The organism is Nonlabens tegetincola (genome assembly GCF_002954355.1).
Lineage (GTDB): Bacteria > Bacteroidota > Bacteroidia > Flavobacteriales > Flavobacteriaceae > Nonlabens > Nonlabens tegetincola.
The window spans coordinates 115,343-230,685 of sequence record NZ_MQVV01000016.1 but is presented as its reverse complement, the minus strand read 5'-3'; the positions used below and the strand labels follow the sequence as shown (position 1 = coordinate 230,685).

Below are 115,343 nucleotides of genomic sequence, written 5' to 3'. Positions count from 1 at the left end.
TCGGACTCAAGAATGTGACTATGAATGAACCATTTTTTGTAGGCCACTTTCCTGGACAACCGGTTATGCCAGGTGTTCTTATAGTAGAGGCAATGGCTCAAAATGGTGGTATATTAGTTCTAAGCACCGTTCCAGATCCTGAAAACTACCTCACTTTCTTTATGAAAATCGATAACGTTAAATTTAAACGTAAAGTAGTACCTGGAGATACCTTAATATTTAAATGTGATCTAATCACTCCTATAAGAAGAGGAATTGCTCACATGCAAGCATATGCTTATGCAAACGGCGTTTTATGTGCCGAAGCAGAGCTTATGGCTCAAATTTCAAAAGAAAAATAAATGAATCAACCTTTAGCATACGTACATCCAGGAGCAAAAATTGCAAAAAATGTAGTCATTGAACCATTTGCTACTATTCATAACAATGTAGTAATAGGTGAAGGTTCCTGGATTGGATCAAACGTTACTATCATGGAAGGTGCCCGCATAGGTAAAAATGTAAGCATTTTTCCAGGAGCAGTTATATCTGCAATACCGCAGGATAAGAAGTTTGAAGATGAAGAAACTACCACTGTCATAGGAGATGGTACTACCATTAGAGAATGCGTAACGATTAACCGTGGTACTAGTGATAAAATGAAAACTATCATTGGTAAAAATTGTTGGATTATGGCTTATTGCCATATTGCACATGATTGTGTTGTAGGAGATAATTGTATTTTCTCAAATAACAGTACACTCGCAGGTCATATAACCGTAGGAGATCACGTGGTGCTTGCGGGAATGGCGGCCGTTCAACAATTCTGTCAAATAGGGAATCATGCATTTGTTACCGGTGGATCGTTGGTGCGTAAAGATGTACCACCATACGTTAAAGCAGGTAGAGAACCTCTAAGTTATGTAGGTATTAATTCGGTAGGATTAAGAAGACGAGGTTTTGAACTAGAAAAAATACGAGAGATTCAAGATATCTATCGCATTTTATATCAAAAGAACTATAACGTTTCACAAGCGGTTCAAATTATCGAGGCAGAAATGAGCGCTTCAAACGAGCGTGATGAAATTATAGAATTTATTAAAAACTCTAAGCGAGGTATCATGAGAGGATACGTGCGCAACAATTAAGAATATATGGCAAATACAAGCGACATTAGAAAAGGATTATGTATACGTTATAATCACGATATATACAAAATCATTGAATTTTTACACGTAAAACCTGGTAAAGGACCAGCATTTGTAAGAACAAAACTTAAAAGTGTAACTACTGGTAAGGTTATCGATAATACCTTTTCTGCAGGTCATAAAATTGATGAAATCCGTGTTGAAACTCATACATTCCAGTATTTGTATAATGATGGTGAAGCCTACCACTTTATGAATACTGATACCTATGAGCAAATCCAGCTACCTGAAAGTAGTCTAGATGCTCCTGGTCTTCTTAAGGAAGGTGAAAATGTGAAAATTCAAATTAATACAGAGGACGACTCACCACTTTCAGTTGATATGCCTCAATATGTAATATTAGAAGTTACAGCGACAGAGCCTGGTGTAAAAGGTAACACAGCAACAAACGCTACAAAACCAGCTACCGTAGAAACAGGTGAACGAGTAATGGTTCCTTTATTTATTAATGAAGGTGATAAGATAAGAATCGATACAGAAAAAGGAGCTTATCACGAGCGTATCAAGGAATAGGTGAAATTCAATCAAACTCATAGACTAGATTTTATTGCTGACCTGATCAAATGTGAATTTGTTGGGCCAGCAGACTTTCCTGTAACAGGAATGAACGAGATTCATGTTGTTACTCCAGGAGATATTGTATTTGTTGATCATCCTAAGTATTACGATAAGGCATTAAACAGTGCAGCCACCATTGTTTTAATAAACAAAAAAGTGGATTGTCCAGATGGAAAAGCCTTACTAATATCAGACGATCCTTTTAGGGATTTCAATAAGTTGACTCAACATTTTGTTCCTTTTAGCGCTTTCGCGAAAGCGAACTCAACAATAGCCACCACGGCATTAATTCATCCCACAGCTAGCCTAGGAAATGAGGTTGTCGTAGGTGAAAATACGGTTATACATGCCAACGTATCGATAGGCGATCGTTGTATCATAGGTGATAATGTTATTATACATGCTGGTACAGTTTTAGGCGGAGATGCTTTTTATTATAAAAGGAGAGAAGCTGGATATGACAAACTATTGAGTAACGGTAGAGTAGTCATTGAAGATCAAGTTGAAATAGGTGCTTTGTGTACGATTGATAGAGGTGCCTCTGGCGATACTACTATTGGTTATGGGTCAAAGTTGGATAATCAGGTTCATATAGGACATGATACCGTTTTGGGTAGACATGTACTTATAGCCAGTCAAGTAGGAATTGCGGGCTGTGTAATCATTGAGGACAACGTAAAATTATGGGGTCAGGTAGGTGTGCGCAGCGATGTTAAACTAGGAGAAGGTTGTGAGGTTATGGCACAAAGTGGAGTGTCTAAAGATATTCAACCAGGCGAGGCCGTATTTGGTTCACCAGCAATTAATGCAAAAGAAAAGTTCAAAGAGTTGGCTGCCCTAAGAATGTTGCCTAATTTAGTCAAAAAATTATAAGAAGTGTCAGCAAAAAAAATAGTTCAATCGTTTTTAGATTCTCAGGTATTTGTAGATAGTTCACAATTCCCAGAATTTTTTCATAAAGATTTAAAAGTATACTGGCATTCCAGTTCAGGATTCAATGTGTTCGATTATCAATCTTACCTAGACTTGTACAAGTCAAATACGGATAATTACGAGGTTATGAGAACTGATGTTACTCATATTCTTGCAAATAATAAAAGCGAAGTTGCTGCGCGATTCACACTTTACGTGCGTACCTTTGAAAATCCTAATGAAGAAATGCCAATAGGCTATTTTATTAGTATTTTTAAAGTTCAAGATGACAGAATTATTGAAGCGCATCATTCTAGTCATCCTAGTGAAAAAGAAAGTTAATTTAATAAGTATAAATACATATAAATGAGTGTTTTAGTAAATAAGGATTCAAATATTATAGTTCAAGGATTTACTGGTAGTGAAGGTACTTTTCATGCTGGTCAAATGATTGAATACGGTACAAACGTTGTAGGTGGAGTTACTCCAGGTAAAGGTGGTCAAGAACACCTAGGTAAGCCAGTTTTTAATACGGTTAAAGAGGCTGTTGAAAAGGTAAACGCCGATACAACAATTATTTTTGTTCCACCAGCATTTGCTGCTGATGCTATTAAGGAAGCTGCTGACGCAGGTATCAAAGTAATCATTACTATTACTGAAGGTATTCCTGTGGCAGATATGGTAAAAGCTGCTGATTATATCAAGGATAAGGACTGTAGATTAGTTGGTCCTAACTGTCCTGGTGTAATTACTCCAGGTGAGGCAAAAGTTGGTATTATGCCAGGTTTTGTATTTAAAGAAGGTAAAGTAGGAATTGTATCAAAATCTGGAACACTTACTTATGAAGCTTCTGACCAGGTTGTAAAACAAGGTTATGGTATTTCTACAGCAATAGGAATTGGTGGTGATCCAATTATTGGAACGACTACAAAGGAAGCCGTTGAATTATTTATGAATGACCCAGAAACTGAGGCTATCGTAATGATAGGTGAAATAGGTGGTCAGTTAGAAGCTGATGCTGCTAGATGGATTAAAGAAACAGGTAACAAAAAACCAGTTGTTGGTTTTATCGCAGGTGAAACTGCTCCTGCTGGACGTACAATGGGTCACGCAGGTGCTATTGTAGGTGGATCTGAAGATACTGCTCAAGCTAAGAAAGCAATTATGAGAGAATGTGGTATTCACGTTGTTGATTCTCCAGCAGAGATAGGTAAAAAAGTTGCCGAAGTTCTAGGAAAATAATTATAGATTTTCTTAAAACTCAATGGAACACACTGTGTTCCATTGAGTTTTATTTTTATAAATACCAAAACTTATGAAATTACTGGAAGGAAAAAATGTAATCATCACTGGCGCAAGCCGTGGAATAGGTAAAGGGATTGCACGTGTTTTTGCAGAAAATGGTGCCAATGTTGCTTTTACCTACGCAAGTTCTGAAGCACCTGCTCTAGAATTAGAAAAAGAGTTAACTGACCTAGGAGTTAAAGCAAAAGCTTATAAGAGTAACGCTGCAGACTTCAATCAAGCTCAGGAACTCATAGAAGCGGTCTCAAATGATTTTGATACTATAGATGTATTGATAAATAATGCTGGGATAACCAAGGATAATTTACTTATGCGTATAAGTGAAGAGGATTTTGACAAGGTGATTGAAGTAAACTTAAAGTCTGTTTTTAACATGACTAAAGCTGTACAACGTACCATGTTAAAACAACGTAAGGGAAGCATTATCAATATGAGCAGCGTGGTTGGTGTTAAAGGTAATGCAGGACAAACCAATTATGCCGCATCAAAAGCTGGTATCTTAGGTTTTACAAAATCTGTTGCTCTGGAATTGGGATCTCGTAATATACGTTGTAATGCCATTGCTCCAGGTTTTATCGAAACTGAAATGACCGGTGCTCTAGATGAGAAAACGGTACAAGGATGGAGAGACGGAATTCCTCTTAAAAGAGGTGGTACTCCAGAAGATGTGGCAAATGCATGTGTATTTCTAGCTAGTGATTTATCTGCTTACATTACTGGTCAAGTACTTAATGTTGATGGTGGAATGTTAACTTAAACCATTAATTATCTTGCAAACTGCTTATTATTTATGGATAGGAGTAGCGGTAGTCGCTAGTGCATTATTTGCTTGGTATTCCTATTTTTTTAAAGAAAAGCGTTTATCAAATAGTTTATATTACTTAGCTGTACTTAGGTTCATTTCTGTTCTAAGTGCAGCTTTTTTATTGATTAATCCAAAGTTTGTTACAAAATCCTTTCAGGATGAAAAGCCGGTTCTTTCCATTCTATTGGATCAATCTAAATCCATAGGTTATCTTAATGCTAGCGAACAACTCAACTCGGATTATCAAAGCTTGATTCAAAATGAAGATTTAGTTGAAAAGTTTGAAATAAGAACATTTGCACTAGACGATAATTTTGAACCCTTTGATAGTTTAAATTTTAAAGGTGACGCTACTAATATCTCAAACGGGTTATCCAAGAATCAAGAGCTTTTTAAATCAAGAAATAATGTTACTTTACTGCTTACAGATGGAAATCAAAGTAGAGGTAGGGATCTAGCGTTCACCAAATTAAATAATCCAGAATCACTTTTTCCTGTAATTTATGGGGATACGACTGTTTATGACGATTTTAGAATAGGACAGGTAAATGTTAATAAATATTCTTATTTAAAAAATGAATTTCCTGTTGAGATATTTGTTCAATATTCAGGAGACGTATCAAGAGAATCGAGACTCACAATCAAGAATGGTAACCAAATTGTTTATCGAGAAAATCTAACATTCTCCAAAAATAATTCTAGTACTGTAATTTCGGCCTTATTAGAAAGTACTTCCATAGGTACACAACGGTACCAAATCGCTATAGAACCTTTCACAGAAGAGAAAAATACCTCTAACAATTATAGAAATTTTGCTGTTGAAGTAATCGATCAACAAACCAAGGTGGCCATTATTACAGCTAGCATGCATCCTGACGTAGGTGCGTTGCGTAAAGCCATTGAAAGCAATCAACAAAGAACAGTTGAAATTGTGAATCCCGATGAAATTTCTAATCTAAATGAGTATAACTTAATTATTTTTTATGGTGTCAACCAGGACTTAAAGCCAATTATAAATCAGGTAAAGTTATTGGGTAAAAACACTTGGTGGTTACTGGGAGAATCTCCAGATATTCAAATGATCAACTCTTTACAAAACGCCTTTTCAATCGAAAACTCAAAGGATGTTGATGAGGTGCAACCCATTCTTAATGAGAATTTTACGGCCTATAATGTTGATTCATTTTCATTTAATGATTATCCACCGGTAAGAGCACCTTTTGGAATGGTAAGTTTTAATACACCTATTGATATACTTTTCTACAAACAAATAGGATCTGTAGAAACAGCCGATCCTTTATGGTTTAATTATGAGGAAAATACCAACCGACATTCTGTTACAATGGGTGCAGGATTATGGAGATGGCGATCACAAAGTTTTATAGAGTCAACCTCTTTTACGAATTTTGACGATTTAGTGAGTAGTCAGGTGCAACTACTAGCAAGTAATAAAAAACGTAAGCGACTAGATGTAGATTATAATTCCTTTTATTATCAAAACAATGAAATAGTAATCAATGCTATGTTTTTAAATAAAAACTACGAGTTTGAAGACAGTGGTATTCTAAATCTTTATTTAACTAATCTTGAAACCAGTGAGAAAATAATTAGGCCATTTGTTCTCTCAAATAATACCTATAAGGTAAATCTTTCAGATATAGAACCAGCAGATTATAACTTTACAGTAAAAGTTGAAAATGATGTTTTAACTCAATCTGGAAAAATAAGCATACTCGAGTTTGACATTGAAAAACAATTTACTAGTGCGAGTTCTAGCTCTTTCAATTCTTTAATTGATTCTAGTAATATTTTTTATGCTGGCGAGACCAATAAAGTACTAGATGAACTACTTGATGAATCTAAGTATAAAACTATCGAAAAAGCAACTCTTAAATATTCCTCTTTAATTGATTGGCACTATTTATTAGGAGTTTTGCTTTTGTCCTTAGGACTAGAATGGTTTATCAGGAAGTACAACGGATTAATTTAAAATTAGATTATGGAAAAATTACCAAAAGCAGCAATTCTATTTGCGATAGGAATTGTACTAGCTATTATTATTTTATTTAAAAGTTCAGTTAATATAGGTGCTGGTGAAGCAGGTGTTCTATTCAACTTCTTTTCTGGAGTAGATACCAGTAAAACCTATGGAGAAGGATTTCATATCATTGCACCGTGGAATGATATGACGGAATTTAGAGTGAAACAACAATCATTTTCTGATAGTATGGAAGTACTTTCGGTAAACGGTCTTAAAGTAACTGTTGAAGGTACGGTGTGGTTTCAACCAGAATATGATAACCTACCTAGGTTGTATAAGGAAAAAGGAGCAAATTACGTTGAAACTATCCTTGATCCTGCCATCAACGCTGCTACCAGATCAGTAGTTGGTCGTTACACTCCTGAGCAACTTTATTCTTCTAAGAAGGAAATTATTGTAAGTGAAATCATGTCTGAACTTACTAAGGAATTAGAAGGACAATACCTTACAGTGAACAAGGTGTTTGTAAAAGAGGTAAAGTTACCACCTAAAATTAACGATGCTATCGAACGTAAGTTAAGACAGGAACAAGAAGCTCAAGAGTACGAGTTCAGACTGGTAAAGGCTCAAAAAGAAGCAGAACGTCAAAGAATTGACGCACAAGGTAAGGCCGCAGCAAATGATATTTTAAGTAAATCACTTACTGATAAAATTTTAATGGAAAAAGGTATTGAGGCTACTTTAAAACTTGCTGAATCACCTAATTCTAAAGTGATCGTTGTAGGTAGTTCTGACAACGGTGGTTTACCTATAATCCTAGGAAATCAGTAGTTTTAAATAATTGCGGATTAAAAAAAGACCTGTTTTAACACAGGTCTTTTTTTATTGAAGTTAGTAAAGCATATTCCGAGTGTCCGTAATTCCAGTTATCAACCATTTATCATTGTAATAAACCATGGTAAATACGTTGACACCACTATGTGAAAATTGACCATTAACATGAAATTCGTAGGTTGTATGGACCGTTGCAATATCCTCAAAAGTAGTATGACTAATTTCTATAAGCGTTTCCTTAAAGGTCATGTTTTCTGGAATATTTAAAATGCTATTCATAAAGTCAGACTTACTCGCCTTTTCCATTGAATTTCCTTTAGAACGAGACTTAATATAAGAGAATAGCATCAGATTATCGGCCATGGACTGGTCTAGGGCAACGCTATCCTGCTCGTGAAATGCATCGAAAAATTCACGTACAGCCTCCACAGGAGACTTTTTCATCGGTTTCACCATTTCATTAATAGAGTCTTGTGCAATGGAATCTTGTTCTACCGGTTGTTGAGAGTACGCTTTCGCGAAAGCGAAACAAACACAAACCATCATTAATAAAGCTTTCCTGTTCATAATATCTAATTGAATGGTAATATTAGTATTTTTACTTCATAAAACAAGATTATGTCTGTAGCAAAGAAGCAATATAAAAGAATAACCGTTAAATCATTATCCGAAATGAAGGCCAATGGAGAAAAAATCTCTATGCTTACTGCTTATGATTATACCATGGCCAAAATAGTAGATAGTGGTGGTGTTGATGTGATTCTAGTAGGAGATAGTGCTAGTAACGTAATGGCAGGTCACGAGACTACGCTACCTATAACACTGGATCAAATGATTTATCATGCGAGTAGTGTTGTAAGAGCCGCAGAGCGCTCGCTGGTTGTTGTAGATTTACCTTTTGGTAGTTATCAAAGTGATCCTAAAGAGGCCTTGCGCAGTGCGATTAGAATAATGAAGGAAAGTGGCGGACACAGCGTTAAACTTGAAGGAGGAAGAGAAGTAAAGGAATCCATAAAACGTATTTTACACGCAGGAATACCGGTAATGGGCCATCTAGGACTTACACCTCAAAGTATATATAAATTTGGTACTTATACAGTACGTGCTAAAGAAGAAGCCGAAGCGGAAAAGCTTATTGAGGATGCATTATTGCTCGAAAAATGGGGTTGTTTTGCCCTAGTGCTAGAAAAAGTTCCCGCTGCTCTTGCAGAAAAAGTAGCAAGTCAATTAAGTATACCTGTAATTGGTATAGGTGCTGGTGCTGGAGTTGATGGTCAGGTATTAGTTTCTCATGATATGTTTGGAATGACACATGAATTTAATCCACGTTTTTTACGTAGGTATTTAAATCTTTATGAGGAAATGGGTGATGCAGTAAGTTCCTACGTTAAGGATGTTAAAGCAAAAGACTTTCCTAATGAGAATGAACAATACTAATTAAAATAACAAATAAAAAAGGTGCTTGTAAACGCACCTTTTTTATTATAAGAACTTAATGTATTCTACATCGATACTATAATTACCTACAATACCATCGGATATAGAGAAATTATATCTTAAAACTTTTTTTAAGTTTTCTTTATCAATTTCTCCAGGAATAATGTTGTGAAAAAGGACACGCTTGAAATGATTGATGGGTAGCTTTATGGTCTTCCAAGTATTCTTATGCATACGAATCATATATCCGTATTTTTCTTGTTGAACACCTGGATTGAACTCTATTTCAAAAGCAACGGGTCTACCATCGGTTCTCAATTTAATTTCTATGAATTTCACCTCACTTAAATCTTGTTCAAGTTTGTGAGATCTCAACATGCTCCACGAGGAATTATTGACGGATTTAATGGTACCACAAAATTCTACATAATGATCGTGCTGAATTATTTTTCCAGTGCTTTTGCCACCTGTAAGTGAATCGGTAAGTGGAGTCCATTTAAATCTATATTCCATATTCCTTCCAAACTTTATTTCGGTAGGGATTAATGGTTCTAGGGTTTTCATGTATTAAAAGTTTAAGGGGAAACAATTTTAATACAGAAAAAGGGAATGAATATGTATTTACTTGGCTATTTCTCTAAAAACGTTTAACTGTCGTTAATCTCGTTGAAAAAAGCATAAATCTCCTAAATTTCCTTCTGATTCAAACTCAAAGTAACCTTTTCTACTCCTAGAATTAAGATATTGAAACTTTAATTCTTTACCTTTTATTTTTCTAAAATCGATATCATTGATGATCCATTGAGGATATCCACCCAATTGAATTAAAGGTGTAGGAGTGATGATTTGGCTTTTTGCTGTTTTGTATAATGTCCAAGGAAATTCAGGAGCAAGCTTTACTATTAATTTATGTAATTCTGGATATCTATGAATTACCTCTTCCCAAATCGGTAAGCTTTTTACGGTTACTGTCTGGTAGTATTCTTGTATAGGGAACTCGTCATAATCAATCGTGCTTAATTCACAATAGGGACCGATTGAATTCGCTTTATGTTCATCAAAATAAAAAGCTTTAGACTCGCCATTAATAGGGAATACTCCTTTTAATGGTATGATCAAGCCTTTAGAATCTTTTTTTTGAATTTTTAAAAATGCATTTTGGTCTATGTCTTTAACCTTATTATAACCTGTAGCCGTAATGACAATTTTATTCAGTTCTTCTTTTAATAAAGCTAAATTCTTTTCTGGAATTTTAGCTTTTTGCGCCATCTCCTTCATTAAAGACTCGCTCGTTTTTGATGATTTACCTATCATCGCTTGCAACCATTTGAACATAGTAAGGAGAGATTGATGAGATTAATTTTTTTTCATTCTAGATGCCAAAGCACCAGCAAGTAAAGCTATAAATATAAATCCGAGTGACAACCATTCTGGAAAATGTATATGATGAACTAATAACATTTTGATTCCCACAAAACCCAGTATGGCTACTAGACTATAATGAATGTATTGGAACTTGTTTAAGAGATTGGTTAGGAAAAAGTACATACTTCTCAATCCCATTATGGCAAGAATGTTACTTGTGAAAACCAAAAAGGGATCAGCCGTGATAGCTAGAATAGCCGGTATAGAATCCAGAGCAAAAAGAACATCGGTCAATTCGATGACCACCAAGGCCAAAAATAATGGGGTTGCAATTCTTTTACCCATTTTTCTGATAAAGAGCTGCTGCCCATTAATTTGATCGGTAACCGGTAAAAATTTGCGTACTAGTTTATAGATGGGACTTTGAGCAGGATCAAATTCTTCGTCATTGTTCTTGAGCATTTTAAAAGCCGTATACAGTAGAAATAACCCAAAAACATAAGTCATCCAGCTTACCTTGTTAATTAAGGCAACGCCAAACAAAATCATTAAGGCTCTAAAAACTAAAGCACCAACAATTCCCCAAAACAAAACTCGGTGCTGGTATTTGGGAGCAATATTAAAGGAGCCAAAAATAACCGCAATCACAAAAATGTTGTCTATGCTTAACGACAACTCAATAAGATATCCAGTAATATATTTAATAGATGCATCAATCGCTGTCATGTTTTCAGGATTGTCTACAAGTCCATTGTCGTATATCAGGTAAATGGCACCTGTAAAAGCTACAGCGATACTTACCCAAAGAGCAGTGTATTTACTAGCTTCTTTGGTTCCTATAACATGAGCCTTTCTATTAAAAACAAAAAGGTCAAGCATCAAAAAGATGCTGACCATTATTATAAATCCTGTCCAAATCATGATGTAAAAATACTTAAGGTATTCTCACTTGTGCAGTGTCTGGATCAAAAAACTTTATTGCGTCGCTCATTGATTTAGCTTGTAAAGCTTTTTTATCATTTACTAGAATAGGAAAGCGCAATAATTCTGGTTGATTGCCTAAAACATCAACACCGTCATTAAATTCAATACTATCACCACCTTGATATTTCTCATGACTGGTGTCAATTAAATCGATAATATCACATTCTAGCAATTCAATAAGTTCTGCATATATAGTTCCAGTAATATCAAATTTATTTATATCACGTTGATTAATTGATTTGCCACTACTCACTAGGTAAGCATACACTTCCTTGTGTAATTTTTTATTAGAATCGTAAAAAATACTTACTTCACGACTGGATTTTGCAAGAACTCCCATTTTTAATGTTTTACTATTGTCGCTTTTCTCTTCTCACATTGAGTTTTCAGTTGAGTAATAACTTTTGAAATTCCTTCTTCAAAATTATCTTGCGACTCCTCAGCAAAAAGTCTCGGTCCAGGAGCACTTAATCTTATTTGGGATATCATACCCGTTTGATCACTCGATGTATTTTCTGTTTTGAAAAACACGTCTGCACGTGTTACCCAGTCATAACGTTCAAAAATCGTTTGTAGCTTTTCTTTGGTATAGTTTTCTAGTCTTTCACTTCCAGAAACTCCGTCGTAATTAAACTGTATAGTCATAATTTTTATTTTAAAGATACAACAGTTGTTATAGAATTTCTTTGTTTTTAGTTTACCTTAATATCACTTTAGCACTCTTTATAAATTTTGTTAATTTACTGTCAATACCTTTATATATTTATAAGTTAAAGTATCAGCAACCTTAGTTATCTTGCACTCAATGAAAAGGATAGCTGTAACTCTTTTAGTATTATTTTATTTCGCTTTCGCGAAAGCGCAATTATCATTTTGCGATGGTGAAATTGGACCAACCATTTTTACCGAAACCTTTGGATCAGGAACTACCAATGGACCTGCTTTACCAGCAAATGTAACTACCTACACATACGTTAATAGTGGTATTCAAGATGGAGAATATACCATCTCAAGTAATATGCAACAATTGAGTAGTTTTTGGGATGCTCCAGATCATACAGGAGATCCTAATGGAAAAATGCTTTTAGTAAATGCCGATTTTACCGCAGGTTTATTTTATCAAACTCCGATAACAGGCTTGTGTGAAAATACACCTTATGAATTTAGTGCCTGGGTGATCAATATTTTGGATAACAACAATCCTTGTGGCGCTGGAGAAATTCCTATACAAGTAAGATTTGAAATTTGGGACATTACCGATTCCACCTTACTAGCAAGCGGTGCAATGCCACCTGAGTTTTCACAACCTGCACCTACATGGAAGCAATACGGTCTTACTTTTACTACTGCAACCGGACAAAATGGATGTATTTTAAAACTAATAAATGAAGGTGCTGGTGGTTGCGGTAATGACCTAGCCATCGATGACATCGTTTTTAGAACTTGTGGTGATACCACACAAATAATTGATACGGCTAATAATACAGTTGTTACAAAATGTGAGGATGATCCTGCACAATCCATTACTTTATCGGCAAGTACGGTAAGTTCCATATTCACAACCCCAGAGTACCAATGGCAGCAAAGCGATGATGGTGTTATTTTTACTGATATTTTAGGACAGAATGGACCTACTTTTACTACACCTAATTTAAATGACACTATTTTTTATAGAGTCAAAGTAGCTGAAGATGCTGTTAATTTATCCAATTCACAATGCGTGAACTTTTCTGATGTTTTCGAATTTCGTGATGTTACAGTTCCGCTAGCAGTTCCAGTTCAAAATCCAGTGATTGCTTGTGATGGTATTTCTGAAGAAATGGAAGTAACCTTGCCTAATGGGACCACGGCTTTTTGGTACACCGTGCCTACAGGTGGAACCTCTATTCATGATGATTCCAATGATTATACCACAACCATCCCAGGAACTTATTACGTTGAAACTGTTGATATTCAAAGCGGTTGTGTTTCAAATTCTAGAGTTGCTATTGATTTCTTAGCCTTCAATAGTCCAAATGTAACGAGTCAAGATTACGAAATTTGTCCTGATGAAACGGTAGTCCTAGATCCTCAATTCTCACCAGCAAGTTACGTATGGAGCACTGGAGAAGGTACACCAACTATTGACGTTGATACTGAAGGAATTTATACCGTAGAAGTAATTAACAACGACGGTTGTTCTTCTACAGCGACATTTACTGTAACAATTACCGAAGCTCCTATAATTGATGAAATAATCGTTATTGGAAATGATTTACAAGTAACACTGTCTAATACTGACTTGTCAAATTTTCAATACAGTATTGACGGTTTAAGGTGGTCTGATTTGCCAAACTTTGATATTACTACTTTTACTCAAGTCACTGTTTTTGTTCGTGATAGACTAAATTGTACGATAGTTCAACAAGAATACAACAGAATAATTATACCTCAGTTTTTTACTCCTAATCAAGATGGTTTTAATGACTATTTTAATTTTGAAGGGTTAAGAAACTTTCCAGATGCCAGACTCCAAATATTTGATAGACACGGTAAGTTGATCAAGGAGATAAATGATATCGCGGTTAGAGTAGGATGGGATGGAACATACAACGGGCAACCTTTACCAAGTAGTGATTACTGGTTTAAATTGGACTATGATAATAAATCTATCACGGGTCATTTTTCACTAATACGTTAATTATTAGAATATTAAGTGTTTTAAGAATTTAAATAGGTAACTTTAAAATAAAAATGCGTTTCTCTCTATTAATAGGTTTACTTTTTATAATAGGATGTAGTTCTTCTAAAACTTATACGGTCGAAGATTTTAATCGTGTAAAGGGTATTGCGACTAATGACTTTAAACTTGATGTAACTGTAGCGTACCCTTTTAATACAAATGCTACTAATCAAGTATTAACCCAAGTCACGATGCAAAGAGGTGATTCTCCCAATCGTATAAACCTATCAGGTGAGTCTGTAACTTTTGAGGTAAGAAATGATTCCTTGTTTACTCAACTTCCTTTTTATGGAGAACAAAGACTTTCTACACGTTATATGTCTAATCCTGGAATTGTAGTGGAAGCTCCCATAAGTGATAATGAAATCATTATTAATGAAGAAAGAAAGATGATAACTAGAAAATTTAATGCTTCTGGTAAGGATGAGAACCATGAGTTTGTTATTGAATTTTTAAAACATGGATTTTCAAAAATATATGTTACTTCTACTAGTAGAACTTTCATGAATTATGATGCTCAATTGGTTGATCAATAAAAAATACCGCTACCTTGAAATAAAGATAGCGGTACTTTATTAACCAACATTTCTAATTAATCTATTGTATATCTAAATCGTTCTACTTCGCCACGACTGTTTTTCATTTGAATCAATAGTGTCTCTCTTGGGTTTACCTCTCTTAAAATTTCTTGTAGATCGTCAATATTAGTAATTTCATAATCATTTACCTTGGTGATGATATAATCTCTCATGTCATATCTAGATAATTCGCCTGTTGTTCTTGTGATGCGTACACCTTTTTTAGTATCAAATATCTTTTGATCCTCTTTAAAAAGATTACGTACTTCCATTTCAATTTGAGGAATGAGAACCGTATTGTTTTTTGTTATTTCAATTTGAGCTTGTTTTTGAACTCCATTTCTTAGGTAGCTCACATAAACAATATCACCTGGATTTTTACTCGAAATGTATCCGGTTAAATCGGCAAAGGTTTTCATTTTTAAACCATCTATACTTTTAATAATGTCACCATTTTTTAGATTCGCTTTTGCAGCACCAGAATTTTCAACCACTTTGGCAACATATATTCCTTCACTCTCATCAATTCCCATTTCATCAGCGATGTTACCATTAAGGTCTGTTCCTGATATTCCTAGCATACCTTTCTGTACAAATCCAAATTCCATAAGATCCTCGATAATCTTACGAGCGTTATTTGATGGAACTGCAAAAGAGTATCCTACATAGGAACCAGTTCTACTAGCAATTGCGGTATTGATACCAATTAATTCCCCATTTTGGTTGACTAATGCGCCACCTGAGTTTCCTGGGTTAACAGCAGCATCAGTTTGAATAAAAGACTGCATTTTTCTATCGCGTTCATCTAGATCACGTCCTTTTGCACTTATAATCCCAGCGGTAACAGTACTTGTTAGATTAAAAGGGTTTCCTACAGCCAGTACCCATTCACCAATTTTAGCTTGATTACTATCACCAAAAACTACATAAGGTAATTCTTCATCAGCTTCTATTTTTAATAGGGCAATATCACTATTAGGTTCAGTTCCCACGAGTTCTGCCTTGTAGGTTTTGTTATTATTTAATGTCACTTCTAGACTTTGTGCATTTTCAATAACGTGATTATTAGTTACGATATACCCATCACCGGTTATAATAACACCACTACCAGTTCCTACTGCCTGGCGATAAGGTGTTCTACCATACATAAGATCGGCAATAGACATACCACCACGAGCTATAGTAGTATTTTTTACGTGGACCACAGCATGCACTGTTTTTTCTGCGGCTTCGGTAAAATCGATACCTTCTATAGAATTAGTGTAATTAACATTCTTTACAGGAAGTACTGGTGTTTGCACCTCATTAGCAACTTGTTGTGATTGTTGTGCGGCAATTTGTGACTCTGGTTCAAAGGCTATTTTATAAGTACCTAAAACAACAGCGCCACCTAAAACAGCCATACCGAAATTTTTGATTAAACTTTTCATTTCTTTCTTTTTTTAGCTTCTTATTGAACTTAAAATTATTTAATTCATTGTTTTTATACCGTCAAATTAACCTTAATTAACAATGGATTGATAACATATTAAACAATGCATTTACATCCTTAATTTTAGTATAATTGATAGTATTTTTGCATCATGGATTCACTCACCTTTTATAAGTATCAAGGCACTGGAAACGACTTTGTCATAGTAGATAATCGCGATTTATCTTTTACCAAAAAAGATGCCAAAACAATTGCACGTATCTGTGACAGAAGATTTGGAATTGGTGGTGACGGTTTTATCTTATTAGAGAATCATGCTCATTTAGATTTTAACATGGTTTACTTCAATTCAGATGGTAATGAAAGTACCATGTGTGGTAATGGTGGTCGTTGTATAGTAAGTTTTGCTCATTTTTTAGGAATCTTTGAAAAACAAACCACCTTTAACGCTATTGACGGTAAGCACGATGCGGTCGTTAATGACGACGGAACCATAAGCCTTCAAATGATTGATGTCAATAAGGTAGACGATAATAAAGAATATTGCTTTACTAATACAGGATCGCCACACCATGTGCAATTAGTGGCAGACCTTGATAATTATCCCGTTGTTGAGGCAGGAAGAAAGCTGCGACATGAAGTTTATGGTGATGATGGTGCCAATATTAATTTTGTTCAACCTATCTCTCACGGTACTTATAAAGTGCGTACTTATGAACGCGGTGTAGAGGATGAAACCTATAGCTGTGGTACAGGAGTAACTGCGGTTGCTCTAGCCATGCATGCTACGAGTCATACGACAAATACAAACGTTTCACTAGTAACTCCAGGTGGCGAGTTATCTGTGCGTTTTGTAAACAAGGATAATGGTTATACTGATATTTGGCTTTCGGGTCCAGCCCAGCAAGTGTTTAAAGGAAACATTAATATATGATGTTGAGGAATGAAACTTGTTACCTGCGCGCTGTTGATCTGGCTGATATGGAATACATCTATCAGCTAGAGAATGATTCTGAATTATGGGAAGTAGGGAATTTACTAGCTCCTTACTCTAGATTTACGATACGAGAGTATTTAGAAAATGCTCACCGAGATATTTATGAAGTTAAGCAGCTGCGACTAGCCATTTGTACCCATAGCGATCAAATTGCTGGTTTGGTAGACCTCTATGATTTTGATCCATTTCATAATCGTGCCGGAATTGGAATTGTTATCGATACACCTCATCGTAAAAAAGGTCTCGCGCGTGCTGGTTTACAACTCATGATTGAATATGCTTTTAAACACCTTAGATTACACCAGCTACATGCCAGTATATCTACGGATAATGTAGCTAGTAGAATGTTGTTTGAGAGATTACGCTTTCGCGAAAGCGGAATAAAAAAAGACTGGATCGCTACTCCAGATGGTTATAAAGACGAACTGATTTATCAATTGATTAATGAATAAATACCGCAAAATTATTTTAGGAGTAGTCCTTGTAGGACTGTTGTTTATGGCAGGATTTGCCTATAAAGTTTATACCACTTTCTTATCACCCAATACCAATTTTGAATCTGAAACCTATGAGGTATTCATACCAAGTGATGCAGATTATAACAAGGCATTCCTAATTATTGCCGATGCTGTAGAAGATCGAGACGCGTTGCATCAAACGGCTGTTCGCAAAAAATATCATGAAAATGTAAAGGCAGGTCGGTTTCTAATTAAAAAAGGAAGTTCTAACAACGATATCATCAATACGCTGCGCAGTGGTAATACTCCAGTAAAAGTTAGATTTAATAATCAGGAACGAATTGAGGATCTAGCAGGAAGGCTTGCGGCTCAAGTAGAACCAGATAGTTTAAGTTTATTAAAAGCGTTTACAGATTCTACTTTTCTTAATAAGGCAGGAGTAAGTAGAGAAGAGGCCTTGACCTTATTTTTACCTAACACGTATGATAGTTATTGGAATACCACCGCAACTTCTTTAAGAGATAAATTATACAGCTATCACCAGCAATACTGGAACGAGAATAGAAGAAGTCTTGCTAGCAAGCAGCGCCTTTCTCCATCACAAGCCTATATTTTAGCAAGTATTGTTCATAAGGAAACAGCAATGAAGGATGAGCGTGCAAGAGTAGCTGGTGTGTATTTGAATCGTCTAAAAAAGAATATAAAACTAGATGCAGATCCTACCGTAATCTACGCCAAAAAGAAAAAGGACGGTGATTTCAATCAAGTCATTAAACAGGTTCTATACAAGCATTTAGAAATAGATAGTGAATACAACACCTATAAAAATGCTGGATTGCCACCTGGTCCTATCGTAACACCGGATATTGACGCTATTAATGCTGTTCTACAACCAGAAAATCACGATTACTTTTACTTCGTTGCCGACGTTCAAAATTTTGGTTATCACAAATTTGCCAAAACACTCACACAACACAATATTAATGCAGCTGCCTATCGCAGGTGGATTAAAAGGAATAATAAATAATAAGAAAATATAGGTTAACTACTTAATCAAGGAACTACATCGCCTGTTTATTTAAGCAATTTGTTTTTCAAAAGCGATATAGTGTGTTGTCTGGTTATGGTATAAAGGAATGATGTTCACTTTACATTTGTAAGTGGTACCATCTTTTCTATGATTTACAATTACCTCACTAAATGGTTTATGTTGTTTAATATTAAAACGTATACGGTTTTTAGTAGCTTCTTTAGTTTGGTTTCCTTGTAGGAATCGTGGTGTTTTGTTTATTGCAAATTGAGTAGAATATCCAGTCATTTCGGAAAATCCATCATTTACCCAAATTATCTTTTGATCTTTATCAGTGACGATAATCGCTTCATAATCCATTGATAATCCATGGCTAAATTTTTTATGGAGAAGAGATCCTGTTTTCTTTTAAGAGCAGAAGTGTAACGGTAATTACCATCCATGAAGATATCCCAAGACAGGAGTGGCATCATTTTAGGTACGGCTGTTTCTAATTCTTTTTGAATGGATTGGTATTCTTTGTCATTTAAACTGGATAAGTAAATGTCAAGGCACATTAAATCTGTTAGGCTGTTGCTCATTGTTGCTGTTTTTTGATGACTAGTTCAACAACATTATCGATTATTTCAATTTTTATAAAATTATCGATATTAAAACTCTGTTTAAGCCAGGTATTTTTCCTCAAACCAAAATGTTCCAAAAGGAACAACTGACATAACCAAGGCTATTAAAGTAGTTTTAAATTTCCATTTAAGTTGTGCTCCAACTAAAATGGCAACTACTACATAAGCCAAGAATAAAAAACCATGTGCCATACCAGCAATTTTGTTGGGGAAACCAAAGTCAGCCAGGTATTTCAATGGCATAGTAACAAATAAAATAAGAAGGAAGGAATAGCCTTCAACAATAGCAAGATATTTAAAGAATTTAAGCATCTTTTTTCAGTCTTTTATCAGTGAGTGACAAAGGTAATTCAGAATCCTTTCCATACAGTTTAATTTCTTGAATATCTGCCGGTAAATAATAGCCTTCTTCCATTAACGCGCGTTTTACTCGTCCTATCACTCGACCGCGCGTGCTATTTGCTTTCCAACCAAAATCTAATGTATCTACCCAAAAGAAAACTTTTAAATTAACGGTACTCGTTGCAAGCTCATCTTCTATAACATAATTCACATGGTTCTCATCACTTATTACTTTTTCATCCTTTTCTAGAGCTCGCATAATGGTCGATTTAGCCAGTTCTATATCCTCGTCATAATCAATTCCTACTACAAAATCCCATCTATAGAATCCGTCTTCAGTATAATTGGTAACCGGTTGAGTTATCACATCTGAATTTGGGATATAAACATCCTTACCATCAAATGATTTTAATTTTGTGTATCTAAACATCAATGCTTTTACTCTTCCAAAATTATCACCTATCTCCACGGTATCATTAACATTGAAAGGACGATTAAAACTTAAAATTACTCCTGCAATAAAGTTTTGTCCTATATCCTTAAAAGCAAATCCTAGTACCACGGCACTTGCACCAGCAGTAGCCAGTATACCGGCGCTTATATCTCCCAATCCAGCAGCGCGTAGAGCAACCATAATAAAAACGATGATAATAGTAAAACGTATCGCACGTCCCAAGAACCTGCTCATCAAGGGATCTTTAGTGCGCAATTTTACACTACTTGTTGTTAATCGCCCGATTAACGTGGCGATTAATGTACCCAGTATGATAATAGCGAGACCTAAACCCAATCTAGGTAAAAAGGCGATGAAATTGTCGTACATCTGTACGGTAGTATCCCAGATTTTTTCGTCTACGGGTACTTCATTTAGTTCTTGGAAATTCAACATACTTAAAATTACATAGAGCTGCTTATTAATTTGTTAAGCTTTATCTAAATAAGCTTTTATTAAGTGATCGACGTTATTTTTGTGGCATGGAGAATAAAAAGATAGTCATTATTGGTGCTGGAGTAAGTGGACTTGTAGCTGCTCAAACTCTTAAAAATCAAGGATACGAACCTATCATTTTTGAAAAAAACACTCATCCAGGTGGACGTGTACACACTATTGTTGAGAACAACGTAATAATGGATTTGGGTTTTCAGGTAATGTTAGATGAATATCCAGCAGTAAAAGATTATTTAGACACATCATCTTTAGACTTAATCAAATTTGCTCCTGGAGCTGTAATCTTTAAAGACGGCCGTACCTACAAATTAGGTGATGCCTCTAGAGACCTTAAATTTTTATTACCTACGATATTTGCTGGTATAGGTACCCTAGGAGATAAATGGAAGGTTTTTACGCTTTCGCGAAAGCTTAAACAAAAATCACTATCGGACATATTTTCTACACCTGAGATAACGACCGAACAATACTTGAAAGATTACGGTTTTTCAGATAAAATTATTGAAAATTTTTTCAGGCCTTTTTATGCGGGAATATTTCTTGAGGATAAATTGGAAACGAGCAGCCGCATGTTTGAGTTTGTTTTCAAAATGTTTGCAACAGGAAACGCAACTATTCCTGCAAGGGGAATTAAGGCTATTCCTGAACAACTCTCAAATGACATTGATATTAATTACAATAAAGAATTACTCGAGGTAGTCGGGAATCAATTAACGTTTAAGGATGGTAGTCAAGTTCAAAGCGATTATACTATAGTTGCTACTCCAGCAAGTGATGTGGTACCTAACTTACGTAACCAACAACAAGACTGGAAACAAACTACAGTATTTTATTTTAAGACCGACCATGAAGGATTCAAACAGCCTATCATTGGATTGCTCACTGGTAATGGATATGCTAATAATTTCCATTTTTTACATGATGTATTCCCAAATCATCAAAAAGTAATAAGTATTACGGTGGTTAAGGATTACACACAAACCGAAGAAGAGCTATCTAGTTTGCTTGCTCAAGAATTGAAGCAGGAAACTGGAATAGAGCTAGGTGACATGATCAAATATTTCAAGATTAAGAAGGCGTTACCAGTGCTTAATAACCTTAATTATGCGTTACCAAGTACTGAAACGCAACTTACGCAGCATGTATTTCTTGCAGGTGATCATTTGAGTAATTCCTCTTTAAATGCGGCCATGCTTAACGGTGCCGCTGCAGCACAAGCTGTGATCGATAAAGCTGAAAATAGGGTAGTAGTTGGTTAAATTCCTATTATTCCTTGTGTATTTATATGAAGAGGAATTTTATATTCCTCTTCGTTTCATTTCTTCTTTAATTAATAGCAATTCACGACCCATTTGTCCTGCGACAGAAGTGTTTTCTTGAGCTCTTCGAATCAAATAAGGCATCACGTCTTTGATTGGGCCAAAGGGTAAAATTTTAAAGGTGTTGTGACCTTTATGCGCAAGATTATAGGTTAGATTATCGCTCATTCCATAAAGTTGACCGAACCAAACGTCGTTATGATTAGCAGGAATTCCTTTTTCTTTAAGAATATCCATGGCTAGCAGTGTACTGTGTTCATTATGAGTTCCTATACATAATTTGATGCGGTCTAGTCGATCAAGAATAAACTGCATAACGTCATTGAACATCGCATCGGTTGCTTTTTTATTGATACAAATAGGAGATTGATAACCCATTTCGGCAGCACGTTCTCTTTCTTTCTCCATATAAGCACCACGAACTATTTTGGCTCCTACAATAAAATTATTTTGGGTCGCATCTTCATGTAGGTTTTTAATATACTCTAACCTATCATGACGATAGCATTGTACCGTATTATAAATTATGGCTTTGTCTTTATTATAACGCAACATCATATCACGTATCAAATCATCGGCCGCGTCTTGCATCCAACTTTCCTCACCGTCGTAGAGCAATGCCACATCGTACTGAGCAGCGGTTTTTGAAATTAAATCCACACGCTGCTGTATGCGTTCCCATTCTGCTTGTTCTTGACTAGTAAGAGGTTGTTTTTCCGTAACCTTCTGCCAGATATGAAAGCGGCCAATACCGGTAGGTTTCACTACTTCAAAGGAAAGCGCTTCACTGGTAGAAGCTTTTTTAATAAGTTGGATTTTTTTGTCCACAACCTTATCAAATTCTGCTTCCTCTTCTTTACCTTCAACGCTATAATCCAGTATGGAGCTCACACCTTTACTGTACATTTTTTCTACAAGTGGCATACATTCATCTTCGGTAGTACCACCACAGAATTGTTCAAAAATGGTGCTCTTAATAAGCCCTTTAATGGGTAGGTTTAGATTAAGAGCTAGTACAGTAGCTTTGGAACCAAAGTTTACTAACCATGGTTTATCCATCATTTTAAAGATGAAATGAGATTTTTTTAAATCTGTATTACTCTTTAATGCAAATGCACGTTCTGTATTATTAAAAGGATTGTCTGCCATAATGCAAATATAATTGCGAAAACGATTTAGGAAACTGATAATTTTGTCGTAAAAATCGACTTTTTCACACAGTCGGACTTACTTTTGGCAATGTTAAGAAAATTACCGGTTTTGAACGATTTTTTAGCGGTAAGCTTTCGCGACCGTAGCCTATAAATAGGCGAGGGAAGCACAGATTTAATCAAAGTAAAAATATTTGACTCTACATATGGAATCAATTGAAAATCATCTATTCAACATCTATTTTCAAGAAGAAAGCTACACTAAGCTTAATGAGTACCTACAAACTAAGCAACCTAGCTCTATTTTCATTATGGTCGATGAAAACACAATGGATCATTGTTATCCAGTTTTTATGCCAGAATTGAAAACTGAAAGTAGAATTGAAGTAATCGCAATTGATCCTGGAGAAGAACATAAGTCAATTGAAACTTGTAGTGGTGTGTGGAGTGCGATGGTCGAATTAGGAATAGACCGTAACAGTCTTGTAATCAATCTAGGTGGTGGCGTAATTACAGACCTAGGTGGATTTGTAGCTAGCACCATTAAAAGAGGTGTAGATTTTATACACGTTCCTACCAGTTTATTAGGTATGGTCGATGCAGCAATAGGCGGTAAAAACGGTGTAGACTTAGGACCACTTAAAAATCAAATAGGAGTTATTGTTTCACCTATAATGACTTTAATTGACACAAGATTTTTACGTACTCTAGATGAGCAGCAATTAGTCAATGGAAGCATCGAAATGTTTAAACACGGTTTAATAGCTGATAAGGCATATTGGAACGACATGATTAATGCCGGTAAAAACTATTATAATGACATATTTGATCATTTAATTTTTCAAAGCGCCGTAATTAAAAACGACGTTGTAGTTAACGACCCTACTGAAAAAGGGGCTCGTAAAGCTCTTAACTATGGGCATACAGCAGGTCATGCTATCGAATCTTTTTGCCTAACTCAACCAGATCAACCTGATGTTTTGCACGGCGAGGCTGTGGCTGCAGGAATACTTGTAGAGTCCTTCTTAAGTACGAGATATACCGGTTTATCTCCATTAGAATACGATTCTATTAAAAACTGGTACAAAGGACTTGGCTTTACTTTTTCATTTACTGACCGTGATATACAAGATATGATTCAATTGATGGCTCATGATAAAAAGAATGTCAATGGAGAAATACGATTTGTTCTTTTGTCTAGCATAGGCGATTTTGTCACTGATCAAAAGGTGGAAAATGAGGATATTGTTTTAGCTTTCCATGAATTGGCTACAGTTTAAACGTTATTCACTTTCTGAAAAGCTCTTTTTTAAGTTAAAAATGTCTAGAAGAAGTTGAGGTGTAATTAGTTTTTTCTAATTTTAGAACACCTCAAAATTCTAGTCTTATGAAAAATGTTATTGTAGACTACAAAAAGCTCACTCCAGAAATGGTTGCGTTACTCGTAGAAAAGTATCCTGCTGGTTACGGCGATGAAGACATCATAACCTTCAAAAACCATAAAAATGAAACCATTGAAGCGGTTGAAGTATTAACTGAGGATACAAAATACTTGGTTAAAATCTCCAAACGCCTCAGTGCTCAAATGGATGCTTTTGACCTTGACGATTACGATGAAAAAAGTATGGATGACCCAGATGCTCTACCTGAAATGGATGCGCAAGGAAAAAAGGTTTGATCGTTACTTAAACATATCCATACCTGGAATGTTAGGCATTCCATCTTTTGCAGCTGCAGCTACTTCTTGGTCATAAATACCTTCAGCTTTGCTTAATGCCTTATTAAGAGTTAAAATTAAATAGTCTTCTAACTGTTCTTGGTCCTCTAGCAATTCTGGATTGATAGAGATGTTTTTAATTTTTCTACTAGCTGTAACCGTAACATTTAATAGATTGTCGCTGGACTTCTCATCTATTAATACAGTGTCCATACGTTGTTTAGTAGCTTCTACTTTTTCTTGGGCTTCTTTGATTTTTCCCATCATTCCCATCATATCTCCAAACATAGATCTAAATTTTATTTGCAAAAATAGACATTTATAACCTTACAGTCATGATTTGAAATGCTTATTGAATAGTGAGTTAACGATGACAATTGCTTGGTAATATCTGCGTATCTTGCGCCGGTTAAAAAAAGAGCATACATGAAGTTACCTGTGGCAAAAAAAATACCGCACGTTCACGAAAAACACGGACATCAAAGAATCGACCACTACAACTGGATGAGAGAAAGAGACGCACCAGAGGTTCTTTCGTATCTGGAACAAGAGAATGATTATTACGATGCCATGACAGCTCATACCGATGATCTTAAAGAATCTCTTTTTCAAGAAATAAAAGGTAGACTTAAAGAAGATGATGAATCGGTTCCTTATCTATTTAACGGATATTGGTATTATACCAAAATGGAAGTAGGTGAGAGCTACCCATATTATTACAGGCGTAATGACGCCACTCAAAAAGAAGAGCTGCTATTTAATGTAAATGAAATGGCTCAAGGTCACGACTTTTACAAGTTTACCGGGATGAATATCTCGCCTGATAATAAATTGGCCGCTTTTGGAATTGATACAAAGGGTAGAAGAGAATATACTCTTATGGTAAAAAACCTTGAAACAGGTGAGTTACTGGATGTAGCTGTTCCTCTAACCACTGGTGGTTCCACTTGGGCAGCAGACAACAATACTCTCTTTTTTACAAGAAAAGATCCAGAAACTCTAAGAGCAAATCGCATTTTTAAATATAAATTGACCAACCCTGATAATGATGGTGAATTGGTTTTTGAAGAAGAAGATGAGATTTACAACTGCTTTGTGTATAAAACACTGTCGCAGGAGTTTATAATGATTAAATCCTCTTCTACCTTGTCTGATGAGGTCCGTTTTATAAAATCTAATCAACCAGACGCTGATTTTCAATTATTTCAAGAAAGAGAAAAGGAGTTAGAATACAGTGTAGCGCATTACAAGGATCATTTTTTCATCATGACTAATAAAGATGGAGCTACCAATTTTAAAATAATGCAAACGCCCTTGCACCTTACCGAAAAGGAAAATTGGGAAGACTTAATAGCACATGACAACGATGTTCTTCTAGAGGATTTTAATCTATTTGAAAAGTTTCTTGTAGTTTCAGATCGATTTAATGGACTTAATAGGATTAGGATTAAGGCATGGGATGGCACGTCCGATTACTTTCTGCCTTTCGATAATGAAACGTATACGGCATACACCGGTGCCAATCTACAGTTTGATACAACAAAATTACGCTATGTCTACAACTCATTAACAACTCCAGCAAGCGTTATAGAGTTTGATATGGAAACCAGAGAGAAAAAGGTACTTAAAACACAACCTGTAGAGGACGCAGATTTTGATCCTAGTAATTATACGTCACAGCGAGTTTGGGCTACTGCACCAGACGGCACCAAAGTACCAATAAGCTTGGTTTACAAGACTAGTATGAAAAAGGAAACCGGTAATCCTTTACTTCTATATGGTTATGGTAGTTATGGAGCAACTATAGATCCTTACTTTTCAATAGCTAGACTCAGCTTACTTAATAGAGGCTTTATTTACGCTATCGCCCACATACGCGGTGGTGAGTATTTGGGAAGAACTTGGTATGAAGACGGTAAAATGTTTAAAAAGCGCAACACGTTTACAGATTTTATTGCATGTAGTGAACATCTCATTAAAGAAGGCTATACTTCTAATAAACAATTGTATGCTAGCGGTGGTAGTGCTGGTGGACTACTTATGGGAGCGGTTATAAACATGGCACCACAACTATACAACGGTATATTAAGTGCTGTACCATTTGTTGATGTCGTTAGTACCATGCTTGATGACACTATTCCATTAACAACAGGTGAATATGACGAATGGGGTAATCCCAACCATAAAGACAGTTATGAATACATGCTCAGTTACAGTCCTTACGATCAAATAAAGGAGCAGGATTATCCTAATATTCTTGTTACAACGGGTTATCACGACTCACAAGTTCAATACTGGGAACCAGCAAAATGGGTAGCCCGCTTACGCGAAAGCAAAACAAACGACAAACTTCTCTTGTTCAAAACCGACATGAAAAGTGGTCACAGCGGTGCATCTGGCAGGTATGATGCACTCAAAGAAGTAGCGCTTGAGTATGCTTTTCTTCTTGATTTAGAAGGAATTACAGACTGATAATTTTTGTGTAACTTTGCCACGTTTGTGCCAAAAAATGGACACACAGTAAACCCTATATATGAACCAAGATATACAAGCCTACGATAATGTGTTGCAACTCATAGGAGAAACACCACTTATTAAGCTTTCAGAAAAAGTAGCCCCATATTCAGGTAATTTTTATGCAAAAGTAGAGGCTTTCAATCCAGGACACTCTTCAAAAGATAGAATTGCTTTACATATCATAGAAGAAGCAGAGCGAAAAGGAATCTTAAAACCAGGCGATACAATTATAGAAACTACTAGTGGTAACACGGGTTTCAGTATTGCTATGGTAAGTCGTATAAAAGGGTATGACTGTATTCTGGCTGTAAGTTCAAAATCAAGTGCCGATAAGATTGACATGCTTAAATCTATGGGTGCCAAAGTTTATGTATGTCCAGCACATGTAAGTGCCGATGATGAACGCAGTTATTATCAAGTAGCAAAGCGTTTACACGAGGAAATTAAAGACAGCATCTACATTAATCAATACTTCAATGAACTTAATATAGACGCTCACTACAACAGCACAGGTCCTGAAATTTGGAAACAAACAGCAGGTAAAATCACACACCTTGTAGCTTGTAGTGGTACAGGAGGAACTATATCAGGAACAGCTCGATTTTTAAAAGAACAAAATCCAGATGTTCAAATTTTGGGAGTTGATGCGTATGGTAGTGTTCTTAAAAAGTACCACGAGACTCAAGAGTTTGATAAAAACGAGATTTACCCATACCGAATAGAAGGACTCGGTAAAAACTTAATTCCTACAGCAACAGATTTTGAAGCTATAGACAGCTTTACCAAAGTAAAAGATGAAGACGCTGCTCACATGGCTCGTTTTATATCGCAGCATGAAGGATTATTTGTAGGTTATACTAGTGGTGCAGCCATGCAAGCTACAAAGCAATTAGCTGCTCAAGGAGTTTTTGATAAGGATGCAGTTGTTGTAGTTATTTTTCCAGATCATGGATCTCGTTATATGAGTAAAATATACAACGATAAGTGGATGGAAGAGCAAGGGTTCTTTGATTCGGTATCAACAGCTACTCAGCAACACATTGAGTACGTTAAATAAGTAGCTACCTTACCTTAAATTACTTGTATTTTCTTAGAGTATCAAATATGATTTTTTGATACCTACATTTTTATTCTTAAAAGTTACTGGATATCCGACTGTTATCAACAATTATTGATAATTTAACGTCGCTGTACGTGCGCAATATCCGTTAAGTTTTGCAGTATATCGTATATTTGCCGATTAGAAATCGGTTTTATGAAGGATTTATTTGAGAAAATTTACAAGGATAAAGGACCACTAGGAAAATGGGCAAGTGTAGCCGAAGGTTACTTTGTGTTTCCTAAATTAGAAGGACCTATTGCAAATCGCATGCAGTTTAATGGTAGAGAAGTTATTACATGGAGTGTAAACGACTACCTGGGTCTTGCCAATCATCCTGATGTAAGAAAAGTAGATGCAGAAGCTGCCGCAGAATATGGTAGTGCCTATCCTATGGGTGCTCGTATGATGAGTGGTCATACTGATTTACACGAACAACTTCAAAACGAGCTAGCAGAATTTGTTAATAAAGAAGCTGCATATTTATTGAACTTCGGGTATCAAGGTATGGTTTCTACAGTTGATGCGCTTGTTTCTAAAGATGACGTAATCGTTTATGATGTAGATGCTCATGCTTGTATTATCGATGGTGTGAGATTGCACCACGGTAAACGTTTTACTTATAAGCACAATGACATTGAATCTATTGAGAAGAATTTACAACGAGCTACCAAAATCGCTGAACAAACTGGCGGTGGTATACTCGTAATTTCAGAAGGTGTTTTTGGAATGCGTGGTGAGCAAGGTAAATTGAAGGAAATTGTTGCACTTAAAGAAAAGTACAATTTCCGACTCTTTGTAGATGATGCACATGGATTTGGAACTCTTGGTGCCACAGGTGCTGGAGCTGGTGAAGAACAAGGAGTACAAGATCAGATCGACGTGTACTTTGCGACCTTTGCAAAATCAATGGCTAGTACTGGTGCTTTTATAGCCGCAGATCAAGAAATTATTGATTACTTAAAATACAATTTAAGATCGCAAATGTTTGCAAAATCTCTGCAAATGCAATTAGTTAAAGGAGCATTGAAGCGATTAGACATGCTGCGTTCTATGCCTGAACTTAAAAACAAGCTTTGGGAAAATGTAAATGCTTTGCAAGGTGGTCTTAAAGAAAGAGGTTTTGATATAGGAACTACACAATCTTGTGTAACACCTGTATACCTTAAAGGAAGTATACCAGAAGCAATGGCTCTCGTTAAAGATCTTAGAGAAAACTTTGGTATTTTCTGTTCAATCGTAGTTTATCCAGTTATTCCTAAAGGATTAATCCTATTAAGATTGATTCCTACAGCTTCACATACTATGGATGATATCAATGAGACATTAGACGCATTCTCTGCTATTCGTGACCGTTTAGAAGGTGGTGTTTATAAAAGATTAAGCGCAAGCGTTGCAAAAGCAATGGCTTAATTCTTACATTTTATATATAAAAAACCCGATGTTACAACATCGGGTTTTTTGTTTTACTCGCCTATCACGCAACCTTTTTGATTATTTTACATCTCAAGTAAAACCGACTGTATGAAAAATCTTTTCCTTTGTAGTTTTTTAATGGTGATAGTAGCGTGTACACCTCGTTTAGAAAACGATACGCGATTATATTTAGAAGCTACTATTATGGAACCTGATGGTTCCAGAGCAACCGATGTAGAAGTGGTACTGTCCAATTATCGTATCATAAACAGGTTGTTTTCTAGGGACAACGCAAAGTTTTCTGAGCCAGACCGTGATTTCATTTTAGGAAGAGCTTTTACAGACGATGAGGGAAAAATTCAAATGACAGCCTTGTCAGCAACTAATTCTCTTTTTTATCTAACCGTATATAGAGATGACCAACCTTTACAAGATTATCGCATTAATAAAAAATCATTTACAAATTTAGAATTACTTATTCCTGAAGTTCCTATTAAGGAAGAACTCGATGTGATTTTAGTTTTTCAAAGTTCTACAGGAGTGAATAACGATCTTGACATACAAATTATAGCAGAATCGATGGACTGTCCGTTACTTTATGAAAATGGAACTTTTCAATTACCCAGTTCTATAGAGAGCTTTGAGTGTAATCCTCAATTTATTGGAGTTCCAGCTTCTGAGAATCCACAACAAGCTCCTGTAACCACACTAGCTCCATCACAAATGGAAGTAAGCATTTTTAATGGTACCAGTACCACAACAAGCACTATTCAAATTGATGCAAATACCCAAACCTATGTTATCAATTACTAGAAGTTTTTTTATCACTTGTTTGTTAGTTCTAGGAATTTTTAATCAATCCACAGCTCAGGAACAAGATAATGATCCTGTATTAAATGATTCCACCAGCGAGGATGAAGGTCGCAGAATATTTGCATTTGACTGGTACTTACAACAGCCCATTCCTACAGGTGATTCCTTTGTTGGGTCCAATTTTACAGGTAGGCTGGGATTTGGAACAGGATTACAGTTTTATCCGTATAAAAACGTGTATCTAGGCGGAGCCTTGAACTTTGATTACTTCAAAAATGATAATCCTTTAGACACAGGAACTTATGACAGGTCGCATCGTTTTAATGCCTATTTTTTTGCCGGTTATGAGTTTGTTTTTCACAACAAGATTAGAGTTGGAGTAGATGTAGGTTATGGTTACACTCAATTTAGAAATCGACAATCTCCCGAACAAGGTAATGGAGTTTTTAGAGACTCAGGCTCCTTACTCAAAATTCGTTCTGTTTTAGAGTATCATTTTGCAGACTCGTTTTCTATGGTACTTTCACCTAGTTTTGAGCAAGGTTTTTATGATATAAAAGCTTCACCTAATCTCATTGAAAATTTTGAAACTGCTAGCTTTTTCACTTTATCGCTAGGAGTGAGGTATCATATTGACAATTTATCCAATGCTCAAAAAAGCCGCCAAATTATAACCGAGGATCAGGAACTTAAAGACTTATTAAGTCGGGACCATGATGACTTATCTATTAGTGAAAAACGTCGTAAATATTTCTTACTAAAAAAACAGAAACGAATTAATAGAAGAAATGCTAGACGATCCAATTTGCCCTAATTGAATAAGAGGTTTTAAATTAGATTTATAGCAGTTATGCGATAGGTAAGTGTTGATCACGCTTTCGCGAAAGCGTAATCAGAAAAACACTCAATTATTATACAGTGCATCAAGGGAGCGTTTTAACAAGCCAAAACGATCTGAAAACCTCGTTATCATTCCACAACCGTCAGTCTCAACAAAAGGTGCCGAAAATTAGGTTTTATGTTGATGTGTAATGAACTTCCATAACAAGCATATTCAATAGTGAAATCAGGATGATATTGTGAACGGAATTTCACAAGTTCCATCCAATAAAAAAGCTCTAGAATGAGTTGCTTTTTTACCTTCTTCTTTGTGGCACTTAGTTTTTTCCGCTTTTTTTAAAAGTTGATTGACAATCTATTCATATTCTGATGAGTTGAATTCAGATTCTGTGAATAAATTATAGAATTCTTATCACAGACATTTTATCAAAAGTTGAATCAGATAGGCATAAGCTCTTTCCTCTCTTAGCCACTGTACAAATTTCTAGTATTTGGTTTCGGATATGTTTGATAATGTCGGTATTTAATATTTATTTGGTTTCATACCATTCTTTATGATCTAAGTGTTTGTCATATTCCTCATCATTCATACTGAACAAAATTTTTGAATATTCTCTTGATTTTGAAATTGCCTTTTCGTTAAGGAATTTAGAAACTTTAAAATGTATGAATGGATGTTGAATATCGTCCATTTTCAACGTTGAGTACCTTTTCCTTGATTTAGGATACTGTTTCCAAAATCGTTTGTAATCGCTATAAATTTGATCCGTTACTATCAATATTATTTCATTAAGCAAATCAGTCGGAACTTGACTGTTTGAAATGCCAACATAATACTCTTTAATTTTTGAGTAAAATTCCTTTTTAGGTTCAATTCTATTTTCAGTATTCCAGAATTTCATTTCTAAATTTACGGCAACACAATCAGCTTATGGCCAGTTCACTCAGTTCTATAGTGTAGGGTAGTCATTGTTTTGGTTAGTGTTTGGTTTTCTCAAATATACCCAAATCATAAATAATACGGTAGGAGAGAGGACTGAGAATACAAGCTCTATTTAGTAAAATTAGGAATACGTTATGATCCGAATTTCAAAAATTCAATGAATAAAAAATCCTAAGATGAGCTGTTATAAAAGGTTACATTTTATATTCAATTTTTCTTTCCCAAACATAACTTAATTCTCCATTGGAAAATCGTTTTTTAGTAATCCAGTTTCCTTGATTGTCATAAACATAAATAAAAGAAGTTTGATGTTTTTTAATTCCTTCTCTATCGTACCAGTTTTGAACTAATAAATTATTCATGTTGTCATACTCAGACACAAATTTAGTATAGTCGCCATTTGCTCTTTCTAATTCGGATTCTATTTCATTTCCATTATGGTCGTATTTATAAGTTCTAGTGTCTTTTACAGTTCCATCGGAATTATAATTTATTTGTTTTATAACTTCATTATCTGAATTATAAATTAATTCAGTTTTATATACTTTGTCAGAATTAGGATTTTTGCTTATTCTTTTAGTTACATTTCCGTCCGCGTCATATTCGTTTAATTGAATGTATACTAATTCGTCCTTAGAATTATAGCTGTTAAATTCTGTGACATTTCCCGTTGAATCTATCATCGTTGTATAATATTTTTTTAAGTTACCTTTTGAATCAAAGGTTAGACCTTTTACAGGTTTACCATTTTCATTTTTTTGAATTTTTGATATTTCATAAATAGTTCCTTTTCCGTCATATTGACCATACTCGATTATTTTTTCGTCGTCACCATAGATGTCATATCTTTCAAGAAAATCATTTGTAAAGGCAGAATCTCGAGGCATCTCAGCAGTTCTTTTTGTGCTATACGAGGCTTGAATAGTTTTCTTAATTTGCAAGCTCTTCTCTTCATTTTGAGCATGTATAATTGAACTTGAGTAAACTAATAATAAAATCAATAACAGTTTTTTTTTCATTTTTTATGTTGGTTATGGAACATTTATACGTAGTGCGCACGCAGAATGCTATGCCTTCTAAAGCTTACGGTAGCTGTTGGTTTGGTTAGTATTTAGTTTTCTCAAATATACTTAATTAGAAAAAAACATAGTAGAAATTTTCGGATGAGCAAAAACCGAGCAATTGCGTATAGCTCTTGTTACCTGCTTGCTTATTCGCTATGAAATTTCACGACTGTCTGATAATCATCATGTGAACCAAAATGGCCGATGCAATAACTTACAATAGCATCCATTTCATACAAATTTTCTACAATAGATTCTTGCTCTTTACTTAGGTTTCCAAGTTTTAATAGCCCAATTATTCCTAAGGTTCTCAGTTCTGGTGCAAATGATGTAAGAAACTCGTTCAATTTGTTTACGTTTTTTCGTTTTACGTACTTAAGCATTTTCTTCGTTTCCTTTGATTTGTTTTGCTCTTTTATTCCACAATCAATGGCAACTTTGTACTCCTTTATCATTTGTTTTTCGAGGTCTAGTAGTGTGAAATTTGAGTCGTACATTTTGTTATGTGCTTCAATAAATTTCAGGATTTCTTCGTCTGAGTGATATAGTTGTTCGGTGCGGATATTTTTTTCTCTTTTTACCTCTGAAACCCAACCAAACTTAACGATTTCATTTTCACTAAGTATATTGATTACTAAGTTATTTGTAAGATAAAATCTATTTTGATAAAAATTTAGACCAATTTCTCTTTTAAATTTTCGATACGAGTAGATTTCCGTTGAGTGCGAATTTGGTTTGTCGAGAAGACTGTCTATTTCAGTTATTCGTTTATGATTAGAAATTGTCTCTACAATTTTTGGAAAAATGTCTTGTGATTGCACTACGGCTGATGATAGAAATAATAATATGATTAAAATTTTTTGCATGTCTGTTCTCAGCTTGCAGGTAACACGCACAAGTTATGGCGAGTTCACGCAGAAAGCGTGGTATTCTAAAGTGTACGGTAGCTGTTTGTTTGGTTAGTATTTTGTTTTTTCAAAGATACTTAATTAGAATATACATAACAGGCATTTTCGGATGAGCAATGCCCAAGCTATTGCAAATAGGTCGTGTTCTAAATCATATTATCTTTCAGCTAAATAAACTTTTTCATCGATGAAAATCTTGATCAGAGTATCCTTGTATCGTTCTATTTTCGCAACAATGACTGGTTGCGTAGCGTAAACTATTCCACAATAGGGAGCACTTACTGTTTCGCCACCCCATATTATGGGTTCTAACTTAATTTCAATGTTCTGGTTTTTATATTTTTGAAAATCAAATATCATTGTTCGCGCATCTATTTGACTAGATATCTCCACTTCGCTAATTTTATCTAAATTTTCGAGAATTACCTCACCATCAAAATTTGGCTTCATTTTTCTGATAATTTTTTTAGAAGCATCTCTCAAAACAATTTCAGCAAGCCAAGCTGGGTTATCGTCAATTGCTGAGATAATAGTCATTTTTTGACGATCTGGGATTTCTGATTGGGATTTAATCGTGATATTTTTCGTAGATGTGACTATTGGAAGCGATGATTCCTTATCAAAAATTAATGTAAGTGTGCTGTCATTTAATTGGTAAATACCTTTGTGCTTCACGACCTCATTGCCATTAGTTTCAATAATTCTAAATTTCGAGTCTGTGAGTATTATTTTCGATGCTAAGGCATTACTTTTTGAATAATACATCTTTGTAGCACAGCTAGAAAGTACAATCCCTATAAATACTAAGTAATAAATCGTTCTTATGGTCATATGATGCACAATGGTCTAGTGTAACCGTCAGTTACGGATTTAAAGTTAATGATTTCCGGTTTAGCACAGTTGTTAGCAATTCCTAGTGGATTCGGACGCAGTCAGAATCTTCTGTAATAGCGATTATATATTGTGGTAAAACGTTTTTTCTTACATCTTAATATTCCTGTCGAGCCAATTCTTTGCAAAAAGCTTTTTATCATCAGCCAAAAGTTCTTTTAGGGATACTTTTTCAAAATATGTACAACCAGAACAAACAGAAACTAATTCATCAGAATTTTTTATTTCAGAAATCAAATTCAATTCAGTTTCATTTAGTTTGTATTTTTTGACCTCGGTTAGTCTTTCAAGTATTATAACCGACATATATTTTTCCGCGTTATTTTTAGATTTCAGTCGTTTAGAAATCCACTTGTAATTTTGGTTATATAGTTTTTGAGTATACTTTTCTACCGTTTTTGAAGGTTGACCAGCAAAGTAACAAGCAAATCCAACCATTTCATTTCTATCCACATTTTCTTGAGCGTTCATAACGCTAAAAATTCCTATTAAAAATGTAATTATTATAATTTTAGCTCGCATTTTTCTCAATTGTTTTTACAACACGCACAGGTTATAGCGAGTTTACTCAGAATACTTCGCCTTCTATATAGTGCGGTAGTCGTTGGTTTGGTTAGTGTTTTGTTTTCTCAAATATACCCAAACGGTGTGAAAAAGAATTGTATTTTACCTCAGTTCTTCTTAATTGTATGTATGCAGTACGCTTTCGCGAAAGCGGAATATCAACCTAAATCTCTAATTTCAATAAGTATCCAAGAATACATTTTTATGTCATTTACATAGAAGTATGAAATTGCAGCAAACAATTTTACAGAATGGATATGATAAGTAATATTACACTGATACAAAGTATAAAACAAAGAATAGTAATGAACCTGATTCTTCTATTTTCCTTTATCATTTTATTCTTAATATCAGATTTGATTAAATTTAATTCGGCATCAGAGATATTGGGTGATTGTTGTTTGTACTTACCTGTATCCTTACCACGACCACCAATTCGATTTTTTAATCTGGCTTTGGACTTTTTTGAAGAAAGTAACTGTTTGTTGTTTTTTAATTTTCTATTTAAATCTATTAAGTGTCCAAGTCCTAATGCCATTTTACTAATATTTGAATAGGTTAATGTGCAGGTTTAAATAGTAAGGAAGTTTAAAAAACAATCGGCTAATGTGATATAAAAGTGCAGATTCATATTCAATGGTATGAACAATAGACCTTTCGTTACTGTAAATAAATGCCTATATCCGAAATATCAAAGATTACAGATGAATTTTTTACATTAAAACAGGCGCTACCTATATTGTAATCTATATTAAATTCTATTTGATTTTTATTAGGAAACATAATTCCAAATTCGTCCAATTTATAATATCTAAAATCAATCCAATTCATACATTCCTCGATTTCAGGAATTTTGGAGTCCAATTCATACTTGGTTTTAAGTTTTTCATTTATCAATTGTTCTAACTTTTTGGTATTTTGATTGAAAAACTCAGTGTTTTTTACAACTGTGGTATCTGCTTGTCTTATTCTTAGAATCTCGTAATCGTATGAATATCTTCCTTTATAATCTGCTATTCCGGTAGCACGAAAAAGATGGTTCTTAAACTCACAGGTTTTTATAAGAATATCACTGGACAAATTTGAATCGCTTTTAGTTTCAGTGTAGCATTTAACAGTATAGGTGATTTCTTCCTTTTGCTTGCAGCTAATTGTGGCCGCAAATGCAATAACTAATATTAAGATTCTCATTTAATAATTTTTTTGAATATCACCGATATGAAACAACATTACGTTTACCACCTAAATCTAGGTTATTTTGTTATTAGTTTACTGTCTAGATGAGTTTTTTCATTTATAAATTCAATTGTTTTATTCACTTGTTTTAGGTCAGCGCCTTGCAATCCTATTTTTATTTTTTGATCGTCCGTTATTAGAGTCAGATTTGCATCGGTTTCATATATTTTGCCATTACCTAATCCTGTCCAAAATTCTATAAGCATACTAAAAATAGAAAACATCCAGTTTGTTTCTTTTTCATTAAGTGTTATACTTCTAATTTCAGAGTATAAGTAAGAGCCAGAACTTGTCGGATCTGAAACATCTAAGATTTTTACCTGGTTTGCATCAAGAATAAATTTTAATTCCGGATGATCTCTTAAAACAAAAACGGAAGACATTTTAATAGGCTATTTATTAGGTAAAAATAATTTCATGTCCTTAATTTCTACCTCGTCAAGATGTCCCATTTGAAGCTCATCCTGCGTTATTAAATGCATGTGTACAAAGGAATCGTGATGTGTAAAAATTCCTTTGTGCTCGGTAGAGTAGAAACCTACAATCTCAACAGCCTCATCATGTAATTTATAGTTTACTTGACCTTGATGTGCTTCCTGCGGTGATGAAACTACAGCACCATCAGGTAGGTTTTGAATATGAATGTGAGCGCTAGCAACATGACCAGCGAGCTTAAAGGCAAGTGGTTTTTTCATGTCCTTAACTTGATTACTGATGAATGTTTCTAATTGTTTAATGTTCTTTACACTAGCAGGAACGTCCACTTGTTGCCATTCTTTTACATGGGTATAAACAAAAAAGGGCGCACCGACTTTATAAGTTTTTGTCACTTTCATGGCGGAATCTGTCACCACGGTAGACACATAGCTACTACCATCGTTGATGAGTAATTCACCTTGTAGGTAACTCACGGGACCAATCCCGTAAAGTCCTTTTTTATTGGAAATACTATCTAACTGTATGTTACTGCCCAGTTCACCTTTCCACATGACATTTCTCATGGCGCTCACCACTTCAACGTCGGCATAGGTTTTTTCTTCTTCAGTGGTTTTTTTCTTCTCGGCTGAATGACAACCTAAAAGTAGGCTGGCTAGCACAGCAATTGCAGTATATGGTAATTTCATAGGATTTGTGATGGTCATACTTTTAGTAAAACTAAGATACAGCAATCTAATCAAACCGTTTTTCTGCCTGCAAGGACTACTCAATACTAAGGGTTATTGGTTTTTACGCTTTCGCGAAAGCGTAATCCTTATAGAGTAAGTTTGTACCTATCATTTTAGGTACTTGCTTAACGACGAAATAGTTTTATTTACGGAAGGAATTAACTGACAAAGAAGATTTTGGCAATAGTGAATTTAGGATTGCCTGATGATAGGAGCTTCAAAAATTAGTTCACTAAAAAAGGGCTAAAAAGAGTTGGTTTTTCACCTCATTTCTTCGATGAAAAACGTTATTTTTTTCTTGTCATTTTCAGTTCTGTCTGATTGTCTTCTGGGTCAACAAATTTTATCGTGAAACTCTCGTAGTCAAATTGGATAATCTCAAAACATCCACAACATTCACATTTGGTATCTGGAGTCGGATATGTTTCTGTTCTTTCTGACAAGAAATCGTGAACTACAATTTGTGATGATGATTCCGTATATGCTTTGTAAACTACGATTTCATTTTCCTTGTCAAGGTAGAATGGATAGTTTCCGAGCCAATGGTCTTCACCTGTTATTTTGTTGATTACTCGGAGTTTTTCAGGGTTTCCTGATCCGTCTCCACGATGCTTGATAAGTACATAATTTTCAAAGTCAGCACCTAATTCTGTATACCCGCGAAAATTGTCCTTGTATCTTAAGTCTAGTTCAATTTGGGCCCCATTTTGTAAGGTCAATATCATACCTTTAAACAACTTGTCGCTGATGTAGAAAACTTTAGCAGAATTAGTCAATTGTTTGGTCGAATCGATATGATTTTGAAAATTATCAATTAGTGAATCGGCCTTTTTACTGTCGGTTTCGTTGATTTGTCCATATGAGACAGTAGAAAAGAGAGTTAATAATATGTACAGTACTTTTTTCATTTTAATTTTTGCTACCAAATACAGTTTACGGCTAATAAGCGCAGAATGCTTCGCCTTTAATAATGTATGGTAGTCGTTGATTTGGTTAGTATTAAGTATTCTCAAATATACCCAAACCGTAGAAAAAATAGCACGAATGAGAACTCCAAAAATTAGTCTACTTGGTTGTAAATTCAGGATTGCTCTATCATTTGTTTTATGCTAGAAGTTAATTGAAAAAAATGCTCTTAGGTTATCTCTTTATTCATTAAGGTATTCAAGTCGATTAATAAGCTCTTTGTACAGGCCAGTTATCTTCATATCCAATTAACCATTTTCCAGTAGCTAACTCTTCTTCTGTGGCAAGACAATCATTTAATTGCGATTTTATAAGGCCTTCATCCATATCCTGACCTATGAAGACAATTTCATTCTTCCTATCTCCATATGTACTATCCCAATCCTTTTCTATTTCTTGTTGATTATTAATAAAAACTGAATTATTAAACCTCTCACCAAAAGACATACTAGCCCACCAAACTCCAGCACTGTCTGTTCTTAAAGAGCCACCTGCTTGTCCCCAAACAAGTGCTTGTTTAGGACGTGAGGCTATCCAAAATAAACCTTTACTTCTAATAATATTCATCGGGAATTTGTTTTGTATAAAGTCTCTAAACCTTATAGGATCAAAAGGCTTTTTAGAACGATAAACAAATGAGCCAATACCATATTCTTCAGTTTCTGGAGTATGTTCATCTTTGTTAAGCTCTTCTATCCATCCAGCACTTTGCTCTGCTTTTTCAAAATCAAACAAATTAGTATTCAATATCTCTTTTGGATTTATCCGACTAAAGGAGGACTCAAGAATCTTTGCAGATGGATTCAATTTTCTAATAGCAGCTTTTAATACTCCAAGATGATCGGCGGTAACCAAATCGGTTTTGTTTAACACGATAACATTGGCAAATTCGATTTGGTCTGTAAGTAAGTTTACAATGGTTCTAAAGTCATTCTCAATATCGGTAAGTTCTCGATCTATTAATGTTTCTGGACTTCCAAAATCTTTGAAAAAATTAAAAGCATCTACAACTGTGACCATGGTGTCTACATAACTAAATCGAGATAAATCGATACCGCTTTCTTCATCTATAAAAGAAAAGGTTTGTGCTACAGGAACCGGTTCACTTATACCTGTACTTTCTATAAGTAAATAATCAAATCTGTTTTCTTTTGCCAATCTTTCTACTTCTACCATTAAATCCTCACGTAGAGTACAACAAATACAACCGTTGCTCATTTCAACGAGTTTTTCCTCTGTACGGGAAAGGGTGTTTTCGCTTTTTACCAAATCAGCATCCACATTTACTTCGCTCATATCGTTTACAATTACGGCTACCTTTAACCCTTCCTTGTTATGCAAAATATGATTAAGTAAAGTTGTCTTTCCTGCACCTAAAAATCCGCTCAAAACGGTTACTGGCAATTTCTTATGCATACCTATTTGTATTAAAAATTTTTAGCAAAAATAGTTCAAAATGATACTAATGCAACTTTGTTGCGTTTGTATTTCTGTAAGAACTTACTTTATTGTGATAGTAAAAAATTTGTAATGGCTACTATGACATTAGTAAAATTGAGTTCATGCAGGAAATATCGGCCTTTACAATGCATTGTAGCCCATGACTTAATTGCTATTTTATTTATTCTTAAACATGCGCAAATCAATACCGATAAAGTAAGAGTAAGGAGTAAGAAAACAAACCCTTTTTATAGTAACATCAGGATTACCTGATGATCTATGTTCTACAGATTTAATTAAATGAAAAGTGATAAATAGCTACGTTTTTTATCTCAGTTTTATGGTGTGAAAGTGTTCATTTTTCTAATAAAAGAACTTTTTAATCTTACTTATAAACATTTGGATCGTGTTTCTCCATGTAAAATTCTGGATTTGGAATTTCTGTAAATCCGAATTTCTTGTATAACCATTCAGCCGTATTGGTAAGTAGAATCCAGCGTCTTAACCCTTGTAGGTTAGGATGATTCATAATTTCTTCCATGAGCCACTTGCTCAAACCCTTACCGCGATATTCATTTAAAACATAGACGTCACCTAGGTAAGCAATAGTAGAGAAGTCTGAAATTACCCTAGCAAAACCAATTTGTTGACCTTGATCATATACACCAAAACACAAAGAATTCTCAATCGACTTCTTTACAGTGTCTATAGGAATACCAAGTGCCCAATCGGTTGCTTTAGAAAGAAATTCGTGAATACTCATTAGGTCCAATTTGCTTTTATCTGTCGAAATAGTAAAATTATCTTTATGAGCTTCTCTATGGGTCATGATTGGTTGTAATTGAGCAGGTCGCATAAGGTTTCAACAACAAATTTATAGCAATAAGAAATGATTTGAGTAATTAGATAATCATTATAATCCTTGCAGCACCTAAAACAAATACACTACTGATAAAGAACATATCTAGGCGGTTTTAAACCATTTAAACGCAAGTGGACAAGCATTTGACCTCTATGATGGGTAATATGATCGGTAAGTAATAATAAAATTTGTCTTTTAGTTCTATTGGCACCAAAATAATCCAGTCGCTCGCTTAATTTATTCGTATCAAAACTCTTGATAAACGTTATAGTAAGATTAAAGGTTTCTTTGATTTTGGCAATCATCTCCGCTTTACTTTTTTTATCCACTTTTAGTTCTGTATCGGTGTTCCAATCTCTAGCAGGTCTTCCGCCCATTAAGGATTGACTGTGCCAATCCATGGCCCAACCTATATGCATTAAGTTTTCAGCAAAACTGAGAGATTCTTCAGTAGGGCGATAGGAATATTGCTCTTCGGGCATGGTTTCTGCCACCAAAATCAAATATTCTTTAGATCGTTCCAGCCGTTCAATATATTCATTGATAAAGTCATCTTCTTGCGCTATAGCAGGTTGCACAGCAAAAAGCAAAGCAACCCATATAGAGAAATAAAAAAAGTACGAGGTATTTTTCATGGAACTAGGTTTTTTGTTCAGAAGAACATTTAGGTTTTTCAATTACTGTTCAAATAGGTTTTCTAGGTGGAGAGATTCTGTTTCGATAAAATAAATACTCCATTCACCGTATTCATAATTACCTAAATTTTCTGCACGGCTAAAAAAGAAATACTTGCCGTCTCTAGAAAATCGAGGACTGCTTTCCTCATCCTTTGTGTTGATCAGGCTTCCTATAGGTTTGGCCTTGCTCCATCCGTCAACTGTTTTTTTTGAAATGAATATATCTTCACCACCGGTTCCTCCTGAAGCATCGTAAGAGTTAAAAACAAGATACTCACCATTTGGAGAAAGTACAGCAGAATAAATCCAGGTTTTATCATCATCAAAAATGCCATTAATCACTTCGGGTTGTGAAAATGTTTCTCCATCATAAGTAGTTGTATACAGTTTTACACTTTGTGTACCGCGCATCATCGTGGTGTAATAGTACCTGTAATTGTCGTTGGTAAAAAAGAAATTATTGTTGGATGACGGCCATTCTTCTTCTTTAACTTGAACTTCATTGATTGGTTCTGGTAACGGTTCTGGATCGCTCCATCCATCTTTAGTTTTTTCCATCATCCAGATATTCATATCAAAATTCCCTTGATTGGGTTTATCAGGAATAGGTCGTTCTGATCCAAAGAAAAAATACTTGCCATCAGGAGAAATAAAGGCCGTTTCGTCACGGTCTGTCGAGAATTCGGCTAGGGTAGGAGTTGACCAGGATTCATTTAGAAATCGAGTGACATAGATCTTTTGTTTTTCTCCTGGAGCTCTTCTAGAAAAGTAGGCTGTAAGCCCATCTGGAGTAAAAGTAATATCAAACTCGCTATTGTCATTAGTTGATATTACTCCTTCGGCAAAAGGAGTAGGCGTGGTGATAGGTTGTGAGGCGTAGGCTATTTGGGATGTTTTTTCCTTACTGTCACAGCCTATCAAACCGAGGACAATAGCAACTGCTAGGATTACAATAAAATACTTCAAACTCTTTTAATTTTTTGATTGTTTGACAGCATGCACCTCTAACCAGTCGTTAAGCATGAGTCATAATCTTTTAAAGATAGATAAAAAAGAGTTTAATTAAGATAATTAGTTGTTGTAAAAGATGTTACAGTTCATTTACTTCATTTAAGGTGTACAATTGGAACTCTACATCCATACTTTTTAGGTATTCTTCAAGGCTTTGGTCAAATCCAATTTCTTTTCTCCTTAAATTAACCGAATCTGCATTTTTAACAGGCCACAAGAAATAGATCCATGCCCCTTGTTTATTGGCTTTTCCTTTGATTTGTGTTCCATAAATCTGTTCTTGACCTTGCTCCATCAGGTTCCTATCTTCCATCATTGCTAGGGATGTTTGAGCGATGTCACCAGCCGCTGCAGCCTCTCTAATCAATGGTAAATAGGTGCCTATTTGTTTGGAATGTTGTATGACGTAAAAAGCCGCTTTATTTGCAGGTTCTCCTACTAGAGATTTACCAGGATAGCCATATTCTTCAATGATTTTTTCGATTTTAGCTAAATTAATACTGTCAATTTGTTGCATGAGTTCAAATCGTTTATTTCCTTCAATATCCGATTCATTGATTTGCATTTGTACTAGCAATTCTGCTTTTCTTTCATCACTTACATTTCCATTTACAAGTTCCCTTATTCCTTGATCTTTGATTAAAATGGTTTCCAATTCATTTTTCAAATCCATATTCAATTCTACGTGATCGGAGTGATCCTTTACATCTTGTTTTTTACAACTTATAAAGCTTATCATTAACACGATAATTACCATTTTATGAATATTCATTTTCAATAGGTTATAAGGTTACAATTAGGTTTAAGCATTTAATTGTGGATAAAGATACCATGTTTTAAGTAACAGGAATGGGACAACCTGTACCTATAGATACTTGCTCATTAAACGTATGACACTAATTATACACCAGGATGGTTGTGTTTACGCTTTCGCGAAAGCGTACTCAACAACCCAACAACTTTCAACTCCATGATTATCTAGATTGTTTTGCGGGATCCTGTCATTCCTGCAGATATACCTTATTGATGGGTTGTGCAGCGTTGGTTATCAAAATTAATAGAAGTGCTTTTTCAATCTTAAAAAGGGCTTTTCAAATACACGATAGGAGATGATACTTACAAGTATCGTGAGCAGTAATGCGCTAGCCGATAGTAATAGCCAATGCGAGAATTGCAATACGGGAATAAATTTCAACAGCAACAAGATGATAATGGTATGGTATAAGTACAAACCATAGGTGTATAACCCCAACTTTGTCAACCAGGAATTGTTACTAATCCTTAGCGGATTGCTTCCCAAGGTAAAGAGTATACAAACTGAGAAAAGTATTCCCCATAACAATGGAAAAAGATAATCTATTTGTTCCCATTCTAGGTTAGGTATAGTGAAAACTACGCCTAGTGTTATTAATGCAAAAAGGTATTTGACAGCCTTAGGAATTTTATTGAGTTGCTCAATCGTGTGTTTTTTATACATGAACAAGTACGCTGGTATAGCACCAAAGGAAAAATAGTCCAGATGTGTAAATAAATCTATAGGAGCAATGTCGTAATAAGCATAAATAAACCGCACCATATGAGCGAGCAATATGCAACAAAGCGATAAAGGAAGAATACGTTTAACTGGCAGCAAATAGAATAAAATGCCCCAAAGAATATAAAAATGTTCTTCTATACAAATGGACCACATTACTCGTAAAGGAGCACCATCGGGAAATTGATCGGTGATCATCATCATGTAATTTTCTGCAAATAGTAAGGATACCCATAACCTAGGTTCATAGCCTTGATTTTCAAAAGGAATATGGAATAGCTGGAGTAAATAAGGCGATAAGTAAGCAAATGCTACTAGCAAATAAAATAACGGCCAGATCCTAAGAATTCTGCGTGCAAAAAACTTTTTAAGGGAAATACTACCACGGTTTTCCTTTTCATAAAGTAGGATGTAGGTAATGAGAAAACCACTCAATACAAAGAAGAAAATAACACCTATAGAACCGCTATTTAAGAAAAAATCGATATAGGGAATATTGGTTTTGGGTAAATGCAATAGAAACACCAGTAAAAAGGCAAAAAAACGCATGGCGTCAAAGGTGTGAAAATGCGTTCTACTCATTCCTTGTGGTGGTTGTATCTCGTGTTGGGTTTTAAGTTTCTAAAAGTACAATTTCAATAACTATTTGATCGATTATTCCATAACGAATAGTGACTGTAACGTATAGTCAGTTTATTTATGGAATGTTTTATTCAATCAATAGCTGTTTAATTGTTTAACGTACAGGTAACCGTTAACGCAACGCAGAAGTTGCGTGGCAGGTTGTGCACTCCAAAAATTGCCCGACTGTGTTGTCCTTTCTCTTCCAGAATTTTTAAAAACAAATCAGAGGCTCCATTAACTACCTGCGGTGATTCATCCCAATCGGGCGCAGCTTGATAATACGCATCTATGTGGTTAATTCCTAGTAGATTATCAAAGCCTATTTTTTCCTTTATTTGCGCTAGTACGTTTAACGCGCACAATTCCATGGCTTGATATCCTTGCTGTGTGGTCACTTCTTTTCCCAGTTTTCCTTGAAATTTATAGGTTCCGTTTAAAATGGGAAATTGTATCGCTATATAGGCAATACGACCTCTTACATTAACCGAAACATAACTACCACCTGGAGTGTAAGCTTCTGGTATGTCGTAGCCTAATTTTTTTAAATTTTTCAGTTCGTTCATGATGGCTGTGTGTGCAGGTTTAACGTATTTGTTGTTATAGAGTAGTGGTGTGGTGTTTACGCTTTCGCGAAAGCGGAATAACCTTCCTACTATTAGGTACGATTACTCATTGTCAAGAGCTAAAAACTGCGGTTACTATTGCATACAGAAAGCCTTTATTACTGCTTGCTACTGCTTTTGAATATAAAAATAGCGCCGATAATAATTAGAAGATAACCTACCAGCAACAAGGTCAAAAGGTAGGATTTATTGCGTTGCATTACTACGTAATCGGCAATTCCTGCTTTCCAGAAGATCCATTCATCTGCCATGCGCGATGCGATATCATAATTACCCGTTTCCAGAATAATGATACCGTCTTTAGATTTAAGGTCAATTCTAGCCGCCGTATTGATGGCATTATTACCGCTACCATCGTGCCCAATTATTTGAGAGTCTGGGTCATTTTGACTATAAAGATGAGGTCCCAAACCATAAATACCAGTGGTGCCTATAAAGGTTTCGGCAGTGGTCATTTCATTAATAGTTGAGCTTGAAAGCACAGGATTTTCAGACACATTTGCGTTTAAAAATTTAGCTAGATCGTGAGTAGTAGTGTACAATCCGGCAGCAGCTAGTGCGGTGAACCTGTTCATAGATCGTACCTCACCATTTTCTTTATAGACTTGGGCCAGTTGTTTATTGGTCGCGTCCTGATATTCAAAGGTAGAATGGTACATTTCTAACGGGTCAAGAACCTCATTTTTCATATACTGGGTAAAGGGTTGACCGCTTACTTCTTCAATAAGTAATTGTAGGATGGTATAACCAGCGCCAGAATACAGGTACTGGCTTCCAGGTTCAACTCCTACCATTGCCACACCATCAGAGTAATCTGTGTCTGCAGCTTTATTTAGGGATTCTTCAATGGTTTGTATGCTGTCAGTAGCCGCAAAACCACTGTAACCTAAATCGTCAATCAATCCTGAGGAATGTGATAATAAGCGTCTTACTGTTACTTTATTGTTGTCAAAATCACTGTCGGGCAGTTGCCATCGAGTTAGGTACTTATCAACCGGTGTGTCTAGATCTATGTTACCTTGTTGTACCAGTTTTAAAACTCCAAACGAGGTGATCCATTTACTTATAGAGGCAACAGGAAAAACGGTATTTTGATCTACGTTACCTTGTTGGGCATAGAAATATTCTTGTGAAACCTCACCGTTTTCTATAAGAGTCATGGCAAAATTGCCCACGAACTCTTGATCAACCACATCCTGGGTAGCGTTTATAAAGCTATCAGAAGTATTTTTTGAGGTGATAGGACGCAATAGAAAACCGTCAATAAATCCAAAGCCTACAAATGCTGTCCAAATTACAAGTGCGAATAAAGCGAGCGCAATTCTTTTTATTTGTTTCATTGGTTAGGGTTGCTTGTGTGGTTTAAAGCTAATAAAAAAAATGGCGTGTAGTTTGATTTTTTATTGATGTGGCAATCACAATTAGCTAAAAACCGCCCAAAGAAACATCATTACAGATTCAAAGGTGGATACTTCCTTATCAGGCTCGCAGTATTTTTTTGATAGATACCGAAGAGATTTTTTATCCCATCGACGATCAAAAATTAGATTGAGTTCAATCTTATGTGCTTCAATTTCATGGTGCGATAAAAGATTCTGTTTTATTGCATGTTCCTTATTGATTAGTTGGGTAATCTTTTCAAACTCTCCATTTTGAAACAACTTTTTTTCTTCAGCTGTTCCGATTTTTAATAAAGTAGATTTTTTCCCTTGATAAATATTGAAAATGGCTAAATGTTTTTGTTTTAACTTCAAGCTTATAACTGTTTGTGTAGAGTATTAAAATAATATCTGTATTTAGTCTTTTTAGTTCGGTCGCGATTATTTCAAATTGTTATAATGCTTTGGACAATGAGTAGTTGTGTGATTAAGCAGTTAACTTTGCGTGTAAGTACCAAACTGAAAATCCGCGAGGATTTTTGTAAGTAGGCAATAAGCCAGCAATAAAATTTATACTTTGTTGTACCTAGTTAATTTTTTTTGATTCAATTTCAAATGTATTTTGCTTTAAATATGTTTCATACAATTCTATTTCTTTAAAATTAGAGTAATTTTCTTTTAATATTTCTATTATTTTCAATTTAAGTTCATCAGATGCTTTTACTCCAAAATAAATGGCTTTCAATCGTTTCTCATTAAACGCTATTTTTCTTGAATTTGGGTTTTTCGAATCGATGTTATTTACAATAGAACGATATTCATTCTCATATTTCCATTCAATAGATTTACTATATGTTATATGAAATTCAGAATCCTTTACATTTTCATAATAATTTGTCTGGCTGAAATCCTTAATATAATTTATCGGATATAATTCATTTTCTTTTTTTTCAAATTCTAAACAATAACCTTTGTGACTATCTGAATAGTGAGACCACATTAAAATCGAATTTTTGTTTCCTGTAAAACAGCAAATACCAATATTATTTAACTTGTTTTTAAAAGACTCTTTCTTTTTTCTATTCGTTTTTTTTAGTTTTCCATTTCTTTCGAATGAAACTAAATTGATATTACAATCAAAAGGGTCGTTAAAAGATTGATGACTATTGTGGTATAAATACTTGTTTTTAAGAGCATCCAAATTAAATCCATTTTCATCATTTGAATAAAATTTAAATATAGTTTTTGGCTGAATTTGTTTTTCCCTTAACCTTCTTAAAACTCCTTCAGTAGATTTTGAATAATCAAATTTTTCCTCTTCATTTATTAGATATCTTTTACTTTCCTCAATTCCTAAAAAAATCTCAACGAAGTCAATAATTCTTTCATTAATCTTGGTTGTAGGACGAAATTCAATTCCGAAATTAAAGGGAGAAACAATTTCAATAAATCGATCTAAAGAGATATTATGAACTCTTAAGAATTTATTTAATCTAACTACTTTTTCGTTCATTTTATAATTAGGTACAACACGCACAGGTTATGGGGAGTTCACGCAGAAAGCTTTGCCTTCTAGAGTGTACGGTAGCTGTTGGTTTGGTTAGTATATTGTTTTCTCAAATATACTTAATTAAAAAATACATAGCAGGCATTTTCGGATGAGCAAGAAACGAGCAATTGCGTATAGCCCGTGTTGCCACACGTTTTATTTCCGTTGTATTCTTTTTATCAATTCTAATATTTCCTTAGCTCCTGTTTCGCTCAAACTTCCATATTTCATATTAGGCGAAAAAGGTCGGGATTTAGTCATCCAAGTATCATCTGTTGAAAGCCATATCTTACCAATTTGTGTATCATTTTGGTCGAAAAATCGAAAAATGTAGTCAGATTCTGTAACAGCCCAAGTTGTCTCTCTAAAACTGAAGTTTTCCGGATTATTGAAAAATGTTATGATCTCTTCAGTTTCATTTTCGGAAAGTGTTTCAGATGTTATTCGGCTTGTTAGAAAAGCGTTTCTATAAATTTTTGCTTTAGCTACTTCTTCTCGAGGGAATTTCCATTCATCTTTCCCGAAATTCTTTTTGTACGCTTTTTGTTGTTCATTCCAATCCCTATGACCATAAAACTCTGCGAATTCTTTTTCGGGAATATGTACGGAATAGTATTCGCCTCGGTCAAAAATGTCCCAAACGATTATAAATCCGATTGTCAGTATCATAAGTAAAGCAATCAATATTCGTTTTAATATTTTCAATTGGAAGTGATTGGTTTAAATGTGTGGCAACACGCACAGGTTATGGCGAGTTCACGCAGAAAGGGCAGCACTCTAAAGTGTACGGTAGCTGTTTGTTTGGTTAGTACTTAGTTTTCTCAAATATATAGATTTCATACTTATAAAGTAGGAGTGAGGACTGAGAAAATGAGCCTATTGAATAGTAAAATCAGGATTGTTTTATGATCTAAATTATGCTAGAAACTAATCATAAAAACACTTGATTTTTAGCTTAGTTCATTGTTGTAACACGTTATTTTTCCATTATATATTTTTCAAAACTGTCAAACGTAACGCTTTCAATTTCCTTTTTTGAAGGATAACTATGTCCATAAAGTCCTGCGTATAGAGGAATCGGTTTAATAGCTTTTTGTCCTTTTTCTTTAATATTTATTTTAATTGGTGTCAAAACATCTCTTTCGACAGCAATACTAAAATCAGACCACCCAAAATTAAATTCGGATTTACACCTTTTACACGTCCACTTCTCATTTGAACATTCAGGTCCTTTTTTGAGAGATTTAATGTCAAAGTAATTTTTTACCTTACTTATCAATAAAGATGTTTCCCAAGCTTTAAAAGCTCTACCGTAGTCTGTACAATTAATTCCGACTATTTGTAAAAATCTTGGATATTGGCAAGCACAAGAATTTTTTTGGTAATAATTCTTAACAGCTTGTTCAAGTAATTCAGACGCTTTATTATATCTTATTTGAAAATCTTCCACAGGTTTAGGTCTAATATGTTACGGTAAAACGTATGATTTTTTGACTAAGAACTTAAGCTCGCAATTCCAAGTAAATTCAGACGTAGTCGAATCCGCCGTAATCGCGACTGTACATTGTTGTGTTACGTTTTTTATTCAATTATCTTAATTTTTATTCCGTTAAATTCCGTTGTCCCATTTAATTCATAAGTAGTATTCGATTCATAGTATGGTTTCCACTTTTTTAAAGTCAAAACACTATCATTACTCCACTCAATTATTTTATAGCCATTTGGAATTAGTCCTTTTTCAAGGTCATTTTTGTTTTCGTCATTGTTAATTACTGACCAAAACACTCTTGAATATCCAAATCCACCGTTGTCAAATTGATATTCATAATATTTATATTTCTTGCCAGGTGAAATAGATTCCGATAGAATAATTAGATTCGGTTCGTCAAGAGAATGTTCAGATTTAAAAGCTTCTGCAAGGTCATTCAATTCCGAATAGATTTTAATTCCAATTCCGATTATTCCAATCAATATTATTCCGACAATTATTAAAATCCATTTTCTCATTAAAACCCAAAGATTTTCGTTTTAAGCACCATTTTTTTCAAATGACGCAGAACACGCACAGGTTATGGCGAGTTCACGCAGAATGCGCGCATTCTAGAGTGTACGGTATCTGTTGGTTTGGTTAGTACTTAGTTTTCTCAAATATATTGAATTTCATACTAATAAAGTAGGAGTGAAGACTGAGAAAATGAGCCTATTAATAGTGATACCAGGATTGTGTTAGGATTCGAATTATGCTAGAAATTAATCAAAAGAACACTTGGTTTTTAGTTTAGTTCATTGTTAAGCAATCTTTTTGTCATTTCATTTATTCTTTTTTCCGCTTCTGTTTTTGTAATTCCATCGTAGTAATCTTTAACGAGTTGATGGTCAAAATCCCGATGAGGGAAAATTTCAGGTCTACTATTTCCTGTTTTAGTTACTACATCACAGGGAATTGACATAGTGTCTCCATATTCAGGAATATTGCTACATAGCCAACCAAAATATCCAGTTTCGTGATTTTCATTGTCAAAATTAGCCTTATAATCTGAATAGCTTTTCTCGCTTAACGAAACCCAAAGTCCATAATCCAAGTTTTCACATGTGTCATTCACTTTTTGAGTCAGTGTTACCCTTATAAATCGGTCAATTTGGTCTTTATAATGAATTTCGCAAAAGTCAGGATCCAATTTCCCAAGTTCAGACTTTTCTTGGTCAGAAAGGAAATCATAATTAGCTGGTGATTTAAAGGCTAAAGCTGGCCAATCTGAATGGACTTGTCCACATTCAGAGCATTTAAATTCAGTTGGCTTATTTTTCTTCTTTCTCCAAAACATTAATTAGTCCGTTTTATAAAAATTAAACACGAAACAATAGTCACAATCAGAATTCCTATTGTTCCGAAAATTATGAGATTTAACCATATTCCAACATTGTGAATTCCTGACGCAAATTTGTTCAACAATGGTTCAGCGGAAAAGAAAAGAACAATTGTTAAAATGACATAAGTCAAGAAATGAAATCCTATAATTTTACGTTTTTTCACAGTTTTCTCAAATGTTGGGTAACACGCACAGGTTATGGTGAGTTCACGAATAATGCGTAGTACTCTAAAGTGTACGGTAGCTATTGGTTTGGTTAGTATTTTGTTTTCTCAAAGATACTTAATTAAAAAATACATAGCAGGCATTTTCGGATGAGCAAGAACCGAGCAATTGTCTATAGCCAGTGTTGTGCGTAGTATTTTATTATTCGTAAATGCATTCATTTCTTACTTTCACTCCTTTTACTTCCAATTTCTTTTTCATTTCCAACCAAGTTTTGTCCATTAATACTCCTGCTGGATAGAGTTTTTTTCTAAAATCATTAGTAATGACTCTCATACTGTTTGGTTGTTTCCCTTGGCTTTCAAAAACTACTTCTTTTATATCCGAATATTTGTAAATTATTTCTTTCCAAATAAAGTTATGGTTTCGAATAATTAAAAAGTCTTTTGTAAGTCCAAAATAGTGCATTGACCATGAGTTCAATACAAACCAAAAAGTACCAAAAAGACAAAAGAATATTACAGCTTCTAATTTTAGATTTATTCCTTTAATTATTAACATAAAAGTAAAAACTATAATAAGTCCCCAAAGTGAAATTCCCCTCAAACTTGTAAATTGATTTCCTTTAAACATCTCTATGTTTTCAAATCGAAGTTGAGCACTCTTAACTTTCTTTGGTTCGTATAATTTATATTCTTGCTTTTTAATAATTACTTGTTCCAGGAACGATTTTACTTGAAAACTGTTTGAGTACATATCGTCGAACAAAATTTTATCACTACCATCATTAAATAAAATTACTGTTCCCTCCATTGGAAAGTTTATTATAAAGCGAAAAGGTATTTTGCCTGTTAGTATGACATCTTTAATATTGTTCAGTCTAAATGTCTCTTTCCCAATTTTTAAATTATTTCCGTCGATAATTATTTTCGGTGAATTTTTCCAATATGTATGGACCATCCAAATTGCTAAAAGAAAAATTATACAGCCAAAAATTGACATAATAATACGTTTGATTTCTGCTTGTTCATTTGGTACACCTTCCAAACCAATGAAAATCATAAATGAGCCTAATGCAAATAAGAAAAGAAATCCAAATGCTATTGTGGCATAGAATTTTAATGGATGTCTTTGCGTTTCAATTATATTCATTAAGTTATTTTTCAAATTAGGCACAACACGCACAGGTTATGGCGAGTTCACGCAGAATGCGTAGCATTCTAGAGTGTACGGTAGCCATTCTTGCATCCGACGAGTGCGCTTTCGCGAAAGCGGCATGAGTGGAATGCACCAATTTGCTATAACCGTAGTTGTTGACGGTACCAGTAACGTTGGTTAGTGTTTAATTGTTTAGGTTATAAATATAGTTAGATAAAAGCAAATTACAGCGACTTGTCTCCGAAGAGCAAACGCAGTTTGCGAGAGGAAGACACGCGTGGTTCTAAGCTATAAGTTCAGGAGAGAATTGAGCGCTAGCGAAATGGCCTGAACGACCGTAGGTATCGTCCAGCAACGGCTCGGTATAAGCCTTGTTGCGTTTTTTTACTCTAAAAGTAAGTAAAACATTACTGACTAGAAAGTCCGCGAGGACTTTCTCAAGTAAGCTAAATGCCAGCAATAAGGTTTATACTTTGTTGTAAACAGTTATTATTCTACTCTAACAAATTCATCATAATAATAAGAACGAAGATTTTCACCATCACAAAGCTCATTTGGGTCAGCATCATAATATCCAATACGAAGAGTATTATTAGTTAATTCAAAGAAAGTTGGATTATTAGTATCTCCTTCTATTTTTGCCGTCAAATTATTTCCATTCAGTGACCAAGTTCCAGTCTCATGATAATATTGTTCACAATTTCCATTTTGCAATTTATATCCAGTATCACTTACAGTTCCGTTATTAAAAAATATTAGTCTTCCAGTTTGTATACAAGAATCAAAATCATAAACAATCTCACTTCCAGTTGAGCAAACATTAACTTCTTTAATAGGTTTCCAAGTTCCGATAATTGAACCTGAATTAATGTTAGAATTATCATCACTTGAGTAAGATGAGAAAATCATAAGTCCGATTAAAATTTCGCAAAATAATTTCATTTTTTCATTCGTAAATTTTGGTTTAATTGTTTACAACACGCACAGGTTATGGCGAGTTCACGCAGAATGCGCAGCATTCTAGAGTGTACGGTAGCCATTCTTGCATCCGACGAGTGCGCTTTCGCGAAAGCGGCATGAGAGGAATGCACAAATTTGCTATAACCGTAGTTGTTGACGGTACCAGTAACGCTGGTTAGTGTTTAGTTGTTTAGGTTATAAATATAGTTAGATAAAAGCAAATTACAGCGACTTGTCTCCGACGAGCAAACGCAGTTTGCGAGAGGAAGACACGCGTGAAACTAACCTATAAGTTCAGGAGAGAATTGAGCGCTAGCGAAATGGCCTGAACGACCGTAGGTATCGCCTAGCAACGGTATCGGCTATGAGTAGTTGCCTGCCTAAAGGAAGGCTATGATTTTTTAGCCATTGTTATGTGTATTTTTAATTTAGCTTGATTGGTAAATTCATTCCATAATCTTCATCCGCAATAATTGTCACCGGAAGATTAATATTTTCATTATTTGCCTTTTTCCAAACAGTTTTTAACCAATCCCCAACCACATCAGATAGAACATCATTGACTTCAAAGCTCGAATCAAATGGATCCATCAGAGGCACATTAGGTTTTAAACCTTCTGGAGTATGAATTACATTAATTAAGTCTGCAGAATCTTCAATTGCTTTATTTAGTACGTATAAGTCAGGACCTGATAAAGAAACTCGAACTCCAAAAGTTCCTTCTCCGTCTTGATCAGGAAAAATCATTAATTCAACGCCTTTAGTTTTCTCAGGTAGAGCTTGTAATGTCTTGTTTAAATTTACTAAGGCACTTGATGAGTTTTCATCTAGTACTTTTCTCAACTCAATTTTGTATTCGTTTTCTTCCATAAAAATTTGACTTCATATTCTTATGTGATTTTGTTTTTAGTCATTAATTCTATCAGATTTCCATCTATATCTTTTAATAAGATGTGTTGATGGTTTTCAGAATTCCATAAATTCTTGATTATTTGAATATTTAACTGTCTAATACCTTCTAAATACCCTTCAATTTCATCAACAAAGAATCTTAATTCAACATTCTTTGTCACACTATCTCCAAGTTTCACCTCATGAATTTCAAAATGAAAGTCATCATAGATATAGGTAAATGTTTTTAATCCATTTTTAAGAATCGTTTTATTGAATAACATTCCGAGTTCTTCGTAAAATTCAACTTGGGCTTGATAATTTACCGAATTGAGAATTATTCTATTTGTTTTCGGTGGAGGATCGAACATTTATATTATTTGTTTCAGTTACACATAACACGCACAGGTTATGCTGAGTTCGAGAAAGAAGCTTCGCCTTATAATGTGTACGGTAGCCTTTGGTTTGGTTAGTATTTTGTTTTCTCAAATATACTTAATTAGAAGAAAATTTAGCAGGAATTTATGGAAGAGGAATAATCTAGCAATTGCGTATGGTACATGTTGTAACACGTTATTTTTCCATTATATATTTTTCAAAACTGTCAAACGTAACGCTTTCAATTTCCTTTTTTGAAGGATAACTATGTCCATAAAGTCCTGCGTATAGAGGAATCGGTTTAATAGCTTTTTGTCCTTTTTCTTTAATATTTATTTTAATTGGTGTCAAAACATCTCTTTCGACAGCAATACTAAAATCAGACCACCCAAAATTAAATTCGGATTTACACCTTTTACACGTCCACTTCTCATTTGAACATTCAGGTCCTTTTTTGAGAGATTCAATGTCAAAGTAATTTTTTACCTTACTAATCAATAAAGATGTTTCCCAAGCTTTAAAAGCTCTACCGTAGTCTGTACAATTAATTCCGACTATTTGTAAAAATCTTGGATATTGGCAAGCACAAGAATTTTTTTGGTAATAATTCTTAACAGCTTGTTCAAGTAATTCAGACGCTTTATTATATCTTATTTGAAAATCTTCCACAGCTTTAGGTCTAATATGTTACGGTAAAACGTATGATTTTTTGACTAAGAACTTAAGCTCGCAATTCCAAGTAAATTCAGACATAGTCGAATCCGCCGTAATTGCGGTTATACATTGTTGTGTGTAGTTATTTTTCCGTAATAATTCTCTCCAATTCTTCCATTGCACTTTCATATTCAGTACGCTCGAATATAATTGCTTTTATATCAATTGTTTCAGCTATTTCCTCTTCGTTATCATATCCGTCACTCCAAACAAAGTTTTTCCATTCTACAATTTTTTCAGTTTGGTGTTTTTCAAACATTATTGCTCCGCAACCTTCGTCTCCACATTCACCGCAAACATAGGCTGAAAATAAGCCATTCTCCAATCTTGATTTTTCTGATTCACGTAATTCTTTCAACTCTGATAGTTCAAAGTCAACATTTGTCTTCCAACCAAATTTTCCGATATTTCTACCAATATCTCCAATTAATTCAGCGAGTGATATTCCATTTATTTTAAAATCAATATAAGTTCTATCTCCAGAACACACTTGTGCTTTTTTTGCTAAAAATTTCTTTTCGAATGTTAGTTTTGATTTCAGCACAATGTTGGTTTTTAATTACACACAACACGCACAGGTTATGGCGAGTTCACGCAGAATGCGCAGCATTCTAGAGTATACGGTTGCCATTCTTGCATCCGACGAGTGCGCTTTCGCGAAAGCGGCATGAGAGGAATGCACAAATTAGCTATAACCGAAGTTGTGGACGGTACCAGTAACGCTGGTTAGTGTTTAGTTATTTAGGTTATAAATATAGTTAGATAAAAGCAAATTACAGCGACTTGTCTCCGACGAGCAAACGTAGTTTGCGAGAGGAAGACACGCGTGAAACTAATGAATAAGTTCAGGAGAGAATTGAGCGCTAGCGAAATGGCCTGAACGACCGTAGGTATCGTCCAGCAACGGTTTTGCATATTGCTTGTGGCGGTTTCAAGGCATTTTCCTGTCCAACGAAACCAAAGCTGGCTAAGGAACGAAAACCTTGCTGGCAGCCGTTCACCCGCCATAAGCTATATGCGTTGTTGTGGTGTCGTTATTTCAATTTTCATTTGTAAACAATCAAATTAAAGATAGAATCACACTTTTCATCAGGTCTCAATTTTAAAGTTGTCCATCCACTTTTAAGGATATACTCTGAATCAATTCCCGTCACACAAGAGTTCGACATTTCTTTGTTCGGATTATGGCTTTCATATGCGTCCCTTATGAACGACTTTAACAACTCTTTCTTTTCGTCCATACGAACAAAAGTCTGATAGTCTGTCCCTTTGTCAATAATCAATAATGATTCATACTCACCTTTTTTCAAATTGAAAATCTTTTCAGAATATCCAGCAATTCCACCATAGGTGTTTTGTTGGATTGTTATCTCATCAGAATTCAATATTGTATCAAGTTTTTCTTCGTTCGTTTTGCTACAGCTTGAGAATACCAATATTGCCATTATCAAGAAAAGTAATTTAACTATTTTCATTGTTTTAAATGCACCACAACACGCACAGGTTATGGCGAGTTCACGCAGAATGCGCAGCATTCTAGAGTGTACGGTAGCCATTAGCGTTAATTTGCTATAACCGAAGTTGTGGACGGTACCAGTAACGTTGGTTAGTGTTTAGTTATTTAGGTTATAAATATAATTAGATAAAAGCAAATTACAGCGTATGCTGTGCGTGTTGCTGGACGGTAAGTTCAGGAGAGAATTGAGCGCTAGCGAAATGGCCTGAACGACCGTAGGTATCGTCCAGCAACGGTCTCGTATAACCGTCAGTTACGGGATTAAAGTTACTATTTTTCGGTTAAGAACTGACGTTAGCAATTCCGAGTGGATTCGGACGCAGTCGAATCCGCCGTAATTGCGGTTATACATTGTTATATAGTATCAATACTCATTTTCTTTAAATTACTCTTAAACCCTTTATTTATAAGGGTTTTATGTTTTTATGTAATGCAATTTAAAGCAATAAAATGCTACTAAATGTTAGGTTTGTTGTACCTATTGTTGTACCTTGGTAACACGTTGCACCCATTTGCACAGCTTAAAAACCAGAGTTTTATGTCTTCAATTAAAGTAGTTTTAAGAAAAAACAAGATAGATAAAGCAGGACTTGCACCGCTTTATTTACGAGTAATCAAAAACAGAAAAACTAAATTCATCTCATTAAGTGTAAAACTACAACCTAACGAATGGGATGAAGATAAGCAAAAAGTAAAGAAGAATCATAAAACTTCAACAAGGTTAAACGCATACATTTCAAGGAAGATAGCAGATGCAGAAGGCGAGATTGCAGACCTTGAAAGAAGAAATCAATCTACATCAGCAAGAAGAATAAAAGAAGCCATTAAGGGTAAACCCTTAATTAACTTTTTTGAGTTTGCTTATGATAGATGCGAGAAGCTTAAAGATACTGTTACGCTATCTACTTACAGAAGCTATAAAAACAATATAGAAAAATTTGAAAGGTTTATAGGGCATCGTGAAATAATGTTTGATGATATTACAGCAACAACTCTTAAAAATTACGCTTCACATTGCAGCTCTAAATTAGGCAACAATAACACAACTATAAATTATGCGTTTAGAATCCTAAATTTAATGTTTAGAGAAGCTAAAAGCGAAGATTTAATATCTAATGAACTTGCACCTTTTACAAAGTTTAAAGTAAAGAAAAACAAGACTACAAAGCGTTATTTAAACGAAGAACAGTTTGAAGCTTTTATGAATTTAGAAGTGCCACAAGAACATAAAGCACAAGTTATCAAAGATATGTTTATATTTTCTGTTTTTTCTGGTGGTTTAAGGTTTGGTGATGTTATCGAGTTACAATGGAAAAACTACGATAATAAAAACCACCGTATCACAAAAACAATACGTAAAACCAAAAGGCAGCATAGCATTAGGATAGGTCAAAAAGCGGTTGATATTTTAGAGAAGTATGCAGCCGAAAATCAAAATCAAAACGATATAATTTTTCCGTTTGCTAAAGTCGATGAGCTATATTTTAAAGATAGAGAACACAGAAGCCTAATAACCAATAGAGCAATTTCTTTAAGCAATATGTATCTAAGTAGAATGGGTGAAGAATTAGAGCTACCCTTTAATCTATCATTTCATATTAGCCGACATACATTTGCTACCAGAGCTTTAAACAATGGTATGCGAATAGAACACGTATCAAAATTAATGGACCATACAGATATTGGTATCACTCAAGTGTATGCAAAAATTATAAGTAGTGAGTTAGATAACGCAGTCGATAAATACATCAATTAGCCTATGTACGGACAACCAAGTAAAAAAATGGAAATCAAGGAAAAAGCAAGAACATATGCAAATAAGCTGTTTCCTTCAATTTTATGGATTATAGAGAGTCCTTATGATTATCAATATGGGAAAGAGATTAAATTGTCTAACCCTAATGAGGTATTCCCAAATGTAAGATTAGATATTGTTTTTGAAAGTTTTACACATCCTCAAAAAACATTTCTATTTGAATTGTTGGATAAACGTTTCGATGTTTTTATGAATAGGAAATGGTATGACTTTAATTCATTAACAACTCGTGTTTTTCAAGAAAATTTTAAATCAATGAAGATTCCAGAAGAATTGGAGTTTTTGTCAAGTAAGGAGTTTTTAAAGGCTACTGAAAACATTATTGAAGAAAAGCGAAATAAGATTGCAGAAATGTATCAGCAAATGAGGTCAGAACTAATTGATGAAGTTTTTGCGGATATTGAACCCTCACAAGATATTGAAGAACCAGATGATACAAATAGGTTGTATAATATTTTGGATGATGTACGCAGGAAAGACCATTCTTATTTAGAGCTATACAGTATAATAAAAAAAGAAACAGAGCTTGATCCTGTTGCGCTTCAATACTTGTATAAGGATATTGAAATTTATGCTTTTTCCGAAAAAGAAATGCACGAAGCTACATTCTTTCCTGACGAAGTAGATGCGGCATTAAAAAAATTACGTGATAAAGGAAAATCTACTGAAGATTTGATTAAAGAAGGGTATTTAAAGGAATCCCTTTTGATTGATAAGGATGAGCAAAAGCAAAAGAAACCAACTTATATCATTGATTATGAAAAGTTACTTTTTCCTTTCGAGTTCTATTCTATTTATGATATGCTTAGGATAATTAAAAAAGAATTGGATAAACATCAAGGAACAACCAATAGTGATGCAACTTCTAAAGTGAATTTAGACAAACTGAAAGTTAATCTTTCTGTTCCTCAACTGGCATTTCTTTTTAAGATGATAAATGATTTAAAACCATCAATTTTTAATTTAAAATCAGAAGCAGAACTGCACAGATTTATTTCAGCTAATTTTCAAACAAAAAGTTCTGATCCAGAAAAAGGAATTAGTGAGAATAAACTAAGAATATTGTTTAATTCACCTGATCCTAAAGCTGCTGAATTTTGGGAAAAACATATCAGGACAATACAAGCAGAAATTAAAAATTTAAAATAATTTATTTTCATATAGACCCAATAAACACAAGGGTTTTAGTAAGGGTTATATAACCCTATGTAACTGTTTTTGCTATACTTCATTACACACATTTGCATTGATTTTATTGTTGAATTAAAATTTTCAAAAGCAAATGGAAGCAATTATTTTATCAAAAAACCAGTACAACGAACTTCTAAAGAAAATTGATGAAGTTAAAACATCATTGGACGAAAAACAGAAAAACCCTAAAGATGTTTTTGTCGACAATCAAGAGTTTTTGCAATTAATGAATATTAGTAAAAGAACAGCTCAAACCTGGAGGGATCAAGGAGTTGTATCTTTTTCTCAAATAGGCTCAAAAATTTACTATAGAATGAGTGATGTAGAAAAACTCTTGGAGAAAAATTATCGCAAGGCATTTAAAAAATAAAATGGTGGGTGTTGTACGATACAATCAAAATAGTAAAGTCTTTAGCGAAAGTACCTAAAGAAGTAAAGAACGGTGTTAACGAGCCTTTTTATTGGAATAACTGTTTGTGGTTGCCTCGATATAATAAATTAGGCGAAATAGTGTGTTATTACTCGCATTTGAATAATTTAAAACTATGGTTGAGAGGTTCAGAATTATCAATTACAAACAGTCTTCAAAAATTCTATTGTAATAATAACCATTCGCCTTTTAGTTATTCTCAAGTAAATGAAGCGATTCATTATTTAATAGCGCATTTCGACTGTGATTTAAGTGCTGCAGAAGTAAAAAAGGTAGCAGTTGGTACTGTGATAGATGCTTTTCCCGAAGATACCTTTAACAGTTGGGAGCAGTTTAAAAATATAAATCCATCGTTTATGAAAAATAAGACTAAAATTTATGGTGTTAATTTTAAGGCTACAAACTATAATATTAAAGGTTATGATAAAACTTATCAAGTAAAGGCAGAAAGTGGATTAACCTTGCCAAAAAGTGTTATACGTTTTGAATGTGAGGCTTATGCAAAATATTATAATCAAAGGAAGAATAGTATACCGATTTATAAACTTTCCGATTTAGTAGATAAAAACGTTTTCAAACAATTGTCGCTTGATTTGTTGGAAGTATATACATTGATTAAAAAAAATAAAGTAATAGATTTTGGGAAATTAAGTCCTTCAGAAATAAAGCTTTTAGCTACTTATGGTAATTCAGAAATATCATTAGGTTTAAAACAGCATCATAAGCATACTTACAAAAAAGAGCGTCAACAGTATTTGAAATTAATTAAAGGCTTCCCAGAAACAAAATATGAGAAGGAGGTATTTAAGAAACTTGAAGACCAAATTCACTTCTGTATAAACACGTGATTTTTCAACTTGTAATATACCTGAAAACAGGGGTAATTACTCTGAATTATTAGAGGTGATACTTTCTTGATAAAAATACAAAGCAAAACAGTGTATTTCTATAAAGTAAATAACTATATTTATCGTTCAATTTTCCATTATGAATCGCATTAAAGAAGTTTTAGAAGAAAAAGGTATAAAGCAAGTCTGGTTGGCTGAAAAGCTCGGTAAAAGCTTCAATACGGTAAATGGTTATGTGCAAAACCGTACCCAACCAAGTCTGGAAGTACTTTATGAGATAGCAGAAATTTTAAACGTAAAGGCGAGTGACCTTTTAATAGAAAACCAATAGAAGTAAATAAGAATATGTCAAATATAGACCAAACAGACTTAACTTTTTTTACTAATGAAGAAGGTCATAGTTTATTAAATAGATTCAAATCAACTTTGCGTGATACACAATTGTTCGATGTGTTAGTTGGCTATTTCAGATTAAGTGGTTTTCATAGATTATATGATTCTCTTGAGCCTTTAGAGAAAATTAGAATATTGGTAGGTTTAAATGTAGATAAGGACTCTTACGATATTATTTCACATCACCAAGAAATGGCGATGTTGGATTTAGAATCACATAAAAGAACCAAGAAAGTATATCAAAAGAATTTACTCGAAGAAATTGAAGATACTGAAGAACCTGAAAACAAACTTCAAGAGGGTATTGAAAAATTCATAGCTTTTTTAAACGCAGATTGTTCAGACCCTGAAATAGATAAAGCTTATCACGGTAATGGTAAAAAATTAGAAATAAGAGCATATCCATCTAAAAATATTCACGCTAAAGTGTATATCGGAAAGTTTAAACCAGAAGATAGAGACTACGGATTTGTTATTACAGGTTCAAGTAATTTTTCTGAATCTGGCTTAATTGCTAATCGTGAATTTAACGTAGAGTTAAGAACAAAGCGAGATGTGTTATTTGCTGAAGACCAATTCAATAAACTATGGGCTGAATCTGTAGATATTTCAGAAGATTTTATAGATACTATTGAAAATAAAACGTGGTTAAGTGAAAATATCACGCCTTATGAATTGTACTTAAAGTTAATTTACGAATATCTTGAAGAAGATATAAATCTAGAAGATGAGTTCGACCCATTTCTACCTGATGGGTTTATGAAACTTAAATATCAAAGTCAAGCGGCCATACAAGCGAAGAAAATATTAGATAGGTATAATGGTGTGTTTTTAGCTGATGTAGTAGGACTTGGTAAAACATTCATTACAGCTTTATTATTACAACAATTATTAGGTAGAACATTAGTAATTTGTCCACCTGTATTAAAAGAATATTGGAAAGACTCTCTTTTTGATTTTGGTATTAGAAGTTTTGAGGTTGAATCATTAGGAAAGCTAACTCATATTTTAAAAAAGGGAACAGAACGATACGATTATATCGTGGTAGATGAAGCACATAGGTTTAGAAATGAAGGTACACAAGCTTATGCAGACTTATTGGAAATTTGTAATAACAAAAAAGTAATTCTTGTTACTGCAACACCACTCAACAATACCATTAACGATATTTTTGCTCAACTTAAATTATTCCAATCACCAAAAATTCAACTATTCCAGGGGTAATAAATCTGGAAAAATATTTTGCAGGTTTACGAACAAGATTGAATAAGGTAGATAAAGCAGACCCAGAATACAAGCATCTTATTAAAGAAATATCTGATGATATTCGTAACAATGTGTTGCGTTATGTAATGGTAAGGCGAACACGTAATGATGTTATGACCTACTTTAAAAATGATATGCAAAAACAAGGCTTGGTATTCCCAACCCTTAATGATCCAAGCAAAATTGTTTATCAATACGAAGGTAATTTAGAAGCCATTTTTAAGTCTACCATTCAACAGTTATTAGAGTTTACTTATGCCCGTTATACGCCTTTATTATTTTACAAAGGGAATAAGCAATTAACGGAATTTGAAAAACAGCAACAGCGTAACGTCGGTGGCTTTATGAAAGGCATTCTGGTTAAGCGTTTAGAGAGTAGTTTTTATGCGTTTAGAAAAAGTATAGAAAGGTTTATTAATTCTTATCAAAACTTTATCGATATGTACAAATCAGGTACTATCTACATAAGTAAAAAAGTAGATGTATATGATTTATTGGAAAACGATGATATTGATAAACTAGAAGAGTTGGTAAATGAAGATAAGGCTCATAAATACAAATCAGAAGATTTTACACAGAATTATCCGGACTTACTTCAAAAAGACCTCGATATTCTAAAAGGTATAAAAGAGTTATGGTCATCAGTTAATGAGGACCCAAAACTAGAAAAGTTTATTCAAGACTTAAAAGCAGATAAAACACTCAAAAAAAGTAAACTTGTCATCTTTACAGAATCCAAAGAAACTGGAGATTATTTATATGAAGCCTTATTGCAAGAGTTTCCTGAAAAAGTAATGTTCTTTTCAAGTAAAGGCGGTAGACATACTAACGATACGTTGCTATCTAATCACAATGTGTCAAGAGATATTATCCAATGTAATTTCGACCCTAACCGAAAAAAGAAAGACCAAGTTAATGATATTCAATTTTTAATAACTACAGATGTTTTAGCAGAAGGTATCAACTTACACCGTTCAAATGTATTGGTGAATTACGATTTACCTTGGAATCCAACTCGTGTATTACAACGTGCGGGTCGTGTAAATCGTTTAGGTAGTGCGTTTCCTTTTGTATATATCTACAACTTTTTCCCTACTACGCATTCCGATGCGCATTTAGGACTTGAAGTAAATATCACGAATAAAATTCAAATGTTTCACGATATTTTAGGTGAAGATGCTAAATATTTAAGTGATGGTGAAGAGTTTGGTAGTCAAGAGTTATTCAATACCTTAAATAATAAAAAAGCGTATTCAGGAGAAGATGAGGTTGGTGATTCCGAATTAAAATATTTAGAAATCATTAGAAACATCAGAGATAATGAAGCCGACTTATTCGAGCGTATTAAAAAGTTACCAAAAAAGGCTCGTAGTGGTTTTAATAATAATGATGTTGAATTACAAACAATGCTAACTTTTTTCCGTATTGGCAAACTCAAAAAGTTCTATCAGTTTCAAAGTGGTAAATCCAATGAGGTAACGTTCTTTGATGCTGTTCAAGAATTAGAATGTACACCAAAAACGCCAAGAGCTAAAGTCCCCGAAAACTTCTTTACAATGTTGCAAACTAATAGAGCAAAATTTACGCTTGATACCACATCAAAAGAAGAAACAGGTGGTAATAAAGGACGTTCTAATGCTAAATACATTGAAGACCGCATCATAAAAGATAAGCTATTTAAAAATTTTAAAGGCTTTACGGAAACCGATGAAGAATTTATAGCAGCAGTAAAGGCAACGCTTAAAGAAGGTAAAATGGCAAAGAAAACAGCTCAAATTGTAAAAAAAGAATTGGAAAAAGTGATAGAACCTTTACAAGTATTGCAAGTATTACGCAAGTTTGGTCGTATTCAGTTGGATATTACCAACAAAAACAATAAAAAATTTCAGAAAAGAGAAGTCATTCTTTCAGGATATATTACCAATAAGTAATTATGGATAAAAATTCAGCTATTAACCTAATTGATAAAACGTTTAACAATGCGTTTGATGAAGCACAGTTTACAAACTTCATACAAAACTTATTAAACGACTTTGAAATAAAACCGAATAAATATAGTGGCAATACCATTTGGGAAGACCAACGCGACCACGTAAGCTACTACAAACGCATTGGTAAATACATAGACCCTGAAGGCGAAGCTTTAGACGTCTTGATTGTTCAGGTAAAAAATGTCTCTAAACTGGAAAGAGCAAGAACAGCATTACGAAACTTTGTAATTAAGCATCTCAACAATTTTGAGAAAGACTATGCTTTAGTGGCGTTTTATTCTAAAGAAGATGATGGGTTCGACTGGCGTTTTTCTTTTATAAAAATGGAGCATCAATCCTATTTAGATGAAGAAAAGCAAAAAGTAAAAATGCGTAAGGAATTTACACCTGCAAAGCGTTATTCCTTTTTGGTTGGGAAATACGAGAAATCGCATACCGCTAAAACACAATTATTACCGCTTTTACAAAACATTGCGAATAATCCAACCATTTCAGAGTTAGAAAAAGCGTTTAGTATAGAACGTGTAACCGATGAGTTTTTTGAACAATACAAAAGCTTATACATTAAAGTCTATGAGTATTTTGAAAAACAAGATTTATCCATTTTTCAAGACAGCCAATTAGATGCGTCAGGCTTTACCAAAAAGTTATTAGGCCAAATTGTATTCTTATACTTTTTGCAGAAAAAAGGGTGGTTAGGTGTGCCGAAAGATGAACGTTGGGGAAATGGCGATAAACACTTTGTGCAAAAACTTTTTGAAAAGGCACAAAAAGAAAATGTCAATTTCTTTAAAGACTATTTACAATATTTGTTCTATGAAGCATTGGCAAAAGAGCGTGATAACAATAATTCGTTTTACTCACGTTTCAACTGTCGTATTCCATTTTTAAATGGAGGACTTTTTGAAGCACAATACGATTGGCAAAACGCCAATATTTCAATTCCACAAGATTTTTTTAGAAGTGGTGAAGAGCGTGAGGATAAAAGAACAGGAATCCTAGATGTGTTTGACCGTTACAACTTTACCATTAAAGAAGACGAACCTCTTGATAAAGAAGTAGCGGTAGACCCTGAAATGTTGGGGAAAGTCTTCGAAAATATGTTAGAGATTAAAGAACGGAAGAGTAAAGGAGCGTTCTATACACCTCGTGAAATTGTACACTATATGTGTCAAGAAAGTTTAATACATTATTTAGATAATGCTTTAAATGAAGACAATAAAACAGTTGTGCCCAAAGAAGATATAGAGCAATACATACGCGAAGGGCATTTAGCATTAGAAAACGATGTGCGTGTGGCAGAACGTGGTGAAACCAAAACATATAAATTCTTATTACCAGAAACTGTACGTAATAATGCCGATGTTATAGATAAAAAACTAACCGAAATACGCATTTGTGACCCTGCTATTGGTTCTGGAGCTTTTCCTGTTGGTTTGTTGCACGAGTTGGTAACGGCACAATTAATATTAAAACCACATTTAAGCTACAATTACCTAAATAATAAATTAAAAGAATTTGATTTCCACGAACGAGAAAGCGTTAGCGAAAGCCGTTATGTGTACCGTTTAAAGAAACACATTATACAAGAGAGCATTTATGGTGTAGATATAGACCGTTCTGCGATAGATATCGCCCGTTTACGTTTATGGCTCTCTTTAGTGGTAGATGAAGACGATTTAGAACCTATAGAAACCTTACCAAACCTCGATTATAAAATTGTTTGTGGTAATTCCCTTGTTGGTTTGCCACCACAAGGAGCAGACAGATACCCAACATTGAAAGATGAACTTGAAATTCTAAAAAAGAAATTTTATAAAGAAACTAACGAGCAAGAAAAGAAACGCTTACGAAACGAAATCAATAATAAAATACAAACCGTTTTAGAAGCTGCTGAAGATTTTGAAGGTTACCCTATAGATTTTGATTACGAGTTATTTTTCTCTGAAGTATGGAAAGAAAAAGGAGGTTTTGATGTGGTGATTGGTAATCCACCTTATATCCAAATACAAAGGTTCGATAAAGAAACTAAAGATGTTTTCAAGAAACTCAATTTTAAAACACTCTCATCTTCAGGTGACATTTATGAGTTGTTTTATGAAAAGGGTAATACTATTCTTCGAAGAGGAGGTCATTTGTGCTATATAACATCTAACAAGTGGTTAAGAGCAAATTATGGCTCTTCAACCAGAAACTTCTTTTTGACAAAAACAAATCCAAAATTATTATATGATTTTGGTCAAGAAATGATTTTTTCTACCGCTATCGTACATTCAAATATATTATTATTTGAAAAAGAAACTTTTAAAAATAAGTTTTTGGGTTGCCAGTTTCACGCTAATAGTTTAGCATATTTAGTTAAGCATTTTCATCAAAACTCAATTCATCTAGATTATTTAAATGAAGAGGTTTGGACAATTTCTACAAAAGAAATGATTCTTATTAAAAAAAGATTGAGAAAGTAGGGGTTAAACTAAAGAATTGGCAAATTGAAATAAATTATGGTATAAAAACAGGTTTGAATGAAGCATTTATTATCGATACAGAATTAAGAAATCAGTTTGTTTCTGAAAATTCAGATAGCGAAGAAGTGCTAAAACCTATACTTCGAGGACGTGATACAAGAAAATATTATTGCAATTTTAAAGGACTTTATCTTATTAATGCTCATAATGGCCTTCGTTCAGAAAACATCCCGAGGATAAAAATAGAGGTAGATTTTCCAGAAATATTCGATTATCTAAAATCTTTTAGTCCTAAAATTCAAAAAAGAAGTGACAAAGGAATGCATTGGACCAATTTGCGTAATTGTGCTTATATGAGTGAAATTGAGAAAGATAAAATAGTTTACTCTGAAATTGTTTCAGAACCACAATTTTATTTCGATACCAAGAGGTTTTATCCAGAGGCAAGCTCTTTTTTAATCACAGGTGAAAACTTAAAATGGTTAATAGCCTTTCTAAATTCGGAAGCTATTACTGTTATGTTTAAGATTTTTTATGCAGGTGGCGAACTAGTTGGTAAATACAGATACAAAAAATCTTTTTTAGAGAACTTACCCATTCCTTTTCCAATTGATACTTATGATAAAACCGTAACAATTTTAGTAGATTATCTGACATTTTATAAAGGACTTTATAAGGACAAATCGAAAGAAAGTGCTATTTCAAATTATTATGAATTAGTAATTGATACTATCGTTTATGAAATATTGTTTAAATCAGAATTTCAATCCGTCAATAAAACCATTCTAAAACACCTTAAAGACCTCAAACCTATCAATGATAGTATGAGTGAAGAAGAAAAGTTAGGTACTATACAAAGTGAGTACGAGCGTTTGTATCACCCAGACCATCCTGTTCGTTTTGCTATAGAAACCCTAGACAGTATAGAAGAGGTACGTATTATTAGAGAAGCTTTAAAATCGTAATTAATGACAGCAGATGGAAAAATAGAAATAATGATAGCATCTTCAGTCTATGGCTATGAAGACCAACTAAACCAGATTTGTGGCCTATTTGAGCAAATGGGATACCATCCTGTTAATTCTCATTATAAAACAATGCCAACTGACCCAACAAAATCAAATTTAGATAATTGTATAGAGGCTGTTAATAATTGCGATGTTTTATTTGGTGTTTTACGTCCTTTTTATGGGTCAGGGGTTATTGGAGATACATCTATAACCCACGAAGAAATGAAAAGAGCGATAGAACTGAAAAAGCCTAGGTGGTTTGTCGCTCATAGAGATATTAGAGTTGCTAGAGTACTACTTAAACAATACAGATTTTTACCTAACGGAGACCCAAATCCTGATTTTGCTTATGCAAGAACAAAACTAATGGATGATATTAGAGTAATAAATATGTATGATGATACCATACAAAATGATATACCACCAGAAGAACGTATAGGTCATTGGACAGATGAGTTTTTTGATTTGAATGATATTAAAAAAGTAATTCAAACACAGTTTACAGATATTGATCGTATACAAGGTATAATTGATAAAATGAATGATTTATGAAGAAGGACAGTTTTACATATATAGAGGATATTCTCAAAAAAGAGGAATCTACCACACTAGAATTTAAAGCAAATTTTGATAAAGAAGTTGCAGCAAAAGTAATTTGTTCATTTTTAAATAGAGATGGTGGTCAGCTTATTATTGGATTAAGTGAAGATAAAAAGGCTATGGGTATTCAAGATATAGAGAATAAGGGTAAGGAATTACAATCCTATCTCATAAACAGTATTGTACCAGAACCCGCCATATCTGTTGATACGCAATCAATTAATAATAAAGATGTATTAGTGGTGTCGGTTTGGCAAGGTACTAATCAACCTTACATATATAATGGTGCAGTTTATTTTAGAAAAGGTGCAACTACTATTCAGGCTAATTCAAAACAATTAGCAGATTTAATCCATAAAGATGCCTTACGTAATCAACGTTGGAAACTAAACCTGCTATTGAAGTAGATATAGATGATATAGACTTATCTGAAGTAAATGACTGTATTAAAGAATCTATAAAAGCAGGTAGAGAAAAAAGTGTACCAGAAGAACCTTTACAATTTTTATCAAAGTATGGATTGTATAAAAATGGAGATTTTACCAATGCAGCTGTAGTTTTATTTGGTAAAAACCCTGTAAAATTTTTTCCTCAAGTAAGGGTAAGGTTATCTGTGTTTAATACTGATAAAACTGGTGCTAGAATTTTATATGATAAAATTTTTGAAAACAACCTTTTTAAGTCTATTAGAGAAATCACAGATTTTTTTGATTTGGCTTATGGTATTTCAAGTTCGTTTAGTGATTCTGATTGGAAAAGAAAAGATGTAAGTCCTTTTCCAAGACTAGCTATAAGAGAAGCCATTCTTAATGCTTTTATCCATAGAGACTATGCGTCTTTTTCTAGTAGTATTGCTATAAATATCTATCCAGATAAATTGCAAATAAGTAGTTATGGTAGTTTGCCTAAAGGTATAAGTGTTAAGTCTCTTTCTAAAGATCATTTATCTATCCCTGTTAACCCTGATATAGCACATATTTTCTTTTTAAGAAGTTGGATTGAAAAAATTGGTATTGGTACTGTTAAAATGATAGCACTTTGTAAAGAACTTGGTTTTAAAGTTCCTTCCTGGAAAGTTCAAGATAAAAATGTTGTAGTTACTTTTCCAGATGTTGTTGTTCCTTTTAATTATAGTGAGGGAATAAATGAGGGAATAAATGAGGGAATAGATATTTTAATAAATGAGGGAATAAGTGAGGGAATAAATGAGGGTGTTTCTAAAAGTGTTAGAGAATCTTATTATGATATTATAGCTCTTATTCTTAAAGAAAAAAGTATTAAAGCTTCAGAGATTGCTGATAAATTAGATAGACCTTATAAAACTATAGAAAGACATATTAGTAGTTTAAAACAACTTAATGCTATAGAATTTAAGGGTTCTAATAGAACAGGTGGTTATGAAATAACTAATAAACTTAAAGAACTAATTACAACTTCTTGATTAAGAAGAGAACAGTAAATAAGATATAATGTGTTTATGATAAAAGGGCTCATCTTTTTACAGTTTTTAAAAGGAAATACATTAAAATTCTGTAAAACAATACGTTATTAATATTGTATAAGGGCTCACTATCGGCTCACTATATAGATAAAACAAAACTAAAGTAATAAAGAAGAGAATAAAATATGGCATTCAATCCAAAAACAGAATACACAATAGTTCCAGAAAGTTTTCCTATTGAAGACTTTCATAAATACAAAGATGAGTTTGTAACTAGACCACCATATCAGCGTAAAGCAGTATGGAAGGTAAAAAAGAAACAAGCCTTAATGGATAGTTTGTTTAGACGATATTATATTCCCAAATTGGTTATTCGTAGAGTACGATTAAGTGATGAACGTACAGTTAATGAAATTGTAGATGGTCAACAAAGAATTACCACGGTACAGGAGTTCTTTGAAAATAAATACAAATTGCCAAAAACATTGGCAGATTTAGGTGAAGGTATTGCAGGTAAATATTATAAAGACCTTAATTCAGAAGTCCGAAAGTTTATTGATAGATCCTTAACCTACCAAGCCGATGTTATTTTAAACATCGATGAACCAAATAATGTAAACCACCAAATTATTGCTACCGAGATTTTTTGGAGGTTACAACAAGGCGAAACCTTAAACTATATGGAAGTTGCACACGCGCAATTATCAAGTTTAAGTAGAAATTTTATAGTAAAATATGCTGATGACTTAACCTTTGATTATAACAAATACGAGCCAATAGATAGTAATCCAGATAAAATGCCATTTTTCAAACTATTGAATGTAGATAATGAAAGAATGAAGCATTTACAATTTATGGCGAGGTTTCTTCTTATTGAAAAAAATGATGGTTATGCCGAATTAGGCGATAAAAAAATAACAGAGTTTATTGAAGAATCCAAAACATCTAATGGTATAGGAGATTACACTTTTGAGAATAATAATGAAGCTATTGCGGTACGTAAAAATTTAAAAGTATTCTACGATATTTTTAAAGATGACCCAATGTTAGACGATAAAAACGGCATAAAAGAGTTTTCAGTAGAGTATTTCATCATTTCTGTATATATGCTCATCCGTCATTTAAGAATGCATTATGTATTAGATGATGATACCAAAAATACAGTTCGTGAATTTATTTATGCTTTTCATACACGTTGGAAAACTTACGAAGATTCTGAAGATACCGATATGTTAACGTTTAGTAATCGTAGGCAACAAGGAGAACACGATTTAGAAGTCAGAGATAGAATTATGAGACAAATCTTTTTCGAGTATTTAAGAGATAACAATTTTGAGTTAAAAGAAAAGGATGAAAATAGAGCTTTTTCAGAGTTACAAAGAATCATAATTTATCGTGATGGTAAAGGCTTATGTCAGGAGTGCCTACGTGAAGGTAAACCAGAAAAAGAAGCTAGAGTAAGTTGGTCAAATTATCAAGCTGACCACGTTTTTCCACACGCTAAAGGAGGTCAAACTATTTTAGAAAATGGCGAGTTATTATGTGCGCATCATAACCAATCTAAAGGAGCTAAAGTGAGTTAATGATGAAATGAGCTAGAACATATCTCAATACTCTTGAGAATGTTTAGGCGAATTCCATCTGACCATTAAAAAACAATAAAGAATTAGCAGATGAAAATTCAAAACATAACCATAAATAAATACAAGGCTTTTCAGCGTTCAGAAGATATTAAAGTAGGTGGTAAAAATGTTTTTATCTATGGGGAAAACGGTAGTGGTAAAAGCTCTGTTTATTATGCACTTAAAGATTTTTTTCAATCGAGTGTTGAGAATATCGATATGGCTAATTTGCGTAACCTCTATCTTACTGATGGTGAAACAGATTGTGCTATTGAAGTTGAATTTGATGGAAATGCAAAATTCACACTAAATGAAAGTACAAAAACTACTAATGCAGCTTCAATAACAGATTGTAATAGACTAAAGAGTTTCATTACCTACAAACATTTGTTAGGTGTTCACAATGTTAAGCTGAAAGATGAACTGAACGTTTTTAACTTAATCATAAATGGCGTTTTAAAGCATTTTAAATCTCAAACCATTACAGGTGGAATTGAATTGGGTGAATTATGGCAAGACGTATTAAAAGAAAGTAAAAAAACGGTAGGTAGAGGTAAAGACTTTAATCAGCATAGACAAAAAAAGGCTTCTGTTGAACGCAAAGCACTAGCGTTTAATAATGCCCTAAATAAGCTCTTTTTAAGTGGTAATCCAGATTATTTAGCACCTGCTGTTAATGATGTTTTAAAAAAAATAGTTCCTGGCTTAAAAATAGAATTTAATAGGCATAGTATTCAAGTAAATCAATGGGGCGGTATATCACAAAGTAAAATATTATTAAATATTGAAAGTGATGGAACTTCTTTAGATAGCCATTATCCTCATTTCGCTTTGAATGAGGCTAAACTTTCTGCAATTGCAGTAAGTATTTTTTTAGCCGCAATATTGAGACAGTCTAGATTTTCGGAAGAAATTAAAATTCTATTTCTAGATGATATACTAATAGGTTTAGATAATGAACATCGTTTAAAATTAATAAAGCTTTTAAAAGAATCAGAGTTTCAAGAATTTCAAATTTTCATCACCACTTATGACAGGCACTGGTATGAAGTAGCCAAGGTTCAATTGACCGACTGGAAGTTTCTGGAGTTTTACAAGGGGGCTAATGGTCCGGCTATAATTGATAATGAAAAAGATGATTTAAAAAGAGCAAAAGATTATTTTGATGCTTATGATTTTCCTGCTGCTGGAAACTATTTAAGAAAGGTTTTAGAAAAAACGTTAAGAGACAAACTTCCTAGAACCTATACGCATAGTGAAGAAAAAAACGGTTCATTAAAGCCCTTAAAATTGGACACTATGATTGATAGGTTAAGATTATATTATTCAGATATTGAAGTAGAAGTTCCAATTCAATTAATTGATAGTATAAAAATTTATAAATCAATTCTTTTTAATCCAATGTCGCACGATGATATTAAAAGCCCCATTTATAAAAATGATATAGAAGATGGATTTAAAGTTATTGATGAATTACAAAATCTACAGCTACCAATAAAGGATATTGTACTTGAAAAAATAAAACATTCCAAATAGACTTACCTGATATTTCTTATACAGCAGAAGTTGTTGTTGTCGAAAACGTTTATAAAGTGAATAATAATAGAACAATTTCCTTTACATCTACCAAGTTCTCATTTAACCTGTGGACTAGAGAAACGATTGATTTTGCCAAAAGTACAGGTACACCTATCGAGTCGTATAAGCCTGGAGATAGATTGGACAATATTTTAAAAGGACCATATGATTTAGAATGGATATCTAAAGCCATAAATCCAACTTATAAAGAAAAAGGATTAGCAGAGATCAATGTTGAAGATTTAAAAAACGCTATGACTTGTGATGGTAAGACACTAACACAATGGTTGGTATAAAGTATAATAATGGAATTTATTAATTCAGAAAAATATACAGCTACAGTTACTATAGGTTTACAAAAAGGTTATACTAAAGACTTGTGGCCTAAATCAGAGGTTATAGTGAACCTTCAAGAGGATCAAAATCAATTAATTCAAGATAAAAGTATCTATTTGAGTGCAGCAGTATCAGAATGTGAAATAGTTTTAAGCGGACAGGTAGATTCATCATTAAAAATAGAATTTATTAACTACCCAAAGTTCCCATTAGATGAAAAGGTATTTAAGGAAAGTGTTTCGTTTTTATCAAAAAGGTTAATGAAGGAGTTAAATCAAAATAGAATAGTTATTGTATTTCATAATGAAATTGTAATGCTAGAAGATAATCCAGAAATAGATCCTAGAATTTTAGTTAAATAAATCCCCACACAATAAAACCCAGTTTTTTCGTACCTCAAAATCCTCTGTCTTTTATTTTGTTCCGCTATCCAATGCGTTTGTAGTTTTTGGTTGCCAACCCACACACAGCACATTGCTTATTTTTTTTATTCTACTATTGTTTTTAAATGGTACAACAAAAAAGCAAAGAGCTGTTGCCAACGCTCACACCATAAATTACCCAAGCTATGTTTACATAATACAAGTTATAGTAGCAAACGGCACTTTTCAAAGGTTTGCTATCGCAGTGTTAATGCATTTTGTAGCTATAACTGGTATTATGTAAAATATCCACTCACCATCCGCACAAATCGGAACTAAAATTAAACTGTGGATATTCACGAGTACATTAATTTAAAATAAAAATGAAACGAGCTAAATATCCGCTATCCCCACGCGCATTTCCGAACATTAAACCACATTTTGAACTAAAATTAAACATCTGAACATTTTAAGGGTTACGTTAATTGATAATAATATTCGTTATCTCATTCAAGCTGCACAAAACCATCGTTAAGTCCAAGTTTTCCTTACCTCAAGTCTTTGTTTGTTTCATTTCGTTAACAAATATCATAGTCCACTTTTCCCCACCACCCAAGTCAGCGGTTATAAAAAAATAGGTTTATAAAGTGTAGTCCTACGCCATAGCACATTACTTTTTATCGTACCTCAAAAAAGCAATAAGCTATTGTCTAAAAGTCCTGTATAAGTAGCTTGTTTAAATGCTGTTTTATCAAACAACTATTTAAAACGCTACCCATACAAACGCTTCATCCAACGCTCAATACGGTACTAAAACCTATTTTTTTAAGAGTTTATGCCCCAAAAAATATTGTTCAATAAATTAAATACATTTCAAAATGATTACAAAAACAATCCAAATTACAGAAGTCACAGTTGATGAATTAGCCGATAAGGTAGCAGATAAATTATTACTTAAAATTGAAGATTACCTTAAAGAACTATCAAAATCTAAAAATGATGAATTACTAACAAGACAAGAAGTCGCCGAATATTTAAGAATCAGTTTGGTAACAATACATTCTTGGAATAAACACGGTATTTTAAATCCAATTCGTATGGGAAACAGAATCCTATACAAAAAACAAGATATTTTAGATGTTTTAGAAGAACAGTCAATAAATAAAAAAAGGTAGCAAATATATGTGGCTACCACAGCCAACGCGCAAGGCTATAAAGGTCAAGCCCTACGGGTTTTGAATAAAACTTTTTTCAAAATATATCTTCTATTTCATTAAACATTTTAACTCAAAAAACTTTTATCCAAAAACCTTGACAGCCTCATCCACGCCACAACAATAGAGGCTATCTTTTTTTCTTTTCAAAAAAAATAATGGTGCGAAGCGTAGCGAAGCAATTTTAAATTGGATAGCTATGTCAACTTTTGAACTGAAAACACACCAAATCGGAAGAACCTACTCGCAACCTCATTTTTTTATCCTAAACAAAGGACTTAACAGCGGGAAACCGCTTTCAAATCCTTGTCCTAACTGTTTTGTAGTAATCACAAAAACGGAAACAGAGAAAAACACGCTTTTTCACTTGTCTATGATGTTGCAAATAGGCGGTTTTTACGCTTATTATTTAAAAGGTAGTGTTATTCCGTTTATTTCTGTAAATGATTGTAGAAACACGCTTAAAAAAGGGTTAAAATCTACTTCAAACATAAAAGACCAGATGCAAAAACACATTAAAGCGGTTGAGGTTATCAGCAAAAAAGAAAAAGAGTTACAAAATGTCATTGATAAAATGGCAGTTTTAAAGGTTGCATACATTCGTAATTGTTTCAAACTAATGCAAAGTAAAGAAGCCTAATGCAAAGGCGTCTAACAAGGCTAAAACAGTAACAAAATGGCATTATTTTGGTTATATTAATAGTGAAATAAAGGTTTTAAAGCAATATAAAGTCCGTACCAAATCCAAAGGAGTTTAATTTTAAATTGTTTTATATTATGGGAAAGATTTCTCAAGGAATTTTAGGCGGATTATCTGATAAGGTAGGTAACGTAATTGGTGGTAGTTGGAAAGGTATTGACTACATCAGAATTAAGCCATCAAGTGTGGCGAATCCTCGAACAGAGGGACAAGTAAACCAACGTAATAAATTTACGGTTACATTGGAATATTTACAACCAAATAAAGAGTTTTTAAAAGTCGGTTACAAGTCTTTTGCGACAAAGAAAACTGAATTTAATGCTGCAATGTCTTATGTGTTAAATAATGCAGTAGGAGGGATTGCGCCTAACTTCACAATCGATTATTCTTTAGCTTTATTGAGTAGAGGTTCTTTATCAGGAGTGTTAAACGGAACTACTGACTTAACAACACCAGGACAAGTTGATTTTGGTTGGGGTGATAACTCGGCAGAGGGTAACGCAAATGCAACGGATAAAGCAATGGTATTAGTTTACAATCCAAGTAAAAAAGAATCTGTTTATATTTTAGATGGTGCAGACAGAACAGCAGGTTCTCAATCGGTAACTATTCCAAACACCTATGCAGGAGACACAGTAGAGCTATTTATGGCGTTTGTTTCTGCTGATGGTAGTCAAGTATCAAATAGTGTGTATTTAGGCTCTGGTACGGCTGCTTAATAACTTTAAGTTTAAATACATTTTGAAAACCGTTTCTATTAATTTAGAAGCGGTTTTTTTATACTTTTAGATCACTTCTATTTATAGGTTAAAATGTTATACCTATGTTGTACCCATTTTAAATTAATCTTTTGAAACCCTTTATTTATAAGAGGTTTTTAGGTTAATTAATATAATACATTGTTGTACACTGGCTTTTCATTCCGTTATATATTCAAATATTATTTTCGGATTTACTGATTCCGATTCCTTTTTTTGTTCAAAAATCTCCAACTTTTTATTGTATTTAATTGTCAAGGTGTCGAAACTTTTCCATTTAAAACTTACATCTTTTGGTTTAATAAATCCAGCACTTGCCACGAAAATCAGTTCAGAGTTTTTTTCGTCAATTCCACAATCAGTCGCATAAATTAAAATCGAACGATTTGCGGTCGCATTTCCGCTTTCTTGTGTCATTTTTACTTTCCGTAAACCTTCGTAATCGCATTCCGCTTTCAATTCCGTTTCAGTTGGTTCGTCGAAAAGCTCAAAGTTTGTCATTAAAACAACAAATCCGATTATTGCTATAAATCCAAGTAATAAAATTCCAATGAGTATCTTTTTTATCAATTTAAGTTCGGTTTTTTTTAGCTTGTGTACAACACGCACAGGTTATGGCGAGTTCACGCAGAATGCGCAGCATTCTAGAGTGTACGGTAGCCATTAGCGTTAATTTGCTATAACCGTAGTTGTTGACGGTACCAGTAACGCTGGTTAGTGTTTATTTGTTTAGGTTATAAATATAGTTAGATAAAAGCAAATTACAGCGTATGCTGTGCGTGTTGCTGGACGGTAAGTTCAGGAGAGAATTGAGCGCTAGCGAAATGGCCTGAACGACCGTAGGTATCGTCCAGCAACGTTGTTGTATATGGTTTGTTGCGTGTTTCAAGCAACTAATTTAGTAAATAATTACGGACAAAGAAAGTCCGCGAGGACTTTCGTTAGTAGGCAAAAAGCCAGCAATAAATTATATACGGTGTTGTACACCGTTTTTATTTCCGTTTCAATATTTGTTGGACATATTTTCTGTGATTTTCAAAGCCGTTTTTCTCTGGATTTTCCAAGTCAACCATTCCATCAATTCCAGAGTCATAAATTTGCCAATTATGTTTTTTTGCTAATTCAATTAGTTCGTAAAGTCCATTTTCTCCATATAAACTTAACATTGTATTGCTCACGGGTTCATTATGAACAATAAAGTCAATTGTGAAATCAGTTTCGATTATTTTTCTGTGATTTCCATCTTTTTTAATTCGGTCAAATGAGTTGCCCAAAATCCCATCAAAATCAGTCGGTTCGAGTTGATTTTCATCCAATTCCGCAACTGATTTTATTTTCTGTTTTGAATTAAAAAGTACAATATCCCAACTCATAATTATTCTGTCATTATTCCTGCTCGGTCTAAATATTCGCCAATCGAATATCTTGGTAATCCTTTTTCATAACCTAACCTGTAAAATCCAATTCCGTTACTTAATTGGTCATTCAGTGATTCTTGAATTTCTTTTGCTTTTAAAATTATATCAAGTTTCGATAATTTCGATTCACTTTCTATAATTTCTCCTTTTTGATAACCACCTTTTTTTCCAATTGGAACCAGAACAATTTTGTTCGTATTTAATTTCCGATTACTAAATTCAGATTTTAAGTTTTCAATTCCGTCAGTATCAAATGAGTTCCAATTAATTTTTTTTGTTCGTCCGAATCTCATAGGTAAGTCAGGTCGGAAATACTTGAGTTCCTTTTCTGTCAATTCTTTAAAATCAATTAATTCCGATTTACTTTTAAAAAAGTCAGTTGACATTCTGTAAAAAATACTTTTTCCTCTAAATTTCTCTGAAAAAGTCCAATTATTTTCAGACCACAAACAGTCATAAAAGACTTCGTATTCATCAAGTCCGATTATTCTAAATGGCCTTTCGTCAAATTCTGTTTTATAAATTTCTCCTAATTTCAATTCTTTCTATCGGTTTTCTCAAATGGTGTACAACACGCACAGGTTATGGCGAGTTCACGCAGAATGCGCAGCATTCTAGAGTGTACGGTAGCCAATAGCGTTAATTTGCTATAACCGTAGTTGTTGACGGTACCAGTAACGCTGGTTAGTGTTTAGTTGTTTAGGTTATAAATATAGTTAGATAAAAGCAAATTACAGCGTATGCTGTGCGTGTTGCTGGACGGTAAGTTCAGGAGAGAATTGAGCGCTAGCGAAATGGCCTGAACGACCGTAGGTATCGTCCAGCAACGGTCTCGGCTATGATTTCGTTGCGGAAAAATCCGCAGGATTCTTTCCGCCGTAGCCGAAAGATAGCAAACTTGCGTTGAATTCCGATAAGGAATTCAACCGCAATGAATTATAGCCATTGTTACCCACAGTATTTTTTATCCACCGCTTTTCAGTCGGATTTGTGTTATTACTTCATTCAATTCAGCGAACAGATTTGAAAATTCCGATTTTCCAGATTCAAGTTCACTTGTATTTTTAGCTATGCTATAAATTCCATTTCCGGTTAAAAAATTGAAGTTTGTCATTCCGCTTTTTGGCAATTCAGGTTTCTCAATTTTGTTTGCTTTAACCAAATATTGTTGTCCATTTTCCACAAATCTTTTTACAATTTTCCGAACGTCTTCGTGTTGTCCTGCGCCAATAAATCCTGCTCCAGTACTTAAATATAAACTTGTGTCTCCAGGAATAAAAGTTACAACTGTGGCAATCGCTCCGCCCATATCCATTTCCGCTATAATTCCGTAAACGTCATTGTCTTTAGTTCCATTTAATTCCAATTGTTCGGCGGTAACTGAAAATGCCATTTTCCGCATATCAGGATAAGGATTTTGTTCAGTTTGTTTTTCAGTTTTTTGTTGATATTCAGCAATATCTTTTTGGCTTTATTTCCATATTTAATTGCATAAAATAATCCTATTCCGATTACTAAAATGAAGAGTAAAGTTTGTGTCATATTCGGTTTTCTCATATTGTGGGTAACACGCACAGGTTATGGCGAGTTCACGCAGAATGCGCAGCATTCTAGAGTGTACGGTAGCCAATAGCGTTAATTTGCTATAACCGTAGTTGTTGACGGTACCAGTAACGCTGGTTAGTGTTTAAATGTTTAGGTTATAAATATAGTTAGATAAAAGCAAATTACAGCGTATGCTGTGCGTGTTGCTGGACGGTAAGTTCAGGAGAGAATTGAGCGATAGCGAAATGGCCTGAACGACCGTAGGTATCGTCCAGCAACGGTCTCGTATAACCGTCAGTTACGGGTTAAAGTACGCAAATTTTTCGGTTTGGCACTGACGTTAGCAATTCCGAGTGGATTCGGACGTAGTCGAATCCGCCGTAATTGCGGTTATACATTGTTGTGTGGCGTTTTTTCATTTATTAGTGGTTTGTATTCATTCAGTTGATGCCATTCCTCAATTATATTCATTTTCCGAAATCTTTTACTAATCAGTAATTTCAGAACATTATTTTGGTCAGTCCGTCTTATTTTAATCCAAAGTGGAATCTCGTTTTTGTAAGTTACTAACCAATCGCACACTTCATTCAGCTTAATTTGTTTTCCGATTATGTTCGGAAGAGACCAAAGTCTCATTATATCATCAGAATTCGTTTTAGGGTCTTGTTTTTCTTCAGGGTCAAATTCGACAATGTATTCAGTACTGTCAAAGTTTTCAATCGAATAATTTTCAACTCTAATTTCAGTCAGAAATTTAGTCAATTGGCTTTTAAGAAATATTGAATTTGATTTTTGCATTTAGTTTCTTAAATGACACACAACACGCACAGGTTATGGCGAGTTCACGCAGAATGCGCAGCATTCTAGAGTGTACGGTAGCCAATAGCGTTAATTTGCTATAACCGTAGTTGTTGACGGTACCAGTAACGCTGGTTAGTGTTTAGTTGTTTAGGTTATAAATATAGTTAGATAAAAGCAAATTACAGCGTATGCTGTGCGTGTTGCTGGACGGTAAGTTCAGGAGAGAATTGAGCGCTAGCGAAATGGCCTGAACGACCGTAGGTATCGTCCAGCAACGGTCTCGTGTATGAGCAGTAGCGGATTTTTTGCGACTACTTTTCGATTAACAATGTACTTATTTTAAGTGAAATAAAGTTCGAGTTTAGCACTTAAACCGCTATTGCTTATACACGTTGTTGTACGCTGGCTTTTCCATTTTCTATTATTCTGCATTGTTCAAAATCCATTTCAGGATAAGCTTCATTTGCCCAATCACTTAACATTCTTAAAACGGGCAAAAGTCCAACTGCTTTTTCAGTCAATGAATATTCAACTCTTGGTGGAATTTCAGCAAAAGACTGTCTTAAAAGTAATCCATCGTTTTCTAATTCTTTCAGTTGATTAGTCAGCACCTTTTTTGAGATTGTAGGAATAAGTGCATTTAACATTCCAAACCGCATTGAACCATTCGATAATAAGTATAAAATAATCGGTTTCCATTTATTGCCAATTATGTTCATTGTATGCACAAGCGAACAAGCATTCGGGTTGTCTATATATTTTCTTGCCATTAGTTACTTTTTGGTTACCACTATTTGTTCAAATGAAAATTAAATAGTTTCTTTTTAAACTAATATTAGTTTCTTTGCGATACAAATGTAATTAAAATTTTAAAATGAAAATTTTTTTATAATCAACGGTCATCAGAAATATCCATTTTCTGAAGGAAAATTAAACGCAACTTTAACTGAAAAAGCAGAAAGTTACTTTAAGAGCAATGGTTACAATATCAAGAAGACTACAATGGAGGACAATTATGATGTCAATGAAGAAATCGAAAAATTCAAATGGGCAGATGTGGTCTTTTTTCAAACACCATTGAACTGGATGGGTGTAAGTTGGTCGTTTAAAAAATACATTGATGAAGTTTTTTCGATGGGTATGATGGGCGAAATGTCTGATGGTGATGGAAGAAGTAAAGAAGCACCGAAGAAGAATTACGGATTGGGTGGAAAGTTAAACGGAAAGTATATGATGTCAGTAACGGCTAATGCACCAAAAGAAGCTTTTAATAATCCAGAGGAAACATTTTTTAATGGAATGAGTGAAGATGAACTTTTAAAACCAATGCATCTTAATTTTAAATGGTTTGGTTTTGAACCATTACCAACATTTATGGCATATGATGTAATGAAAAATCCAGAAATAGAGAATGATTTTATTCGTTTTGAAAATCATTTGAAAGCAAACTTTTAAAGTATTTATTATGAATAGACCAACACCAAAACATACAGCACCAGATTTACAGTTTCCATTCTTAGAAGGAAATCAATGGAATTTAGCAGACCAAAATCCAGACAATTTTACTTTGGTTGTTTTTTATCGTGGGTTACATTGTCCACTATGCAAAAAGTATTTACAACAATTACAAGAATTGCTACCAGAATTTGAGCAAAGAGGTGTTAATGTAGTAGCAGTAAGTATGGATTCTGAAAAGAGAGCAAGACTTTCTCGTCAAAAGTGGGAATTGTCTAATCTTACTTTGGGCTATGGTTTATCTGAAAAATCAGCCAGAGATTGGGCTTTGTATTTAAGTGCAGGTGTAAAAGATGGTGAACCAAGTGAGTTTAGTGAACCAGGATTATTTTTAATTGACAATAACAACCAAGTTTATTATTCAGCTATAAACAGTAACCCTTGGGGAAGACCATATTTGCCGTCATTTGTAAAAGCGGTAGATTATATCGTTCAGTCAGGCTATCCTGCAAGAGGTGAAATGCTATAAATCTGTTATATGGATATAAAGACAAAAGAAAGATTGATAAAATTGGCAGAAGAAGAAATCCCAATTCATAAACATTTTGGATTAAAAGTTGAAATTGTTGAAAAGGATTTCATTAAAGTACGAGTGCCATTTAGAAAAGATTTAGTCGGTGACATTCGTACTAATCATTGGCACGGTGGAATTATAGCTACAATTTTAGATTCTGTTGGTGGCGCTATAGGAATTGCCAACTTCAATTCGCCAGAAGATAAACTATCAACAATAGACTTGAGAGTAGATTATTTGAGATTTGCAGATGGAAATGATTTAGTTTTTGAAGGAAAATTGGTCAGAATGGGAAATCGAATAATGGTGACCAAAATGAAAGCATTTCAAGAGGATGTATTAGTAGCCGAAGGAAAAGGTGTTTATAATTTTATTCGAGCGTGATTTTCAGCTTGCGTACAACACGCACAGGTTATGGCGAGTTCACGCAGAATGCGTAGCATTCTAGAGTGTACGGTAGCCATTAGCGTTAATTTGCTATAACCGTAGTTGTTGACGGTACCAGTAACGCTGGTTAGTGTTTAGTTATTTAGGTTATAAATATAGTTAGATAAAAGCAAATTACAGCGTATGCTGTGCGTGTTGCTGGACGGTAAGTTCAGGAGAGAATTGAGCGCTAGCGAAATGGCCTGAACGACCGTAGGTATCGTCCAGCAACGGTTAGTATAACCGTCAGTTACGGGATTAAAGTTAATGATTTTCGGTTAAGCAATGACGTTAGCAATTCCGAGTGGATTCGGACGTAGTCGAATCCGCCGTAATTGCGGTTATACATTGTTGGCAAATCGTTTTTATTCCGTTTCAATTTTCCAGTTTTCAGTATTTAAAACTCCATTTATAATTTCATAATCAGGTAGTTTCTCAAAATTAATTCTCAATTTCGTTCCAATGTAATTTTTAAACACAATATTGTCAATTCCGAAATCGAGATTTATAAATTTTGTTTTAAAATCTTTGTCAATTATTCCAATTTGGTCATAATCCGCAATTATGAATTGGTCTTTTCTTGGTGATTCAGCTAATTCTCTAAAGTCAGTTTGTTGGTCAAAAAAGAGAGTTTCTTTTTTATCAATATCCAAAATATAAAGTCCATCACTTGTCAAAACTGCGACTTGATTTATTTTTTCAGCTATTGCAGTTTTTATTGGTTCTCCACGAAAAGTTCCAATCCATTCAATTCCGTCTTTTGTTGTGAATTTTGTCCAACTCCAAATTTGACTTTTCCAAACTGTATTTATGTCAAAAATTTTTTCTTCATATTCTCCAGAAGTAGGTTGGTAAATAAATTCAGCTTTCAATTTTTTCTTTCAGTTTTTGGTTTGGTCAAATGTTTGCCAACGGTCTGGGCTATGAACAGTTGCGTTGGTTAGTACAGACTTTTGCAAGTACACGACAAGCTGGAAAATCCGAAGGATTTTCCGAGTAAGCACAGACCAAGCAATTATTTATAGCCATTGTTGCCCATAGTTATTTTTTAATTTCATTTCGTTCAAACTGATTTTTTCCTTTTTTCTTGGATATTTTCCATGTTCAAATATCAATTCAAAATCATATTCAAAGTTTTCTTTTTCAATGCGTTTTAACGAAACTAAATTTACATTATAAAAAGAGCCAATACGATATAATTCATATTCTTCTCCAAGTTCTTCTGGCTCAATAACTATATAAATTGAATCTGTACAATTACACATTTCAAGAGGCAATGATTCCCCATCACAAATGCTAAAAACAGAATAACCATAAGAATTTAGTTGTTCTCGGATATTTGCAAAAGCTTCTGCAAATAAATTATTATCTAATTTAGTCAAAACAACATTTCTTTCGAAGACATATTCGTTTCCATATTTTTTTAAATCCAATGTATCTTTTGAAAGTCGCTCATCGAGTAATTCTACTACTTTAGAATCTCTTAATTCTGTTATTTTATCCTGTGAATTCTCAGATTTCAATGAATTAAGAATTGAGTTCTGTTTATTCAATTCAGCATTATTTTGTTCTAATTCAGAGATTCTACCTTTTAATATATTGTTTTCTTTTAATAACTCAGCATTTGCTTTCTTTTCAGAACATGAAAAACCTAAAATAAGAAAAAGTATGATTATTAATCGGTTCATTTTTTTAATTATGGGCAACACGCACAGGTTATGGCGAGTTCACGCAGAATGCGCAGCATTCTAGAGTGTACGGTAGCCATTCTTGCATCCGACGAGTGCGCTTTCGCGAAAGCGGCATGAGAGGAATGCACAAATTTGCTATAACCGAAGTTGTGGACGGTACCAGTAACGCTGGTTAGTGTTAAATTGTTTAGGTTATAAATATAGTTAGATAAAAGCAAATTACAGCGACTTGTCTCCGACGAGCAAACGCAGTTTGCGAGAGGAAGACACGCGTGGATCTAATTTATAAGTTCAGGAGAGAATTGAGCGCCAGCGAAATGGCCTGAACGACCGTAGGTATCGTCCAGCAACGGTCCAGTGTATGAAATGTAGCGTGTAAAAAGACACTAACTTTTCGGATTAACACAGAGCCAAATTTTTATATTTTGTTTTAATTTTATGTTTTAAAGCCAAATTAAAAATTTGGCGGACTTTCTAAATATATACAAACCTTTGGGATAAGTACTTCTAAGCTATGTTTTATACACCGTGTTGTGCAGTCGTTATTTTTCTATACATAATATCTGACCTCAAAACATATTTTTCTCCTTTTTCAATAGATACACCTTCGTGTTTTTGTTCGTGAATAAAACATAAAGCAGTTCCAATTTTTGGAATTATTGTAATATCATTAAATTTTGTTTCACCACCTTTGAAATCATCATTTAAATATATCATAAATGTTATTCTACTTTCTTCAAATTCATCTCGTTTAAATCTTCCGTCAATATGCCTCTTAAACCTTTGTTCAGGTTCATATTTATAAAACCTAAACCTCTCATTTAAACCAGTAGCTTTATTATCATCAATTTTTTCAGGATAAAAACCAGTTAATTTATCCCAATATTTATCAGCGAGGTTTTTGTCTGTATGGATTAATCTAGAATTATTTCTTATTCCTTTCATCATTTTTGCTCCAGATGCTAAACTTACTGTCGCCTCTTCGTATCCTTTTTGTTCACTAATAAGGATTAATTCTTCACACTCTTTTTCTGTCAAGAAATTATCAATTGTCCAAATTTTTTCAGAATGATATTTTACTTCCATTTTTTGAGTTTGAATTTTAATGATGCACAACGGCTTCGGCTATGATTAGTGCGGGAATAGGGAAGCTGAGGCTTTCCGATTTAGCACTAAGGCGAAGCATTTTGTTTGCTTTTATTTTTTCTTTTCAAAAGTCAAATCAAAATGATTTGACGACCTTATAAAAGTACACTTTCCTTTTGATTTAACACTAAACCCGTATTAATTATAGCCATTGTTGTAAAACGTTTTTTATTCTCGATTTGTAATTGTTTGGTCAAGCATTTCGATAAAGTCAATAAAATTTAAAACTATATCGTTTCCAGTATCCACTCCCATTAAAACTCCTCTAATTCTAATATCAAATTTCATATCTGTTTTTAAATCTTTTACAGTAGAATGAAAATTATATGTTTTATCTTTTTCAATATAAATATTTAATGATTTATATTCTTCACTCATTGCAAACATTGATATAATTGTATCTTTCATTAATGAGTTCATTCCCATTTCTAAATGCATATTGAATCTTTGGGTAGCACTTTCAGAGCCTTCTATCATTATTTGTAATAATATTGTTTTATGATCTTTTTGATGCCAACTAACAATATCGATATGTGTGTAAAATAAATCTCTTTCGTTTATTCCCCAATTTATCGAATAATCAGTAATAATTTCATTTTTAGAATGTCGACCCATTTTGTCAGACGAAAGTTTTGCCAATGGTCGTATTAATTCTTGAAAACCAGTTTCAAATTTATCTCTAAAGTCAGCATAAACTTTTTCTTGAAGAAAAACAGGAACATCACAATCATCTAATAGTATCGGAATGACAACAACTTTTTTCTCCTTTATTTCACGCATTAATCCCGAATTCAATTCTTTTTTACACCATTCGCTCTGAACTGAATTTTCAGATAAAACGACCAATAAAAATGATGAGTCTGTAAGTCCGTCTTGGATTTTGTCAATTAGAGAATCGCCTGGTTGCATTTCCCATTTGTCCAACCAAATATTTATTCGGTTTTTAATAAGTTCAGCTGATAATTCATTAACGAATTTGCTGTCTTTGGTTGAGTAACTTATGAATACGCTCATTTTGGTCAAATGTTTTACAACGGTCTCGGCTATGAGTAGTTGCGTGGGTTAGCACTTAACTTTGCAAGTACACACCAAACTGAAAATCCGCGAGGATTTTCAGAAGTAGGCGAGAACAAGCAATTACTTATAGCCATTGTTAGCTGTAGTTTTTATTCTTCTTCTTTAAAAGGGTCAAACTTTATATATTTAGGTTTCTTAAAATAAGGATATTCAATATTCAAAAATTTGGTATGCTCGTCCTCATCTATTACAACTGTAAATGTAGGGTCAGTATGTTTTCCTAAAATGACATTTTCAATTTGATTAATATCATATATTCTATAAACTGAATTATACATATAAAATGTAGGTGTATTTATAATAAAAATACCTACAACTGCATATTCTGATATATCAATTTCAGGATTTTTGTATTTCTTTTGAAGATGTTGATTTACTAAGGATATATTATCTTTAAACCATTTAATTTTACTTTCTAAAGTTTTATTATACGGTTTTTTTCCACTTGTGAAAGCATTATAATCGTTTCTTTGATTTGGGATATCATATCTTCCAAGTAAATGTTTGCAATCTGCTATATATAATTTTTTAGTTGCTTTTGAAGCAATAATAAAATCAATTTCTCCTAAACCTTGTACATCAATACTTGTGTTTCCTGAATTGTGATTAATAACCTTTACATTTCTATCAAAGTAAATATTTTTATCTGATAATTTTTTTTCGACAGCATCATCTAACCATTTATCGTGGTCATCTTCTTTTCTATGGACATATTTCCTAAAACATTTATTTTTTAACCAAATTTCAGGTGCTTTTCCCCAAGGAATTGCATTGGATGAAAATTGAATAAATGTTTCTGCCCAAGCATTTTTGCCGAATAAAGCGTAATCATTTCCATCTATGTTCCATATTATAATAGGTTTGTAAATATAGCGGTTTAACTTATATGGTTTACAAGCTAAATCCAATAAGGGCATTTTATTATTTCTGTCTAATGTTAAACCTCTGAAAAATTGTTCTGAAACATCTTTGTCTACACCGTAAAATTGAGTTAAGTTGATTGGAAGTGATTCCCAACTTACACCAACTACATCTCCACCTTTAGATTTATTCATTTCGTGGATTGATGCTATAATATGTCCAACATTTTCATACTTTATATTGAAACAATCGTTTAATGCTTTTTTTAAATCATTTAAACCAGCTAAATCAGTATCATCAACAACAGCTTTTGATAATTGACCGCCAAGTTCTTTTGACATATGTTCAAAAATGAAGTTATAATGATGTCTTCTACTAAATACAAATAGGTTGTCTTCATCAAAACTTATGTCAGCTACATCTTCTATCATAGTTTGCTCTGAGTAGAAGCTAACGCAAGTCATAATCATTTCTCCTAAATATAAAAGGTCATTTAGTTTGTCTTCAAATCGTTTCTTAAACGCACTATCCATTTTTTCATTATTGTGCATAGGAACTTCACATCCCATTTCAAGAATAAATTTTAGAATCCTTCTATAAAGGGCTATGTACTTGAAATCAATATCACTAGAAGAGCTTTCGTCTGAGAATTTATATACTAGTTCCGTAGCTTGCTCGTGAAATCTAAATATTTGTTGATAAAACCGAACGGATTTTTCATTTAAGCATATGTCTTGAAAGTTTTTGATAAAGTAATCTAAGCAATAGCTAAGTATTTCAGTAATTTTTTCTGAATCGTAATTTGGTTTTCCAAATTTTGATAAAATATCTTTGGATAGTTCTTCTCTGAATTTTTTTTCAGATGAATATTCTCCTTTAAAAATCAGGTATTTTCCTTTGACTTTATAAACTCCCATTTCGGTTTTTCAAATTACAGCTAACGGTCTAGTGTATGAGTAGTAGCGGATTTGTACTCACAAGCCTTTCGGCTTTGCACTGTTTTTTGTTTTATATTTATACATTTGTTTTATCTCTTAAACCGCTATTACTTATACACATTGTTACCTGCTGGCTTTTTTCCAAAGTTTTGATTTCTTCTTAATCGAATTACTTAATTTTAATCCAATTTCACCTTCTTTGACACTTTTAACAGACTTTCCTTCTAATTGTATATCGAGGATTTTGGTTTTAGAATACTTCCCTTTTTTCTCAACGATTATTTCTTCATCAATTTCGAGAAGACAATCTTTAATATTTGCAATACATATTTTTCCAGTCTCAAACAGTTCTTTAGGTTCATCAATAAATTCTAAATTTTCAGGTATGAATTCTACAAGCCCATAGTTTATGAAAGCTTTTCTGGCTTCTTCTTTTGAAATAATTTCGCTTTGAACTAGTTGATAAAGTTGAAACAGTTGCCAAGTTGTTAGTAATCCTCTTTCATCGTTAATCGCATCTTGAATTTGATGTTCAGTAAAAGGTGGGTTTTGTCTCTTTAAAGGCGGTTGGTATCGTTGATGATTAACTAGATAAAGTGCAAAAACATCAAACGCATTTCTTTGTTTACAACGTCGATGTTTTATTTTAGAAATTTGATTACAATCCGCATCTGTTGATGTGCCTCCAATTCCTTTGCATTCAATTATTAGCAAGCCTTCAGGTATATCAACTTGAATATCTTCTTCTAATATTGTTGACGAACCATTAGCAGAATCAAAATCTGTAACATTTTTAAATTCTAACCAATTCAAAAATTTGATAACAGCCTTTACTAATTCGTCGCCAGTTTCTGTAACCAATTCGTGAAGAAATGAGAACTTTTTATTGTTAGCTACTATTTCCGATTCGTTTTTATCTAATTGATCTTGATATTCTTTTTCTATTGTTTTTTTATTGTCTAAAAGTTGTGAGAAATTTGGCAACCAATATTCTTCTTGTTTTTTCCAATCAAAAGTCGTCGAAAATGGGAATAATTCTGGGTAAATTGATGGTGCAATTCTAGAAAGAAACTCTGACAAAAAATTTGCTTTATCCTCTATTTGAGGTAAGATGATAAGATTATTAAATTCATTGACTTCTACGTACGAAACAATATCTCCATTAATGTTTGTGACTAAAGGAAAGTAATTTTCATATTTTTCATTTTTACAACCATTCCATCTTGTTGGGTGTTCAAATGTTTGATTATAGAATGAGTTTGCCTTATACTTCTCAAGCAAACGTTGCAAATCGTCAATAGATTTACAAATACTTATTTCCTTTCCATATTTTACTTCTCTGTATGGGATATATTCCCAAAAAGAATAAATATTGTGCTTTTCAATGTTTTGTCTTCTTGCGTTTCCTTCTGTTACCTTAATAGGCTCATATTCAACATCATAATTAGATGATGAAAAAGCAATTACTAAATATTCCCTGTTGGTTATTTTGTAAAGTTCATTTCTTAAAAAAGAAGCTGCAATTGGTCGTGGGTCAAATAATGTTTCGGGAAAGCTACTTAACAAACAGTAAGAGCTTTTTCCAGTATGCATTTCTCTAATATGGTCTTCCTGATAATAATCTATAGTTTCGAAGTTGTCTAAATCAATTATAAATATATCAAGCTCGTGTAAATTTAAAGGGAAATCGTGGTTAGGTAGTAATTGATGATTTTCTCTTCTAGTACTATTAGGAACTTTTATTTTTGACCCTAAAGAACCTGTTGATAAGTTATAACCTTTATCTTCAAGTTTAGATATTACTTCTTTATCTGTGTCAATACAACATATTCTAGGTCTTTCTATTACTTTTATTTCTGATTTTTCCTCCAAATTAACTGGTTCCTTTTTTTCTTTTTTTTCTCTTTAAAAAATCCCATAGTTTTTTCAGCTTGCAGGTAACACGCACAGGTTATGGCGAGTTCACGCAGAATGCGCAGCATTCTAGAGTGTACGGTAGCCATTAGCGTTAATTTGCTATAACCGAAGTTGTGGACGGTACCAGTAACGCTGGTTAGTGTTTAGTTAATTAGGTTATAAATATAGTTAGATAAAAGCAAATTACAGCGTATGCTGTGCGTGTTGCTGGACGGTAAGTTCAGGAGAGAATTGAGCGCTAGCAAAATGGCCTGAACGACCGTAGGTATCGTCCAGCAACGTTCTCGGCTATGAGTAGTTGCGTGGTTTGGCACTTAATTTTGCAAGTACAGACCAAACTGAAAATCCGCAAGGATTTTCAGAAGTAGGTAAGAACAAGCAATTACTTATAGCCATTGTTGTAAACAGTTATTGATTCATTTTCTCTAATTCTTTACTTTTCAAAACAATCTTAATTGCATCTAAATCTAACTCGTTAACATTTGTATTTTCAGCCTTAATGAGATTTAAAAATCTGTTTCTTAACTCTTCACTTGATAAGTTATTCAATAAGTCAGAGTTTGTAATATTAACTCTAGACAAATTTTTGTCGTTAGAGCTATTAGGATTTAGTTCTTTATATCTTTTAACTTGATTTTTATAATAATTAAGAATTTCATTTTTAGTATTTAAATTTGGTAAACTCGGATTCTCTTCCCTTAATTTTTTAAATTCATTAATTATTTCATTTTCATTTTTAAATGTTGATGCATCATTAGTTACAGAGTAATAAACCGCGAGAGCGTAATCAAGTGAACCTGTTAAGTCTTGAGCCAAGTCATTGAACCAGTAGCCCAAGTAGCTACTTCCATAAACCTTTTTATCAAGTGAGTTCTTAGATATTTTGAAATTTCCTGAATTCGTAAAGAATGTAGAAATATCTATACTGTTACTTGCTGATATTTCTGAACCTTGTTTTACTTCTATGAAAATACCATCAAATACATAAGCTTGATTTATTTGTTTTAATTTTAAATTAGGATTTTTCAATCTTTGAAAACCAATATTATATAGAATGTATTTGTCTAGTTCGAAAAACGCTTTTGACAAGTTATAGTTTTCTGTTTCTGCTTTCCAATCAATTACACCTATATTTTTATATTCTATTTTTACATTATAAAGAGACGAATTGTTCCATATAACTCCTAATTGTGTAGCTAAAGGAATATTGCCATTGATATTTTGAACATTTTGATTAACAAAATTAATTTCTTTAGAATTTTGACCTGTTCCAACTGAAGCTGCTGATGAGGCTTTCATCATAGTACCCAAATCATTTGGTGTAATTGATGTGACTATTTTTAAGCTATCGCCAGAACCTGTGTAAGCAACCAAACCACCTAAGTAATTACTAAACAAACTTGTTAAAGGTTTAGGTGATTTGTCTGAATCCAGAAATTTTTCAGGGTCATATTCTAAAATCTTTTGAGCATTAGTTAAATCGGTTAAAGTCTTTTTTTCTCCATCTTCTATTACAATATTAAAAGAGAATGAATCTCTTTTTTTGGACACTAGTTTATATTTAGTAGCAGTTCTTCCTCCATTTTTAAGTATTGAATATCCACTAATCATTGAATATTTTTCTGTTTTAACTTCTTCCTGATAAGATTCGCCAGGATTTAATAATTTAGAAAATTTACTTTCAATATTTGTACTTCCAATATTTTCGCTAGACTCAATATATACGGTTAAAGTGTCAGAAGTTTGATTATGAATTTTTACGTTTACTTTTATCGTTTTACCATAAACAAATGCAGAAAAGCAAATGAGTAATATTGTTAAAATGTTTTTCATATCGGTTGGTTTTTAATTGTTTACAACTAGTTTATATAAGCAATATACCAAAAATTAGCACTATACCACCCAAAATGTGAGTATATAAATAGGTTTATTGCATTTTTATTATAGTGCTGTATAAATGGTATATAAACATGTTTGATGACTTTAAACAATTCCTAGCTATAAAACGATACAGTCCAAACACCGCCAAAACATATCTAGGCTTACTCAATTCCTTTCAACAATTTTTAGGTGAAACTATACCCATTCATCAAGCTGATTCTAGTGTAATAAGAAAAACTTTTACTCAAAAAGTTCTTAAAGAAAACCTGGCCTATTCTACCCAAAAACAACTTGCTAGCGCTATAAGATTATACTTAAACACCATGCACAACAGGTCCATCGAATTAACCACCGTAACACCTCGTAAATCTCAAAAAGTATTACCCGATGTCCTAAGCGCACACGAGATCAACTTAATTTTAAATTCAATTACCAATAAAAAACACCACACAGCAATACTCGTGATATACGCATGAGGATTGCGTAGTGGCGAGCTCATTAACCTTAAAATAAGCCACATAGATGGGCAGCGTGATCAGGTCAAAATTGTGGCCAGTAAAGGTCGCAAGGATAGGTACTTGCCTTTACCCAAGGATCTGAAAGAAAGGTTGAGAGAATACTACAAATTATACAAGCCCAAAGAGTACTTGATAGAAGGTTATAATCACAGTCGCTATAGTGCATCTAGTCTAAGAGCCGTACTGGCTAAAGCTCTAGAGAAATCAGGAATAAATAAAAAGGTTACTTTACACACCTTGCGACATTCCTATGCCACTCATCTTATGGAGGCTGGTGTGAATATAAGAGTGATTCAAGAATTACTAGGTCACAACGATATTAAAACGACCTTGATATATACACACGTATCTCGCATTCATTTGGACAAAATTCCTAATGTGATGCAATTTTTACAATAAATGCAAGGTATCCTTACTGGGTACTTAAGGCGAGTAGGACACTCATGGGCTTAAAGCTCTACACTGCCTTTTCCTTCACGCACCAATACCGGTTCATCATCAGTAAGGTCAATTATAGTAGATCCTATATTACCACCATAACCGCCATCAATGACTATATCAACAAGATGGTCCCATTTCTCCCAGATCAGGCTGGGATCTGTAGTATATTCAATTACCTCATCATCGTCCTTTATAGAAGTAGAAATTATAGGACGACCTAGCTCACGCACCAGGGCAATCGCTATAGGATGATCAGGTACACGTATACCTACAGTTTTCTTTTTCTTAAAAACAGTAGGTAAGTTATTATTGCCCGGCAAAATAAAAGTATACGGTCCTGGTAAATTTCTTTTAAGTAATTTAAAAGTACCGCTATCTATTTGACTTACGTAATCGCTTAAATTACTTAAGTCCTCACAAATAAATGAGAAGTTGGCTTTTTCTAATTTTACACCCTTAATACGAGCCACTTTTTCTAGGGCGTTTTTATTGGTAATATCACATCCCAGACCATAAACCGTATCAGTAGGATAAATTACAAGCGCACCATTGCGCATGGCATCGGCAACGCGTTTAATTTCTCTAGGATTAGGGTTATCCTCATAAATTTTAATAAAATCGGCCATATTAATCCCTTAAAAATAAATAGTGCAAGCTAGATAGGGTAATTATTGCTGTAAGTACCGCGATAAACAATTGCGTCCACAGTCTAACTTGTTCTACATCGGGTTGTGGTACAGGTTGATAGCGATGTCTTCCATTGCGATCAATTTTAATACCCATTCTATCCTTAGGACTGCATAACTCTACCCAGCTGCGATAGGCAATCACAGCGGCAAGTATAAAAACGGCAGCCAGTACAATGGCTACAGTAGCAGTTCCTAGTTCCATCCAATTCATCATATAGGGTAGTAGTGTGTAAAAAATGTATAGTTAAATATACGTAAAAAATTAATCTGCTCGGTTTACTTCGCTCTCTAATTTTAGAACGTTGCTACCGTCTTCTTGTTCGATATACAAGGCTTTATTTCCTTCTTCACCTTCTCTAGTTACCTCATTGCCGTCTATGGTACGTGTCACTTTTTTAGTAAACGTGGACTGTACAGTACCAGTTGCAGTACCATTTCCCCATTCCCATTTTACTTTGGTTCCTTCCTTTATCATAGCTATTTTTGTTTTAAAGGTAGTTGATCATTACGCTTTCGCGAAAGCGTACTAACAAAACATTACCACCACATTGTGACAGTTTTAAGGTTGTACCTATATCGTTGTTAAAAACGCTTTAAAAAGGATTTTGTTGCTTTTAATTTACCAGCATAAGGTGGATATTTTAAAGTAATATCCAGCCAGTTTTTTCTGTGTACCACACTTTTATAATGACTGAAACAGTCAAAACTGTGCTTGCCGTGATAGGCTCCTATACCGCTGTTGCCCACACCACCAAAAGGCAATCTATCGTTCACAAAATGAACTATACAATCATTAATCACGCCACCACCATAACTATAACGTTTTGTAAACCAATTAATAAACGATTTTTGAGTAGCAAAAACGTAACCACTCAAGGGTTTTTCATATCTGTGAATCCACTTTTCAATATCGTCTTGTTCCTGATAACTAATGACGGGTAGTATGGGACCAAAAATTTCCTGTTGCATGACAGCGCTTTCCTCACCAGGCTCGTCAAGTAGAGTAGGAGCTAGGTACAACTGCTCTAGGTTGTAATCACCACCGGTAATAAGTTGTTCACCATCTAGGTAAGAAAGTAATTTTTCTAAGTGGTCCTTGCGATTAATACGGCCATAATCATGACTAGATTGCGGTTGTTCTCCATAAAACTGTGCTATGCTTATTTGCAATTGTTTTACCAATTCCTGTTTTACACTTTCATGAACCAGTATGTAATCAGGTGCAATACAAGTTTGACCAGCATTTAGAAATTTGGCCCATACAATTCGTTTTGCGGCCGTTTTTATCGCAGCACTTTGGTGAACGACACAAGGGTTTTTACCGCCTAATTCTAGTGTTACAGGAGTAAGATGCTGTGCGGCTGCCTGGTAGATAAGTTTTCCTACTTGTGGACTACCCGTAAAAAAAATGTAATCCCATTTAAGGCTTGTAAGCTCTTTGGCAACTGCGGCATCACCTTTACACACAGTTACATGTTCAGGAGAAAAGCTTGTAGCAATAATTTCCTCGAGTAATTGAGAGGTGTGTGGTGCAAATTCACTAGGTTTTAAAACCACAGTATTACCAGCTCCTACAGCTCCTATTACTGGTGCTAGCGCTAGTTGAAAGGGATAATTCCATGGTGATATAACGAGAACGTTTCCATAAGGTTCGGGATATTGTCTAGCCTGGGATGGAAAATTAAGTAAGGCCGCACGTACTTTTTTCGGTTTTGTCCAGCGTTTAAGTTTGTAAAGAAACTTGCGCAATTCTGCCATGACAACATTATACTCAGTAACATAAGCTTCAAACTCGCTTTTACCCAAATCTTTTTTAAGTGCGTTGTACACGTCTTGTTCTCTAGTCTCTAACGTTTTTTTTAATCGCTGTAAACTTTGGGTTCTATAATTTAACTCTTTAGTAGCTCCAGTTTTAAAAAACTGCTGTTGTAAATGGTGTGTGTGGGATACATTCATAGGTAATTATTTACTTGCAGCAAGCCACAAATTATCATGATCGGGTACTGGTGCCACGATTGTAACCGGTTCTTTCTTAACAGGATGAATAAACGACAGTTGTCTGGCATGCAAGTGTATACTGCCATCCTTATTAGACCTGCGTGCACCGTATTTAAGATCACCTTTTATAACGTGACCTATTTTGCTTAATTGACATCTTATCTGGTGATGCCTACCAGTTTCTAGCGTTATTTCTAACAGTGTATAACGTTCTAACTGTTTAATGATTTTATAGGTGAGTACTGCCTTTTTTGAATCCGGCACTTCATGATCGTGAGCATAACTTTTATTTTGTTTGGTATTGCGCACTAGGTAATGAACGAGCCGTTCTTCTTTAGATTTTGGCGTTCCTTCTACAAGTGCCCAATAGATTTTTTCAGTTTTATGATCGGCAAATAATTTGTTCATGCGCGGTAACGCTTTTGAAGTACGTGCAAAAACTACAACACCGCTAGTAGGTCGATCTAGCCTGTGTGTCACACCCAAATAAACAGCACCTGGTTTATCGTATTTGTGAGCTATATATTTTTTAATAGCATCGGGTAGAATAGGATCACCGGTTTTATCACCTTGAACTAGTTCACCAGATTCTTTGTTGACCGCAATTAAATGGTTGTCCTCGTGTAAAATGCGGTGTTCAATATTCTTTCTACTCATAAAGGATAAAGATAAGAAGGTATCTACCTTGATTTACGATTTGTTATTAAGTTATTACAAGAAGTTGTTCAGCGTGGTATTGTGGTGATAATTCCATCGCTACTTAAATTACCTTTATTAGGGATAATGACCTAATTTCACTTGCAGTATTTCCATTAGGTAGGTTCCTTTTGAATCAAGATGCGCTCTTTGGACAAGTGTTTCCCATCGTTTAATTGAGCTATAAATTTCACTAGTTCTTCCCTTAACTTACAGTGTAATTCCCATGCCGAATTAGCATCCTGAGCACTGCAAAGCGCTCTTATGGCTATTGCTTTTTCAGTTACTTCGGTAACTTGAACAACAGGTGGATGTTCTTCATCATACTCTTCTTCTTGTTTTAATAATTCAGAGAACTTTTCACGTACTAGCTGTACGTCGGTATTATAATCGGCATAAACAACAATGGGCTGTAAACGGTGAGCATTGGTCATGGACCAATTTTGGAATGGTTTTGAGATAATATCTTTAAGAGGAATAATAAGCCTACGACTGTCCCAGGTACGTGTAACCATGTAGGTAAAGCGTATGTCCTCTACATAACACCATTCGTCACCTATATACAAAGTGTCACCAATTTTGCACGGTCTTGTAAGTGCTATTTGTATTCCTGCTATGATATTTCCTAAGGTGTTTTGTGCTGCTACACCTAATATTATGGTAATCAAACCAGCAGACGCCAGTAAGGAAATACCTAATTTTTCTAAAGATCTAAACTGTGATAATACCACCGAAATAGCTACAAAGATGATAATGATGGTCAATAATCGTCGCGCTACCGAAATGTAAGTCATCATCATACGAGCTTGTGTGTTTTCCTCTATAGATGAATCGCCTATTTTATGTTCGGCAATGTAGGTCATTACAGCATTAATAAAACTCATGAGCAACCAGGCAATGGAAGCAATTACCAAGACCAAAAGGATTGCATAAATAGTACTAGAATAGGGCCCAGAAAATGAAATGAGTTTATTAAGTATGATATAAAAGAATAGCATGCTTAGGGCTATTCCTGCTGGTTTGGCCAACTTATTAGCTGTTGTTCTTAACCAAGCTCTGTCTGACTTAAGTAACAACCTTCTTGTTACATAACTAAAAACTCTTCCTACAGCATATGCCATAAAGAAAAGGAGAATGGTCGCTACAAATTTCCAAACAGGAAAACCTAGAAATGAAACTCTGGCCCATTGAGGCATGATACGATCAAGTTTTCTAGGACCATACTCCTCATACAAGGGTTCAATATTTTCTACCGTATTGGATGCTATCATCCAAAAAGCACCATAATCGTCTAATTTAACACGTTGTAAGCGCAGGACTACATCGCGGTTGTTTAAATCTACTTCTCCAAAAACCACACTTCGTCTAGGGTTTCCAGCAATAGCTCCGTTTGTTGAAGTAGTTATATCAATTTGTCCATCGGGTCTATCTGATATGTTGTTCCAATCAATTTTGACTCGTTGATTAAGTACGAAATAAAATTTTTCTGCGAGAATTGCCGCCTCTTTTTTAGTTACTTCCTTGGGAAAAAGATTTAAGTTAAGGGCATAGCCGGCTTCTTCAAAGTTGTTGTTTCTACAGCTAGAGATAAATTGTTCAAGCGTTGCCTGTGGTGTTTGAAAGTTTAAATGATTAGGTGGTAACCCAATGTTTTCATTTAGTCTATTAACAATGTAAAAAGCCTCGTTATACGCTCCAATAGGATTTGATTGGTAGGTGCCTGCTTCAGATATGGTATCGGATAATTTAGGAAAATCACGAGTTGGATCAGCTTCTTTTTCCTGACTGTTTCCTAGGATAGAAAATACCAATAAACCAAAAAGTAAAAACCTGTGAAAAGCTGATTTTAACATAATTCATAAGGTAGATATATTTCGTGTTTTGACATATTAGCGATTTGTTAAATCCTACCAGTAAGTAGTAATTTTAAGTGTGTTTTATAATTCAGAAGTAATAAAAAAAGGCCTTGAACTTAATCAAGGCCTTTCTTGTATTATATCGTAGTTCAAATAAAGAAACTACAACCAAACTCGTGATTTATTTATGAGTTTACTTTACTTCTTCAAAGTCAACATCTTCTACATCACTTGTATCGTCACCAGCTTGTTGTTGAGCACCAGCATCAGGACCAGGTTGACCACCTTGAGCCTCGGCTTGAGCTTTATACATTTCTTCACTAGCTGCAGTCCATACAGTATTCATTTTCTCAAGAGCAGGATCAATTTGTGCGATATCCTTAGTTTCATAAGCTTTCTTCAACTCTTCAAGAGCTTCTTCAATTGGCTTTTTCTTATCATCACCTAGTTTATCACCAAATTCTTCTAATTGCTTTTCAGTTTGGAAAATCAACTGGTCTGCTTGATTTAATTTATCGGCTTTTTCTTTAGCTTGCTTATCAGCTTCAGCATTAGCTTCAGCTTCTTGCTTCATTTTTTGGATTTCCTCTTCAGTAAGACCCGATGACGCTTCGATACGAATGTCTTGTTTCTTACCAGTAGCTTTATCCTCGGCGCTTACTTTAATAATACCGTTGGCATCAATATCAAAAGTCACTTCAATTTGCGGTGTACCACGACGTGCTGGTGGAATACCATCTAAGTGAAAACGACCAATGGTCTTGTTATCCGTAGCCATAGAACGCTCACCTTGAAGTACGTGAATTTCTACACTAGGCTGGTTATCAGCTGCCGTAGAGAATACTTGTGACTTTTTAGTAGGAATAGTTGTATTAGCATCGATAAGTTTAGTCATAACGCCACCCATAGTTTCAATACCTAGAGAAAGAGGAGTTACATCTAGAAGTAATACATCCTTAACATCACCTGTAAGTACACCACCTTGAATAGCAGCACCAATTGCTACAACTTCATCAGGGTTTACACCTTTAGAAGGCTTTTTATCGAAGAATTTTTCAACTGCTTCTTGTACTGCTGGGATACGAGTAGATCCACCTACAAGAATGATTTCATCAATATCACCAGTAGAAAGATCTGCTGCTTTAAGAGCAGTTTTACATGGTTCAATAGTACGCTTTACTAAATCATCAATTAATTGCTCAAATTTTGATCTTGTAAGCGTTTTTACCAAGTGTTTAGGACCGCTAGCGGTAGCAGTTACATAAGGTAAGTTAATTTCAGTTTGAGCACTTGATGAAAGTTCAATTTTAGCTTTTTCTGCAGCCTCTTTAAGACGTTGTAACGCCATTGGATCTTTACGTAAGTCCATTTGCTCAGCTGCTTGGAATTCATCAGCTAGCCAGTTGATGATTGCTTCATCTACATCATCACCACCTAGGTGTGTATCACCATCAGTCGATAATACTTCAAACACGCCATCTCCTAATTCAAGAATAGAAACATCGTGAGTACCACCACCAAAGTCAAATACAACGATTTTTTGATCTGTATCTTTTTTATCTAGACCGTATGCAAGTGCAGCAGCAGTAGGCTCGTTGATAATACGCTCTACTTTAAGACCTGCGATTTCACCAGCTTCCTTAGTCGCCTGACGTTGTGAGTCGTTAAAATAAGCTGGTACAGTAATTACAGCTCCTGTTACTTCAGTACCTAAGTAATCTTCGGCTGTTTTTTTCATTTTCTGTAGGATCATAGCACTCAATTCTTGTGGAGTGTACAATCTTCCATCTATATCAACACGTGGTGTGTCGTTGTCACCTTTTACCACGTTGTAAGGTACGCGATCAGCTTCTCTTTGAGATTCAGAGTATTTGTTACCCATGAATCTTTTGATAGAGTAGATGGTTTTTTCTGGGTTAGTTACTGCTTGTCTTTTTGCAGGATCACCCACTTTAATTTCACCACCTTCTACAAACGCAATTACAGATGGTGTTGTGCGTTTTCCTTCTGCATTAGGTATTACAGTAGGCTCGCTTCCTTCCATTACCGAAACACAGCTGTTTGTAGTACCTAAATCGATTCCTATTATTTTACTCATTATATCAATTTTAAGTTTTATTCAAATTTTTACACTCTGCATAAGTCAATGTTTGTGCCAAGCAAATGCCAGTGACAGGATGTCATAATTACAGAAAAGCTGACAGTGAACAATTACATATCTGTATACAAGAGTTCTACTTGTGAACATTTGCCCATATACCGAATAACACTTTTAAACCACTATTACAATTACTAAAACTAGGGTTGGATAATGCTACAATTTTTCGGCTATGACAAAGGATAAAAGTATATTTGAATTTCGAAAGAAAAAGAAATAACATGGAAGCAATCAGCGTTTTTGACATGCTTAAAATAGGAGTAGGACCTTCTAGTTCACATACTTTAGGACCATGGCGTGCAGCCAATAGGTTTCTTGAGAAATTACGTAAAGTGAATAAATTAAAGCAAGTACAACGCATTCAAGTGGATCTTTATGGTAGCTTATCCTTGACCGGTCGCGGTCATGCCACCGACATTGCAGTGATGATGGGATTGATGGATAAAGATCCTGTGACTTGTGATATTGCTCAAATTCCGCACGATGTAGCAGCTTTAAGTAGTGAAAAATGTATCAAATTAAATGACGGTATTCAATTTGAGTTTGATCCAGTTGATGCCATAACCTTCCACCGTAAATTTTTACCTTATCATCCTAATGGATTAAGATTTAAAGCCTTTTACAAAGACGGTAAATCTAGAACAGAGCATTTTTATAGTATAGGAGGCGGATTTGTAGTTCAAAAAGAACGCAAGCGAGCGCAAAAGAAAAAAGTGACCTTCAGTTGTTTTCCTAGACCGGTACAAACAGCAACAGAATTATTAAACTATTGCCATCGAGACGGCATGGCAATAAGCGAAGTCGTTCTAGAAAACGAACGATACATGCGCAGTGATGAAGAAATCAATAAAGAGTTCAAAGCTGTTTGGGACGTCATGCTCGATAGTATGTATACAGGTTGCCATACCGAGGGAACTTTACCAGGTGGATTAAACGTAAGACGTCGCGCTTATGACAACCACCTAAAGCTTCAAAAGGGTAAACCCTATTCTAATAAAGAAGAGTGGATTGAAGCCATACGTGATACCGAAGTGAAGTTTAGAGAAATTTTAAAATGGGTATCCTGTTTTGCGCTTGCGGTTAATGAAGTAAATGCATCCTTGGGCCGTGTGGTAACAGCTCCTACTAACGGTAGTGCTGGTGTTATTCCATCTGTAATCATGTATTATATGGTAATTGAAAACCACGACGCAAACTTTGAGGACATCAAGAAGTTTTTACTGGTAGCTGGTGAGGTAGGAGCTTTATTTAAAAAAGGAGCGACCATAAGTGCTGCAATGGGTGGTTGCCAGGCAGAAATTGGTGTAAGTAGCGCAATGGCAGCTGCTGGATTAACAGAACTTATGGGCGGCAAACCAGACCAAGTTCTTATGGCTGCGGAAATTGCGATGGAACACCACCTAGGACTTACCTGTGATCCTATTGCAGGATTGGTTCAAGTACCTTGTATAGAGCGCAACGCTATGGGAGCAATTAAGGCTATAAATGCTTGTGAACTAGCTCTCGACGCCGACGCCTCGCATGCCAAAGTACCTTTGGATAAGGTTATTAATACCATGTGGCAAACGGCTCAAGATATGAATTCCAAATACAAAGAAACTAGTGAAGGCGGACTTGCAGTTAATGTGAGTTTGAGCGATTGTTAATTAGTATTTTTAATATTTTCTTTATTACGCTTTCGCGAAAGCGTAACAGCTATTAACTTTATGAGTCTAATAGTTGATAATGACAAACGAGCAAATTCTTACCCATTCACTACCGGACATTGAAAGCTTTTCATTTGAGAAACATCCTAAGCGTTTTTTAAATAAAAAACTCATAGCCAACACCTTATACATGATACCACTTGCTATAGCGGTAGGCTTTTTGTTTTATAATTTTTCAGAGTTTCCTTGGTTGGGCTGGAGTGGATTGGGTCTATGGGCTTTTATACTTTTGTTTTCATTATTTGTGAATTATAAGGAATATTTTGTTCGAGGTTATACTTTAAGAGAACACGATATAACGTATCGCAAAGGATGGATCTTTCACCATCAAATCACAGTACCCTTCAATCGCATTCAACATACTGAAATCAATCATGGACCTATAGACAGACTCTTTAATCTTTGTGAGCTAGAGATTTATACCGCTGGAGGTTCTTCTAGTGATTTATCCATAAGCGGTCTCGATCCTAAAGATGCTCAAAATTTAAAATCATTTGTAGCAGGAAAAACGAGCACACATGTTTGATTTATCAACTCCACAGCGACAAAGCAAAAAAGTTATTGCTCTGTATGCCTTTAAGAGCTTAAGGGGTTTTATATTCTTTTTCGTTTTTGCAGCTTTTGGGATGCGAGGATTTCTTGAAGGGCTTGCTTTTACAGGATTAGTACTTTTTGTTGCGGCTACCAGCTTAATAGGACCAGTAATTCAATACTTGTTTTTCAAATTTCACATTGAACAAGATGAATTTATACTGAATAAAGGATGGTTATTTAAGGAAAAAAAAGCGGTTCCGCTAGAACGTATTCAATCTGTAAATCTAGAGCAAAATTTGCTACAACGTATACTTAAGGTATACAGTGTACAAATAGAAACAGCTGGTTCCAAGGAGAAAGAACTGGAGATTAAAGCACTGGACGAGTCGGCAGCGCTTTCTCTTAAACAAGCTCTACTCGACATAAGTAACCAAAGGGAAGAGCAGGAGAAAACTGAAGTTACAGAACCAGAAAAGAAAACAGTAAATCCTACTTCCAACGAGGTTTCATCTACCTTGCTAAAATTAAGTTTCTTAGATCTTTTCAAAGTAGGTATGACCCAAAACCACTTGCGCAGTGGTGGCGTGGCAATAGGTCTTGTAGTAGGAAGTTATTTTAAATTTCAGGACGTAATTAAGCAGTTTTTCGGAGATTATTTAGATGGTTGGGAATGGGAAAATCTAATGAGTTTTGCTAGTTTGGGTATGCTATTTAGTTTTTTATTGATATTCTTGGTATTCTCCATAGTGGTAAGCTTAATAACTGTTTTTAGTAATTACTATGGTTTTAAGGCTGTAGTTTATCAAAGTCATCTTGAACTTTCTATGGGATTAATCAAGCGTCAAGAAATCCGTGTTCCTATTGAGAAAATTCAATCTCTTGAATTTAGAACAAACCCTTTAAGACAGTGGTTAGGCTATTCTACAGCCTATATTTATCAAGCTCAGTCAGATGCTAATAAGGCGTCTAAAGTAAGTATTCCTGCCTGTAAAAAAGAGCACATTAAAATACTACAAGAAACGGCTTTTAAGGATAGCGTTGTTGATGCTACTATTGATATTCCCTGTAATGGTTTTTCATATATGAGATTAGCGAGTTATATCATGCTTGCTACTTTGATTCCTACGTTGGTTCCGCTAGCATATTTTGGAGATTATAACTGGGTGGTACCTATGCTTATACCAGCGGTAGTGATTGTGTTTTGGAGCTATATGTATGGTAGCAATAGTGGTATAGTAACAGATAAAGGTTTTATAGGATTTAAAAAAGGCTGGTTATTCAAGAGTTTTTCTATAAGTCCTGTATTTAAAGCGCAAGCAGTTGAAAAATGGGACAGTATTTTTATAAGAAGGCGTGAAGAAATGCATGTTAAGTTTCATACAGCCTCTGGCAGTAATGGGTTGAGGTATTTTAAAAAAGACGCTGTCAACCACTTACTGAATTATATAAATAATACGGTTATAAAAAGCAATCGTAATTGGATGTAACAATTATTAATGAAGGCAGCATTGTTCATCATTACATTGACAATACTTTAAATGAAATAGGTGTAAACCTGCAAGCACAATAGCAACGCCATAAGTAACAGATTCTGCCAAGGCTATAATTTCTATTTTCTCATTAACAATTAAGAGAAACAGTAAACTATAAGTTGACCATAAAACGTACTTCATCCAGTTTCTAGAACTTTTTTGTAGGGTTTGCTTGATAGCTATAAAGGAAACAAACAGAAATATAAAATCAAGATAATCCCACCAGATAGGTGCTGCGGCGTGATTATGATTATCAATCGTGCCATGAGTGTGCGCATGTGCGATAAAAAGAATAGGAGTTGCGACACAGTGTATGATACACATAATGCTTGCTGTAGCTCCATATACATCAGGTTTTAATAAGTTTACTTTCATTTTTTTATTTTAATGCAACACAGTTGCAAAAGTAAGAAGTAAAGTTGGTAGTAACTCTATGAAAGTATAATTTTGCATTATGGGCATACAACGAAAGACATCGACAATTGGACTGTTGCTTGATCAATTTAAGAAAAGTAATCAAGCTATTGCAGCTGTAGAATTAGTTGATCGCTTAAAAGAAAAAGTAAACAAAACTACGGTATATCGTGCATTAGAAAGGCTAGAGGATGATGGCTTAGTACATTCTTTTTTAGACCGTGATGGGATCAAGCGTTACGCTATTTGCCAGGATTGTAATAAGGATTCACACGTGCATGATCATCCTCATTTTCAATGTACGAATTGTGGTAAAGTAGATTGTCTAGAAGAAGCCTCGGTAAATATTCCTAAAATCTCAGGTCGAACTATACACAAGACTGATGTGCTACTTCAAGGAATTTGCGAAACTTGTTCAGTTTAAAATTCCACAAATTCCAAATGAAGGTACTTTGTTGGGCGTTATAACTAATGTCTTAAAAGGGGTTAATCCTCATTTTGATAAGCTCCAGAGGAATAGGTGAGTTCGTAACTATGTGTGTAAATTTCAAACACAATTCCAAATGGATCCTCAACATAAACCATTTTATACGGTTTTTCATTAGGATAATATTCTCGTATAGGCATACGTTGTTTTCCTCCAGCATCCACAAGACGCTCAGTTAATTTTTCAATCTCAGGATCTTGAACACAAAAATGAAATAATCCTGTATTGAAAGGATTAAATTCTGGTGCTTCTTTTTGACCAAAAGGGAATGCAAAGAGTTCAATTCCTATTCCGTCAGATGTAGATAAATGAGCGATTTCAAAACTTTCCCAATCTTCACCAAACACATCAATACACATTTGACCAATGGCCGTGTCAGTCTCTTTTTTCACTGTTGATGGTGGCATAATTACATACCAGCCCATTATTTCTGAGTAAAATTCAACTGCTTTATGAATATCGGGTACTGTAATCCCTATATGGGAAAATGATTTAGGATATGGAGTCATCTTTTTTATGGCAAGGTAGAAATTTGACAAACAAGGTTTCTTACTATTCTCCTAAAGTATTTAAGTATAGAGCTAGAATAAGACCTATAGCAGTAGCTACTCCACTCCAGTATTTATTCTCCTTAAAAGCCTTTGGAAATACTTCTATCGCCAGGGAAGCTACAACTGCACCGCCAGCAAAACATTTTATGTAGTTTAAATAACTCTTTGGAACATCATCCAATAGGAAATGACCTATTAAAGCTGCCACAGATAAGATTATGGCGGTAGCGATCCATATTATTAATATTTTCCGTTTGGAAGAGTTGTTTTCAGCCATCTCCTTAGCACCACCAGCTGCTTCGGGTAAATTTGATATTAGGATGGAACCAGAAAGCGCTGCCACAGATAATGGGCTGGCACTTATCAAAGCAACTCCTAAAGCTAGGTTTTCTGGTATGCCATCTAAAGTAATGGCAGCCAGTAAACCGGCACCGCTATTAGATCCCCATTTATTTTTGATTAAATAGTCCAAACCTGTGAAAATAGTAGCGCCCAAAAATACACAGAGCAACGTGATCCCAACAGAATCGTTCTTCAATGAAGGATGAATTAATTCCAAGATTGCTGAAACTAATAAAGCTCCACCAGCCAAAGCGACTAAAAAACCTTCTATTTTTTTAGATAATGAACCATAAATACCCCAAACGGCTCCAAGAATTAAAGCTGCAGAAACTGTAAGAATTACGATAAACGTCATCATATTAAGGCCCAAGTTACGGACTTAATTTTATTTATATTTCAGCTTTATATTTCCTTTAAATGTTTAAGGGTATAGAAAGATGAATAGGGTGTAGGTTAATCGGATATTTCTCCCATAAAAAAGCCTTGAACGATTGTTCAAGGCTTTTTTTAGAATTAAGAGAAGTTTAATCTGCTTATTCTTCCGATGTAACCTCAGTGGTTACTTCTTCTTGTTGAGCCAATTGACGTTCAAGTATATTAACCTGCTTTTGTTTTTCTTTTACCACGTCTAGCTCTTTCTGTAAATCTGCTATATTTTTCTTTTGTGCTAGTATCAATGGATTTTTGTCATCCTTAGAATTAAAAAACTGAAGGTTATTTTGCAGTTGTAAAATTTCCTTTTTTATCTCATCCTGACGTTTTCTCAAGTAAAAACGCTCGTTTTTAAAGTCTCTTTCATTACCATTTTCTAACGAGCTCAATTTGTTTTGATATTTTAGCATTTCTGCATCTACCTCACTTAAACCAGCTGCTTTAAATTTAGCTTTAACGAGTTTCTCAAACTTATCTTGAATAAAACGTTTTGAGTAAGGCACGCGTCCTATCGCAGACCATTGATCCATGAAAGATTGAATATCCGACTGCATAGCCTCTTTATCATCCTGTGGCAACATTTCCTTTAAAGCATCATAAATCTTAAGCTTTGCTTCGTAATTTTCTTTCTCTTCTACAGTAGCAGCTTCTTTTTGAGCATTCTTTTTATCAAAGAAAGCGTTACAAGCCTTTTGAAAACGTTTCCAAATCTTGTCACTATCTTTTCGAGGTACGTGACCTATTTTTTTCCAGTCTGCCTGAATACGCTTCATAACCTGTAGGCTTCCAGCGAAATCTTCAGAGTTTTGATGTTCTTCGGCAATAGCGATGAGATCCATTTTCTTTTTAAGATTCTCATTTTGCTCGTCTTTAAGCTCTTTATAAAAGTTGTTTTTGGCTCTATTGAATTCCCTAGTTACCGATCTATATTGATCCCATAAATCATTATTCACATCTTTAGGGGCTGCTCCTGTATTTTTGAATAACTCCTTGAGTACGTCAATCTCTTTTAAACGGTCTTGCCATTCTTTATGAGATTTAGCACCTGTTTCAGTTATTTTTTGAACCTCGGCGATGATGTTTTCCTTCACCATCTTATTGTGTTCTTGTTGTTTATCACGCTCTTTATAAAATTCTTGACGTTTGTCATGAATTACTTTTGTAGCTGCTTTAAATGATTCCCAAGTAGGGTCTCTGTGTTCTTGAGCTACTGGACCTACATCTTCTTTCCACATGCGGTGTAATTCCTGAAGTTCACGTAGCGCTTTGTGAATATTGTCTTCTTGTCCTAATTCTTCAGCGCGAGCTATTATTTTATGACGTAGTTCAAGGTTACGTTCAAAGTCTTTATCACGTAATTCTTTAGACAGGTCTATGTAGTCATAAAAGTTTTGGGTAGCAAGTCTATAATCTTCCCAAGTGATGTTGTAAGCATCATGCGGAATAGGACCTGTAGAACGCCAGTTTTCTTGTAAATCATGAAACTTTTTGAAAGTGGTACCAATGTTTTCCTCTTCGGTAATCAAGGTTTTAATTCCTTCAATAATCTCACGACGTTTTACAAGATTAGCTTCTTGCTGTGCACGACGTTTTCTTTGAAATTCTCCTTTTTCCTTACGATATGTACGGTGTAAATCGTTAAATACCTTAGTAAGCTCGTTATTGTATTCAAACTGTGGTGCTAGTGGATCGTCAGAAGGTGGATTCTCTTTTTCAAACTTTGCCTTTTCTTTCTCGTGTATCTCAGCATCACGCTTTTCAAAGTTCTTTTTAATTTTTTCTGCCTGATCTCTAAAACTATTGATGGGATATTCTTGCATCAGTTGACGCAGCTCATCAATAAGTTCCTTTTGATTCATGGTCTCGTATTCCTTTTCAGGGATTTCTACCGTATTATCCTGATTTTCATCCTTATCGGCTTCTTCATTTTCATCGATGATAGGATCAGTAGCATTTTGTACAGCTTCACTTTCTTCCACCATGGTGTCTTCATGAGTAGTAGAATGGTCTTCTGCTTTTTGAGAAGCTTTGTTGGTGCCTTCAACTGTCGTAGTTTCTTTAACAGGTTCCACCTCGATGTGCTCCTTTTCAGATTCTTCGGCCTTTTTTTGTTCTGCGATAAAGGCATTTTCAATCGCATTAGTCTCGTCGGATAGATGCTTTGCATCATTTTGTCCATCTGCTTGTGGCAGGTTGTCGTTCTTGTTCATTTTTTTCATTTAAAAAATAGGTGGGCAAGATAATCAGAATGATATGCAATTACAACGTTATGATGCCTTACTTATTCCATATTTCCCAAGCTTTTTCAGCCTGATGTACTAGCATTTGTTTTCCGTTAATGACCTGTGCGCCGTGAGCACTTGCCTTTTTCATAAAAAGAGTTTGTGGTGGATTATAAACTAAATCATAAAAAACATGTTGACCTGTTACCTGATCATAAGGAATTTCAGGAGCAACTTCGATATCTGGATGAGTGCCTAGCGGAGTGGTATTGATAATTAACCCAACCATTTTCATCACTTGAGGTGAAACGGATTTATAGTCTATCGTAAATTCATCCTTAGGATTTCTGGAAACAAATAAATAAGGAATTTGCATAGATTCTAGCGTATAGGCAACAGCCTTTGAAGCACCGCCAGTACCTAATATAAGCGCATTCTTTTTGATGGGTAAAAAAGGGGATAAGCCCTTGCCAAATCCGTAGGCATCCGTATTATAACCGGTCCACCTGTTATCTTCAATAGCTATAGTATTAACAGCACCTATATCTCTCGCCTCTGGACTTATCTCGTCCAGAATATCCATAATATCTTGTTTGTAAGGTATGGTTACATTCAAACCACGTATAATTTCAGATTTACCAGCTGTGGTGCGTGTTTGTAGGTCATAGGTTACGCTTTCGCGAAAGCGAACTAATTCACTAGCATCAGGAATTTCAAAATTTCTATACTCATGATCTTGTAAGCCTAATGATTCAAATTTTTCTGTAAAATAGGATCTAGAAAAACTGTAATCTAATCGCTTACCGATTAATCCAAAAATGCTACGCGGGATTTGTTTTATTTCCATATCGACTAAGTAAATACACAATTAAATATCCTATTAAAATCATAGCAATTGCTATCCATGTTTGAGCAGTTGCAAGATCGGGCCAGTACCTGTTGTAATCTACTAAAATCTCATTACCACTAGCATCTAAAGAAATTTCACCTGTAACTGTGCGTTGATAAATGGCTTGTTTCCAAGGCCATACAACTCCTAAGGATCCTGTTATAAATCCTATAATCATAGCGTTAGTCTGATTACGAAAGTTTTTCATCGTCCATCCCAATAGATGAGATAAACTTACCAAACCAAAAATAGAACCAGCAACAAAGACTACCAAGATTAGCAACAAATCCATATGAACACTGTCGTTCCACCATGAGAAATCCCATCTTGCGATTGCTACCATGGTGTTGAATAAAGCATTAATACTATCCACCAGTAAAAGAACGTAATTACCTAGAAGAATAAGGATGAAGCTACCACTCAATCCAGGTAAGGTCATACCGCAAATACTTACCATCCCACAAAAGAAAACAAAAAACAAATTGGTGTTTTGTGTAGCAGGATCGAGTAATGATGTTCCCACACCTATGGCTATACCTATCATTAAAATGATGATATTTTGTCGAGTCCAACTGTTGTAATTACGGGCGATATAATAAATGGAACCTAATATCATCCCAAAAAATAAAGCCCAAATAAGAATAGGGTAATATTCTAGTAATACATCAAACCCTATAGAAACAGTAAAGTAGCTTATAGCTTCACCCAGGAGTAATAGGCTTAAAAACCTACCGTTTACATAATGAAAGAAAGACCTGAATCTACCGTTAAAAAGTAACTTAAGTGCTTTGAGATTGAGTTTTTGAAGGCTGTAAATAAATTCTTCATAGAAACCAGTAACGTAGGCCACAACACCGCCGCTCACGCCGGGAACTTTGTTTGCAGTTCCCATAGCGATACCCTTGAGTATAAGTAATAACTTATCGGTAAAACTACGAGTAGGTTGACGCACGTGTTATTGTTTTTTAGCAGCCCATTTTTCTAAGATAAAAATAAGTGCAAAACCTAGCAAGGCAAGAATAAAAACTAACAGTATTTTAGGTTCTCCATCAAAGTATTGGGGTAAAATACTTTTTTCCAAAAAAGGAACTTCCTCACCGTGACTATTCACTCGTGTGCTTATAACTTTCTTCCATGGCCATAATTTGTTGAGAGAACCAATCATAAAACCTGTAAGCAAAGCCAGTGTTGTATTTTCTTTATTCTTGAATAACCAGGTTAAAATTCTTGAAAAAATCTTTAAACCAACGATACAACCAAGGGCAAATAACATCAAGTTAGTCAAGTATTTACCGACTAAAGACCAATCTCCTTGTGACAAGGCTTCAACTAGACCAGATATACTGCCTATAATTACTTTATAACTTCCTAAAAGGAGTAATAAAAAAGCGCCCGAAACACCCGGAAGTATCATAGCTATTATTGCTATGAATCCTGAAAAAATAATGTACCACCAGGTATCTGGTGATCCTATAGGTTCTGCAATTGTAATGTAATACGATATTGCTGTTCCTATTATTATGGCAAGCAGGGCAGTGCCGTTCCATCTTTTGATTTGTCTGGCTATGTATAGTATACTCGCTACCACTAAACCAAAGAAGAATGCCCATACTAGAACTGGATAGGTTTCAAGAAGATAACTAATGAGCTTTGACAGGCTTACAACTGCTATTCCAATTCCTAATATTAAACTAAGTAAGAATTTTAAGTTGTACTTTCTAATTACACCACCAAAACCAATAAGTTTTATGTCTTTAATAGCCTGAAAACTCAACCCATCAATAGTGGCTATAAGTTCCTCGTAAATTCCTGTTATAAATGCTATCGTTCCACCAGAAACACCTGGTACGACATCGGCAGTACCCATGAGTACACCTTTGAGCATTGTATTAAGATATTTTTTCAAAATAAACTTATTTAAAAAAAGCCGGTTCAAAAATGAAACCAGCTTTATGTTTATCTGTGTATGGTCTGTTTACGATCTGGACCTACACTTACTATTTTAATAGGAATTTCTAGTTCCTTTTCTAAAAACTCAATGTATTCATTGAGCTCTTTAGGGAACTGATCTACCGATGTCATTTGTGTAAGATCTTCTTCCCAACAGGCAAATTCACTATAAATTGGAGTGATGTTTTCCGCTTCTATATTGTAAGGCAAGTGCTCTATGGTTTCTCCTTTATACTTATAAGCCGTACAAACTTGTAAAGCGTCAAAACCTGAAAGGACATCTCCTTTCATCATCATAAGTTGAGTTACCCCATTAACTTGACAGGCATATTTTAATGCAACTAGGTCTAACCAACCACAACGTCTCGGTCTTCCTGTTACGGCACCAAATTCATGACCTACCTTAGCCATTTTTTCTCCTGTTTCATCAAAAAGTTCAGTAGGGAATGGACCGCTACCTACTCGTGTTGTATACGCTTTAAAAATACCAAACACTTCACCTATTCTGTTAGGAGCAACACCTAAACCTGTACAAGCTCCGGCTGCAGTGGTGTTTGAAGACGTTACAAAAGGGTACGTTCCAAAGTCAATATCTAACAAACTACCTTGAGCACCTTCAGCAAGGATTGATTTCCCTTGTTTTTGTGCTTGATGTAGGTATTCTTCAGAATCAATGAATGTCAATTCCTTTAAACGTTCTATAGCGGTGAAGAATTCTTCTTCTAATTCTTTAAGGTCGTATTGTATATCAACATTATGGAAACCAATAAGATCTTCATGCTTATCTGCAAGGGCACGGTATTTCTCCTTCCAATTGTCCAATTCTATATCACCTACACGGATACCATTTCTACCTGTTTTATCCATATAAGTAGGACCAATTCCTTTAAGGGTCGAACCTATTTTTGCTTTACCTTTTGCCGCTTCACTTGCTGCATCTAGTAGTCTGTGAGTTGGACAAATGATATGCGCCTTCCTAGAAATTATTAATCGTTCAACATAATTGATGTTGAATTGTTTAAGACCGTCTAATTCTTGTGCTAGAACTACAGGATCAATTACTACACCATTTCCTATCACGTTGATAGCTTTGTCGTGAAAGATACCACTAGGGATTGTTCTTAATACGTGTTTGATACCATCAAACTCTAAAGTGTGACCAGCATTAGGTCCTCCTTGAAATCTTGCAATGATATCGTAGTTAGAAGTTAAAACGTCTACTATTTTACCTTTTCCCTCGTCGCCCCATTGCAAACCGAGCAATAAATCTACTGCCATTATTGATTGTTTTCCGTTGAATTTTTAACGCCGTAAAAGTATAAAGAATGATTGGTTATTTGGACATCAAAAACCTCTTCAATTGTCTTTTTTATTGACTCAATTCTAGGGTCACAAAATTCAATAACTTCATTGGTGTCTTGAAGTATTAAATGATCGTGTTGCTTGTCAAAATATGATTTCTCATAATAGGACTGATTTTGACCAAATTGATGCCTGCGCACCAATTTACATTCCATAAGTAAATCTATCGTATTATAAAGCGTGGCGCGACTTACGCGATAGTTTTGTTCCTTCATTTTAATATATAATGACTCTACATCAAAATGCTCATCACTGGCATAAATTTCAGCCAGGATGGCAAAACGTTCAGGTGTTTTCCTGTGTTTGTTATCACTAAGAAATTGAGTGAAAACATTCTTCACGATTTCCTGCTCCTTTTCCAAATTGTTAATAATTTCACTCATTATTACGATCTCGTTACTTTGTCTATTCCGTTTATTTTATTCAGATTTTGCATCAACGTTTGTAAAATCTTTTTATTAGTCACTACTACTGTAATCTCACCTTTAAAAATACCATCATCACTACTGAAGCTGATACTTTTGATATTTACGCTCATAAATTCTGAAATGACTTGTGTCACTTCTTGAACCAATCCCAGTCTATCTATTCCTGTGAGTATAAGATCTGCCTTGTGCTCACGTTGAGTAGAATCAATCCATTTTGCACTTATTATACGATATGCAAATTTACTCTGTAAACTAATAGCATTAGGACAATTGTTTTTATGAACCTTAATACCTTCGCTTACTGTTGTAAATCCAAAAACGGAATCTCCTGGAATTGGATTACAGCATTTAGATAATGTGTAATCTAATTGAACTTGTTCTTTACCAAATACTATGTCGTCGTAATTTTCGGTAACTTCTTGTTTATCCAAATCCGGATTAGACTTAGGCTTACGGATTTTGTTTTTTATAAAACTGTATAAAGCGTTACTACGACTACTAGCGTATTCTTTAATGGCTTTGTTGTCTATGACCCCTGTTCCTACTCGGTAAAATAGGTCTTGACTGGTTTTTAACTTAAAAAAGTTCACCATTTCATTGACCACGTTATTATCCAAGTTGATTTTTTGGGACTTCAGTTTTCGCGCAAGCACTACTTTTCCTTCATCGGCAATTAGTGTTTGATCTTCTTTTAAAGCACTTTTAATTTTGGAACGAGCACGTGCCGTTGTTGCATAGTCCAACCAGTTTTTAGTAGGTTTCTGGTTTTCTGAGGTGATAATATCCACCTGATCACCACTTTTTAATTCGTGAGATAGCGGTACTAATTTACCGTTTACTCGCGCGCCACGAGTGCGCATACCTACTTCTGTGTGAATGGCAAAGGCAAAGTCTAATGGAGTAGAGCCTTTAGGTAATGATTTTAAA

The 115,343-nt window shown here is 34.2% G+C and carries 126 protein-coding genes (2 of these 126 running past the window's edge); 52 read left to right on the top strand and 74 right to left on the bottom strand.

Going from position 1 to position 115,343, the window contains the following annotated elements; genetic code table 11:
* The 9 genes from BST93_RS10480 to BST93_RS10440 form a co-directional block, all read left to right on the top strand.
* Nucleotides 1-341, top strand: the 3' end of a protein-coding gene (locus BST93_RS10480) for a bifunctional UDP-3-O-[3-hydroxymyristoyl] N-acetylglucosamine deacetylase/3-hydroxyacyl-ACP dehydratase (RefSeq protein ID WP_042279234.1). It extends 1,060 nt beyond the left edge of the window; 341 of the gene's 1,401 nt are visible here — the last part of the coding sequence; its start codon lies beyond the left edge, outside the window; it ends in the stop codon at nt 339-341.
* A complete protein-coding gene (lpxA, locus tag BST93_RS10475; RefSeq protein ID WP_042279232.1) occupies nt 342-1,127 on the top strand; it encodes an acyl-ACP--UDP-N-acetylglucosamine O-acyltransferase in 786 nt (261 codons plus the stop codon).
* A 6-nt stretch (nt 1,128-1,133) separates the two neighbouring features.
* Nucleotides 1,134-1,700, top strand: a complete 567-nt coding sequence (efp, locus tag BST93_RS10470) for an elongation factor P (protein ID WP_060522383.1) — start codon at nt 1,134-1,136, stop codon at nt 1,698-1,700.
* Nucleotides 1,701-2,618, top strand: a complete 918-nt coding sequence (locus tag BST93_RS10465; protein WP_105019136.1) for a UDP-3-O-(3-hydroxymyristoyl)glucosamine N-acyltransferase — start codon at nt 1,701-1,703, stop codon at nt 2,616-2,618.
* 3 nt (nt 2,619-2,621) lie between these two features.
* On the top strand, nt 2,622-2,999 hold the full coding sequence (locus tag BST93_RS10460) for a hypothetical protein (RefSeq protein ID WP_060522385.1): 378 nt from the start codon (nt 2,622-2,624) through the stop codon (nt 2,997-2,999).
* Nucleotides 3,000-3,023: 24 nt separating this feature from the next.
* On the top strand, nt 3,024-3,899 hold the full coding sequence (sucD, locus tag BST93_RS10455) for a succinate--CoA ligase subunit alpha (protein WP_060522386.1): 876 nt from the start codon (nt 3,024-3,026) through the stop codon (nt 3,897-3,899).
* A gap of 73 nt (nt 3,900-3,972) precedes the next feature.
* The gene (gene fabG / locus BST93_RS10450; protein ID WP_042279226.1) at nt 3,973-4,719 is read left to right on the top strand and encodes a 3-oxoacyl-[acyl-carrier-protein] reductase; all 747 of its coding nucleotides are present in this window, start codon (nt 3,973-3,975) and stop codon (nt 4,717-4,719) included.
* 13 nt (nt 4,720-4,732) lie between these two features.
* Nucleotides 4,733-6,757 carry a hypothetical protein gene (locus BST93_RS10445; RefSeq protein ID WP_105019135.1) on the top strand — a complete coding sequence of 675 codons (2,025 nt, stop codon included), beginning with the start codon at nt 4,733-4,735 and terminating at the stop codon, nt 6,755-6,757.
* Nucleotides 6,758-6,766: 9 nt separating this feature from the next.
* Entirely contained in the window at nt 6,767-7,579 is an 813-nt protein-coding gene (locus tag BST93_RS10440) for a prohibitin family protein (protein WP_105019134.1), read from the top strand.
* Nucleotides 7,580-7,639: 60 nt separating this feature from the next.
* On the opposite strand, the gene BST93_RS10435 is transcribed toward BST93_RS10440, so the two are convergent.
* A complete protein-coding gene (locus tag BST93_RS10435) occupies nt 7,640-8,149 on the bottom strand; it encodes a nuclear transport factor 2 family protein (protein WP_146105018.1) in 510 nt (169 codons plus the stop codon).
* 51 nt (nt 8,150-8,200) lie between these two features.
* Between BST93_RS10435 and panB the strand changes: the two genes are divergently transcribed.
* Nucleotides 8,201-9,019 (top strand): 3-methyl-2-oxobutanoate hydroxymethyltransferase, encoded by an 819-nt coding sequence (gene panB / locus BST93_RS10430; RefSeq protein WP_042279222.1) that lies wholly within the window; start codon nt 8,201-8,203, stop codon nt 9,017-9,019.
* 45 nt (nt 9,020-9,064) lie between these two features.
* Here panB and BST93_RS10425 read toward each other — a convergent pair whose 3' ends face one another.
* The 5 genes from BST93_RS10425 to BST93_RS10405 all read right to left on the bottom strand — a co-directional run bounded on the left by BST93_RS10425 (nt 9,065) and on the right by BST93_RS10405 (nt 12,013).
* On the bottom strand, nt 9,065-9,583 hold the full coding sequence (locus BST93_RS10425; protein WP_105019132.1) for a CIA30 family protein: 519 nt from the start codon (nt 9,581-9,583) through the stop codon (nt 9,065-9,067).
* A 93-nt stretch (nt 9,584-9,676) separates the two neighbouring features.
* Nucleotides 9,677-10,354, bottom strand: coding sequence for a hypothetical protein (locus BST93_RS10420; protein WP_105019131.1), 678 nt, complete (start codon nt 10,352-10,354; stop codon nt 9,677-9,679).
* A gap of 21 nt (nt 10,355-10,375) precedes the next feature.
* Nucleotides 10,376-11,308, bottom strand: a complete 933-nt coding sequence (locus tag BST93_RS10415; protein WP_042279213.1) for a TerC family protein — start codon at nt 11,306-11,308, stop codon at nt 10,376-10,378.
* Between the two features lie 10 nt (nt 11,309-11,318).
* The gene (locus BST93_RS10410) at nt 11,319-11,708 is read right to left on the bottom strand and encodes an arsenate reductase family protein (RefSeq protein ID WP_105019130.1); all 390 of its coding nucleotides are present in this window, start codon (nt 11,706-11,708) and stop codon (nt 11,319-11,321) included.
* A gap of 2 nt (nt 11,709-11,710) precedes the next feature.
* Entirely contained in the window at nt 11,711-12,013 is a 303-nt protein-coding gene (locus tag BST93_RS10405) for an HPF/RaiA family ribosome-associated protein (RefSeq protein WP_105019129.1), read from the bottom strand.
* Nucleotides 12,014-12,173: 160 nt separating this feature from the next.
* Between BST93_RS10405 and BST93_RS10400 the strand changes: the two genes are divergently transcribed.
* Complete coding sequence (locus BST93_RS10400; protein ID WP_105019128.1) at nt 12,174-14,048, top strand: T9SS type B sorting domain-containing protein; 1,875 nt, start codon at nt 12,174-12,176, stop codon at nt 14,046-14,048.
* Nucleotides 14,049-14,101: 53 nt separating this feature from the next.
* A complete protein-coding gene (locus BST93_RS10395) occupies nt 14,102-14,626 on the top strand; it encodes a DUF4251 domain-containing protein (protein ID WP_105019127.1) in 525 nt (174 codons plus the stop codon).
* Between the two features lie 56 nt (nt 14,627-14,682).
* On the opposite strand, the gene BST93_RS10390 is transcribed toward BST93_RS10395, so the two are convergent.
* Nucleotides 14,683-16,098, bottom strand: a complete 1,416-nt coding sequence (locus BST93_RS10390; protein ID WP_085774824.1) for a trypsin-like peptidase domain-containing protein — start codon at nt 16,096-16,098, stop codon at nt 14,683-14,685.
* Nucleotides 16,099-16,251: 153 nt separating this feature from the next.
* Here BST93_RS10390 and dapF point away from each other — a divergent pair, with 153 nt between their 5' ends.
* The 3 genes from dapF to mltG are packed head-to-tail and all read left to right on the top strand — an operon-like array spanning nt 16,252 to nt 18,582.
* Entirely contained in the window at nt 16,252-17,034 is a 783-nt protein-coding gene (gene dapF / locus BST93_RS10385; protein WP_105019126.1) for a diaminopimelate epimerase, read from the top strand.
* Entirely contained in the window at nt 17,034-17,549 is a 516-nt protein-coding gene (locus BST93_RS10380) for a GNAT family N-acetyltransferase (protein ID WP_105019125.1), read from the top strand. Before dapF ends, BST93_RS10380 begins: the two co-directional genes overlap by 1 nt.
* The gene (mltG, locus tag BST93_RS10375; RefSeq protein ID WP_105019124.1) at nt 17,542-18,582 is read left to right on the top strand and encodes an endolytic transglycosylase MltG; all 1,041 of its coding nucleotides are present in this window, start codon (nt 17,542-17,544) and stop codon (nt 18,580-18,582) included. The genes BST93_RS10380 and mltG overlap by 8 nt, the downstream gene beginning before the upstream one ends.
* Before the next feature lie 51 nt (nt 18,583-18,633).
* Here the strand turns inward: mltG and BST93_RS10370 are convergent, their stop codons facing one another.
* The 4 genes from BST93_RS10370 to BST93_RS10360 all read right to left on the bottom strand — a co-directional run bounded on the left by BST93_RS10370 (nt 18,634) and on the right by BST93_RS10360 (nt 20,439).
* A complete protein-coding gene (locus tag BST93_RS10370) occupies nt 18,634-18,945 on the bottom strand; it encodes a PAS domain-containing protein (protein ID WP_105019123.1) in 312 nt (103 codons plus the stop codon).
* Nucleotides 18,900-19,166 (bottom strand): hypothetical protein, encoded by a 267-nt coding sequence (locus BST93_RS14050; protein WP_146105017.1) that lies wholly within the window; start codon nt 19,164-19,166, stop codon nt 18,900-18,902. Before BST93_RS14050 ends, BST93_RS10370 begins: the two co-directional genes overlap by 46 nt.
* An 81-nt stretch (nt 19,167-19,247) precedes the next feature.
* The gene (locus BST93_RS10365; protein WP_042279193.1) at nt 19,248-19,520 is read right to left on the bottom strand and encodes a DUF3817 domain-containing protein; all 273 of its coding nucleotides are present in this window, start codon (nt 19,518-19,520) and stop codon (nt 19,248-19,250) included.
* Nucleotides 19,513-20,439, bottom strand: coding sequence for a mechanosensitive ion channel family protein (locus tag BST93_RS10360; protein ID WP_060522399.1), 927 nt, complete (start codon nt 20,437-20,439; stop codon nt 19,513-19,515). The genes BST93_RS10365 and BST93_RS10360 overlap by 8 nt, the downstream gene beginning before the upstream one ends.
* A gap of 86 nt (nt 20,440-20,525) precedes the next feature.
* Between BST93_RS10360 and BST93_RS10355 the strand changes: the two genes are divergently transcribed.
* The gene (locus tag BST93_RS10355) at nt 20,526-21,758 is read left to right on the top strand and encodes an FAD-dependent oxidoreductase (protein WP_105019122.1); all 1,233 of its coding nucleotides are present in this window, start codon (nt 20,526-20,528) and stop codon (nt 21,756-21,758) included.
* A gap of 39 nt (nt 21,759-21,797) precedes the next feature.
* Here BST93_RS10355 and BST93_RS10350 read toward each other — a convergent pair whose 3' ends face one another.
* Nucleotides 21,798-22,967 (bottom strand): proline dehydrogenase family protein, encoded by a 1,170-nt coding sequence (locus BST93_RS10350; RefSeq protein WP_105019121.1) that lies wholly within the window; start codon nt 22,965-22,967, stop codon nt 21,798-21,800.
* Between the two features lie 208 nt (nt 22,968-23,175).
* Between BST93_RS10350 and aroB the strand changes: the two genes are divergently transcribed.
* Nucleotides 23,176-24,249, top strand: a complete 1,074-nt coding sequence (gene aroB, locus BST93_RS10345; protein WP_105019120.1) for a 3-dehydroquinate synthase — start codon at nt 23,176-23,178, stop codon at nt 24,247-24,249.
* Nucleotides 24,250-24,356: 107 nt separating this feature from the next.
* Nucleotides 24,357-24,647, top strand: a complete 291-nt coding sequence (locus tag BST93_RS10340) for a hypothetical protein (protein ID WP_042279188.1) — start codon at nt 24,357-24,359, stop codon at nt 24,645-24,647.
* Nucleotides 24,648-24,650: 3 nt separating this feature from the next.
* On the opposite strand, the gene BST93_RS10335 is transcribed toward BST93_RS10340, so the two are convergent.
* Nucleotides 24,651-24,974 carry a YbaB/EbfC family nucleoid-associated protein gene (locus BST93_RS10335; RefSeq protein WP_105019119.1) on the bottom strand — a complete coding sequence of 108 codons (324 nt, stop codon included), beginning with the start codon at nt 24,972-24,974 and terminating at the stop codon, nt 24,651-24,653.
* 138 nt (nt 24,975-25,112) lie between these two features.
* On the opposite strand from BST93_RS10335, the gene BST93_RS10330 reads away from it, so the two are divergent.
* From BST93_RS10330 to BST93_RS10310, 5 genes are all read left to right on the top strand, one after another.
* A complete protein-coding gene (locus BST93_RS10330; RefSeq protein ID WP_105019118.1) occupies nt 25,113-27,158 on the top strand; it encodes a S9 family peptidase in 2,046 nt (681 codons plus the stop codon).
* A gap of 61 nt (nt 27,159-27,219) precedes the next feature.
* Entirely contained in the window at nt 27,220-28,260 is a 1,041-nt protein-coding gene (gene capA / locus BST93_RS10325; RefSeq protein WP_042279181.1) for a cysteate synthase, read from the top strand.
* Between the two features lie 198 nt (nt 28,261-28,458).
* Nucleotides 28,459-29,715 carry a cysteate-C-fatty acyltransferase gene (gene capB / locus BST93_RS10320; protein WP_060522405.1) on the top strand — a complete coding sequence of 419 codons (1,257 nt, stop codon included), beginning with the start codon at nt 28,459-28,461 and terminating at the stop codon, nt 29,713-29,715.
* A gap of 111 nt (nt 29,716-29,826) precedes the next feature.
* Nucleotides 29,827-30,531 carry a hypothetical protein gene (locus tag BST93_RS10315; protein ID WP_105019117.1) on the top strand — a complete coding sequence of 235 codons (705 nt, stop codon included), beginning with the start codon at nt 29,827-29,829 and terminating at the stop codon, nt 30,529-30,531.
* Entirely contained in the window at nt 30,515-31,345 is an 831-nt protein-coding gene (locus tag BST93_RS10310; protein ID WP_105019116.1) for a putative outer membrane beta-barrel protein, read from the top strand. The genes BST93_RS10315 and BST93_RS10310 overlap by 17 nt, the downstream gene beginning before the upstream one ends.
* Nucleotides 31,346-31,901: 556 nt before the next feature.
* Here BST93_RS10310 and BST93_RS10305 read toward each other — a convergent pair.
* From BST93_RS10305 to BST93_RS10285, 5 genes are all read right to left on the bottom strand, one after another.
* Nucleotides 31,902-32,273, bottom strand: coding sequence for a hypothetical protein (locus BST93_RS10305; RefSeq protein ID WP_105019115.1), 372 nt, complete (start codon nt 32,271-32,273; stop codon nt 31,902-31,904).
* A 235-nt stretch (nt 32,274-32,508) separates the two neighbouring features.
* Nucleotides 32,509-33,333 carry a hypothetical protein gene (locus BST93_RS10300; protein ID WP_105019114.1) on the bottom strand — a complete coding sequence of 275 codons (825 nt, stop codon included), beginning with the start codon at nt 33,331-33,333 and terminating at the stop codon, nt 32,509-32,511.
* A 191-nt stretch (nt 33,334-33,524) separates the two neighbouring features.
* Nucleotides 33,525-34,244, bottom strand: a complete 720-nt coding sequence (locus BST93_RS10295) for a hypothetical protein (RefSeq protein ID WP_105019113.1) — start codon at nt 34,242-34,244, stop codon at nt 33,525-33,527.
* Between the two features lie 198 nt (nt 34,245-34,442).
* Nucleotides 34,443-35,117 (bottom strand): hypothetical protein, encoded by a 675-nt coding sequence (locus BST93_RS10290; RefSeq protein ID WP_146105016.1) that lies wholly within the window; start codon nt 35,115-35,117, stop codon nt 34,443-34,445.
* A gap of 150 nt (nt 35,118-35,267) precedes the next feature.
* Complete coding sequence (locus tag BST93_RS10285) at nt 35,268-35,699, bottom strand: hypothetical protein (RefSeq protein ID WP_105019111.1); 432 nt, start codon at nt 35,697-35,699, stop codon at nt 35,268-35,270.
* Between the two features lie 126 nt (nt 35,700-35,825).
* Between BST93_RS10285 and BST93_RS14540 the strand changes: the two genes are divergently transcribed.
* Nucleotides 35,826-35,960, top strand: a complete 135-nt coding sequence (locus BST93_RS14540; RefSeq protein WP_258150524.1) for a hypothetical protein — start codon at nt 35,826-35,828, stop codon at nt 35,958-35,960.
* Nucleotides 35,961-35,985: 25 nt separating this feature from the next.
* Here the strand turns inward: BST93_RS14540 and BST93_RS10280 are convergent, their stop codons facing one another.
* From BST93_RS10280 to BST93_RS10155, 26 genes are all read right to left on the bottom strand, one after another.
* The gene (locus BST93_RS10280) at nt 35,986-36,279 is read right to left on the bottom strand and encodes a hypothetical protein (RefSeq protein ID WP_105019110.1); all 294 of its coding nucleotides are present in this window, start codon (nt 36,277-36,279) and stop codon (nt 35,986-35,988) included.
* 122 nt (nt 36,280-36,401) lie between these two features.
* A complete protein-coding gene (locus BST93_RS10275; protein WP_105019109.1) occupies nt 36,402-36,932 on the bottom strand; it encodes a hypothetical protein in 531 nt (176 codons plus the stop codon).
* A gap of 62 nt (nt 36,933-36,994) precedes the next feature.
* Nucleotides 36,995-37,360, bottom strand: a complete 366-nt coding sequence (locus tag BST93_RS10270; protein WP_105019108.1) for a hypothetical protein — start codon at nt 37,358-37,360, stop codon at nt 36,995-36,997.
* A 9-nt stretch (nt 37,361-37,369) separates the two neighbouring features.
* Nucleotides 37,370-38,119: an acetolactate decarboxylase gene (locus BST93_RS10265; protein WP_258150523.1), complete on the bottom strand. Its 750-nt coding sequence runs from the start codon at nt 38,117-38,119 to the stop codon at nt 37,370-37,372.
* A 311-nt stretch (nt 38,120-38,430) separates the two neighbouring features.
* Nucleotides 38,431-38,868, bottom strand: coding sequence for a hypothetical protein (locus BST93_RS10260; RefSeq protein WP_258150522.1), 438 nt, complete (start codon nt 38,866-38,868; stop codon nt 38,431-38,433).
* 448 nt (nt 38,869-39,316) lie between these two features.
* Nucleotides 39,317-40,525, bottom strand: a complete 1,209-nt coding sequence (locus BST93_RS10255) for a GTP-binding protein (protein ID WP_105019107.1) — start codon at nt 40,523-40,525, stop codon at nt 39,317-39,319.
* Between the two features lie 409 nt (nt 40,526-40,934).
* A complete protein-coding gene (locus tag BST93_RS10250; RefSeq protein WP_105019280.1) occupies nt 40,935-41,378 on the bottom strand; it encodes a GNAT family N-acetyltransferase in 444 nt (147 codons plus the stop codon).
* A 116-nt stretch (nt 41,379-41,494) separates the two neighbouring features.
* The gene (locus BST93_RS10245; RefSeq protein WP_105019279.1) at nt 41,495-42,046 is read right to left on the bottom strand and encodes a DinB family protein; all 552 of its coding nucleotides are present in this window, start codon (nt 42,044-42,046) and stop codon (nt 41,495-41,497) included.
* A gap of 42 nt (nt 42,047-42,088) precedes the next feature.
* Nucleotides 42,089-43,054, bottom strand: a complete 966-nt coding sequence (locus tag BST93_RS10240) for a TolB-like translocation protein (protein WP_105019106.1) — start codon at nt 43,052-43,054, stop codon at nt 42,089-42,091.
* A gap of 124 nt (nt 43,055-43,178) precedes the next feature.
* A complete protein-coding gene (locus BST93_RS10235; protein ID WP_258150521.1) occupies nt 43,179-43,871 on the bottom strand; it encodes a DUF6624 domain-containing protein in 693 nt (230 codons plus the stop codon).
* Between the two features lie 282 nt (nt 43,872-44,153).
* Nucleotides 44,154-45,215: an acyltransferase family protein gene (locus tag BST93_RS10230; protein ID WP_105019105.1), complete on the bottom strand. Its 1,062-nt coding sequence runs from the start codon at nt 45,213-45,215 to the stop codon at nt 44,154-44,156.
* Between the two features lie 146 nt (nt 45,216-45,361).
* Nucleotides 45,362-45,820 (bottom strand): RidA family protein, encoded by a 459-nt coding sequence (locus BST93_RS10225; RefSeq protein ID WP_105019104.1) that lies wholly within the window; start codon nt 45,818-45,820, stop codon nt 45,362-45,364.
* A 158-nt stretch (nt 45,821-45,978) separates the two neighbouring features.
* Nucleotides 45,979-47,220 (bottom strand): serine hydrolase domain-containing protein, encoded by a 1,242-nt coding sequence (locus tag BST93_RS10220; protein WP_105019103.1) that lies wholly within the window; start codon nt 47,218-47,220, stop codon nt 45,979-45,981.
* Nucleotides 47,221-47,301: 81 nt separating this feature from the next.
* The gene (locus tag BST93_RS10215; protein ID WP_105019102.1) at nt 47,302-47,634 is read right to left on the bottom strand and encodes a hypothetical protein; all 333 of its coding nucleotides are present in this window, start codon (nt 47,632-47,634) and stop codon (nt 47,302-47,304) included.
* 211 nt (nt 47,635-47,845) lie between these two features.
* Nucleotides 47,846-48,772, bottom strand: coding sequence for a DUF2971 domain-containing protein (locus BST93_RS10210; protein WP_105019101.1), 927 nt, complete (start codon nt 48,770-48,772; stop codon nt 47,846-47,848).
* Between the two features lie 192 nt (nt 48,773-48,964).
* Nucleotides 48,965-49,513, bottom strand: coding sequence for a hypothetical protein (locus BST93_RS10205; protein WP_146105015.1), 549 nt, complete (start codon nt 49,511-49,513; stop codon nt 48,965-48,967).
* A 271-nt stretch (nt 49,514-49,784) separates the two neighbouring features.
* Entirely contained in the window at nt 49,785-50,258 is a 474-nt protein-coding gene (locus BST93_RS10200; RefSeq protein WP_105019099.1) for a hypothetical protein, read from the bottom strand.
* A gap of 131 nt (nt 50,259-50,389) precedes the next feature.
* On the bottom strand, nt 50,390-50,815 hold the full coding sequence (locus BST93_RS10195; protein ID WP_105019098.1) for a hypothetical protein: 426 nt from the start codon (nt 50,813-50,815) through the stop codon (nt 50,390-50,392).
* Between the two features lie 266 nt (nt 50,816-51,081).
* On the bottom strand, nt 51,082-51,633 hold the full coding sequence (locus BST93_RS10190; protein WP_105019097.1) for a DUF2199 domain-containing protein: 552 nt from the start codon (nt 51,631-51,633) through the stop codon (nt 51,082-51,084).
* A 411-nt stretch (nt 51,634-52,044) separates the two neighbouring features.
* Nucleotides 52,045-52,995 (bottom strand): hypothetical protein, encoded by a 951-nt coding sequence (locus BST93_RS10185; RefSeq protein ID WP_105019096.1) that lies wholly within the window; start codon nt 52,993-52,995, stop codon nt 52,045-52,047.
* A 495-nt stretch (nt 52,996-53,490) separates the two neighbouring features.
* Nucleotides 53,491-53,943 carry a lipocalin-like domain-containing protein gene (locus BST93_RS10180; protein WP_105019095.1) on the bottom strand — a complete coding sequence of 151 codons (453 nt, stop codon included), beginning with the start codon at nt 53,941-53,943 and terminating at the stop codon, nt 53,491-53,493.
* Between the two features lie 441 nt (nt 53,944-54,384).
* Nucleotides 54,385-54,831: a DUF6389 family protein gene (locus tag BST93_RS10175; RefSeq protein ID WP_105019094.1), complete on the bottom strand. Its 447-nt coding sequence runs from the start codon at nt 54,829-54,831 to the stop codon at nt 54,385-54,387.
* A 20-nt stretch (nt 54,832-54,851) separates the two neighbouring features.
* The gene (locus tag BST93_RS10170) at nt 54,852-55,223 is read right to left on the bottom strand and encodes a VOC family protein (RefSeq protein ID WP_105019093.1); all 372 of its coding nucleotides are present in this window, start codon (nt 55,221-55,223) and stop codon (nt 54,852-54,854) included.
* A 202-nt stretch (nt 55,224-55,425) separates the two neighbouring features.
* Complete coding sequence (locus BST93_RS10165; protein ID WP_105019092.1) at nt 55,426-55,899, bottom strand: hypothetical protein; 474 nt, start codon at nt 55,897-55,899, stop codon at nt 55,426-55,428.
* Between the two features lie 127 nt (nt 55,900-56,026).
* Nucleotides 56,027-56,488, bottom strand: a complete 462-nt coding sequence (locus BST93_RS10160) for a hypothetical protein (protein ID WP_105019091.1) — start codon at nt 56,486-56,488, stop codon at nt 56,027-56,029.
* 502 nt (nt 56,489-56,990) lie between these two features.
* Complete coding sequence (locus BST93_RS10155) at nt 56,991-57,500, bottom strand: hypothetical protein (RefSeq protein ID WP_146105014.1); 510 nt, start codon at nt 57,498-57,500, stop codon at nt 56,991-56,993.
* A 498-nt stretch (nt 57,501-57,998) separates the two neighbouring features.
* On the opposite strand from BST93_RS10155, the gene BST93_RS10150 reads away from it, so the two are divergent.
* The 19 genes from BST93_RS10150 to BST93_RS10065 all read left to right on the top strand — a co-directional run bounded on the left by BST93_RS10150 (nt 57,999) and on the right by BST93_RS10065 (nt 77,442).
* Complete coding sequence (locus BST93_RS10150) at nt 57,999-59,216, top strand: site-specific integrase (RefSeq protein WP_105019089.1); 1,218 nt, start codon at nt 57,999-58,001, stop codon at nt 59,214-59,216.
* 27 nt (nt 59,217-59,243) lie between these two features.
* Nucleotides 59,244-60,425 carry a hypothetical protein gene (locus BST93_RS10145; RefSeq protein ID WP_146105013.1) on the top strand — a complete coding sequence of 394 codons (1,182 nt, stop codon included), beginning with the start codon at nt 59,244-59,246 and terminating at the stop codon, nt 60,423-60,425.
* A gap of 133 nt (nt 60,426-60,558) precedes the next feature.
* On the top strand, nt 60,559-60,837 hold the full coding sequence (locus BST93_RS10140; protein WP_105019087.1) for a helix-turn-helix domain-containing protein: 279 nt from the start codon (nt 60,559-60,561) through the stop codon (nt 60,835-60,837).
* An 11-nt stretch (nt 60,838-60,848) separates the two neighbouring features.
* Complete coding sequence (locus tag BST93_RS10135; protein ID WP_105019086.1) at nt 60,849-61,745, top strand: hypothetical protein; 897 nt, start codon at nt 60,849-60,851, stop codon at nt 61,743-61,745.
* Nucleotides 61,746-61,884: 139 nt separating this feature from the next.
* Complete coding sequence (locus BST93_RS10130) at nt 61,885-62,076, top strand: helix-turn-helix transcriptional regulator (RefSeq protein ID WP_105019085.1); 192 nt, start codon at nt 61,885-61,887, stop codon at nt 62,074-62,076.
* 14 nt (nt 62,077-62,090) lie between these two features.
* Nucleotides 62,091-63,362 (top strand): SNF2-related protein, encoded by a 1,272-nt coding sequence (locus tag BST93_RS14320; RefSeq protein WP_219843753.1) that lies wholly within the window; start codon nt 62,091-62,093, stop codon nt 63,360-63,362.
* A gap of 38 nt (nt 63,363-63,400) precedes the next feature.
* Nucleotides 63,401-65,335 (top strand): C-terminal helicase domain-containing protein, encoded by a 1,935-nt coding sequence (locus BST93_RS14315; protein WP_219843752.1) that lies wholly within the window; start codon nt 63,401-63,403, stop codon nt 65,333-65,335.
* A 2-nt stretch (nt 65,336-65,337) separates the two neighbouring features.
* Nucleotides 65,338-67,860, top strand: a complete 2,523-nt coding sequence (locus tag BST93_RS10120) for an Eco57I restriction-modification methylase domain-containing protein (RefSeq protein WP_105019084.1) — start codon at nt 65,338-65,340, stop codon at nt 67,858-67,860.
* A gap of 53 nt (nt 67,861-67,913) precedes the next feature.
* Nucleotides 67,914-68,825, top strand: a complete 912-nt coding sequence (locus BST93_RS10115) for a TaqI-like C-terminal specificity domain-containing protein (protein WP_181072604.1) — start codon at nt 67,914-67,916, stop codon at nt 68,823-68,825.
* Nucleotides 68,826-68,828: 3 nt separating this feature from the next.
* The gene (locus tag BST93_RS10110; RefSeq protein ID WP_105019082.1) at nt 68,829-69,422 is read left to right on the top strand and encodes a DUF4062 domain-containing protein; all 594 of its coding nucleotides are present in this window, start codon (nt 68,829-68,831) and stop codon (nt 69,420-69,422) included.
* The gene (locus tag BST93_RS10105) at nt 69,419-69,877 is read left to right on the top strand and encodes an AlbA family DNA-binding domain-containing protein (RefSeq protein ID WP_105019081.1); all 459 of its coding nucleotides are present in this window, start codon (nt 69,419-69,421) and stop codon (nt 69,875-69,877) included. Before BST93_RS10110 ends, BST93_RS10105 begins: the two co-directional genes overlap by 4 nt.
* Nucleotides 69,850-70,911, top strand: coding sequence for an ATP-binding protein (locus tag BST93_RS10100; protein ID WP_105019080.1), 1,062 nt, complete (start codon nt 69,850-69,852; stop codon nt 70,909-70,911). The genes BST93_RS10105 and BST93_RS10100 overlap by 28 nt, the downstream gene beginning before the upstream one ends.
* Nucleotides 70,912-71,096: 185 nt before the next feature.
* Complete coding sequence (locus BST93_RS10095; protein WP_105019079.1) at nt 71,097-72,494, top strand: GmrSD restriction endonuclease domain-containing protein; 1,398 nt, start codon at nt 71,097-71,099, stop codon at nt 72,492-72,494.
* Nucleotides 72,495-72,584: 90 nt separating this feature from the next.
* Entirely contained in the window at nt 72,585-74,069 is a 1,485-nt protein-coding gene (locus BST93_RS10090) for an AAA family ATPase (RefSeq protein WP_105019078.1), read from the top strand.
* 56 nt (nt 74,070-74,125) lie between these two features.
* On the top strand, nt 74,126-74,407 hold the full coding sequence (locus BST93_RS10085; RefSeq protein WP_105019077.1) for a hypothetical protein: 282 nt from the start codon (nt 74,126-74,128) through the stop codon (nt 74,405-74,407).
* 9 nt (nt 74,408-74,416) lie between these two features.
* Nucleotides 74,417-74,809, top strand: a complete 393-nt coding sequence (locus BST93_RS10080; protein ID WP_105019076.1) for a hypothetical protein — start codon at nt 74,417-74,419, stop codon at nt 74,807-74,809.
* An 878-nt stretch (nt 74,810-75,687) separates the two neighbouring features.
* Complete coding sequence (locus tag BST93_RS10075; RefSeq protein WP_105019075.1) at nt 75,688-75,984, top strand: helix-turn-helix domain-containing protein; 297 nt, start codon at nt 75,688-75,690, stop codon at nt 75,982-75,984.
* Nucleotides 75,985-76,222: 238 nt separating this feature from the next.
* Nucleotides 76,223-76,663 (top strand): DUF6943 family protein, encoded by a 441-nt coding sequence (locus tag BST93_RS10070; RefSeq protein WP_105019074.1) that lies wholly within the window; start codon nt 76,223-76,225, stop codon nt 76,661-76,663.
* A 137-nt stretch (nt 76,664-76,800) separates the two neighbouring features.
* Nucleotides 76,801-77,442 carry a DUF6266 family protein gene (locus tag BST93_RS10065; protein WP_105019073.1) on the top strand — a complete coding sequence of 214 codons (642 nt, stop codon included), beginning with the start codon at nt 76,801-76,803 and terminating at the stop codon, nt 77,440-77,442.
* A gap of 198 nt (nt 77,443-77,640) precedes the next feature.
* Here BST93_RS10065 and BST93_RS10060 read toward each other — a convergent pair whose 3' ends face one another.
* The 6 genes from BST93_RS10060 to BST93_RS10035 all read right to left on the bottom strand — a co-directional run bounded on the left by BST93_RS10060 (nt 77,641) and on the right by BST93_RS10035 (nt 82,015).
* Complete coding sequence (locus BST93_RS10060) at nt 77,641-78,051, bottom strand: hypothetical protein (RefSeq protein ID WP_146105012.1); 411 nt, start codon at nt 78,049-78,051, stop codon at nt 77,641-77,643.
* Between the two features lie 422 nt (nt 78,052-78,473).
* Nucleotides 78,474-78,854, bottom strand: coding sequence for a hypothetical protein (locus BST93_RS10055; RefSeq protein WP_105019071.1), 381 nt, complete (start codon nt 78,852-78,854; stop codon nt 78,474-78,476).
* A 2-nt stretch (nt 78,855-78,856) separates the two neighbouring features.
* The gene (locus BST93_RS10050) at nt 78,857-79,438 is read right to left on the bottom strand and encodes a hypothetical protein (RefSeq protein WP_105019070.1); all 582 of its coding nucleotides are present in this window, start codon (nt 79,436-79,438) and stop codon (nt 78,857-78,859) included.
* Between the two features lie 425 nt (nt 79,439-79,863).
* Complete coding sequence (locus BST93_RS10045; RefSeq protein ID WP_105019069.1) at nt 79,864-80,292, bottom strand: hypothetical protein; 429 nt, start codon at nt 80,290-80,292, stop codon at nt 79,864-79,866.
* A 542-nt stretch (nt 80,293-80,834) separates the two neighbouring features.
* On the bottom strand, nt 80,835-81,242 hold the full coding sequence (locus BST93_RS10040; RefSeq protein ID WP_105019068.1) for a hypothetical protein: 408 nt from the start codon (nt 81,240-81,242) through the stop codon (nt 80,835-80,837).
* Between the two features lie 386 nt (nt 81,243-81,628).
* On the bottom strand, nt 81,629-82,015 hold the full coding sequence (locus tag BST93_RS10035) for a winged helix-turn-helix transcriptional regulator (protein ID WP_105019067.1): 387 nt from the start codon (nt 82,013-82,015) through the stop codon (nt 81,629-81,631).
* A gap of 118 nt (nt 82,016-82,133) precedes the next feature.
* Between BST93_RS10035 and BST93_RS10030 the strand changes: the two genes are divergently transcribed.
* Genes BST93_RS10030 through BST93_RS10020 form a run of 3 tightly spaced genes read left to right on the top strand, consistent with a single transcriptional unit; the run spans nt 82,134 to nt 83,658 of the window.
* Nucleotides 82,134-82,700 (top strand): NAD(P)H-dependent oxidoreductase, encoded by a 567-nt coding sequence (locus BST93_RS10030; protein WP_105019066.1) that lies wholly within the window; start codon nt 82,134-82,136, stop codon nt 82,698-82,700.
* 10 nt (nt 82,701-82,710) lie between these two features.
* A complete protein-coding gene (locus BST93_RS10025) occupies nt 82,711-83,229 on the top strand; it encodes a peroxiredoxin-like family protein (RefSeq protein ID WP_105019065.1) in 519 nt (172 codons plus the stop codon).
* Between the two features lie 9 nt (nt 83,230-83,238).
* A complete protein-coding gene (locus BST93_RS10020) occupies nt 83,239-83,658 on the top strand; it encodes a hotdog fold thioesterase (protein ID WP_105019064.1) in 420 nt (139 codons plus the stop codon).
* Nucleotides 83,659-84,065: 407 nt separating this feature from the next.
* On the opposite strand, the gene BST93_RS10015 is transcribed toward BST93_RS10020, so the two are convergent.
* The 7 genes from BST93_RS10015 to BST93_RS09985 form a co-directional block, all read right to left on the bottom strand.
* Nucleotides 84,066-84,572, bottom strand: a complete 507-nt coding sequence (locus tag BST93_RS10015; protein ID WP_105019063.1) for a hypothetical protein — start codon at nt 84,570-84,572, stop codon at nt 84,066-84,068.
* A 147-nt stretch (nt 84,573-84,719) separates the two neighbouring features.
* Nucleotides 84,720-85,388 carry a hypothetical protein gene (locus tag BST93_RS10010; protein ID WP_105019062.1) on the bottom strand — a complete coding sequence of 223 codons (669 nt, stop codon included), beginning with the start codon at nt 85,386-85,388 and terminating at the stop codon, nt 84,720-84,722.
* A gap of 522 nt (nt 85,389-85,910) precedes the next feature.
* Nucleotides 85,911-86,477 carry a prolyl hydroxylase family protein gene (locus BST93_RS10005; RefSeq protein WP_105019061.1) on the bottom strand — a complete coding sequence of 189 codons (567 nt, stop codon included), beginning with the start codon at nt 86,475-86,477 and terminating at the stop codon, nt 85,911-85,913.
* A gap of 228 nt (nt 86,478-86,705) precedes the next feature.
* Nucleotides 86,706-87,551: a toll/interleukin-1 receptor domain-containing protein gene (locus BST93_RS10000; protein WP_105019060.1), complete on the bottom strand. Its 846-nt coding sequence runs from the start codon at nt 87,549-87,551 to the stop codon at nt 86,706-86,708.
* A gap of 152 nt (nt 87,552-87,703) precedes the next feature.
* A complete protein-coding gene (locus tag BST93_RS09995; RefSeq protein ID WP_105019059.1) occupies nt 87,704-89,392 on the bottom strand; it encodes a hypothetical protein in 1,689 nt (562 codons plus the stop codon).
* Between the two features lie 144 nt (nt 89,393-89,536).
* Nucleotides 89,537-91,285 carry a hypothetical protein gene (locus tag BST93_RS09990; protein ID WP_105019058.1) on the bottom strand — a complete coding sequence of 583 codons (1,749 nt, stop codon included), beginning with the start codon at nt 91,283-91,285 and terminating at the stop codon, nt 89,537-89,539.
* Nucleotides 91,286-91,738: 453 nt separating this feature from the next.
* On the bottom strand, nt 91,739-93,163 hold the full coding sequence (locus BST93_RS09985; protein ID WP_105019057.1) for a hypothetical protein: 1,425 nt from the start codon (nt 93,161-93,163) through the stop codon (nt 91,739-91,741).
* Between the two features lie 137 nt (nt 93,164-93,300).
* On the opposite strand from BST93_RS09985, the gene BST93_RS14535 reads away from it, so the two are divergent.
* Together BST93_RS14535 and BST93_RS14530 are read left to right on the top strand one after the other, a co-directional pair.
* On the top strand, nt 93,301-93,687 hold the full coding sequence (locus tag BST93_RS14535) for a phage integrase N-terminal SAM-like domain-containing protein (RefSeq protein WP_258150520.1): 387 nt from the start codon (nt 93,301-93,303) through the stop codon (nt 93,685-93,687).
* A gap of 3 nt (nt 93,688-93,690) precedes the next feature.
* Entirely contained in the window at nt 93,691-94,128 is a 438-nt protein-coding gene (locus BST93_RS14530) for a tyrosine-type recombinase/integrase (protein ID WP_308736871.1), read from the top strand.
* A 50-nt stretch (nt 94,129-94,178) separates the two neighbouring features.
* Here the strand turns inward: BST93_RS14530 and BST93_RS09975 are convergent, their stop codons facing one another.
* The 7 genes from BST93_RS09975 to dnaK all read right to left on the bottom strand — a co-directional run bounded on the left by BST93_RS09975 (nt 94,179) and on the right by dnaK (nt 101,507).
* Nucleotides 94,179-94,796, bottom strand: a complete 618-nt coding sequence (locus tag BST93_RS09975) for an L-threonylcarbamoyladenylate synthase (RefSeq protein ID WP_105019056.1) — start codon at nt 94,794-94,796, stop codon at nt 94,179-94,181.
* 1 nt (nt 94,797) lies between these two features.
* Complete coding sequence (locus BST93_RS09970; protein ID WP_146105011.1) at nt 94,798-95,073, bottom strand: hypothetical protein; 276 nt, start codon at nt 95,071-95,073, stop codon at nt 94,798-94,800.
* A gap of 48 nt (nt 95,074-95,121) precedes the next feature.
* Nucleotides 95,122-95,334, bottom strand: a complete 213-nt coding sequence (locus BST93_RS09965; protein ID WP_042280261.1) for a hypervirulence associated TUDOR domain-containing protein — start codon at nt 95,332-95,334, stop codon at nt 95,122-95,124.
* A 107-nt stretch (nt 95,335-95,441) separates the two neighbouring features.
* Nucleotides 95,442-96,815, bottom strand: a complete 1,374-nt coding sequence (locus tag BST93_RS09960; protein ID WP_105019055.1) for an aldehyde dehydrogenase — start codon at nt 96,813-96,815, stop codon at nt 95,442-95,444.
* Between the two features lie 6 nt (nt 96,816-96,821).
* Nucleotides 96,822-97,514 (bottom strand): RluA family pseudouridine synthase, encoded by a 693-nt coding sequence (locus BST93_RS09955; RefSeq protein ID WP_105019054.1) that lies wholly within the window; start codon nt 97,512-97,514, stop codon nt 96,822-96,824.
* A gap of 155 nt (nt 97,515-97,669) precedes the next feature.
* Entirely contained in the window at nt 97,670-99,406 is a 1,737-nt protein-coding gene (locus tag BST93_RS09950; RefSeq protein WP_105019053.1) for a mechanosensitive ion channel family protein, read from the bottom strand.
* Between the two features lie 196 nt (nt 99,407-99,602).
* Nucleotides 99,603-101,507 carry a molecular chaperone DnaK gene (gene dnaK / locus BST93_RS09945; protein WP_105019052.1) on the bottom strand — a complete coding sequence of 635 codons (1,905 nt, stop codon included), beginning with the start codon at nt 101,505-101,507 and terminating at the stop codon, nt 99,603-99,605.
* Between the two features lie 281 nt (nt 101,508-101,788).
* On the opposite strand from dnaK, the gene BST93_RS09940 reads away from it, so the two are divergent.
* The 3 genes from BST93_RS09940 to BST93_RS09930 all read left to right on the top strand — a co-directional run bounded on the left by BST93_RS09940 (nt 101,789) and on the right by BST93_RS09930 (nt 105,294).
* Entirely contained in the window at nt 101,789-103,213 is a 1,425-nt protein-coding gene (locus tag BST93_RS09940) for an L-serine ammonia-lyase (RefSeq protein WP_105019051.1), read from the top strand.
* Nucleotides 103,214-103,292: 79 nt separating this feature from the next.
* Nucleotides 103,293-103,799, top strand: a complete 507-nt coding sequence (locus tag BST93_RS09935; RefSeq protein WP_042280254.1) for a PH domain-containing protein — start codon at nt 103,293-103,295, stop codon at nt 103,797-103,799.
* Nucleotides 103,792-105,294, top strand: coding sequence for a PH domain-containing protein (locus tag BST93_RS09930; RefSeq protein ID WP_105019050.1), 1,503 nt, complete (start codon nt 103,792-103,794; stop codon nt 105,292-105,294). Before BST93_RS09935 ends, BST93_RS09930 begins: the two co-directional genes overlap by 8 nt.
* 6 nt (nt 105,295-105,300) lie before the next feature.
* On the opposite strand, the gene BST93_RS09925 is transcribed toward BST93_RS09930, so the two are convergent.
* Entirely contained in the window at nt 105,301-105,714 is a 414-nt protein-coding gene (locus BST93_RS09925) for a MerC domain-containing protein (protein WP_105019049.1), read from the bottom strand.
* Nucleotides 105,715-105,793: 79 nt separating this feature from the next.
* Here BST93_RS09925 and BST93_RS09920 point away from each other — a divergent pair, with 79 nt between their 5' ends.
* Nucleotides 105,794-106,177 (top strand): Fur family transcriptional regulator, encoded by a 384-nt coding sequence (locus BST93_RS09920; protein WP_105019048.1) that lies wholly within the window; start codon nt 105,794-105,796, stop codon nt 106,175-106,177.
* A gap of 62 nt (nt 106,178-106,239) precedes the next feature.
* Here BST93_RS09920 and BST93_RS09915 read toward each other — a convergent pair whose 3' ends face one another.
* From BST93_RS09915 to BST93_RS09875, 9 genes are all read right to left on the bottom strand, one after another.
* Nucleotides 106,240-106,749, bottom strand: a complete 510-nt coding sequence (locus tag BST93_RS09915; protein WP_105019047.1) for a lactoylglutathione lyase family protein — start codon at nt 106,747-106,749, stop codon at nt 106,240-106,242.
* Nucleotides 106,750-106,792: 43 nt separating this feature from the next.
* The gene (locus tag BST93_RS09910; RefSeq protein ID WP_105019046.1) at nt 106,793-107,491 is read right to left on the bottom strand and encodes a ZIP family metal transporter; all 699 of its coding nucleotides are present in this window, start codon (nt 107,489-107,491) and stop codon (nt 106,793-106,795) included.
* 175 nt (nt 107,492-107,666) lie between these two features.
* Nucleotides 107,667-109,775, bottom strand: a complete 2,109-nt coding sequence (locus BST93_RS09905) for a DUF349 domain-containing protein (protein WP_105019277.1) — start codon at nt 109,773-109,775, stop codon at nt 107,667-107,669.
* Between the two features lie 67 nt (nt 109,776-109,842).
* Nucleotides 109,843-110,634 carry a shikimate dehydrogenase family protein gene (locus BST93_RS09900; protein WP_105019045.1) on the bottom strand — a complete coding sequence of 264 codons (792 nt, stop codon included), beginning with the start codon at nt 110,632-110,634 and terminating at the stop codon, nt 109,843-109,845.
* On the bottom strand, nt 110,609-111,628 hold the full coding sequence (locus BST93_RS09895) for a DUF368 domain-containing protein (protein WP_105019044.1): 1,020 nt from the start codon (nt 111,626-111,628) through the stop codon (nt 110,609-110,611). Before BST93_RS09895 ends, BST93_RS09900 begins: the two co-directional genes overlap by 26 nt.
* Before the next feature lie 3 nt (nt 111,629-111,631).
* A complete protein-coding gene (locus BST93_RS09890) occupies nt 111,632-112,582 on the bottom strand; it encodes a DUF368 domain-containing protein (RefSeq protein ID WP_308736870.1) in 951 nt (316 codons plus the stop codon).
* 50 nt (nt 112,583-112,632) lie between these two features.
* A complete protein-coding gene (locus BST93_RS09885; protein ID WP_105019042.1) occupies nt 112,633-113,904 on the bottom strand; it encodes an adenylosuccinate synthase in 1,272 nt (423 codons plus the stop codon).
* Nucleotides 113,904-114,371 (bottom strand): Fur family transcriptional regulator, encoded by a 468-nt coding sequence (locus BST93_RS09880; RefSeq protein WP_042280240.1) that lies wholly within the window; start codon nt 114,369-114,371, stop codon nt 113,904-113,906. Before BST93_RS09880 ends, BST93_RS09885 begins: the two co-directional genes overlap by 1 nt.
* Nucleotides 114,372-114,373: 2 nt before the next feature.
* Nucleotides 114,374-115,343: the end of a RelA/SpoT family protein gene (locus tag BST93_RS09875; RefSeq protein ID WP_105019041.1), read on the bottom strand. It continues 1,232 nt past the right edge of the window; 970 of the gene's 2,202 nt are visible here — the last part of the coding sequence; its start codon lies off the right edge, out of view — the gene reads right to left on this strand; its stop codon occupies nt 114,374-114,376.

Bases quoted from the DNA above. Each gene is read 5' to 3' on its own strand.
- BST93_RS10270 (WP_105019108.1), bottom strand. From the start codon at position 37,360: ATGTCTTCCGTTTTTGTTTTAAGAGATCATCCGGAATTAAAATTTATT.
- BST93_RS10005 (WP_105019061.1), bottom strand. From the start codon at position 86,477: ATGGAAGTAAAATATCATTCTGAAAAAATTTGGACAATTGATAATTTC.
- BST93_RS10340 (WP_042279188.1), top strand. From the start codon at position 24,357: ATGAAAAATGTTATTGTAGACTACAAAAAGCTCACTCCAGAAATGGTT.
- BST93_RS10420 (WP_105019131.1), bottom strand. From the start codon at position 10,354: ATGTTCAAATGGTTGCAAGCGATGATAGGTAAATCATCAAAAACGAGC.
- BST93_RS10380 (WP_105019125.1), top strand. From the start codon at position 17,034: ATGTTGAGGAATGAAACTTGTTACCTGCGCGCTGTTGATCTGGCTGAT.
- BST93_RS10310 (WP_105019116.1), top strand. From the start codon at position 30,515: ATGTTATCAATTACTAGAAGTTTTTTTATCACTTGTTTGTTAGTTCTA.
- BST93_RS10435 (WP_146105018.1), bottom strand. From the start codon at position 8,149: ATGAACAGGAAAGCTTTATTAATGATGGTTTGTGTTTGTTTCGCTTTC.
- aroB (WP_105019120.1), top strand. From the start codon at position 23,176: ATGGAATCAATTGAAAATCATCTATTCAACATCTATTTTCAAGAAGAA.
- BST93_RS09900 (WP_105019045.1), bottom strand. From the start codon at position 110,634: ATGGAAATAAAACAAATCCCGCGTAGCATTTTTGGATTAATCGGTAAG.
- BST93_RS10400 (WP_105019128.1), top strand. From the start codon at position 12,174: ATGAAAAGGATAGCTGTAACTCTTTTAGTATTATTTTATTTCGCTTTC.
- lpxA (WP_042279232.1), top strand. From the start codon at position 342: ATGAATCAACCTTTAGCATACGTACATCCAGGAGCAAAAATTGCAAAA.
- BST93_RS10045 (WP_105019069.1), bottom strand. From the start codon at position 80,292: ATGGCATTTTCAGTTACCGCCGAACAATTGGAATTAAATGGAACTAAA.
- BST93_RS10195 (WP_105019098.1), bottom strand. From the start codon at position 50,815: ATGAGAAAATGGATTTTAATAATTGTCGGAATAATATTGATTGGAATA.
- BST93_RS09950 (WP_105019053.1), bottom strand. From the start codon at position 99,406: ATGTTAAAATCAGCTTTTCACAGGTTTTTACTTTTTGGTTTATTGGTA.
- BST93_RS10180 (WP_105019095.1), bottom strand. From the start codon at position 53,943: ATGAAATTATTTTGCGAAATTTTAATCGGACTTATGATTTTCTCATCT.
- BST93_RS10285 (WP_105019111.1), bottom strand. From the start codon at position 35,699: ATGCGAGCTAAAATTATAATAATTACATTTTTAATAGGAATTTTTAGC.
- panB (WP_042279222.1), top strand. From the start codon at position 8,201: ATGTCTGTAGCAAAGAAGCAATATAAAAGAATAACCGTTAAATCATTA.
- BST93_RS10080 (WP_105019076.1), top strand. From the start codon at position 74,417: ATGGAATTTATTAATTCAGAAAAATATACAGCTACAGTTACTATAGGT.
- BST93_RS14535 (WP_258150520.1), top strand. From the start codon at position 93,301: ATGTTTGATGACTTTAAACAATTCCTAGCTATAAAACGATACAGTCCA.
- BST93_RS10315 (WP_105019117.1), top strand. From the start codon at position 29,827: ATGAAAAATCTTTTCCTTTGTAGTTTTTTAATGGTGATAGTAGCGTGT.
- BST93_RS10110 (WP_105019082.1), top strand. From the start codon at position 68,829: ATGACAGCAGATGGAAAAATAGAAATAATGATAGCATCTTCAGTCTAT.
- BST93_RS10235 (WP_258150521.1), bottom strand. From the start codon at position 43,871: ATGAATATTCATAAAATGGTAATTATCGTGTTAATGATAAGCTTTATA.
- BST93_RS10290 (WP_146105016.1), bottom strand. From the start codon at position 35,117: ATGACCATAAGAACGATTTATTACTTAGTATTTATAGGGATTGTACTT.
- BST93_RS10250 (WP_105019280.1), bottom strand. From the start codon at position 41,378: ATGACCCATAGAGAAGCTCATAAAGATAATTTTACTATTTCGACAGAT.
- BST93_RS10405 (WP_105019129.1), bottom strand. From the start codon at position 12,013: ATGACTATACAGTTTAATTACGACGGAGTTTCTGGAAGTGAAAGACTA.
- BST93_RS09910 (WP_105019046.1), bottom strand. From the start codon at position 107,491: ATGATGACGTTTATCGTAATTCTTACAGTTTCTGCAGCTTTAATTCTT.
- BST93_RS10210 (WP_105019101.1), bottom strand. From the start codon at position 48,772: ATGAACGAAAAAGTAGTTAGATTAAATAAATTCTTAAGAGTTCATAAT.
- capA (WP_042279181.1), top strand. From the start codon at position 27,220: ATGAACCAAGATATACAAGCCTACGATAATGTGTTGCAACTCATAGGA.
- capB (WP_060522405.1), top strand. From the start codon at position 28,459: ATGAAGGATTTATTTGAGAAAATTTACAAGGATAAAGGACCACTAGGA.
- BST93_RS10120 (WP_105019084.1), top strand. From the start codon at position 65,338: ATGGATAAAAATTCAGCTATTAACCTAATTGATAAAACGTTTAACAAT.
- BST93_RS10275 (WP_105019109.1), bottom strand. From the start codon at position 36,932: ATGAGAATCTTAATATTAGTTATTGCATTTGCGGCCACAATTAGCTGC.
- BST93_RS10225 (WP_105019104.1), bottom strand. From the start codon at position 45,820: ATGAACGAACTGAAAAATTTAAAAAAATTAGGCTACGACATACCAGAA.
- BST93_RS10070 (WP_105019074.1), top strand. From the start codon at position 76,223: ATGTCAACTTTTGAACTGAAAACACACCAAATCGGAAGAACCTACTCG.
- BST93_RS10440 (WP_105019134.1), top strand. From the start codon at position 6,767: ATGGAAAAATTACCAAAAGCAGCAATTCTATTTGCGATAGGAATTGTA.
- BST93_RS09965 (WP_042280261.1), bottom strand. From the start codon at position 95,334: ATGATAAAGGAAGGAACCAAAGTAAAATGGGAATGGGGAAATGGTACT.
- BST93_RS10105 (WP_105019081.1), top strand. From the start codon at position 69,419: ATGAAGAAGGACAGTTTTACATATATAGAGGATATTCTCAAAAAAGAG.
- BST93_RS10395 (WP_105019127.1), top strand. From the start codon at position 14,102: ATGCGTTTCTCTCTATTAATAGGTTTACTTTTTATAATAGGATGTAGT.
- BST93_RS09995 (WP_105019059.1), bottom strand. From the start codon at position 89,392: ATGGGAGTTTATAAAGTCAAAGGAAAATACCTGATTTTTAAAGGAGAA.
- BST93_RS10010 (WP_105019062.1), bottom strand. From the start codon at position 85,388: ATGAACCGATTAATAATCATACTTTTTCTTATTTTAGGTTTTTCATGT.
- BST93_RS10075 (WP_105019075.1), top strand. From the start codon at position 75,688: ATGATTACAAAAACAATCCAAATTACAGAAGTCACAGTTGATGAATTA.
- BST93_RS10000 (WP_105019060.1), bottom strand. From the start codon at position 87,551: ATGAGCGTATTCATAAGTTACTCAACCAAAGACAGCAAATTCGTTAAT.
- BST93_RS09970 (WP_146105011.1), bottom strand. From the start codon at position 95,073: ATGATGAATTGGATGGAACTAGGAACTGCTACTGTAGCCATTGTACTG.
- dnaK (WP_105019052.1), bottom strand. From the start codon at position 101,507: ATGAGTAAAATAATAGGAATCGATTTAGGTACTACAAACAGCTGTGTT.
- BST93_RS09935 (WP_042280254.1), top strand. From the start codon at position 103,293: ATGACAAACGAGCAAATTCTTACCCATTCACTACCGGACATTGAAAGC.
- mltG (WP_105019124.1), top strand. From the start codon at position 17,542: ATGAATAAATACCGCAAAATTATTTTAGGAGTAGTCCTTGTAGGACTG.
- BST93_RS10230 (WP_105019105.1), bottom strand. From the start codon at position 45,215: ATGAGTAGAACGCATTTTCACACCTTTGACGCCATGCGTTTTTTTGCC.
- BST93_RS10190 (WP_105019097.1), bottom strand. From the start codon at position 51,633: ATGTTTTGGAGAAAGAAGAAAAATAAGCCAACTGAATTTAAATGCTCT.
- BST93_RS10095 (WP_105019079.1), top strand. From the start codon at position 71,097: ATGGCATTCAATCCAAAAACAGAATACACAATAGTTCCAGAAAGTTTT.
- BST93_RS10245 (WP_105019279.1), bottom strand. From the start codon at position 42,046: ATGAAAAATACCTCGTACTTTTTTTATTTCTCTATATGGGTTGCTTTG.
- BST93_RS10360 (WP_060522399.1), bottom strand. From the start codon at position 20,439: ATGTTGAATTTCCAAGAACTAAATGAAGTACCCGTAGACGAAAAAATC.
- BST93_RS10130 (WP_105019085.1), top strand. From the start codon at position 61,885: ATGAATCGCATTAAAGAAGTTTTAGAAGAAAAAGGTATAAAGCAAGTC.
- BST93_RS10265 (WP_258150523.1), bottom strand. From the start codon at position 38,119: ATGACCATCACAAATCCTATGAAATTACCATATACTGCAATTGCTGTG.
- BST93_RS10040 (WP_105019068.1), bottom strand. From the start codon at position 81,242: ATGCAAAAATCAAATTCAATATTTCTTAAAAGCCAATTGACTAAATTT.
- BST93_RS10170 (WP_105019093.1), bottom strand. From the start codon at position 55,223: ATGTTCGATCCTCCACCGAAAACAAATAGAATAATTCTCAATTCGGTA.
- BST93_RS10305 (WP_105019115.1), bottom strand. From the start codon at position 32,273: ATGAAATTCTGGAATACTGAAAATAGAATTGAACCTAAAAAGGAATTT.
- BST93_RS10140 (WP_105019087.1), top strand. From the start codon at position 60,559: ATGGAAGCAATTATTTTATCAAAAAACCAGTACAACGAACTTCTAAAG.
- BST93_RS10090 (WP_105019078.1), top strand. From the start codon at position 72,585: ATGAAAATTCAAAACATAACCATAAATAAATACAAGGCTTTTCAGCGT.
- BST93_RS10150 (WP_105019089.1), top strand. From the start codon at position 57,999: ATGTCTTCAATTAAAGTAGTTTTAAGAAAAAACAAGATAGATAAAGCA.
- BST93_RS09955 (WP_105019054.1), bottom strand. From the start codon at position 97,514: ATGAGTAGAAAGAATATTGAACACCGCATTTTACACGAGGACAACCAT.
- BST93_RS10035 (WP_105019067.1), bottom strand. From the start codon at position 82,015: ATGGCAAGAAAATATATAGACAACCCGAATGCTTGTTCGCTTGTGCAT.
- BST93_RS10335 (WP_105019119.1), bottom strand. From the start codon at position 24,974: ATGTTTGGAGATATGATGGGAATGATGGGAAAAATCAAAGAAGCCCAA.
- BST93_RS10280 (WP_105019110.1), bottom strand. From the start codon at position 36,279: ATGGCATTAGGACTTGGACACTTAATAGATTTAAATAGAAAATTAAAA.
- BST93_RS09905 (WP_105019277.1), bottom strand. From the start codon at position 109,775: ATGAACAAGAACGACAACCTGCCACAAGCAGATGGACAAAATGATGCA.
- BST93_RS10350 (WP_105019121.1), bottom strand. From the start codon at position 22,967: ATGGCAGACAATCCTTTTAATAATACAGAACGTGCATTTGCATTAAAG.
- BST93_RS09960 (WP_105019055.1), bottom strand. From the start codon at position 96,815: ATGAATGTATCCCACACACACCATTTACAACAGCAGTTTTTTAAAACT.
- BST93_RS10145 (WP_146105013.1), top strand. From the start codon at position 59,244: ATGGAAATCAAGGAAAAAGCAAGAACATATGCAAATAAGCTGTTTCCT.
- dapF (WP_105019126.1), top strand. From the start codon at position 16,252: ATGGATTCACTCACCTTTTATAAGTATCAAGGCACTGGAAACGACTTT.
- BST93_RS10365 (WP_042279193.1), bottom strand. From the start codon at position 19,520: ATGCTTAAATTCTTTAAATATCTTGCTATTGTTGAAGGCTATTCCTTC.
- sucD (WP_060522386.1), top strand. From the start codon at position 3,024: ATGAGTGTTTTAGTAAATAAGGATTCAAATATTATAGTTCAAGGATTT.
- BST93_RS10370 (WP_105019123.1), bottom strand. From the start codon at position 18,945: ATGGATTATGAAGCGATTATCGTCACTGATAAAGATCAAAAGATAATT.
- BST93_RS09925 (WP_105019049.1), bottom strand. From the start codon at position 105,714: ATGAAAGTAAACTTATTAAAACCTGATGTATATGGAGCTACAGCAAGC.
- BST93_RS10355 (WP_105019122.1), top strand. From the start codon at position 20,526: ATGGAGAATAAAAAGATAGTCATTATTGGTGCTGGAGTAAGTGGACTT.
- BST93_RS10025 (WP_105019065.1), top strand. From the start codon at position 82,711: ATGAATAGACCAACACCAAAACATACAGCACCAGATTTACAGTTTCCA.
- BST93_RS10260 (WP_258150522.1), bottom strand. From the start codon at position 38,868: ATGATATTGACCTTACAAAATGGGGCCCAAATTGAACTAGACTTAAGA.
- BST93_RS10300 (WP_105019114.1), bottom strand. From the start codon at position 33,333: ATGAAAAAAAAACTGTTATTGATTTTATTATTAGTTTACTCAAGTTCA.
- BST93_RS10425 (WP_105019132.1), bottom strand. From the start codon at position 9,583: ATGAAAACCCTAGAACCATTAATCCCTACCGAAATAAAGTTTGGAAGG.
- BST93_RS09985 (WP_105019057.1), bottom strand. From the start codon at position 93,163: ATGAAAAACATTTTAACAATATTACTCATTTGCTTTTCTGCATTTGTT.
- BST93_RS10020 (WP_105019064.1), top strand. From the start codon at position 83,239: ATGGATATAAAGACAAAAGAAAGATTGATAAAATTGGCAGAAGAAGAA.
- BST93_RS09880 (WP_042280240.1), bottom strand. From the start codon at position 114,371: ATGAGTGAAATTATTAACAATTTGGAAAAGGAGCAGGAAATCGTGAAG.
- BST93_RS09915 (WP_105019047.1), bottom strand. From the start codon at position 106,749: ATGACTCCATATCCTAAATCATTTTCCCATATAGGGATTACAGTACCC.
- BST93_RS14050 (WP_146105017.1), bottom strand. From the start codon at position 19,166: ATGAGCAACAGCCTAACAGATTTAATGTGCCTTGACATTTACTTATCC.
- BST93_RS09940 (WP_105019051.1), top strand. From the start codon at position 101,789: ATGGAAGCAATCAGCGTTTTTGACATGCTTAAAATAGGAGTAGGACCT.
- BST93_RS10185 (WP_105019096.1), bottom strand. From the start codon at position 52,995: ATGAATATAATTGAAACGCAAAGACATCCATTAAAATTCTATGCCACA.
- BST93_RS10255 (WP_105019107.1), bottom strand. From the start codon at position 40,525: ATGCATAAGAAATTGCCAGTAACCGTTTTGAGCGGATTTTTAGGTGCA.
- BST93_RS14320 (WP_219843753.1), top strand. From the start codon at position 62,091: ATGTCAAATATAGACCAAACAGACTTAACTTTTTTTACTAATGAAGAA.
- fabG (WP_042279226.1), top strand. From the start codon at position 3,973: ATGAAATTACTGGAAGGAAAAAATGTAATCATCACTGGCGCAAGCCGT.
- BST93_RS10295 (WP_105019113.1), bottom strand. From the start codon at position 34,244: ATGCAAAAAATTTTAATCATATTATTATTTCTATCATCAGCCGTAGTG.
- BST93_RS10220 (WP_105019103.1), bottom strand. From the start codon at position 47,220: ATGAAACAAATAAAAAGAATTGCGCTCGCTTTATTCGCACTTGTAATT.
- BST93_RS10055 (WP_105019071.1), bottom strand. From the start codon at position 78,854: ATGAGTTGGGATATTGTACTTTTTAATTCAAAACAGAAAATAAAATCA.
- BST93_RS10155 (WP_146105014.1), bottom strand. From the start codon at position 57,500: ATGGCTACCGTACACTCTAGAATGCTGCGCATTCTGCGTGAACTCGCC.
- BST93_RS10330 (WP_105019118.1), top strand. From the start codon at position 25,113: ATGAAGTTACCTGTGGCAAAAAAAATACCGCACGTTCACGAAAAACAC.
- BST93_RS09930 (WP_105019050.1), top strand. From the start codon at position 103,792: ATGTTTGATTTATCAACTCCACAGCGACAAAGCAAAAAAGTTATTGCT.
- BST93_RS10410 (WP_105019130.1), bottom strand. From the start codon at position 11,708: ATGGGAGTTCTTGCAAAATCCAGTCGTGAAGTAAGTATTTTTTACGAT.
- BST93_RS09885 (WP_105019042.1), bottom strand. From the start codon at position 113,904: ATGGCAGTAGATTTATTGCTCGGTTTGCAATGGGGCGACGAGGGAAAA.
- BST93_RS09975 (WP_105019056.1), bottom strand. From the start codon at position 94,796: ATGGCCGATTTTATTAAAATTTATGAGGATAACCCTAATCCTAGAGAA.
- BST93_RS10065 (WP_105019073.1), top strand. From the start codon at position 76,801: ATGGGAAAGATTTCTCAAGGAATTTTAGGCGGATTATCTGATAAGGTA.
- BST93_RS10175 (WP_105019094.1), bottom strand. From the start codon at position 54,831: ATGGAAGAAAACGAATACAAAATTGAGTTGAGAAAAGTACTAGATGAA.
- efp (WP_060522383.1), top strand. From the start codon at position 1,134: ATGGCAAATACAAGCGACATTAGAAAAGGATTATGTATACGTTATAAT.
- BST93_RS09920 (WP_105019048.1), top strand. From the start codon at position 105,794: ATGGGCATACAACGAAAGACATCGACAATTGGACTGTTGCTTGATCAA.
- BST93_RS10390 (WP_085774824.1), bottom strand. From the start codon at position 16,098: ATGAAAAGTTTAATCAAAAATTTCGGTATGGCTGTTTTAGGTGGCGCT.